116 protein-coding genes, 1 tRNA gene and 2 pseudogenes (1 of these 119 cut by a window edge) are annotated in these 112,333 nt (G+C 60.1%); 49 read left to right on the top strand and 70 right to left on the bottom strand.

Annotated features, from left to right (window positions below; translation table 11 throughout):
• The 4 genes from secDF to V7S54_RS21685 form a co-directional block, all read left to right on the top strand.
• A protein-coding gene (gene secDF / locus V7S54_RS21700; protein WP_065376914.1) for a protein translocase subunit SecDF crosses the window boundary here: on the top strand, positions 1–171 show its 3' portion. The gene continues 2,400 nt to the left of window position 1, outside the view; 171 of the gene's 2,571 nt are visible here — the last part of the coding sequence; its start codon lies beyond the left edge, outside the window; it ends in the stop codon at positions 169–171.
• Position 172: 1 nt separating this feature from the next.
• Entirely contained in the window at positions 173–559 is a 387-nt protein-coding gene (locus V7S54_RS21695; protein WP_065376913.1) for an Mth938-like domain-containing protein, read from the top strand.
• Between the two features lie 22 nt (positions 560–581).
• Positions 582–1,424, top strand: coding sequence for a phytoene/squalene synthase family protein (locus tag V7S54_RS21690; protein WP_336408778.1), 843 nt, complete (start codon positions 582–584; stop codon positions 1,422–1,424).
• Between the two features lie 258 nt (positions 1,425–1,682).
• Positions 1,683–2,150, top strand: coding sequence for a hypothetical protein (locus tag V7S54_RS21685; RefSeq protein WP_065376911.1), 468 nt, complete (start codon positions 1,683–1,685; stop codon positions 2,148–2,150).
• A gap of 85 nt (positions 2,151–2,235) precedes the next feature.
• Here the strand turns inward: V7S54_RS21685 and trmFO are convergent, their stop codons facing one another.
• The 3 genes from trmFO to V7S54_RS21670 all read right to left on the bottom strand — a co-directional run bounded on the left by trmFO (position 2,236) and on the right by V7S54_RS21670 (position 4,470).
• Positions 2,236–3,654 carry a methylenetetrahydrofolate--tRNA-(uracil(54)-C(5))-methyltransferase (FADH(2)-oxidizing) TrmFO gene (gene trmFO / locus V7S54_RS21680; RefSeq protein WP_065376910.1) on the bottom strand — a complete coding sequence of 473 codons (1,419 nt, stop codon included), beginning with the start codon at positions 3,652–3,654 and terminating at the stop codon, positions 2,236–2,238.
• A gap of 98 nt (positions 3,655–3,752) precedes the next feature.
• Positions 3,753–3,896 (bottom strand): DUF1127 domain-containing protein, encoded by a 144-nt coding sequence (locus V7S54_RS21675; protein WP_065376909.1) that lies wholly within the window; start codon positions 3,894–3,896, stop codon positions 3,753–3,755.
• 430 nt (positions 3,897–4,326) lie between these two features.
• A complete protein-coding gene (locus tag V7S54_RS21670; RefSeq protein ID WP_065376908.1) occupies positions 4,327–4,470 on the bottom strand; it encodes a DUF1127 domain-containing protein in 144 nt (47 codons plus the stop codon).
• 926 nt (positions 4,471–5,396) lie between these two features.
• Between V7S54_RS21670 and V7S54_RS21665 the strand changes: the two genes are divergently transcribed.
• From V7S54_RS21665 to tig, 4 genes are all read left to right on the top strand, one after another.
• Entirely contained in the window at positions 5,397–6,506 is a 1,110-nt protein-coding gene (locus V7S54_RS21665; protein WP_336408777.1) for a DUF2157 domain-containing protein, read from the top strand.
• On the top strand, positions 6,503–7,090 hold the full coding sequence (locus tag V7S54_RS21660) for a GDYXXLXY domain-containing protein (protein ID WP_065376906.1): 588 nt from the start codon (positions 6,503–6,505) through the stop codon (positions 7,088–7,090). The genes V7S54_RS21665 and V7S54_RS21660 overlap by 4 nt, the downstream gene beginning before the upstream one ends.
• 184 nt (positions 7,091–7,274) lie before the next feature.
• Positions 7,275–7,359, top strand: a tRNA-Leu gene (locus V7S54_RS21655).
• A gap of 178 nt (positions 7,360–7,537) precedes the next feature.
• Positions 7,538–9,016 carry a trigger factor gene (gene tig / locus V7S54_RS21650; RefSeq protein WP_057255849.1) on the top strand — a complete coding sequence of 493 codons (1,479 nt, stop codon included), beginning with the start codon at positions 7,538–7,540 and terminating at the stop codon, positions 9,014–9,016.
• Between the two features lie 84 nt (positions 9,017–9,100).
• Here tig and V7S54_RS21645 read toward each other — a convergent pair whose 3' ends face one another.
• Complete coding sequence (locus tag V7S54_RS21645) at positions 9,101–9,925, bottom strand: endonuclease/exonuclease/phosphatase family protein (protein WP_065376940.1); 825 nt, start codon at positions 9,923–9,925, stop codon at positions 9,101–9,103.
• A gap of 187 nt (positions 9,926–10,112) precedes the next feature.
• A complete protein-coding gene (gene sthA / locus V7S54_RS21640) occupies positions 10,113–11,528 on the bottom strand; it encodes a Si-specific NAD(P)(+) transhydrogenase (protein WP_065376905.1) in 1,416 nt (471 codons plus the stop codon).
• Positions 11,529–11,730: 202 nt separating this feature from the next.
• Between sthA and V7S54_RS21635 the strand changes: the two genes are divergently transcribed.
• Together V7S54_RS21635 and V7S54_RS21630 are read left to right on the top strand one after the other, a co-directional pair.
• On the top strand, positions 11,731–12,774 hold the full coding sequence (locus V7S54_RS21635) for a magnesium and cobalt transport protein CorA (protein ID WP_065376904.1): 1,044 nt from the start codon (positions 11,731–11,733) through the stop codon (positions 12,772–12,774).
• Between the two features lie 51 nt (positions 12,775–12,825).
• The gene (locus tag V7S54_RS21630; protein ID WP_083203828.1) at positions 12,826–14,001 is read left to right on the top strand and encodes a zinc-binding metallopeptidase family protein; all 1,176 of its coding nucleotides are present in this window, start codon (positions 12,826–12,828) and stop codon (positions 13,999–14,001) included.
• Between the two features lie 106 nt (positions 14,002–14,107).
• Here the strand turns inward: V7S54_RS21630 and V7S54_RS21625 are convergent.
• Positions 14,108–14,272, bottom strand: a pseudogene (locus tag V7S54_RS21625) (JAB domain-containing protein); the annotation flags it as partial.
• Positions 14,273–15,182: 910 nt separating this feature from the next.
• Here V7S54_RS21625 and V7S54_RS21620 point away from each other — a divergent pair.
• Entirely contained in the window at positions 15,183–16,712 is a 1,530-nt protein-coding gene (locus V7S54_RS21620) for a hypothetical protein (RefSeq protein WP_336408776.1), read from the top strand.
• 100 nt (positions 16,713–16,812) lie between these two features.
• Positions 16,813–17,268 carry a hypothetical protein gene (locus tag V7S54_RS21615; protein WP_336408775.1) on the top strand — a complete coding sequence of 152 codons (456 nt, stop codon included), beginning with the start codon at positions 16,813–16,815 and terminating at the stop codon, positions 17,266–17,268.
• A gap of 623 nt (positions 17,269–17,891) precedes the next feature.
• On the opposite strand, the gene V7S54_RS21610 is transcribed toward V7S54_RS21615, so the two are convergent.
• Both V7S54_RS21610 and V7S54_RS21605 read right to left on the bottom strand, forming a co-directional pair.
• Positions 17,892–18,122 carry a helix-turn-helix domain-containing protein gene (locus V7S54_RS21610; protein WP_336408774.1) on the bottom strand — a complete coding sequence of 77 codons (231 nt, stop codon included), beginning with the start codon at positions 18,120–18,122 and terminating at the stop codon, positions 17,892–17,894.
• Positions 18,123–18,993: 871 nt separating this feature from the next.
• The gene (locus V7S54_RS21605; protein ID WP_336408773.1) at positions 18,994–19,623 is read right to left on the bottom strand and encodes a hypothetical protein; all 630 of its coding nucleotides are present in this window, start codon (positions 19,621–19,623) and stop codon (positions 18,994–18,996) included.
• A 589-nt stretch (positions 19,624–20,212) separates the two neighbouring features.
• Here V7S54_RS21605 and V7S54_RS21600 point away from each other — a divergent pair.
• The 3 genes from V7S54_RS21600 (at position 20,213) to V7S54_RS21590 (ending at position 23,224) form a co-directional block, all read left to right on the top strand.
• Positions 20,213–20,584: a hypothetical protein gene (locus tag V7S54_RS21600; protein WP_336408772.1), complete on the top strand. Its 372-nt coding sequence runs from the start codon at positions 20,213–20,215 to the stop codon at positions 20,582–20,584.
• A 28-nt stretch (positions 20,585–20,612) separates the two neighbouring features.
• A complete protein-coding gene (locus V7S54_RS21595) occupies positions 20,613–20,804 on the top strand; it encodes a hypothetical protein (protein WP_336408771.1) in 192 nt (63 codons plus the stop codon).
• 425 nt (positions 20,805–21,229) lie between these two features.
• Positions 21,230–23,224 (top strand): alpha/beta hydrolase family protein, encoded by a 1,995-nt coding sequence (locus V7S54_RS21590; RefSeq protein ID WP_336408770.1) that lies wholly within the window; start codon positions 21,230–21,232, stop codon positions 23,222–23,224.
• Between the two features lie 102 nt (positions 23,225–23,326).
• On the opposite strand, the gene V7S54_RS21585 is transcribed toward V7S54_RS21590, so the two are convergent.
• Genes V7S54_RS21585 through V7S54_RS21555 form a run of 7 tightly spaced genes read right to left on the bottom strand, consistent with a single transcriptional unit; the run spans position 23,327 to position 30,525 of the window.
• Positions 23,327–24,601, bottom strand: a complete 1,275-nt coding sequence (locus V7S54_RS21585) for a M16 family metallopeptidase (protein ID WP_336408769.1) — start codon at positions 24,599–24,601, stop codon at positions 23,327–23,329.
• A complete protein-coding gene (locus tag V7S54_RS21580) occupies positions 24,601–25,869 on the bottom strand; it encodes an insulinase family protein (RefSeq protein WP_336408768.1) in 1,269 nt (422 codons plus the stop codon). Before V7S54_RS21580 ends, V7S54_RS21585 begins: the two co-directional genes overlap by 1 nt.
• Entirely contained in the window at positions 25,869–27,971 is a 2,103-nt protein-coding gene (locus V7S54_RS21575) for a peptidase domain-containing ABC transporter (RefSeq protein WP_336408767.1), read from the bottom strand. Before V7S54_RS21575 ends, V7S54_RS21580 begins: the two co-directional genes overlap by 1 nt.
• 11 nt (positions 27,972–27,982) lie before the next feature.
• Positions 27,983–29,230, bottom strand: a complete 1,248-nt coding sequence (locus tag V7S54_RS21570) for an HlyD family efflux transporter periplasmic adaptor subunit (protein ID WP_336408766.1) — start codon at positions 29,228–29,230, stop codon at positions 27,983–27,985.
• On the bottom strand, positions 29,227–30,012 hold the full coding sequence (locus V7S54_RS21565; protein ID WP_336408765.1) for a hypothetical protein: 786 nt from the start codon (positions 30,010–30,012) through the stop codon (positions 29,227–29,229). The genes V7S54_RS21570 and V7S54_RS21565 overlap by 4 nt, the downstream gene beginning before the upstream one ends.
• Before the next feature lie 19 nt (positions 30,013–30,031).
• Positions 30,032–30,226 (bottom strand): hypothetical protein, encoded by a 195-nt coding sequence (locus V7S54_RS21560; protein WP_336408764.1) that lies wholly within the window; start codon positions 30,224–30,226, stop codon positions 30,032–30,034.
• A gap of 56 nt (positions 30,227–30,282) precedes the next feature.
• Positions 30,283–30,525 (bottom strand): hypothetical protein, encoded by a 243-nt coding sequence (locus tag V7S54_RS21555; RefSeq protein ID WP_336408763.1) that lies wholly within the window; start codon positions 30,523–30,525, stop codon positions 30,283–30,285.
• 537 nt (positions 30,526–31,062) lie between these two features.
• Between V7S54_RS21555 and V7S54_RS33280 the strand changes: the two genes are divergently transcribed.
• Positions 31,063–31,476, top strand: coding sequence for a GFA family protein (locus tag V7S54_RS33280; protein ID WP_442892589.1), 414 nt, complete (start codon positions 31,063–31,065; stop codon positions 31,474–31,476).
• 295 nt (positions 31,477–31,771) lie between these two features.
• Here V7S54_RS33280 and V7S54_RS21550 read toward each other — a convergent pair whose 3' ends face one another.
• The 13 genes from V7S54_RS21550 to trbB all read right to left on the bottom strand — a co-directional run bounded on the left by V7S54_RS21550 (position 31,772) and on the right by trbB (position 42,350).
• Positions 31,772–32,047 carry a hypothetical protein gene (locus tag V7S54_RS21550; RefSeq protein ID WP_336408762.1) on the bottom strand — a complete coding sequence of 92 codons (276 nt, stop codon included), beginning with the start codon at positions 32,045–32,047 and terminating at the stop codon, positions 31,772–31,774.
• 136 nt (positions 32,048–32,183) lie between these two features.
• Positions 32,184–32,465 carry a hypothetical protein gene (locus V7S54_RS21545; protein ID WP_336408761.1) on the bottom strand — a complete coding sequence of 94 codons (282 nt, stop codon included), beginning with the start codon at positions 32,463–32,465 and terminating at the stop codon, positions 32,184–32,186.
• A gap of 116 nt (positions 32,466–32,581) precedes the next feature.
• Entirely contained in the window at positions 32,582–32,821 is a 240-nt protein-coding gene (locus V7S54_RS21540) for a DUF2274 domain-containing protein (protein ID WP_336408760.1), read from the bottom strand.
• A complete protein-coding gene (locus tag V7S54_RS21535) occupies positions 32,821–34,062 on the bottom strand; it encodes a TrbI/VirB10 family protein (protein ID WP_336408759.1) in 1,242 nt (413 codons plus the stop codon). The genes V7S54_RS21540 and V7S54_RS21535 overlap by 1 nt, the downstream gene beginning before the upstream one ends.
• Positions 34,059–35,129, bottom strand: coding sequence for a P-type conjugative transfer protein TrbG (gene trbG, locus V7S54_RS21530; RefSeq protein ID WP_336408758.1), 1,071 nt, complete (start codon positions 35,127–35,129; stop codon positions 34,059–34,061). The genes V7S54_RS21535 and trbG overlap by 4 nt, the downstream gene beginning before the upstream one ends.
• The gene (gene trbF, locus V7S54_RS21525) at positions 35,126–35,815 is read right to left on the bottom strand and encodes a conjugal transfer protein TrbF (protein ID WP_336408757.1); all 690 of its coding nucleotides are present in this window, start codon (positions 35,813–35,815) and stop codon (positions 35,126–35,128) included. Before trbF ends, trbG begins: the two co-directional genes overlap by 4 nt.
• Complete coding sequence (trbL, locus tag V7S54_RS21520; RefSeq protein ID WP_336408756.1) at positions 35,812–37,158, bottom strand: P-type conjugative transfer protein TrbL; 1,347 nt, start codon at positions 37,156–37,158, stop codon at positions 35,812–35,814. Before trbL ends, trbF begins: the two co-directional genes overlap by 4 nt.
• A gap of 4 nt (positions 37,159–37,162) precedes the next feature.
• A complete protein-coding gene (gene trbK-alt, locus V7S54_RS21515; protein ID WP_336408755.1) occupies positions 37,163–37,537 on the bottom strand; it encodes a putative entry exclusion protein TrbK-alt in 375 nt (124 codons plus the stop codon).
• 11 nt (positions 37,538–37,548) lie between these two features.
• On the bottom strand, positions 37,549–38,304 hold the full coding sequence (trbJ, locus tag V7S54_RS21510) for a P-type conjugative transfer protein TrbJ (RefSeq protein ID WP_336408754.1): 756 nt from the start codon (positions 38,302–38,304) through the stop codon (positions 37,549–37,551).
• Complete coding sequence (trbE, locus tag V7S54_RS21505) at positions 38,301–40,745, bottom strand: conjugal transfer protein TrbE (protein ID WP_336408753.1); 2,445 nt, start codon at positions 40,743–40,745, stop codon at positions 38,301–38,303. The genes trbJ and trbE overlap by 4 nt, the downstream gene beginning before the upstream one ends.
• 11 nt (positions 40,746–40,756) lie before the next feature.
• On the bottom strand, positions 40,757–41,038 hold the full coding sequence (locus V7S54_RS21500) for a VirB3 family type IV secretion system protein (protein ID WP_336408752.1): 282 nt from the start codon (positions 41,036–41,038) through the stop codon (positions 40,757–40,759).
• Positions 41,038–41,370, bottom strand: a complete 333-nt coding sequence (locus V7S54_RS21495; protein ID WP_336408751.1) for a TrbC/VirB2 family protein — start codon at positions 41,368–41,370, stop codon at positions 41,038–41,040. Before V7S54_RS21495 ends, V7S54_RS21500 begins: the two co-directional genes overlap by 1 nt.
• A complete protein-coding gene (gene trbB / locus V7S54_RS21490) occupies positions 41,367–42,350 on the bottom strand; it encodes a P-type conjugative transfer ATPase TrbB (RefSeq protein WP_336408750.1) in 984 nt (327 codons plus the stop codon). The genes V7S54_RS21495 and trbB overlap by 4 nt, the downstream gene beginning before the upstream one ends.
• Before the next feature lie 462 nt (positions 42,351–42,812).
• Between trbB and V7S54_RS21485 the strand changes: the two genes are divergently transcribed.
• The 7 genes from V7S54_RS21485 to V7S54_RS21455 all read left to right on the top strand — a co-directional run bounded on the left by V7S54_RS21485 (position 42,813) and on the right by V7S54_RS21455 (position 49,779).
• Positions 42,813–43,868: a hypothetical protein gene (locus V7S54_RS21485; RefSeq protein ID WP_336408749.1), complete on the top strand. Its 1,056-nt coding sequence runs from the start codon at positions 42,813–42,815 to the stop codon at positions 43,866–43,868.
• Positions 43,869–44,051: 183 nt separating this feature from the next.
• Positions 44,052–44,765: a carboxypeptidase-like regulatory domain-containing protein gene (locus V7S54_RS21480; RefSeq protein WP_336408748.1), complete on the top strand. Its 714-nt coding sequence runs from the start codon at positions 44,052–44,054 to the stop codon at positions 44,763–44,765.
• A 39-nt stretch (positions 44,766–44,804) separates the two neighbouring features.
• Entirely contained in the window at positions 44,805–45,983 is a 1,179-nt protein-coding gene (locus V7S54_RS21475; protein ID WP_336408747.1) for a phage tail sheath family protein, read from the top strand.
• A gap of 45 nt (positions 45,984–46,028) precedes the next feature.
• Positions 46,029–46,481, top strand: a complete 453-nt coding sequence (locus V7S54_RS21470; RefSeq protein WP_336408746.1) for a phage tail protein — start codon at positions 46,029–46,031, stop codon at positions 46,479–46,481.
• Between the two features lie 6 nt (positions 46,482–46,487).
• Positions 46,488–47,462, top strand: coding sequence for a hypothetical protein (locus V7S54_RS21465; protein ID WP_336557201.1), 975 nt, complete (start codon positions 46,488–46,490; stop codon positions 47,460–47,462).
• A complete protein-coding gene (locus tag V7S54_RS21460) occupies positions 47,462–48,268 on the top strand; it encodes a CIS tube protein (protein WP_336408745.1) in 807 nt (268 codons plus the stop codon). Before V7S54_RS21465 ends, V7S54_RS21460 begins: the two co-directional genes overlap by 1 nt.
• On the top strand, positions 48,265–49,779 hold the full coding sequence (locus V7S54_RS21455) for a phage baseplate assembly protein V (protein ID WP_336408744.1): 1,515 nt from the start codon (positions 48,265–48,267) through the stop codon (positions 49,777–49,779). The genes V7S54_RS21460 and V7S54_RS21455 overlap by 4 nt, the downstream gene beginning before the upstream one ends.
• 104 nt (positions 49,780–49,883) lie before the next feature.
• On the opposite strand, the gene V7S54_RS21450 is transcribed toward V7S54_RS21455, so the two are convergent.
• Positions 49,884–50,033 carry a hypothetical protein gene (locus V7S54_RS21450; RefSeq protein ID WP_336408743.1) on the bottom strand — a complete coding sequence of 50 codons (150 nt, stop codon included), beginning with the start codon at positions 50,031–50,033 and terminating at the stop codon, positions 49,884–49,886.
• Positions 50,034–50,172: 139 nt separating this feature from the next.
• On the opposite strand from V7S54_RS21450, the gene V7S54_RS21445 reads away from it, so the two are divergent.
• From V7S54_RS21445 to V7S54_RS21420, 6 genes are read left to right on the top strand one after another with little or no spacing between them, the layout of a single operon-like run.
• A complete protein-coding gene (locus V7S54_RS21445) occupies positions 50,173–50,619 on the top strand; it encodes a GPW/gp25 family protein (RefSeq protein WP_336408741.1) in 447 nt (148 codons plus the stop codon).
• Positions 50,616–53,234 carry a baseplate J/gp47 family protein gene (locus tag V7S54_RS21440; protein ID WP_336408740.1) on the top strand — a complete coding sequence of 873 codons (2,619 nt, stop codon included), beginning with the start codon at positions 50,616–50,618 and terminating at the stop codon, positions 53,232–53,234. The genes V7S54_RS21445 and V7S54_RS21440 overlap by 4 nt, the downstream gene beginning before the upstream one ends.
• 2 nt (positions 53,235–53,236) lie before the next feature.
• Positions 53,237–53,767 (top strand): phage tail protein, encoded by a 531-nt coding sequence (locus V7S54_RS21435; RefSeq protein ID WP_336408739.1) that lies wholly within the window; start codon positions 53,237–53,239, stop codon positions 53,765–53,767.
• A 3-nt stretch (positions 53,768–53,770) separates the two neighbouring features.
• Complete coding sequence (locus V7S54_RS21430) at positions 53,771–54,901, top strand: hypothetical protein (RefSeq protein WP_336557197.1); 1,131 nt, start codon at positions 53,771–53,773, stop codon at positions 54,899–54,901.
• Positions 54,902–54,928: 27 nt separating this feature from the next.
• The gene (locus V7S54_RS21425; RefSeq protein WP_336408736.1) at positions 54,929–56,119 is read left to right on the top strand and encodes a hypothetical protein; all 1,191 of its coding nucleotides are present in this window, start codon (positions 54,929–54,931) and stop codon (positions 56,117–56,119) included.
• A gap of 1 nt (position 56,120) precedes the next feature.
• On the top strand, positions 56,121–56,624 hold the full coding sequence (locus V7S54_RS21420) for a hypothetical protein (RefSeq protein WP_336408735.1): 504 nt from the start codon (positions 56,121–56,123) through the stop codon (positions 56,622–56,624).
• A 5-nt stretch (positions 56,625–56,629) separates the two neighbouring features.
• Here V7S54_RS21420 and V7S54_RS21415 read toward each other — a convergent pair whose 3' ends face one another.
• Positions 56,630–57,307, bottom strand: a complete 678-nt coding sequence (locus tag V7S54_RS21415) for a hypothetical protein (RefSeq protein WP_336408734.1) — start codon at positions 57,305–57,307, stop codon at positions 56,630–56,632.
• Between the two features lie 264 nt (positions 57,308–57,571).
• On the opposite strand from V7S54_RS21415, the gene V7S54_RS21410 reads away from it, so the two are divergent.
• A complete protein-coding gene (locus V7S54_RS21410; protein WP_442892588.1) occupies positions 57,572–57,898 on the top strand; it encodes a hypothetical protein in 327 nt (108 codons plus the stop codon).
• A gap of 395 nt (positions 57,899–58,293) precedes the next feature.
• On the opposite strand, the gene V7S54_RS21405 is transcribed toward V7S54_RS21410, so the two are convergent.
• The 3 genes from V7S54_RS21405 to V7S54_RS21395 form a co-directional block, all read right to left on the bottom strand.
• On the bottom strand, positions 58,294–58,728 hold the full coding sequence (locus tag V7S54_RS21405) for a ribbon-helix-helix protein, CopG family (RefSeq protein WP_336408732.1): 435 nt from the start codon (positions 58,726–58,728) through the stop codon (positions 58,294–58,296).
• A 10-nt stretch (positions 58,729–58,738) separates the two neighbouring features.
• On the bottom strand, positions 58,739–60,724 hold the full coding sequence (locus tag V7S54_RS21400) for a conjugal transfer protein TraG (protein WP_336408731.1): 1,986 nt from the start codon (positions 60,722–60,724) through the stop codon (positions 58,739–58,741).
• Positions 60,725–61,268: 544 nt separating this feature from the next.
• A complete protein-coding gene (locus V7S54_RS21395) occupies positions 61,269–63,014 on the bottom strand; it encodes an adenylate/guanylate cyclase domain-containing protein (RefSeq protein ID WP_336408730.1) in 1,746 nt (581 codons plus the stop codon).
• A gap of 570 nt (positions 63,015–63,584) precedes the next feature.
• Between V7S54_RS21395 and V7S54_RS21390 the strand changes: the two genes are divergently transcribed.
• Entirely contained in the window at positions 63,585–64,385 is an 801-nt protein-coding gene (locus tag V7S54_RS21390; protein ID WP_336408729.1) for a class I SAM-dependent methyltransferase, read from the top strand.
• Between the two features lie 407 nt (positions 64,386–64,792).
• Here the strand turns inward: V7S54_RS21390 and V7S54_RS21385 are convergent, their stop codons facing one another.
• The 20 genes from V7S54_RS21385 to V7S54_RS21290 all read right to left on the bottom strand — a co-directional run bounded on the left by V7S54_RS21385 (position 64,793) and on the right by V7S54_RS21290 (position 83,602).
• Positions 64,793–66,061 carry a glycerate kinase type-2 family protein gene (locus V7S54_RS21385; RefSeq protein ID WP_336408728.1) on the bottom strand — a complete coding sequence of 423 codons (1,269 nt, stop codon included), beginning with the start codon at positions 66,059–66,061 and terminating at the stop codon, positions 64,793–64,795.
• The gene (locus V7S54_RS21380) at positions 66,058–66,255 is read right to left on the bottom strand and encodes a four-carbon acid sugar kinase family protein (RefSeq protein ID WP_336408727.1); all 198 of its coding nucleotides are present in this window, start codon (positions 66,253–66,255) and stop codon (positions 66,058–66,060) included. Before V7S54_RS21380 ends, V7S54_RS21385 begins: the two co-directional genes overlap by 4 nt.
• Positions 66,255–67,217 carry a YncE family protein gene (locus V7S54_RS21375; RefSeq protein WP_336408726.1) on the bottom strand — a complete coding sequence of 321 codons (963 nt, stop codon included), beginning with the start codon at positions 67,215–67,217 and terminating at the stop codon, positions 66,255–66,257. The genes V7S54_RS21380 and V7S54_RS21375 overlap by 1 nt, the downstream gene beginning before the upstream one ends.
• Complete coding sequence (locus V7S54_RS21370) at positions 67,214–68,116, bottom strand: SMP-30/gluconolactonase/LRE family protein (protein WP_336408725.1); 903 nt, start codon at positions 68,114–68,116, stop codon at positions 67,214–67,216. The genes V7S54_RS21375 and V7S54_RS21370 overlap by 4 nt, the downstream gene beginning before the upstream one ends.
• A gap of 6 nt (positions 68,117–68,122) precedes the next feature.
• Positions 68,123–69,154 (bottom strand): 4-hydroxythreonine-4-phosphate dehydrogenase PdxA, encoded by a 1,032-nt coding sequence (locus V7S54_RS21365; RefSeq protein ID WP_336408724.1) that lies wholly within the window; start codon positions 69,152–69,154, stop codon positions 68,123–68,125.
• On the bottom strand, positions 69,151–70,269 hold the full coding sequence (locus V7S54_RS21360) for an ABC transporter ATP-binding protein (RefSeq protein ID WP_336408723.1): 1,119 nt from the start codon (positions 70,267–70,269) through the stop codon (positions 69,151–69,153). Before V7S54_RS21360 ends, V7S54_RS21365 begins: the two co-directional genes overlap by 4 nt.
• Positions 70,266–72,209: a glycoside hydrolase family 127 protein gene (locus tag V7S54_RS21355; protein WP_336408722.1), complete on the bottom strand. Its 1,944-nt coding sequence runs from the start codon at positions 72,207–72,209 to the stop codon at positions 70,266–70,268. Before V7S54_RS21355 ends, V7S54_RS21360 begins: the two co-directional genes overlap by 4 nt.
• A 32-nt stretch (positions 72,210–72,241) precedes the next feature.
• Positions 72,242–73,102, bottom strand: a complete 861-nt coding sequence (locus V7S54_RS21350; RefSeq protein ID WP_336408721.1) for a carbohydrate ABC transporter permease — start codon at positions 73,100–73,102, stop codon at positions 72,242–72,244.
• A complete protein-coding gene (locus V7S54_RS21345; RefSeq protein ID WP_336408720.1) occupies positions 73,102–74,028 on the bottom strand; it encodes a carbohydrate ABC transporter permease in 927 nt (308 codons plus the stop codon). The genes V7S54_RS21350 and V7S54_RS21345 overlap by 1 nt, the downstream gene beginning before the upstream one ends.
• A 101-nt stretch (positions 74,029–74,129) precedes the next feature.
• On the bottom strand, positions 74,130–75,371 hold the full coding sequence (locus V7S54_RS21340; protein WP_336408719.1) for an ABC transporter substrate-binding protein: 1,242 nt from the start codon (positions 75,369–75,371) through the stop codon (positions 74,130–74,132).
• A gap of 70 nt (positions 75,372–75,441) precedes the next feature.
• Complete coding sequence (locus tag V7S54_RS21335; protein ID WP_336408718.1) at positions 75,442–76,452, bottom strand: LacI family DNA-binding transcriptional regulator; 1,011 nt, start codon at positions 76,450–76,452, stop codon at positions 75,442–75,444.
• Positions 76,453–76,799: 347 nt separating this feature from the next.
• The gene (locus V7S54_RS21330) at positions 76,800–78,530 is read right to left on the bottom strand and encodes a relaxase/mobilization nuclease domain-containing protein (protein ID WP_336408717.1); all 1,731 of its coding nucleotides are present in this window, start codon (positions 78,528–78,530) and stop codon (positions 76,800–76,802) included.
• A gap of 243 nt (positions 78,531–78,773) precedes the next feature.
• Positions 78,774–79,817: a DUF736 family protein gene (locus V7S54_RS21325; RefSeq protein WP_336408716.1), complete on the bottom strand. Its 1,044-nt coding sequence runs from the start codon at positions 79,815–79,817 to the stop codon at positions 78,774–78,776.
• Positions 79,818–79,863: 46 nt separating this feature from the next.
• Complete coding sequence (locus tag V7S54_RS21320; protein WP_336408715.1) at positions 79,864–80,388, bottom strand: S26 family signal peptidase; 525 nt, start codon at positions 80,386–80,388, stop codon at positions 79,864–79,866.
• Positions 80,385–80,906: a DUF2840 domain-containing protein gene (locus tag V7S54_RS21315; protein ID WP_336408714.1), complete on the bottom strand. Its 522-nt coding sequence runs from the start codon at positions 80,904–80,906 to the stop codon at positions 80,385–80,387. The genes V7S54_RS21320 and V7S54_RS21315 overlap by 4 nt, the downstream gene beginning before the upstream one ends.
• Positions 80,903–82,018, bottom strand: coding sequence for a replication initiator protein A (locus V7S54_RS21310; RefSeq protein WP_336408713.1), 1,116 nt, complete (start codon positions 82,016–82,018; stop codon positions 80,903–80,905). The genes V7S54_RS21315 and V7S54_RS21310 overlap by 4 nt, the downstream gene beginning before the upstream one ends.
• A 12-nt stretch (positions 82,019–82,030) precedes the next feature.
• Positions 82,031–82,312, bottom strand: coding sequence for a helix-turn-helix transcriptional regulator (locus tag V7S54_RS21305; RefSeq protein WP_336408712.1), 282 nt, complete (start codon positions 82,310–82,312; stop codon positions 82,031–82,033).
• A gap of 134 nt (positions 82,313–82,446) precedes the next feature.
• Positions 82,447–82,899, bottom strand: coding sequence for a DUF2285 domain-containing protein (locus V7S54_RS21300; RefSeq protein WP_336408789.1), 453 nt, complete (start codon positions 82,897–82,899; stop codon positions 82,447–82,449).
• Positions 82,835–83,218 carry a transcriptional regulator domain-containing protein gene (locus tag V7S54_RS21295; RefSeq protein WP_336408711.1) on the bottom strand — a complete coding sequence of 128 codons (384 nt, stop codon included), beginning with the start codon at positions 83,216–83,218 and terminating at the stop codon, positions 82,835–82,837. Before V7S54_RS21295 ends, V7S54_RS21300 begins: the two co-directional genes overlap by 65 nt.
• A 120-nt stretch (positions 83,219–83,338) precedes the next feature.
• Positions 83,339–83,602, bottom strand: coding sequence for a DNA -binding domain-containing protein (locus V7S54_RS21290; protein WP_442892587.1), 264 nt, complete (start codon positions 83,600–83,602; stop codon positions 83,339–83,341).
• A gap of 50 nt (positions 83,603–83,652) precedes the next feature.
• Here V7S54_RS21290 and V7S54_RS21285 point away from each other — a divergent pair, with 50 nt between their 5' ends.
• Positions 83,653–83,871: a helix-turn-helix domain-containing protein gene (locus V7S54_RS21285; protein WP_336408710.1), complete on the top strand. Its 219-nt coding sequence runs from the start codon at positions 83,653–83,655 to the stop codon at positions 83,869–83,871.
• Positions 83,872–83,998: 127 nt separating this feature from the next.
• On the opposite strand, the gene V7S54_RS21280 is transcribed toward V7S54_RS21285, so the two are convergent.
• From V7S54_RS21280 to V7S54_RS21260, 4 genes are all read right to left on the bottom strand, one after another.
• The gene (locus tag V7S54_RS21280) at positions 83,999–84,247 is read right to left on the bottom strand and encodes a helix-turn-helix domain-containing protein (protein WP_336408709.1); all 249 of its coding nucleotides are present in this window, start codon (positions 84,245–84,247) and stop codon (positions 83,999–84,001) included.
• A gap of 190 nt (positions 84,248–84,437) precedes the next feature.
• Complete coding sequence (locus V7S54_RS21275; RefSeq protein WP_336408708.1) at positions 84,438–84,761, bottom strand: DUF736 domain-containing protein; 324 nt, start codon at positions 84,759–84,761, stop codon at positions 84,438–84,440.
• Between the two features lie 514 nt (positions 84,762–85,275).
• Complete coding sequence (locus V7S54_RS21270) at positions 85,276–85,620, bottom strand: helix-turn-helix domain-containing protein (protein WP_336408707.1); 345 nt, start codon at positions 85,618–85,620, stop codon at positions 85,276–85,278.
• A 534-nt stretch (positions 85,621–86,154) separates the two neighbouring features.
• On the bottom strand, positions 86,155–86,394 hold the full coding sequence (locus tag V7S54_RS21260) for a hypothetical protein (RefSeq protein WP_336408706.1): 240 nt from the start codon (positions 86,392–86,394) through the stop codon (positions 86,155–86,157).
• A 34-nt stretch (positions 86,395–86,428) separates the two neighbouring features.
• Between V7S54_RS21260 and V7S54_RS21255 the strand changes: the two genes are divergently transcribed.
• From V7S54_RS21255 to V7S54_RS21230, 6 genes are all read left to right on the top strand, one after another.
• Entirely contained in the window at positions 86,429–86,719 is a 291-nt protein-coding gene (locus tag V7S54_RS21255) for a hypothetical protein (RefSeq protein ID WP_336408705.1), read from the top strand.
• A 41-nt stretch (positions 86,720–86,760) separates the two neighbouring features.
• Positions 86,761–87,036, top strand: a complete 276-nt coding sequence (locus V7S54_RS21250) for a hypothetical protein (RefSeq protein ID WP_336408704.1) — start codon at positions 86,761–86,763, stop codon at positions 87,034–87,036.
• Between the two features lie 19 nt (positions 87,037–87,055).
• A complete protein-coding gene (locus V7S54_RS21245) occupies positions 87,056–87,259 on the top strand; it encodes a hypothetical protein (RefSeq protein WP_336408703.1) in 204 nt (67 codons plus the stop codon).
• A gap of 1,463 nt (positions 87,260–88,722) precedes the next feature.
• Positions 88,723–88,992, top strand: coding sequence for a HigA family addiction module antitoxin (locus tag V7S54_RS21240; protein ID WP_336408787.1), 270 nt, complete (start codon positions 88,723–88,725; stop codon positions 88,990–88,992).
• A gap of 17 nt (positions 88,993–89,009) precedes the next feature.
• Entirely contained in the window at positions 89,010–89,258 is a 249-nt protein-coding gene (locus V7S54_RS21235; protein ID WP_336408702.1) for a type II toxin-antitoxin system Phd/YefM family antitoxin, read from the top strand.
• Positions 89,259–89,354: 96 nt separating this feature from the next.
• Complete coding sequence (locus tag V7S54_RS21230; RefSeq protein ID WP_336408701.1) at positions 89,355–90,386, top strand: IS110 family transposase; 1,032 nt, start codon at positions 89,355–89,357, stop codon at positions 90,384–90,386.
• Between the two features lie 302 nt (positions 90,387–90,688).
• Here the strand turns inward: V7S54_RS21230 and V7S54_RS21225 are convergent, their stop codons facing one another.
• The 7 genes from V7S54_RS21225 to V7S54_RS21195 all read right to left on the bottom strand — a co-directional run bounded on the left by V7S54_RS21225 (position 90,689) and on the right by V7S54_RS21195 (position 93,009).
• On the bottom strand, positions 90,689–90,979 hold the full coding sequence (locus V7S54_RS21225; RefSeq protein WP_336408700.1) for a hypothetical protein: 291 nt from the start codon (positions 90,977–90,979) through the stop codon (positions 90,689–90,691).
• A gap of 18 nt (positions 90,980–90,997) precedes the next feature.
• A complete protein-coding gene (locus V7S54_RS21220) occupies positions 90,998–91,426 on the bottom strand; it encodes a hypothetical protein (RefSeq protein ID WP_336408699.1) in 429 nt (142 codons plus the stop codon).
• Positions 91,427–91,510: 84 nt separating this feature from the next.
• Entirely contained in the window at positions 91,511–91,687 is a 177-nt protein-coding gene (locus tag V7S54_RS21215) for a hypothetical protein (protein ID WP_336408698.1), read from the bottom strand.
• Positions 91,684–91,914: a hypothetical protein gene (locus V7S54_RS21210; RefSeq protein ID WP_336408697.1), complete on the bottom strand. Its 231-nt coding sequence runs from the start codon at positions 91,912–91,914 to the stop codon at positions 91,684–91,686. Before V7S54_RS21210 ends, V7S54_RS21215 begins: the two co-directional genes overlap by 4 nt.
• 133 nt (positions 91,915–92,047) lie before the next feature.
• A complete protein-coding gene (locus tag V7S54_RS21205) occupies positions 92,048–92,311 on the bottom strand; it encodes a hypothetical protein (RefSeq protein ID WP_336408696.1) in 264 nt (87 codons plus the stop codon).
• A 12-nt stretch (positions 92,312–92,323) separates the two neighbouring features.
• Complete coding sequence (locus tag V7S54_RS21200) at positions 92,324–92,722, bottom strand: hypothetical protein (protein WP_336408695.1); 399 nt, start codon at positions 92,720–92,722, stop codon at positions 92,324–92,326.
• A complete protein-coding gene (locus V7S54_RS21195) occupies positions 92,719–93,009 on the bottom strand; it encodes a hypothetical protein (RefSeq protein WP_336408694.1) in 291 nt (96 codons plus the stop codon). Before V7S54_RS21195 ends, V7S54_RS21200 begins: the two co-directional genes overlap by 4 nt.
• A gap of 183 nt (positions 93,010–93,192) precedes the next feature.
• Between V7S54_RS21195 and ligD the strand changes: the two genes are divergently transcribed.
• The 3 genes and pseudogenes from ligD to V7S54_RS21180 form a co-directional block, all read left to right on the top strand.
• Entirely contained in the window at positions 93,193–94,194 is a 1,002-nt protein-coding gene (gene ligD / locus V7S54_RS21190; protein WP_442892585.1) for a non-homologous end-joining DNA ligase, read from the top strand.
• A 633-nt stretch (positions 94,195–94,827) separates the two neighbouring features.
• A complete protein-coding gene (locus V7S54_RS21185) occupies positions 94,828–95,127 on the top strand; it encodes a thermonuclease family protein (RefSeq protein ID WP_442892584.1) in 300 nt (99 codons plus the stop codon).
• Positions 95,128–95,129: 2 nt separating this feature from the next.
• A pseudogene (locus tag V7S54_RS21180) lies at positions 95,130–95,261 on the top strand (ATP dependent DNA ligase); the annotation flags it as partial.
• Between the two features lie 35 nt (positions 95,262–95,296).
• On the opposite strand, the gene V7S54_RS21175 reads toward V7S54_RS21180, so the two are convergent.
• The 5 genes from V7S54_RS21175 to V7S54_RS21155 all read right to left on the bottom strand — a co-directional run bounded on the left by V7S54_RS21175 (position 95,297) and on the right by V7S54_RS21155 (position 99,175).
• Positions 95,297–95,854, bottom strand: coding sequence for a hypothetical protein (locus tag V7S54_RS21175; RefSeq protein ID WP_336408692.1), 558 nt, complete (start codon positions 95,852–95,854; stop codon positions 95,297–95,299).
• A gap of 19 nt (positions 95,855–95,873) precedes the next feature.
• On the bottom strand, positions 95,874–96,212 hold the full coding sequence (locus V7S54_RS21170; RefSeq protein WP_336408691.1) for an STAS-like domain-containing protein: 339 nt from the start codon (positions 96,210–96,212) through the stop codon (positions 95,874–95,876).
• Positions 96,190–97,374, bottom strand: coding sequence for a hypothetical protein (locus tag V7S54_RS21165; RefSeq protein WP_336408690.1), 1,185 nt, complete (start codon positions 97,372–97,374; stop codon positions 96,190–96,192). The genes V7S54_RS21170 and V7S54_RS21165 overlap by 23 nt, the downstream gene beginning before the upstream one ends.
• A gap of 263 nt (positions 97,375–97,637) precedes the next feature.
• Positions 97,638–97,889, bottom strand: a complete 252-nt coding sequence (locus V7S54_RS21160) for a hypothetical protein (RefSeq protein ID WP_336408689.1) — start codon at positions 97,887–97,889, stop codon at positions 97,638–97,640.
• 359 nt (positions 97,890–98,248) lie between these two features.
• Complete coding sequence (locus V7S54_RS21155; protein WP_336408688.1) at positions 98,249–99,175, bottom strand: ArdC family protein; 927 nt, start codon at positions 99,173–99,175, stop codon at positions 98,249–98,251.
• A gap of 699 nt (positions 99,176–99,874) precedes the next feature.
• Here V7S54_RS21155 and V7S54_RS21150 point away from each other — a divergent pair.
• The 6 genes from V7S54_RS21150 (at position 99,875) to V7S54_RS21125 (ending at position 106,359) form a co-directional block, all read left to right on the top strand.
• Positions 99,875–100,585 (top strand): helix-turn-helix transcriptional regulator, encoded by a 711-nt coding sequence (locus V7S54_RS21150; RefSeq protein WP_336408687.1) that lies wholly within the window; start codon positions 99,875–99,877, stop codon positions 100,583–100,585.
• A 23-nt stretch (positions 100,586–100,608) separates the two neighbouring features.
• A complete protein-coding gene (locus V7S54_RS21145) occupies positions 100,609–101,652 on the top strand; it encodes a hypothetical protein (protein WP_336408686.1) in 1,044 nt (347 codons plus the stop codon).
• A 262-nt stretch (positions 101,653–101,914) separates the two neighbouring features.
• A complete protein-coding gene (locus V7S54_RS21140; protein WP_336408685.1) occupies positions 101,915–102,877 on the top strand; it encodes an AraC family transcriptional regulator in 963 nt (320 codons plus the stop codon).
• 323 nt (positions 102,878–103,200) lie between these two features.
• The gene (locus V7S54_RS21135; protein ID WP_336408684.1) at positions 103,201–104,091 is read left to right on the top strand and encodes an AraC family transcriptional regulator; all 891 of its coding nucleotides are present in this window, start codon (positions 103,201–103,203) and stop codon (positions 104,089–104,091) included.
• A gap of 361 nt (positions 104,092–104,452) precedes the next feature.
• The gene (locus tag V7S54_RS21130; RefSeq protein WP_336408683.1) at positions 104,453–105,250 is read left to right on the top strand and encodes an FRG domain-containing protein; all 798 of its coding nucleotides are present in this window, start codon (positions 104,453–104,455) and stop codon (positions 105,248–105,250) included.
• Entirely contained in the window at positions 105,250–106,359 is a 1,110-nt protein-coding gene (locus tag V7S54_RS21125) for a DUF262 domain-containing protein (RefSeq protein WP_336408682.1), read from the top strand. Before V7S54_RS21130 ends, V7S54_RS21125 begins: the two co-directional genes overlap by 1 nt.
• 387 nt (positions 106,360–106,746) lie before the next feature.
• On the opposite strand, the gene V7S54_RS21120 is transcribed toward V7S54_RS21125, so the two are convergent.
• Positions 106,747–107,850, bottom strand: a complete 1,104-nt coding sequence (locus V7S54_RS21120) for a DUF4365 domain-containing protein (RefSeq protein WP_336408681.1) — start codon at positions 107,848–107,850, stop codon at positions 106,747–106,749.
• Positions 107,851–108,347: 497 nt separating this feature from the next.
• Here V7S54_RS21120 and V7S54_RS21115 point away from each other — a divergent pair, with 497 nt between their 5' ends.
• Entirely contained in the window at positions 108,348–109,754 is a 1,407-nt protein-coding gene (locus V7S54_RS21115) for an EAL domain-containing protein (RefSeq protein ID WP_336408680.1), read from the top strand.
• Positions 109,755–109,883: 129 nt separating this feature from the next.
• On the top strand, positions 109,884–112,333 hold a 2,450-nt coding region (locus tag V7S54_RS21110; RefSeq protein WP_336408679.1), incomplete at its 3' end, for an Ig-like domain-containing protein.

The following is a 112,333-nucleotide window of genomic DNA, read 5'->3' as shown; positions in this document are numbered from 1 at the left end:
TCATTCAGCATCACCATGCTGTTTGGTGTCGTCGTCGGGACGATCTCCTCTATCTATATCGCCGGCCCGATCCTCATCCTCTTCAGGAAGCGGACTGACCACATTCCGGGGGACGAAAACGCGTCCGGCGCGGATACGGGTGCCGCCGGCGCGGCAAAGGGTACAGTTTGAAATGCCCAAGGGTATTGAAATTCGCGAAGCGCATTTTCCGGGCCGCGCACCGATCGATGCCTATGGCAACGGCGGCTTTCGCTTTGCGGACATGTCGCATCGCGGCTCGATCCTGATGCTGCCCTCGGGCGTCTATGCCTGGGACGTGGCCGAAGGCGATCCCCTGGCCGTCGAGAAATTCCGCAGGGTCATCGATGAGGCGAAAGACATCGAAGTGCTGCTGGTCGGCACCGGTAAAGACATCCGCCCGCTGCCCGCCGACGTGAAGGCCGCGCTGCGTGCCGTCAATGTATCGTCGGATCCGATGAGCACCGGGGCTGCGGTTCGCACCTACAATGTGATGCTGGCCGAATCGCGTGCTGTCGCCGTCGCGCTGATCGCTGTCTGATCGGGCATTCGGGGAAGACCACGTGCAAGACATTTCCGCTCAGATCCTGGCCGACCTCAGGGATACGGACCGCGACCGCTATCTCGCCTGCCTGCTTGCCCCCGCCGACAAACAGCGCTCGCTCGCAGCGCTCTATGCCTTCAACGCGGAGATCGCGCGAATTCGCGATCTCGTGCATGAGCCGATTCCAGGCGAAATCCGCATGCAGTGGTGGCGCGATCTCATCGGCAACGATGCCGCGTCCGGTGAGGGGCATCCGCTTGCTGAAGCGCTGCTGCAGTGCATTCGCGAGCACAGGCTGCCGGTCTCGGTCTTGCAGAACATGATCGATGCCCGGATCTTCGATCTCTACGACGACCCCATGGAAGACCGCTCGGCGCTCGAGGGTTATGCCGGCGAGACCGCTTCGGCCTTGATCCAGCTCTCGTCGCTGGTGCTTGACCCGCAGAATGCTGCAAAATCGGCGGAAGCCGCCGGTCACGCCGGTGTGGCGCAGACTGTCGCCGGCCTCCTGATGCTGTTGCCGCTGCATCTGAGACGCGGCCAGGTCTATTTGCCGGCAGAACTGCTGCGCGCGACCGGTATTGATCGGGAAACGCTTATTGCCGGGAAAGAGAGCGACGGCATCGGCCGGGCGATCAGGGCATTTTCTGGGTTCGGGCGGGATCATCTGGCCAAGGCACGGGCTCAGATAGCGACTATCTCGCCGTCGAATTTTGCCGCCTTCGTGCCGCTTGCGTTGGCCGAGCCGATCTTCGATCGCGCCGAGGCGGCTGGCGCTGGACTTTTGAAGACGCCAATCCGTCCGGCGCAATGGCGGCGGCAATGGTGGATGTGGCGCGCCGCGCGGCGTCGTCGCTTCTAGGTCAATTCCAGGAAAAGTGTGAAACGGTTTTCCGTCCGGATTTGCGTAATTTCAAAGACTTAGATCACTTCAGTTTTTCGATGAAACAATGAAATGATCTAACGCGGCAAGGCAGCCGGTTGTAGCGGAGCGGCTGCCCGGTAAAAAACCGATGCGTTCAGCACGGGCGCGCCTTACGGGACGCCAAATTGGCACAAGCCTCGCGGCGTATAGAAGCGGTTTATCGGCGTCATGCCGAGCGAAGGGGAGCGCCCGCGGATGCTTTGGTTATTGCTCATCGCCGTCATTGTTCTGGCCGGCGCATTCTACATGTGGATGAACGCCCGTGCCGAGCGGGATTGGGATAATCCCGATGCAGGCTCTGCGATGGTGGAGTTCGGGCGCGCGTTTCCGGATGAAGCGATCCGGGCGCTGCATTCCACCGCGGACCGCAAGGCGATCTTCCTGAGGCTGCACGACGGCAAGGCGGGCTTCATCCAATCGCATGGCACGCATTATGTCTGCCACGTCATCCAGCCTGGAAAGGTCCGGGTGAACAGCTCGGAGAGCGGCCGTGGGCTGATCGTGCATTTCCCCGACTTTGCCTATCTGGACAATGCTTTCGAGTTCCAGAACGCCGGCGAGGCGGCGGAAGTTTCTCTGTGGCTGCTCGGCAGCTTCAACCCGAAATCGGAATTCACGCAGCCGGACTCGGAACCGTCCCCTACAGCGCAGGCGAGCGAGTAGCGACTTCACAGATCCATTCAAAAGAAACGGCCCGCTGGCATCATCGCGAGCGGGCCGTTTCGTCGTTCTGGTCTTGTATTCGCCGTCAGGCGGACTTGCCGAGCCATGCGGCGCAATCGGCGAGCGCACGCGACGCCGTTGCCTGCTTCTTGGCAGCGGCCTTTTCCTTGCCACGGAAGCGCTTGGCGCCCTCCGGCTTGGTGATTGCGCCCGGTTCGAGCGGCGGGAACAGACCGAAATTGACGTTCATCGGCTGGAACGAACGTTTGCCCGGCTCATCGTCGGAAACGATGTGCCCACCGGTAATATGGTTCAGCAGCGCGCCGAAGGCGGTGGTCGTTGGCGGTGCGGCCAAAGTCTCGCCCTTGCGCTCAGCGGCGGCGAAGCGCCCGGCGAGCAGGCCGATGCTGGCGCTCTCCACGTATCCTTCGCAGCCGGTGATCTGACCGGCAAAGCGCAGGCCCGGGCGCGACTTCAGCGTCAGTGTTCGGTCGAGCAACGTCGGCGAATTGATGTAGGTGTTGCGGTGCAGGCCGCCGAGGCGCGCAAATTCGGCATTCTCCAGGCCCGGGATCATCCGGAAGACTTCCGCCTGGGCGCCGTATTTCAGCTTGGTTTGGAAGCCGACCATGTTGTAGAGCGTGCCGAGCGCATTGTCCTGGCGCAGCTGCACGACGGCATAGGGCTTGACCGTGGGGTTATGGGCATTGGTGAGGCCCATCGGCTTCATCGGCCCGTAGCGAAGCGTCTCGCGGCCGCGCTCGGCCATCACCTCGATCGGCAGGCAGCCATCGAAATAGGGCGTACCTTCCCACTCCTTGAAGCCGGTCTTGTCGCCGGCGACCAGCGCGTCGACGAAGGCGTTGTACTGCTCCTCGGTCATCGGGCAGTTGATGTAGTCCTTGCCGGTGCCGCCGGGGCCGACCTTGTCGTAGCGCGACTGGTACCAGCAGACGTCCATGTCGATCGTCTCGGTGTAGACGATCGGCGCGATGGCATCGAAGAAGGCGAGCGCATCAGCGCCCGTTTCCGTGCGGATGGCTTCTGCAAGATCGGGTGCCGTCAACGGGCCGGTCGCGATGACCGCGAGGTCCCATTCCCTCGGCGGCAGGCCGGTGATTTCTTCGCGCACGACCGTGATCAGCGGATGGGCGGCAATCGCAGCGCTGACGGCGTCAGAGAAGCCGTCGCGATCGACGGCGAGCGCGCCGCCGGCCGGAACCTGGTTGGCATCGGCGGACTTCATGATCAGCGAGCCGGCAAGGCGCATTTCCGCATGCAGAACGCCGACCGCATTGCTGGTCGCATCATCCGAGCGGAACGAGTTGGAACAGACGAGTTCGGCGAGACCGTCGGTCTTGTGTGCATCGGTGCCGCGCACACCGCGCATCTCGTGCAGCACGACCGGGACGCCGGCCTCGGCGATCTGCCAGGCAGCCTCCGAACCGGCAAGGCCGCCGCCGACGACATGGATGGGGGAGTGGGGAGAGGTGTCTTTGCTCATGGCCGGCTTCCTATCACGCCTCGGCCCTCGGTTCCAACGTCAATAAACGAAAACGGCGCCCGAAGGCGCCGTCTTGGAAGTCTGGTCGTTCGTTCCGATTAACGGAAAGAACGGGCCGCAATGTTGCGGATGTCGTAGCGGGTGATGCCGATGTCATTGAGAGCGTGGGTCGACAGGTTGCCGAGCTCGCTGACGGTGCGGCGGTAGTTGATCCAGCTTTTTGCGATACGAATCGGGTTCATGGTCTTTTCCTCAAATCAGGTTGTCGCGACAGCCATCTGTCTGCGTCGTTGAGGTTCTTATACGCTTGTCTAATTAGAAGGTGGAGTGCAAAGAAAATGCAGCTGCTATGCATTTGTGCAGTGCATCGCCGCATAGATGGGCACCGCTTCAAAAGGCGGCATCAATTAACGATTGATTAAAATGCGGATCACTACGCTCTAGTGTTTTGTTTTTCATATCTTTTTGGAATTGGAGCGCGAGCGGTTGCAATGCGTGCCACGAGGGTGGTGCTCGCTGCTCGCTCCGATGTCGCCGGCCAGGTGCGCAACAGCATTTCGCACGTGCGAAAGGGCGGCGGTGACGCCAGAGCAAGAGGCAAAAGAAAACGCCCCCCGGAATGAACCGGAGGGCGTTTACTGGAGGTCGGGCGCGCTTGAAGCGCAGCCTGAATTACTTGATCGCCTGGCGAGCAACGTAGGGGATGTCGCCGCGGCCGATGCCGAGGTCGCTCAGCTCACGGTCGCTCATGCGGCCGAGTTCGTTGCAGGTCTGACGATACTTGCGCCAATTGTTGAAAGAACGTGCGAGGTTCATGATCCTATCCTTTCTAGGGTCGTGTGCCAGCGCTCATCTCTCTTGCTGGCCGTCATCTGATGCTCTGGAATATAATCGTTTTGAGCAGAAGTTACAGAGATAATGCTGCATCGCACCCATGCAGCACGTGCAAGCCTGAGCGCGGCGGACAGATGTCGGATGGCGTTCGAAACGCACCTGCAATCAGGTTCTGATGATTGAAGCTTTCGACCCAAATCGAGGGCCGGAAAACAAACAACGCTCGCTGGGGGAGGAGATCCAGCGAGCGTCGCTTTGTTCTGATCGGCAACCGGGAGGAGGAGTGTCGCCGATCCAAATCGAGGGGCGCTGGGAGGAGGAGTGCGCCGCCCCGATCGATGAGTTGAAGATAGTACAGAGCCGGGCGGAGGGGTAGCGCTGATCCAGAATGGCACCTATGCGCCTAGTGCATGACTGCGAACGGAATAGCGAAAATGTGCACGAATATTGTGCAATTGCTCAAAGGTGGAGGCTTTCGTGCGGGGGAGGGCCGAAAAACAATAACGCCCGCTGGGGGAGGAGGTCCAGCGAGCGTCATTTGGAGTGACTGGCAACTGGGAGGAGGAGTGTTGCCAGTCTGATCGGAAGAGCGTTGGGAGGAGGAGTACGCTCGACCGAATTCTGTCGGGCCTTTCTCAGTAAACTGAGGCGGTTGGCCGTTTCCGCCGGCGACCGTCTGGCTTCATGCCGTCGTTCGCTTTTGATGATTTGAATATAGGGGCTTTAAATCGATTTGTGCAGTGCAATATCCGCATGGAAGATATGCGCATCGCGCAAGCCGTTCATCAGTCCCTCTCGGCTCGGGACCGCAGTCGCGACAGAGCGATTGTGTTTCCGCGCCGATACGTGGTTAGTTGGTGACGCAACGGGATCATTTCAAGCATTGGATTCTTAGGGCTGGGGGCAGGATGTATCGCGCGCGTCTCGAACGAGACTTCAGGCACTGGATCGACAAGGGGCTGCTGCAGGAAGATGCCGCGCGCGCCATGCTTGCCGAGTATGACGGACGCGAGTCGACGTTCCGGGCAGGGCGCGTTCTGCTTATGCTGGCGGCCCTCCTGTTATCCGCATCGATTCTGTTGCTTGTTGCCGCCAATTGGGAGGAGCTGCCGCGCCTCGCGCGCGTCGCCGGCATCGTCGCATTGATCTGGGGCTTCCACTTCGCTGCTGCCTGGCTGATCCGGAGTGGCAGGACGACACTTGCCGCCGCGGCGCTGGTTCTGGGCGCGGCGGCCTTTGGCGGCGGTATCGCGCTCGTCGGGCAGATGTATCATCTGTCGGGCGATGCGGCGGATGCAGCGCTGCTCTGGTTCGTCGGCGCCTGCCTTTCGGCGCTCGCGTTTCGCTCTGCAGCGATGGCAACGGTCTCTGGCGGGCTCGCGTGGTTCTATTTCGGTACCATGTTGACTGAAAGTGATTTCAGCACGGCTTCTGACTGGCACTTGTGGTCCGTGCCGGTTCTGGCCGTGATCGTCGTTCTTCTGGTCCGCTTCACGGAGGCGGGCAGCGCCCGGCATCTGGCCTACCTGCTCGTCCTTTCCTGGCTCGGCTGGCTGTATCTGGATAGTCCGTCACTTGCTTTCGCGGTCGGCCTCGCAGTCCTCGGCCTTGCGGCCTTTCTGGTGGCGACCCTGCCAGGCTCGCCCGTGCGCCAACTTGCGCTCGAGGCGGGCTCAGCGCCCGCTTTCTATTCCTTCGCGCTCGCCCTGCTTGGTTTCACCGGACTTCAATACGAGGCGGTTGGGCTGACGACGGAGGTCGCGACCGGAACAGGCACGCTGTTGGTTGCGCTCCTGGGCATTGCGCTTGCCGGTGCGCAGAACGGGGCGGTGCGTTATCTCGGTTACATCGCCTTTGCCGGCGAGCTTCTCTATCTCGCGTTCGAAACCTTGGGATCGATGCTTGGCACATCGGGATTCTTCCTGATTTCGGGCCTTGTCGTCGCGTGCATCGCCTGGCTGGTCATTCGGATCGAGGGGCACATGGCGCGAACGCGCCAGTCGGAGGTTTCTCAATGAGTAGTGGCGCATCGACCAGACGTTGGCTGAACCCGCTGCTCGCGGCCTTGCTCGTGGCCGGCGTCCAGACGGCGGCGCTCGGCTACATGATCGAAAGCAGGGCTTCGATCCTCAGAAGCGGGCGGGACGTCCTTCTGAAGACCGTGCCCGTCGATCCGCGCGACCTGCTCAGAGGCGACTATGTGATTCTGAGCTACGATATTTCCAGGCTGCAGCCGGAGCTGCTTAAAGGTGCCCTTCCGGCGCAATCGGGTGAGGTGATGCTCTATGTTCGGCTGGAGAAGCAGCCCGACGGTTTCTGGACGGCGACGGAAGCATCGTTTCAGCCGCTGCCGGTGACCGGCGACAGCGTCGTGCTCCGCTCACTTCCATTCTCCTACTATCCGTCGTCGTCGCCGCTGCCTTTGACTGTGGACTACGGCATCGAGCGCTTCTACGTGCCGGAGGGTGAAGGGCGCACATTGGAGGAGGCGCGCAATGCCGAGGCGCTCTCCGTCAACATCCGCGTTGATGGCAAGGGCAGGGCGCAGATCCGCGAGATCGCGGTCAACGGAAGCCCGGTCTATGAAGAGCCGCTTTATTGAGGTCTTGCGTGCGCGCTCCGATCCGTCGTGGAATACCGTATTTTCCCTTTGATCCCGCGAAAACGAGTGATATAGAGACGCCGCGCTCGGGAAAGCCCTGAACTTTCAGCATGCCCATTGTATCCGCGGTATTCCGCTGGTTGGACTTGCGGAAAATACGGTCAGGCGGTGCGATTGTCTGAACGCGGGTATGGTGAAATTGGTAGACACGCCAGATTTAGGTTCTGGTGCCGCAAGGCGTGGGAGTTCAAGTCTCTCTACCCGCACCAGACAGCGATCGCGCCTAAAGTCCGGATTCTGCGAGGATGAAGGGGGCTGGAGTGCCATTTTGCTTGCAAAACGGTTGCAGAACTGCGTAAAGCCACTCCCGGCAAATGGATCGGCTCACGTGCTCGCCAGACCTTTCGAAGGGGAAGAGCACAGTCAACGTGAAATGAAGGTTTGAACATGCAGGTTATCGAAACGCTCGCTCAAGGGCTGAAGCGCGAACTCAAGGTCGTTATCCCGGCCAAGGACATGGAAGCTCGGATGAACGAGCGCCTGGCCGAAGTGAAGGACCGTGTGAAGATCAACGGCTTCCGTCCGGGCAAGGTGCCGGTTGCGCACCTGAAGAAGGTCTATGGCAAGTCGATCATGGCTGACCTCGTCAATGAGATCGTCCGCGAGAAGCCGACCGAGATCCTGTCGGGCCGCGGCGAGAAGTCGGCGACCCAGCCTGAAGTCGCGATGACCGAGGACGAGGCCGAAGCCGACAAGATCCTCAACGCGGAAGCTGACCTCGAGTTCACCGTTGCCTACGAAATCATCCCGGCGATCGAACTCAAGGACGTGAGCGGCATCAAGGTGACCCGCGAAGTCGTCGAGATCGCTGACGAGGAAGTCAACGAGCAGATCCTGAAGATCGCCGAAAGCGCCCGCAGCTACGAATCGAAGAAGGGCAAGGCCGCCAACGGCGACCGCGTCACGATCGATTACCTCGGCAAGGTCGACGGCGTTGCCTTCGACGGAGGCAAGGACGAAGACGCTGAGCTGGTTCTCGGCTCCAACCGCTTCATCCCGGGCTTCGAAGAGCAACTCGTTGGCCTGAAGGCCGGCGACGAAAAGACCATCACTGTCAACTTCCCGGCTGACTACCCGGCTGCAAACCTCGCCGGCAAGGAAGCGACCTTCGACATCACCGTCAAGGACGTCGCTGCTGCCCAGGACATCGAAATCAACGACGAACTGGCCACCAAGCTCGGCCTCGAATCGGCTGACAAGCTGAAGGAAATCGTCCGCGGCCAGATCGAAAGCCAGTACGGCAACCTGACCCGTCAGAAGGTCAAGCGTCAGATCCTCGACCAGCTCGACGAACTCTACCAGTTCGAAACGCCGGAGCGCCTCGTCGAAGCCGAATTCGAAAACATCTGGCGTCAGATCAACACCGACCTGCAGCAGGCCGGCAAGACCTTCGCTGACGAAGAAACCACCGAAGAAGAAGCCCGCGCCGAGTACCGCAAGCTCGCCGAGCGCCGCGTCCGCCTCGGCCTGGTTCTCTCGGAAATCGGCGAAAAGGCCGGCGTCCAGGTCAGCGACGACGAACTGCAGCGTTCGCTGTTCGAACAGCTCCGCCAGTTCCCGGGCCAGGAAAAGCAGATCCTCGACTACTTCAAGAACACCCCCGGTGCTGCTGCTTCGCTGCGCGCTCCGCTGTTCGAAGAAAAGGTCGTCGACCACCTGCTCGGCGAAATCTCGGTAACCGACAAGACGGTTTCCAAGGAAGAGCTGACGGCTGACGACGAAGAGGGCGAAGGCAAGGCTGCCAAGAAGGCTCCGGCCAAGAAGAAGGCCGCTGCCAAGGCTGAAGCCGCCGAAGGCGAAGAAGCTGCAGCTCCGAAGAAGAAGGCTCCGGCCAAGAAGAAGGCCGCTGACGACAGCGCCGAGTAATCGGACCGAAGCCTTAGGAATCGAAAGCCCTGCCGCTTGCGGCAGGGCTTTTTTCGTTCGAGGGGCGTCGGTGGCGTCGCCGTCTCAGCGGCGTGGCGAAATGGCCTGGCCGATGTCCAGGAGGAGGGCGCGATGGTCGGAGACTTCCGGCTGTTCGACGACATCGAACCGGGCGACATCAACCTCGCCACTCACCAACATGTAATCGGCAAAGCGGCCGCGCTTCAGATAGTGCGACGTCCGAGTGTTCGTGTGGCCACGGGAAACGACCAGGTCAGTCAGGCCAAGCTCTGCGAGCACCTGAAAGATCGCACTGTCGGGAAGCACGTTGAAGTCACCGCACACGACAAGCCGCTCGTTGCCTGGCCAGACCTGACGGATGAGACTTGCCAGTGCGTCTGCCTGCGCGTGCCGCGCCGGTGTGTCGTTCTTGCCGCCGACCTCCCGTAGGCCATGCATCTGGGCGATGGTGATTGCCGTGCCGGCATCATGGTCGAACAGGCGGATGCAATGCGCATTGCGGGCGCGTGGATGTGGCCCCCAGCCCTCGGATGAAAAGCTGCCATGCACGAAGCCGAGCGCCTGACCGATGACGGAATGGGAGCGTCGGACGAAGGTCGCAAGCCCAAATTCCGAGGCCACCGGCCTGTCGCCGTCAAAGAGCGTGCCGCGCGCCGTCGGGCAGAAGCAGCCGTCATGCCCCGGAAGCGCTGTCACGATCTCATCGAAGAGGTTGGCGCGCTGCGGCAGTTCGACATCCGCATCGCGATAGGTCAGCCATTCGGCGTCGGTCGTCGGCGAACGCGCGATCTCCTGCAGACACAGGACATCGGCGTCGACTTCCGCCAGATATCTCATCAACGGGGAATGGAGCTTGCCGCCCCAGGCATTGAGGGAAAGGATGCGCATGGCGTTCATGTCTCTTCATCAGGAGCGGCAAGGCTACCCGATTCGCTGGCATGGTGGCGTGCACGCAATTTTGAACGCCGATCTCCGCGATAGGTGACGAAGCGGTATTGCTCGTCACCTATCGAATTGGATCCCTTTGACTGCCGTTGTCGTCGTTTGATGCGTGCTGAGATATGTCGCTAGCGGCTTACGCTTTCGGCAGTTCCTGCTTGATTTCGCCCATGCGGTTCCAGGCGTCGAGGCCGGCAATCTTGTAGGCTTCGGCAAGCGTCGGGTAGTTGAAGGTGTTCTCGACGAAATACTCGACCGTGCCCTTGAGGTTCAACACGGCCTGGCCGATGTGCACCAGCTCGGTCGCGCCTTCACCGATGATATGCACGCCAAGCAGACGGCGGGTTTTCATTGAGAAGATCATCTTCAGAAGACCGGATTCGAGACCCATGATGTGACCGCGCGAGGTCTCTCGAAAACGGGCAATGCCGCATTCGTAAGGGATGCCGCGTTCCTTCACCTCTTCTTCCGAAAGGCCGCAAGTGGAGATTTCCGGCACCGCGTAGATGCCGTAGGGGAAATACTTCTGCGGTTCCATGGCAATCGCGCCAACAGCAACGCGTGCCGCGATGCGGCCCTGTTCCATAGAGGTCGAGGCAAGGCTCGGGAATCCGACGACGTCGCCGGCGGCATAGATGTTCGGAACCGAGGTCTGGAACGTCTCCGGATTGACCTTGAGGCGTCCGCGGCTGTCCGCCTCGAGCCCGGCCGCAGGCAGGTTCAGCGTGTCGGTCGCGCCCATGCGCCCGGCAGCGAAGAGCACCATGTCGGTGACGATCTTGCGGCCGTTGTCGAGCGTCAGCAGCACTTTACCATCGTCGAGCCGTTCGACCTTGTCGGCCTTCTGCCCAAGATGCAGCTTCATGTTGCGGTCGCGCAGCTGGTAGGTGAAATCCTCGACAATCTCCTTGTCGATGAAATCGAGCATCGTCGTCTTGGGGTCGATCACCGTCACGTGCGTATCGAGCGCGCTGAAGATCGTCGCGTATTCGATGCCGACGACGCCGGCGCCGATGACGACGATCGAGCGCGGCAGCTCTGCGATATCGAGTAGTTCGTCACTGTCGAGCACAGTCTTGCCGTCGAAGGGCATGTAGTCCGGACGGAATGGCTTCGTGCCGACGGCAAGCATGATGCTGGTGCCCGAAACGAGCAGGGTCTCGCCGTCGTCCTTGACGACCTCGAGCGTGGTCGGATCGACGAAGCTTGCCTTGCCGCGCATCTGCTGCACGCGGTTGCGGGCAAACTGGTGCTCGAGGACCTCGACCTCGTGATTGAGGGTGATGATCAGCCGTTGCCTGAGATCGTCGGCGCTGATCTCTTGCTTGACGCGGTAGGCGCGCCCATAAAAACCACGCTCGCGCCAGCCGGAAAGATTGAGCGCCGTCTCCCGCAGCGTCTTGGAGGGGATGGTGCCCGTGTGCACCGAAACACCGCCGACCCGCTTTCCCTGTTCGATGACGAGGACCTTCTTGCCGAGCTTGGCGGCCTGGATGGCGCCGCGGCGGCCGGCGGGCCCGCTTCCAACGACGATGAGATCGAACTGAGTCATGGGCATTTCCGTTTGAAGGGAGGAATCGTTGTGCATCGCAAAAACTCTCGCTTGCAAGCGTCTATACCGTCAATGGCACGGTTTAATGAAGTGGTTTTCATAGCCGAAACAGCTGGATGAGAATATAAGGGAATGTGCGTATGCTTGGCTTCGTTACGACATGCCGGGCCCATCGGTGTCGTATTTGCCTGGGAGGGTGGCGATGGGATTGGAGCTGACGAACAGGGCGGTGCCGCAGTCTGAGGGCGAGAGCGTCATCCCGCAACCGGAGCATCGGCCGGGTGTCGTTGCGGCGGCGGTCTATGAGAACGGCGTAAGGGTACGCGATATCCGCATTGAAGATGCCGGCAAGTGGCGCTCGCGGCCGGGCGCCGTGGTCTGGATTGGGTTGCATGAGCCTGATGCGGAACTGCTGCGCCAGATACAGCAGGAGTTCGACCTGCACGACCTGGCCATCGAGGACGCCTGCAAGGCGCATCAGCGGCCGAAACTGGAGATCTATGGCGACTCGATCTTCGTCGTGGCGCGCACTGCCCACATGGTCGGCGACGAAATCGCTTTCGGCGAGACCCATCTTTTCGTCGGACGCGGTTATGTCGTCTCGGTCAGGCACGGCGCATCGACCTCCTACATGGCCGTCCGCCAGCGCTGCGAATCTTCCCCGGCAGCACTCGCCCACGGCGAAAACTATATCCTCTATTCGATCCTCGATTTCATCGTCGACAACTACATGCCAGTCATCGAGGCGATTCATGAGGAGGTCGAGGAACTGGAAGATCGGCTGCTGCGGGAGCGACTGGTCAAGGGTGACATCGAACGGCTCTACCTGATGCGCCGCAATCTTCTCAGGTTGCGCAATGCCGTGGTGCCGCTCGTCGATGTCTGCCGCCGGCACGAACATATCGATCTCCCCGGAATGGACGCGGCGCTGCAGCCGCTATTTCGCGACGTGACGGACCACGTGCGCCGGGTGCAGGAGGATATCGATGCGCTGCGCGAGGTTCTCGCCTTCACCTTCGAGGCGAGCCTGATGGTCGGGCAATCCGAACAGACGGAGATTTCGCGCAAGCTCGCCTCCTGGGCGGCGATACTCGCCGTGCCGACGGCGATTGCCGGTATCTACGGTATGAACTTCGACGACATGCCGGAGTTGAAGTTCCGCTACGGCTATTTCGTCGTGCTGGCGGTGATCATCGGTTTGTGCCTGACGCTCTTTCGCTTCTTCCGCCGCGCGAAGTGGTTGTAGGCGCGGAGCGCCAATCGGTCGACATTGCCAATTCCCGACTTCGGAGACGCGATGGCAACCCTTTTGGAAACACTCGGCGACTTGATCGGCACGAACTGGAAGCGTCGCGACGTGGCCAAGCGGTACTCGCGCACCTTTTTGTGCCGCTGTGGCAGTCACATCTTCTTCGGCAACATCCTTTGCAACAACTGTCAGGCGCCGCTTGGATATCTGCCCGGTGAAGACCGGCTGTTGCCGCTCGAACCCGGCCCGCAGCCAGACACGTGGATCGCAGGCGAGGAACGGCCGTTGCTGAAGTATTGCGGCAACCGCGAGACGCCTGCGCAGTGCAACTGGATGCTGATGGCCAGTGAACCGGGGTCACTTTGCATTGCCTGCCGGCTCAACCGGACGATTCCGAACCTCGATTGCGAGGACAATGCCCGCCATTGGGGACTGATTGAGGTGGCGAAGCGAAGGCTCGTGTCGCAGTTGCTGGCGCTCGGCTTGCCCGTGAGGTCAAAGGTCGACGAGGACAAGGAACACGGTTTGATGTTCGATTTCCTGCGTTCGCCTGAGGAAGGGCCGCGCGTGCTGACCGGGCACGCCGATGGTTTGATCACGGTGAACATCGAGGAGGCGGATTCGGTCCAGAGGGAAAAGATGCGGCTCGAACTGTATGAACCCTATCGAACGTTGCTGGGCCATTTTCGACACGAGGTCGGCCACTATTATTGGAATCGGCTCGTTCTGCACGGCCCTTGGCTGGAGCCCTTTCGCACGCTGTTCGGAGATGAGCGCGCCGATTATGCGGAGGCATTGAAGGCCAACTATGAAAACGGCCCACCCGCAGACTGGGTTGATCGCTACATCAGCTCCTATGCTTCCGTGCATCCCTGGGAAGACTGGGCCGAAACCTGGGCGCACTACCTGCATATGATCGACAGCCTGGGAACTGCATTCGGATTTGGGCTTGACGCTGGGGATATGGAGGCTGCCATCCAACCGTTCGAACGTGACGCATTGTATGCGCCCGACGACGCCGGCGCTGACGGTTTTCTTTCGCTGCTAAACTCTTGGATCGAAATGACTATGGTGCTCAACGAACTGGCGCGCAGCATGGGCCAGCCGGACTTCTACCCCTTCGTGATGTCGAAACCCTCAGTGGCCAAGCTACAGTTCGTGCATATGGTTGTTGAGGGCGCACGTTCGGCGGCGGCGACGTCTGAAGGAGATAGCCCTTTCTAGATATTGGCCTTCATTGTCGTGTGTTTTCCGGTAGCTCCACCGGGCTCAAGCCAGGACGCTCTACCGGTCCTTCCTTCGTGTGAAGCGGCTGTGACAACCGGAGCGATCAGAACAGTCGCAGGCCCTTCAGGCTGACATGTCCGTCCTTGCCGATGATGATGTGATCGTGGACGGCGATGCCGAGCGGCTTTGCCGTTTCGACGATCAGCTTGGTCATGTCGATATCGGCGCGCGATGGCGTCGGGTCGCCGGACGGATGATTATGGATCAACCGATGGCATCTGTAAGTAATTGAAATATATGAATAATCTCTAGTTGTCTTTTCACTGGTTCCGGCAATTGGGATCGATTTAACGCGCCGCTCCCAGCTCCTATCAGTGCCGATCCCCCTCGTAACGCGCTGGTCATTGGCGATCCCGGTCAATACTTTGGCGCTTCTCTTCGCCCGATCAGGCGCTTCTTCGGGCGTTTGTGATTCGGCTACTCTCACAATCTCACCTTCACCAGATTGATGTATCCTGTACAGGCTTAGAAATGACGAGACCGATGTCGCCGTCCGGCGAACTACCGCCTCAGATTTGTATGCGAAACGAATAGATTGTCGGGCGAGGAACGCACGGGTTGAGGCTCGTCATCCGCGAGTGGTTGGGAGAAGGCTTTCTGAAAATTGTTACGGCTTGTTCTGTGGAAGTCGAAGATAATGTTGTGCTCCCTCCTCAAGGCTGAAATGGAAATCGCGACGAACAAGTAGTTCGTAGTATTATTCTTCGCTGAAAGAGAGTGGCTGAGTTCATCTGATCGACGACGGTCGATTTCTATTGGTTTGAGAAACAAGTTCTATACCCGCCGTACGTAGGTCGATTCCAATGCGCTCCAAACCGAAGCTGCGAGGAAAGGTCTCGAATTTTGCGATGCGATAATGCCTCGGTAGGGCGGCGGTCGCGCTCGAACCTAGCGGCGCGTTCTGGTGCGCTTCCTCTTCGTTCGCTATGGATTGGACCCGGTCGTCGGCCAACGGAGAGGTTCGCGTCACCACTGAGGCGACCCCGCGCCCAGTGCCAGAATGAAGGGAATAAGAAGAAATCAAACCCTTCAGGCTATCGCGGGTTCTTATTATGTTCTATTTGAATTGCGCCTATTCTTTTGTCCGTACCTCACAATAGCCGCTCTGTCTGATTTCCATGGAACATCATTTCACCCGCCAAGAGCTCTATGACCGCGTCTGGTCGAAGCCGATATCGCATCTAGTGACCGAACTCGGGACTACCACGGGGATTCTCAGCGCATTGCTGCGGTGTGCCGATATTCCAACTCCGTCGTCCGGGCATTGGATGCGGAAGCAGTTCGGAAAGCATGTCGAGCAGCCGCCTTTACCGCCGATGCCGCCTGGATGTGTTGAACCGCTGGTGCTGGATACCGAGAAGCAGGGGATCAAGCGCAAACCGAAGCAAGTCGAAGCGGACCCCGCGGCGGCTTTCGTCGCGGCACAAAAGGCCCCGACGTCCCTTGTTGAAAATCCGGCGGAGGTCGCGCCAAAGCCGCGTCCGACCCATCCGACGACGATAACACGTGAGGAGCTCTACGGCACGGTATGGACCACGCCGATGTCGCGACTGGCTGAAGGCTATGGGATCAGCGGCAATGGTCTCGCCAAGATTTGCGATCGGGAAGATATCCCGTATCCGCCGCGCGGCTATTGGGCGAAGCATGCCGTTGGCAAAGCGCCGAAACAGGCGCCATTGCCAAAATCGAGCAGCACGCACTCCATCACTATTCGCCCAACCCCGTTGCCGCCGCCTCCCATCGATCTGCCGCCGGAAATCAAGCAACAGGCGGACAAAGCCCGTGCGAGTGAATCCGCCCTTGCGGTGCCCGAGCGACTGCTGAGACCCCATGCAGTCATCGCGTCGTGGCTTGCGGAGCATGAGGAAAAGAAGCGGCGGGCCCGCAGCGAACGCGATCCATGGATGCGCGATCTATACCGCCCGAGCGAATTCACCGAAACGGATCGTCGCAAGCATCGCATTCTGGATGCGCTGTTCAAGGCGATTGAGCGCCAGGGCGGAAAGGTCAAGCAGGGAGAGCGAGGCGTCCTGTTTGCCGAGGTCTTGGGCGAAAAGGTGGAGTTTCAGGTCCGCGAGAAGCAAAAGCAGGAACGGCGGCCCCTAACCGACGATGAGAAGCGATGGCGCTCGCCCGGCGGCAATGACTGGAAGAAGGAATTGGTGCCGACAGGAAGGCTCGTTTTCGAAATCAAGACCTGGCAATGGCCGAGCGGTCTTGCGCGGCAATGGCTTGAATCCGAAAAGCAGCCGATGGAGGGCATGTTGTCGGACATCCTGGCCACCTTTGTCGCAGCCGGACCATTGCTCGTTCAACAGCACAAGGATCGAGAGGCGGCGGAGCGCGATCGCCAACTCGCCGAGCAACGCCGCTATGAAGAGCAGCGACGGCGCAAACGCGACGCCAACCGCTGGCGACGCTTCCGAGAGTTAGCGGAGGACTGGCACGAGCTTGCCGCTGTACGCGATTTCCTGATGGCGATGCGATCAATGGACACTACGTCCGCAGCCGAGATCGATGGTCGCAGCGTTGAAGAGTGGATCGCATGGGCGGAGGAGTGGCTCCAGCGGGCTGACCCGACGGCCGGCGGCGTCGACGGCGTGTTCAAGCAGGTCGCCGCCGTTACCGACTGGACCTACAGAGATTGACCATATAGGCGCCCAGCATCCTAGCCGAATGCGTAAGGGACCAGCAACCCGACATAGAAAGTTCTAGCGGAGCCAGCGGCTGCGTGGATTGGAGGGGCCAATGGCAAACACGAGGAGAAGGAAGCCCGAGCTCAAGCTGCCGGAGATAAAGCCGGGCAACTGGCACGGCGAGATCCTTGGAAGCTGCACGGTCAATTTTGGACAAGTTGTTCAGCCCGGCCCACCGCGGCAGTCGGTCGAATTCACCTACATGGTGATGCCTGGCCTTTTTACCATGCAGGAGGTGCGGTTCAGTTGGCCTGGCGTCATCATGATTATGACGCCAACTCCCATGAAAACCGATTTTCCGGACGCAGGCTGTTTGTTCAAAGGCAAGCATTTTCCTTCGCTGCACCTGTCGCTAGTGGTCACGCGCGAGCAGTTCTCGGACATGCTGCGGATACTGGAGGCAAAGCGTCTAAAGGATTTTCACTTCACTTTGGAGGATGAAGCCGACGACTCGTGGCCAGTCCACAGTTGGGGAATGTCGGCGGTGATCGCCAATAGAGAGCCTTAAAACGACATGCGGATGATGTTACCGCAGACCGGGTGTTGGGGGCGCGGGCAGTGCATATTGAGTTTTGAGATCGCCTCGAGGGCCGACCGCTGGGGTCGCAAGCCGCTCCTCCTCGCGGGCCTTTGCCATTCTCCCTCTGCGCGGCGTTCTCTACACGCTTTCGGATAACCCTTATTGGCTCGTCGGGGCGCAACTGCTCGATTGCGTCTGCGCGGGACTGTTCGGGGCGCTGACGCCGCTACTTCTCGCTGATCTCATGAGAGGCACCGGACGTTACAATCTCAGTCAAGGTGCCGTTGGAACGGTCCAAGGTGGTGGAGCTTCGTTGAGCAACGTTGTTGCCGGCATGATTGTAACTGTCGCGGGATATGATACGGCGTATCTTGTTCTTGCGGCGACCGCTTTCGTTGCTTTCGCGGTGTTCTTCCTCGCAATGCCCGAAACACGCGAACCGTTGACTTCAGCGGAGTTCGCTGGGCCCTGCCAAGGCGCTGAATGACGCGCAGTACGACTAACTCGACGAGTTATGAGCGCCGAGGCGTTGGGATGCGGGCAAGCCGTAAGCCATCCGTCGTGCGTGTCAAAAATCGACGCGCGCGGGCCGAAATGACTGAGTGTGAGCGTCATGCTCCCTCACGCGGGTCCTCGGTGAGCCGATTTGACGCGCGGCACGTCACCCTGTTTCTCTTATCCCATTCCTCAAGGTCAGCGACCGGGTAGAGCACCGCCTTGCCGATTTTGATAAAGCTTGGTCCGATCCTCATTGCTCGCCAGTTGCGCAGCGTTCCTACCGAAATGCCGCCGCGATAGCGTTCCGATACTTCCTCGTCGGTCAGATAGATCCTTTCATCCATCGGTCTCTCCACATTTGACGGTCGCGACAGTGGTTAACCAGGGCTCAGCAATGCACGCCTCTGAGCTGGCACGGGACCGCAGCTGAACTCTGGCTCACCCATTCGCATGGATAGGAATGATAGTTAGTCTCTGAGAAGGGAAGGGCCATGAAGTAATAGTAGTGGCCGAGGATATCGTCGGATAGAAATCGGATGGCCAACAGGCTTGGATCGCATATACGCCCGCCCATCGGAGAGGGACGATCGCCTCGAGCCAGTCCCTGCGCAACAGAGCAATCCGAAGTAGACAGCCCCAGAAAGGCATAACTGAAACAAGGCCATAGGTCGGAACTGGACCCGGACGTCTTCAATTGGGGGGGCGAGCGGACACGCTCTGGCAGCATTTTTGCGCCGCTAGACGCGATGAAGCAGTCAACCGCGCCGCGCCGCCTCGATCGCGGCGACGTCGATTTTCTTCCTAGCGTCGCTCTCCGCTAATGGAATTGACCGGCTGCTTCCGCGGCGGGTTAGTCTGCAAAGATTTTTGCCCTCGAAGTACGAATGCAGCGCCAGCGGCGTGCGAAAGCATGGCGAATTGCCTCGCTTCCCGGCCCGGAGCCGGCTCGCACGTGAGCGTCGCAACGTTGGCAGCAGCTTCTCGATCGCTCTCATTTCCATCGGTGTCTTCGATACTGGACCAGAAGAACGGAAGACGTTCGAAATCGCGGGCACTGAGCACGGCCCCCTGGCCCTCCTTGATGAAGGCACCGCTTATCGTAGCCATCTTGGCTCCGTCTGCGTATCCAATCGAGGCGATCTGTCTGAACGGCGATGTGGCCTAGCTAGAACGGTCCAGACCCTGGGTCATCGTAAGCCGTTGGCCACGCTGGGGCTAACTCGCATAATCATAGAACAGCAAGTCTATCTGCCCGCTCCCGGTTTCGATCGGAGCTGTGTAAAGGCTAAAGCTCGCGTATTCGCCACCACCGCTTTTGAAAACGGCGCCCATGAGCTGCAGTTCGGTATCGAATGTGTGCTGTTTCCCGTCGATTTCCACAGTCAATTTCCATCTGCCGGGGTCGCCTACGTCAGTATATGAATACGTGACGGTGGCATCCACATTGCCTACTTTGAACTGCAAGAGGATTGATGTTTCGGTGCTGAATTTATCCTCCAGGCGGTCCAGAACGAAAATGTCACTTTCGCCCTGGGTCAATGGTCCAACGATCTTCGAGACGTTACCGGAATGGGGCGTATAATTATAAAGGACAACAGGTTGTGATGAGTAATTTGTTACCTCAATTTGCAGGGCATCTCCGCTGGCTCCACCACCTGTCAGCAGATTCGATAAGCCGATTCCGACATTCGACCACCCTGCCGCGGCACCAGCGATTCCCGCAATAAGGGCGCCGGCAACTTCCTTAGCACCCCCTCCATTGTTCGCCTGAAAAGCGGCGAGATCTTTGACAGCCTGATTGGCCGCGTCTGCTGCGTTAGACAAGAAATTGACTTCGTTGCCCATGTTGCTCCTCCAAAGGTTGTGATTGCTGACATTATGGTAGTGCGTCGATGCTTGTCGACAATGGCAGGTTGAAAGAAAAGAGCTGCATTGTGCTGCCATCCCGTGCATCGCAGGTTCCGTAGCGCCCACCTTTCCCGAGTGCCCTTTGCTGACTGCCTTCGTGGCCTGCTCGGCCGCCGACCGTCCGGCCTCGTCCAAGTACCTGGTGCCAAGCGCCTTGCGACATGGGGCCGCGAGCCTTTCGCGCATTCGCTCACCGTGGATCGGGGAGGGAATGCCGATCCGGCGTTTGCGGTGCTGATCCAACAGCTACAGGATTTTCTTACGAGGCTGTTCGCTCATCCGTCTCCGCGAATTGAAAACCGTGACGATCTTTGCACTGCATTGACCGACGTCAACCATGCTCCAGCAAACGCGATCTGGCCGTAGTGGCCGATCCGGTGAGCCGGACTGCCGCTGAAAGTGGCAATCGCTGTAGACGCCACTGAATATCCACCGATCCGATTGACCGGTCGCGGCGACTCAAAGGTAGAATAGCGGCCGAAAATGCAAAAAGGCGTGGAATGAGCAATCATCGGGGACTGTGAGAATGAAGCGTACTTTCACCAGACAAGAGCTTTACGACCTTGTTTGGTCGACTCCGATAGCCACGCTTGCTGAGCAGTTTGAGATTTCTGATAGGGGACTGGCCAAGACTTGCCAGCGTTACCACGTTCCGGTGCCCGGGCGCGGCTATTGGGCAAAGGTGGAAGCGGGCCAGCCGGCGACGAAGACGCCCCTTTGGCAGATAGAGAACCCTGGGCTGGAGACGGTGCATATAGGAGGGATCAAACACTCCTCTAATTCTTACGTCGCGTTTGCAATTCAAAAGGCGAGTGCCACCGTCGAAAAATCAAAAACTGAACGGCAAGTGAAGCCTGCGCAAAAGAAGCCCTCGGTGTGTTTCGGCGTGCAAATTTGAGCCCCTTGTGGTGAATTTTGGACGCTGATTGACAAAGGATTTACGCTTTTTCGAATCGATCAATCGCATACTTAAAATCGAACCGGGAGAGCGACCGCTGTTTTTCGATGATCAGCCAGAAATCGTCGAACTGGCGAAGCGTGCCGGATGGGACGCGGCGACGTTCAATTCTGTGAAGGATATCCAGCAGCACCCACGACTGAAACAGTTGGGTCTCTAGCTGGCATTCTCCGCAGTCCCTCGTCGTCAATGTGGCCGGAAAGGTCAGCCAAGGCTGTCGTGAGAGCTAGCAATGTTTCCGCACGATGGGCCGGAACGGAGAACCAACTGGTGCGGTTCACCGGCTCTCCGAGGTCACCAAACCGCAGGCCGAAAGTCGATCATGATGTTTGAAGATCGCCGCCTGCGACAAACCGAGCATCCGCGCCAACGTTCGAGCCGACCTGGCCTTACCGCCCACGAGGATGTTGACGACCTTCGGCGGGAGAGTATCTGAACAGTTTCCAGTCGCTGACCGGACCGATTGAGCCCCGTCGGTGTATTGATCCGGCACCGAGGCTCCACCTCTGGGCAATCGCAACGATGTGGTGTACGTCCTGCACTGCACATGCTTCACGCGTATCGTTGTCGGTGGTCCATTCCAGTATGTCCAAATTCCTTCTACGTTTCTTTGCTGTTCTCCTATTCGGCGCGGTCGCATCGTTCGGGGCGTATGCGTGGATCAGCAGCGATAGCGGCCCCACGCACCCAGCCTTGATAAGCAGTGACCTGCCAGAACTGATTCCGGTCCGGGAATTCTACGCGAACATCGACGCGACCTGGGGTCACATTCCATCGTACGACGGCACCTTGCTCGCTTGGTGGGGGGTGGAATGGGGCCGCGAAAGGGTATTCGTGGGGCGCACCGACAGGATCGGCGGCGACGGTCCCGAGGTTGTCACCGTGCTCGACGCGCCTGCCGACACAATCTTTTGGTCCGCCTTCGAAAACAAACTTCATGTTCTCAATGAAGGACGTTTGTGGTTGGTGGACCCCAGCAACTCTGCTCGAAGCGAATGGCGCGATGTGACGCCGCGTGGTTTTCAGAATTGGGACATCTTCACGCAGGCCCGTGCCCGCGAGGGCCGCAGCCTCATTGTTTCCAACGACCGTGATCCCGCACTTGTCGATCTTTACACTGCGCGTCCAGATGGAGGAGGAAAGGAACTTCTCGCCAAAAACGAGGGCAAAACGGAAAACTGGATCATCGGCATCGATGGTATGCCGCGTGTACGCGTCGACAAGGCTGACAACGACGACCGCATCTATATGGTGCGCCGTTCGCCGGAGGCTCCATGGCAAGAACTTGCAAGGACCACCCCATCTGACACCCTTGACGTAAGCGGCATCTCTGCCGACGGAAAAACGCTCGACGCGCTGGACAATCGGGGCGGCGACCTCGTTTCCCTGGTGAAAATCGACGTCCAATCCGGCGTCAAAACAGCTGTATTTTCCGATCCCAATGCCGATGTTGAGGTACTTAAGCTGTCTCCTAACTCAGGGGCGACCGACCTAGCAATCGTTCGAGACGGTTTCCCGCGCTATGTCGGCCTAACCGAGAAGGGCGAGACGTTCCTGCGTTTGCTCGACGTGAGTAAAGGCCCAGTTGACTTCAACATTCGCGGCACAACGCCAGACGGGCGTTTCGTGACCCTTTCGATATCGAGAGATGAAGCCCCGTTCCAGTATTTCCTCTTCGATCTACAGAAGGGAAAATCAACGCAGATCGGGAACTCCTCGTTTCAACGAAACAAGGAGAAACTTGCCAGGACAAAACCAGTCCAATTCGCCGCTCGCGACGGTCGAATGATCCCCGCCTTATTGACTTTGCCGCGCGGAGTGGATCCGCATGGCCTTCCGACCATAGTCCTCGTGCACGGTGGCCCAGGCGACCGGGACGTTTGGCAGTTTGATTATCAGAAGCAGTTTCTTGCCAACCGGGGCTACGCGGTGCTGTCTGTCAATTTCCGAGGATCGACCGGCTATGGCCGGGCCTTTCAAGAGGCGGGATACCGCCAGTACGGAAAAGCAATGCAGGACGACATTGCCGACGCGGCCAATTGGCTTGTCGCGACTGGCATTGCCGACCGGCAAGCGCTTGCTGTGATGGGCGGGAGTTATGGCGGGTATGCTGCGGCGTTGGCTATGACGCGCGATCCTGGTGTTTTTAAAGCCGCCATTGCCGAATACGGCGTCATGGACGTCAAATATCAAATGCAAAATAATCCGTTCGCCTGGGGTCTGAGCCTCGACAGGGTCAAGCGCTATTTTGGCGACCCCGAGAACGCCCAAGACCTACACGAGATGGTGGATCGGTCCCCCGTTTCCCACGTCGACAAGGTAGAGGGCGCGATCCTTCTCACAGCCGGAAAAGAGGACCGCGTTGTCGGTTTCGAGCAGTCAGAGGAATTCGAACGCGCACTCAAAGCCGCTGGCAAGAATGTGAAAGCTGTCTATTTCGAGAAGGAAGGGCATGGCTACCGTCGCTGGCAGACGGAGGTTCAGCGTGCTCGAATTCTCGAAGACTTCCTCGCGCGGACGCTCGGTGGGCGGACAGGAAACTATGATCTTGCGGAGACTGCCGCGAAATACCTCGACTAAAAGCGACCGGGCGCACTGTTTCAATGAAAGGGACACGGGGTGGGCGAGGCAAGGCGCAAGTTGTCAGAAGCGAGAACTTCGTTTTTTGAACACTGCGAGCAATTATGCGTCTATCACCACAAAAGGAGAGGCGCACAGTGGTTCAAGGAGATGCCTGTTTGACGCCAAATCGGTGAGTTCCGCCAGGTTTCGCACATCATTGATGGCGCTTAGTGACCACCCTGCCTCCGTCAATTGAACCACTTCCCTCGCGGCAGAGTGGTGATCCATCAGAATGCGGCTGTAGCTTAAACCAAAGGCTTTTTTCGCTCGACACACTTCTTCATAAGTGGGTCCGGCCTCCGCCAGTTGACCCACTATCCTTCGAATGCATTCTAAAACGTCGTCGCAGGAGTTGCGATCCACCATGCCATCAATGCTGAACGAGATGCTCTCCGCATTAATATTTGACGAGCAGGTTAAATCATATGCAGCGCCGAAATGGTCGCGCACCTCTTTAAAAAGGCGAGATTGCTCATCGCCGCCAATGATATAAGCAAATAAGCTAGCGGCGAGATATTCCACAGGGGAAGACTTCCTCGCCTCGATGGAGGCCACTGTCAACGCCGCCTGGACCTCATTTCCATCGCACCGCAATTGTCTAGCTCCAACAAATGGAGCCAACGGTGGCATCAATACGTCAACCGTTGAGCCAACCTTAAGGCGAGAAAAGATTGCATCAATCACGCTGTCTGCTGCACTCGCATCGAGCCGCCCCACCAAACAAGCGGTCAAGCGTGAGCGAGAGAAATGCCGATCACGCCATTCCAAAAGATCGTCTGCCGTGACACTCCTCATGTCAGCAACATCAAGGCGGGCCGGACTGAAATAGGGGCCCGGCTGGAGTGCCATTTCCACAAGCGAGTTAAAATTACGCCTTAGCGGCACGGACTGCTGATGCACTATCCAATCTGCACCACTCTCCCGACCGGCAATTACCGCCTCCTCGGCAAAATCCGAGCAGCAGAGAAACCGAGAGCTAAATTGCGCAATCTTGTCGATTGCTTTCAAGGGAGCAGCCAGTCCCCCCTTTATGGAGAAGGGTTCTGGATCCAAGTAGAATGCTCCTCCTCGATCCACAAAATCATCTTCTTTCAAGGGCGACGGCGGTAGAAAAGCTTGGCGGATTAGCGCCTGCGAGATGCCAAGCGCAGCTGGCGGAGAACCTGCCGCATCGTCGAAATATCCGCCCTTGAACGAAAAACCGACCGCCACATTATCGTCGTGCGGTGCATACTGAAAAATATAGCGAATACCGTCCGGCGACGTGCGCTGCATTGCTGGCGGGAATTCCAGCGTCGTCCGGCGACGTGAGAATATTTTTTGCAGAAATTGCATCATTCCGTTCCTTTGGGCGCTATAGTTTCTGCACTCTCACCAAGACACGACAACAGTTCGCGAAGACGAGCCCAGCTAAGACATGAAATTGAGGTAGACTTAGATAATGAAACCGCAGTGGCAATACCGTAGGTTGACGCCGCAGAGCCCAAATGAAATTGACCAGAACTTGACCACCTCGGATTTGCCTCCCAATAATTGCTCTCTCTTAGCGCAAGACCACGGAAAATCGATTCGCTTGATAATGCACTTCCTAAAGTAGGCAACGTCCGCCGCACAATGCCCTCTATGAGGGCGGGGTCGTGTCCGACTTTCCCTCGTACTAAGCCACGGAGAGTGAACCTCCGCGAGGGAAGCAAGAATGAGCTAATTTCGATGCCTCTTGAACTGACGACAAAGTCCCTCAGATTAAACCGGAGTGTTCCAGGAATATCCCGAACAGCAAGATGCTCAAGTATACGAGAGGCGTGAAGTAGCAGTCCGTCATCTTCCTCTTTGAGCACCTGGGATACGCATGCAAAGGCAACGCCGACATCCGGTACTATCTCCGTTGCCAACATTGCCGCCGCTTCACCAATCAGGTCTCCGACTCCGATGGATTTGTTCTTTATAGGGAAAACCCGGCTCGATTTAACCGAGCCATTCATAGGCAGCACAATGCTATTGCCGAGCGTAGCACGCCTTATCCGCGCGAATGCTCTCTGGTGGCAGGAGACTATCAAAAGCGCGTCATTTGAACGGTAGTTGCCGTGAAAATCTACTAAATGCTCGCGCTGAATCGAATCTAGATCTTGGAGCGTGCCCACCAGGCTGCGTGCGAGCGCAGTTCCTTCATAGACGGTGTTGCACACTCGCTCCAACGCTTTAATTTCTGGTCCGCCGCCCTGCAGCTCCAGAATTTCTTGCCGTAATATCCTTCTTTGCCGCTCTATCGTATTATTAAGAGCAGAGGGCAAAGAAAATAAACCATACAAAACTTCAATTACAGAAGATGCACTATCAGGTGGCCCCTCCCAAACAAACACAGTCCAGTAGTAAGACGCAAAAGCGTTGAAACTGCCGTCGATTCTATTCGAGTGAGCCGATTGCTGACAGAAATCTAATAGAACGTGCTCTAAGAAATGCGCTGTGCCGCTGATCGTATCTCGGGCGGAACCCACGGGAACCCACAAGTGGATGCGCGCAATCTCTGTGTCTGGAGACAGGATGACAAGGCTGTCTCTTAAAAATGCAGGCCGCTTACTTCGAAACCCCAAAAAACGTCGCATCACTGACACTCAGAGAGCGCCATTTCAGCGTTAGGCGATATTTGCCACTGCAGATCTGACGCGTCGCGTACATTTCTTGAGTGTGACGCAAATATCACCGTAATATTTAGCTTTTTAATGTTTTCCAAAATCTGCTTTTCGACGGCCGAATCGAGGTTAGCTGTCGCCTCATCTAAAACAAGGATGGTTGGCTTCCGATAAAGCGCACGCGCAAGAAGAAGACGTTGCTGTTGGCCGGTAGAAAGATTGGCCCCTATGTCACTAACTTCACTCTGGTATTTCAGCGGAAATCGATCAATTTCTTCTGAAATACAGCACAAGCGACAGCACTCCTCAACTCGTTTGAAATCAATATCAAAGTCAAACATCCCAACATTTTCGAGAATTGTACCTCGAAATAGGGTGTCCTCCTGGAGAACAACACCAACGCTATTGCGAAGAATTGAGAGGTTCTGCTGTGTTATCGGGATGCCGTCAATGCAAATCTGACCAGAATTCGGGGGAATCGCTCCCAAAAAAATCTTCAGCAGTGTTGTCTTCCCGGCACCAGTCTTACCCGAAACATGGATAAAGGCACCTCGCTTGGCGCTGGCCGTGAAACCGCTCAGGATTTCTTTAGCGCCATTGTCCGCACGGTATACGATACCTTCGAACGAGATCTCACCATTGAAGCGTAAAAAGCGCCCTAAATCTGTACCTTTCGTTGAATCAGTCCCTGACCCTTCCAAAACGTCACCAAGCCTCGCGTGGTGGATCTTGAGATTCAACAGCTCGTTTAAATGGTTTGTAATACTAGTAAGGCGAGAATCTAGGACCTGCCGATAGGTCTGAAACGTGTAAAGGACCCCAACGGTTATCGTCCCCGATACGACAGACAACGCTAGCCAGTACAAACACAAAATAGTTTCGATAGATTTTATCGTTTGAAGCGCAAAATTATAGTTCAGATTTAGCAAGCCGAGCGAGAAAGAGGCGTTTACCGAGCGAACTGTTTTGTCCAGATTTCCTGATATTCGGCTCGTCTCCAACATATTTGCTTTAACAGACGCGATTCCCCGCATCGTCTCAACAAAATAAGCCTCTTCTTGCGACCTCGCTATCACCTCTTCATCTTGCAATCGCCGCGCCGTCCGCAAAATTGCAATACGCAATATTATAAGAGAAATATTAACCCCGATGGTGAGTGCAGCAATTCTAGGGTCAATCACTAGCAAAGCTAAGGACAAGATCACTGCGAACAGGCAGTCCGCAATCAGCGAACCGACGCTCTCTATAAAGAAGCTTACAAAATACGACAGCGAGTTGAACTGCGCAACGAAGGTTCCGAGGCTGCGGCGTTGAAAGTAAACAAGAGGGCGAGCTAAGAGGCGATCGATATAGCTATGCGTGATGGCGATTCGGGCCTTTGCAGAGTACCGCGCCAAGTGGCGGCCTTGAAGGTAAGCTGCGATGGCACTAATCAAGTTTGCGAGCAAAAAGGCCCCTGCGATAACTACGAGGAGGTCGCGATCATCTTTTGCGATTACTTCATCGACTATTATTTGTATGGCTAATGGTGTAACTAGCGAAAAGATCATAGAAATTGACGCGATCACCACGAAAATAGTGATCGGTGCTTTGTAAGTATTCAAAAGAATAAGCGGGAGACGTTGTGGACTTTTCTCCTCATCAGAGGATGGAGACTTTTCGAAAAACGTGGGAAGAGGAGCCAGCTCGACTGCAATCCCGGTAAACTGTCGTGAAAACGACGCTAGATCGACCTTGCGTCGCCCGTTAGCGGGGTCAAGAAGAACTACCCCTTTCTTGGTGACTTCTTCGAGCACCACAAAGTGGTTGAAGTTCCAGTGCAATATGCAAGGGAGCGCCAACTGATTAATATTATCGAGTTCGGCCCGAACAGCCCTCGCTCCAAGTCCAATTATCCTCGAAATTCCCATAAGATCTCGCAAGGTACCCCCCCTTGAGAGACCGGGAAACCGAGACCGCAGCGCCGCCAAGGTCCGCGTCTTTCCGTGATAAGAGGACAGCATCGCCACACAGGCAAGAATGCACTCGTGAGTTTCCTCTTGCCGAATAGGAACAACACGGTTTTTCTTCTGCAAGAACCTCATCGTCAGATACGCTCTCCGAGACGCAGCAGCGGGGAGAGCGCCAAACGCCAAAAAGGAACACGCTCTTTTCGGATATGTATAGTTGCGCCCATACCTGGTATCAGCGTTTTACCCTTCTTAAAATCGTGAAGCGAATCTCGGTCAGCAGAAATCACGACGCGGAATTTTGGCGTATCTCCAATGTCCTCGTTAAACGAAATTGACCGATTAGGAGTTCGCGTGAAAAATTTGACTTGGCCGTTGAGGAAACCATACTCAAAATACGGATAAGCGGTGATGGCAATTTTGACAGGTAGATCTTGTTTTAGTTCACCAATCTGAGACGCGTCCACGTCGGCCTCAAACAATATCTCTTCGCTTCTTCCAACTACTTCGAACAAGATATCCCCGGCGGCAACGCTTTGCCCTTCCCGAAAACCGCGAGGTACAAGAATTCCCGTTTCCGGCATCCTAATTTCAAATGGGGCTATCCTGGCTTCGGTTTCAATCGACATTTTCAGATCGGAAAGCGCGTCGAGAATTTTTGATTTCTCTTGGTTGAAGGCCTCCTGATTTTGATACTGGCGCATTCGCAACTCGGCCGCCTGACGTTGCAGCTCAGAGTACCGGATGTGATTGTCCCGAAATTGAATGGTCCGATCTGTCAGGATATTTTCATATTCAGCAACCTCCGTTCCCTTTACTAAACCCCGGTCTCGGGCTTGTCTGCGGCTCATGAGGTCGGCGTTGACGCGCTTCAATTCCCGCTCGTAAATTACGTTGAGTTCCTCCACCTGCCGCATAAGCAACTTTACCGACGCCTGAGTGGCCGCGAGTTCTTGCTCCTGCTGCCGCTCCGCAGTGCCAATTTCCTCCAATCGCATGGCGAGTCTTTGCTGCCGTCTATTCAACTCATCCATGCTAAAGGCAGGATTAGGTGAATTCCGCTTGGTGGGGAGATCAAGACTGCGGATTCTTGCGACAGTGGTCCCGGCAGCCAGCAACTGTTCCTGTCGTTCGGATGTAACAAACGTCAAGATGCCACTACGCTCAGCTACGATTCTTCCTGAACCATCAGCTGTTCTTAAGACTCCTGAAGCCGTAACTCCGAGAGATATATGAACGAAGCTAAATGCGATGGTCGCTACGACAATCGCACCTAATAAAGCAGTGACCCCTGCCGGATGTTTGAGGCTGGGATGTTGGAGGCTTGTTGAAAGCGTGTTTGTGAGGGTGACGGTCGCCTCAGTACGAAACAATGGGCTAGTCATTCAACAGGCTGCTTCCTGTCAATCGCGCGAGCTTGATACTTTTCCCAGTGCTCCCACATAAACCAGAAGGCGGGCTGTTCTCTGAGAAGTCCTTCAAGGCTACGTCTTGCAATAACTGTGCATCGGCGTACGAATTCATCGCGGTTCCGAAATTCTCTTGGATCAACGACGTCGAAGATTTGAATCTCTTCTCGCTCCAAAGAAACCGGCGCGACGCTGATCACAACAGCATCCGCCATGTAGCATAACTTGGACCATCCCATTGTTAAATTTACTTCATTACCGAATATATTCACGGGAGATGTCTCACCAAATTCCGCGAACAAATCGAAAAGCGCAAACAGATGTGCGCCTTGCTTCATGTCACGAAGTAACGAGATCATATTCCGTTTTTCGTCTGCTCTAAAGACCTTCACGAAGTCAGCGCGACCGCTACGTGTATTTATGCGTCGCCAAAAAGCATCTTCTTTCTCTCCCCATTGATTTGCTCGCAAGGCAATAAATCGACTATCCTGAGGAAGAGAGAATGCTATCCGCTCAAACGACATTGCATAATTCCCCCAATGGGGAGCAATAAAACACAGGCTGCGTCCACAGCCTTCAATGGCATCGAAACAATTTAGTGTCGCCTTTGCCTCACAAGGCACCTCAGGCGAGGTAATGTAGGCATCATTAATGGCCAACTGCTTGCGCATCTTGTTTACAAAAACGCGCATCGACAGCCGCTTGCCATGTATGGCCTCAAGCATGCCTAAGAAATACTGGCGATTGCTCGATTGCATCTCGTGTAGCTTACTTTAATTAAATGAGTACCAGCAACACCGCCTGGATCGCGAGATACAACACCACCAAACCAACAGCGAATAAGTATATCTTTTTCCCATCGGTATTCTTAATGGTCGGACTAAAGGGAGATGCGAGAGCCGCCAACCCTAGCATCTTTAGCGAGAAGACGACCGCATCAAATAGGACAGCCAGCAGACCTGAAAAATTCATTTTACCCACCTCCGCAGGGTGCTCCCCTCGCATTTAAAGGGGAGCACCTTGGCTTGCTATTTGCCGCCGCCATGGCCGCCCGCAGCGCCGCCGATAGCGCCGCCAAACACGCCACCCATCACGCCCGCAGTATGCTGCGCGCGTTTGCCACCGTAGCCCCGGCTCGCAGCGATATCACGCCCAAGGGTGCGACCAATTCCGTAACCGGTCGCCGCACCGCCAAAAGCGCCGCCCCAGCTCCAGCCTCCACCAACCGCGTCAATTTCGTCTTCAGTAAGCTCAATGAATGCATGGGTCATGTTCTATCCTTTACAGTAGGTAGTCACAATCATAGCTTGCTAGCGAGTCGGAAAAGTTTCGTCAATAGGTTGCGCACGCAAAAATAGATCTGGGTGGTCGGGCGCGCGATATAGGCGACACAACTTCGCGCTTCATGGCCACGACCGACGAAGTGGAGTTGCCTCTAAAAACCCGGCAGGATTTGACTTCTAATTTTATGTTTGGCCAGGTCGCCATGGCGTTTCGCCGCAATATGGCGCGGCCGGCCAGTAGCCGAATTCGGCATGTCGGCGATGAACCTTCGAGCAGTCTCCGATCCGGTACCCACAGCGCTCGCAGTTTTATCCGGCATTAGGTAGCAAAGACCACCAGACCTGAAATGGCATCCCGACTACCTGGCTCCGGTGAAAACGGAGCTTCGATGGGTGTAGCGTACGAACCTTCCGCCAGTCGACCTGACTGGCTGCATAAAGTTTGCCCCATTGCGGACCTTCGAAACGCTGCTAATCATACCTATCGGTGGCAACCATCGTATTCGCGGAAAGAACGGGCCGGTAATGTCTGAAAAAATTACCGACACATGTCTTTGCGGCGCAGTCAGGATTTCGTGCGGCGAACCGGCGGGCGCTGGCGGGTATTGTCATTGCGAAGATTGCCGCAAATCAACCGGTAGCGCCTTCGGGGTCAATATTCCATTTGAGGCGAGCGAGTTTCGGATCATTTCGGGCGAGATTCGCTCATTCACCAAGACTGCGGACAGCGGCAACGACCTGACACGACACTTTTGCCCCAACTGCGGTTCCCCACTGTTCGGAACATCCCCCCAGCATCCGGGTCGGATTTATGTGAGGGCCGGGATTATCGACCAGCCGTCGTTGGTTCGTCCAGCCAGTCAAACCTGGTGCGAATCCAAGGTAGAGTGGTCCGCCATTGATCCAAGGCTGCCCTCGTATCCCGAAGGTAGACCTTAACCCAAGCCCCAGCACCGTCCTCTTATGCCGCTATCCCAAGCTAGTGCGCGTCAACATCTGTGGAGCATTTGACCTGCAATTCCGGGAAAGTGGGAATTGCTTTTGAATTCAGGAGTGTAGGCCACTTTTGGTGGTTTTTGCTACCTGATGTCGGTTTTATCACTGCCGAGGTGGTTGGCTCCAACCGTCGGTAAGCTCACGCCCAGCAATCGCCCTGACGATTTTCGGATTTGACACGTCCCTGCGAGATACCAGTACGAGCGTCTCACAGAGTGCGAGCAGCGCCGCCTCGTGCTCAGGTGCAATGGTAAACCAGCTTGAACGATTGGCTCTGGTTTCTGAAATCAGCAATCCGGATGTCGAAAGTTGATACAAATGCCTGAAAGTCGCCGACTGGGATAAACCAAGGATGCGTGCCAACGTACGAGCAGATTTGGCTCCGCCGTGGAGTGCGCCCCTGAGAATGGACGGTGATCAGACCGCTGTCGGCGACGGTGTCGGGAGGTGCCTCCAGGAACCGCTTAGGGTTGAGGAGGAGCTTGTATTCGCGCGCGTCCAGTTCATGCCGCATGGTCCGAGTCCCCCGTCGGAGCGTTGCACAACCTGAATTTCACCTAGCCCTAAACTATGCCTTACAAATTGTTTTCTGGCAATTATAAAACTTAAGAGAGAGTCGCCCGGCGCCCGGAGGATGTCACCGTCGAAGGCTAATGAAACGACTGGTTCGGAGAATTATCTCCGTCGAGAAACGCTGCGCGCGCCCTTACGGGATTGCCGTCCAGCAGGACCCCCGGATCGCAGTCGAGAGCCAGCGCGATCAGCTCGAGAACCTCGAGTGTCGGATCCTTTCTCAGCTCCAATATGTCGTTGATTTCCGTTATTCCGAGCCCTGTCGAGACGACCAGCGCATCGCACGTAAACTTGCCGGTCTTGAAGATGGCTTGCAGATTTGCTGCGAGGTTTCGCGTCAGGTCGCTTATCGGAGGCATATTGCCAGATCCCAAAACTGACAGCGCTCGCTTTCGTGCTGAACGCCTGTGCACGCATGATGACGGATCGGCGCAAGCCCGTCTTTCAAGATGGCGTCTCGATCTTCAGAAACGGATCAGAATTTTGCGTTTGGCGGGGATGGAGATTTCCTGGCTTTTGCAAAGCCACGATCCGTGGCGATAAAGCGCTCGAGCATGGGTACGATCAACCTGACGGGATCGGTGACGGGCTGCCCCGTCTGACGTCCGAGCACCTCTGCATAGGTCGTGAGATCGCGATGCAGGCTTGCGGGCATTTCCAAGGTTACCTTCACCGGCTTGTCGTCCGCAATCGGCCCGAGTTTCAGCTTCACCATCAGGATCCTCCATAGGGTTCGAGTACGAGATCGCGTGTGACGAGCACGCGAACCGGAAAACCGGGCCGGATCGTCAGTGTCGGGGCAATGTCGAGCTGGCGCTCAACGATCTGCTGGCCGGTCTCGCTGATGCTGTCGGATGCGCCTCGGCGAAGAGCTCGGACGATACCGCTTTCCTCGCTGGAAGAGCCCGCTTCGGCGCCGATGCTCAGCAATGTCGAGAGAGCAGCGGCCCTGAACAGTTGGCCCCAATGATAGTCCACGCGGTCCTCTAGGCCGGCGTAGCCTGCGCTGTCAGCGCCGGGTTGGCGTTCGAGCACGATCGAGCGGCCGTTCGGCATGATCAGTCGGTTCCAGACGAGGAGCACACGTCTCTGGCCGTAGCCGACGCCGCTATCGTACTGGCCGATGAGCCGCGCGCCCTGCGGGATCAGCAGGATGCGGCCAGTCGGGCTGTCATGGACGTTCTCGGTCACCTGCGCGGTGATCTGGCCCGGAAGTTCAGAGCGGATGCCGGTGATGAGCGCGGCCGGGATGACGGCGCCGGCCTGGAGAATGTTCGGGGAGGCCGGTGCGGCGACACGATCCGGCGCGATCGTTCGCTTGTCAGGGGTGGCGTTCAAAAACGCGAGCCGCCGTTCCTCCGCTGTGGGTGTCGCGGGCTCAGGAGCGATGCCAAGGCTTGCAAGATCGGGCAGGGCGTTTGAATTACCGGCCGGCGGCATGGAGCTATCCGAGCCAGGCGCCTCGGCTGCCGCCGCTGTCGTTTCGGTGCTGGCGAACAGCCGGCTCGTGCGTGCCGCCTCCATCTCTTCCTGCCGGCGCCGCTCCTCCTCGCTGAGGCTCGGCTCGGGCACGACGACCTCTGGTGCGGGAACGGTCTGCCCGCGTTTCTGCGCGTCGAGAATAGGGCGGCCGAGATCGCCAGGGAGCGGAGGTCCGAGGATCGGACCGGTATAGTCGCGCGGCAAGTTGGAAAGCCCGTCGGCCGTGGTGCGATTTTCGGTCGAGTAGAGCTCCTCGGCGGGCCCGCTCCCATCAGATGTCTGGAGAGCGTAGATCAGCGCGCCACCGAGACCGAGGCCAGCGATCAGGGAAACGCCGGCCAGGAATTTCCGCGACAGACGGGTCACGCGCGGCGCCTCGGGGCGCAGCCGCATGGAGATCACGGGCTCGCCCGTCAGCGGGCGAGCCTCATCCGGTTCCAGACCTTCTTCTTTCCGGGGTTCTTGATCACTCACAACACCCGTCTCCCGTCGGTCCGCAGGATCCGCACCCTCATCTGCGTCCGGCCGGCGCCGAAACGAAGCTCAGCGGCGGCAAAGAGCCGGTCGACGATCATGTGGTGGCCGCGAACCCGATAGTTCACGAGTTCGGAGTCGTTGCCGTCGGGGCCGACGACGAAGAGTGGCGGCATTTCGCCCTGACCGATGCCGCGCGGAAACTCGATGAAGACTTGCCGGCCGTCGTCGAAGGCGCGAAGCGGCCGCCACGGGGCGCGGTTGCCTTCGATCGCGTAGCGAAAGTTGAGGCGCGCCAGATCGACACCCGGGGCGACGGGCTGAGCGGCTTGAGCTTCGGCATTCTGACGGCGAAGCGCGATCAACTGGTCCTGGGGATATTGCCATGACACCGAAGCCATGTAGGTGCGCTCCCCGGATCGCAGTTCCAGGTGATAGGTCCGGCGGTCGGTATTGATGATCAGGTTCGTCGTCAGATCAGGCCGCGTGGGCTTCACGAGGATGTGGATCTGCCTGGTCGTACCTGATCCGCTCTCGGTATCGCCGATCACCCAGCGCACGGTGTCGCCGGCGGCGACCGGCCCGGTGCCGACGAGCTGCTCGCCCGGCTGAAGGGCGATGTCGGTGATCTGACCGACGGCGGTGTAGACCTGATAGAGCGCGCCTTGCGTGAAGGGGTAGACCTGCATGGCATTAATGAAGCCGTTGCGAACCGGCTGCACGCGGGCCGCCGCATTGGCCTGGTGGATCCTGGCAGCGGGGTCGGCTGGCTCGGGCCGCAACCGGCTGATCTCGATCGGCTTCATCTGTCCCGGCAAGGGCAGGGGCTTCACAAGCTCGACGACCCGCACGGGAGCGGGAGGATCGATGGTCCGCACCGCCGGCGCGGCATCGTCGTAGGAGATCGCCGGAGGCTTCTTCGCTGTCGCGCATCCGGCGAGTGCTGCGGTCGACAGTATCGCGAGGACGGCATTTGCGCACAATGCGGCGGCGTTTCCGCCTTTCCGCGACCTGACGCGCGTGAGGAAAGCAGGTCGCACGGCTCGATGATCAGACGGCGGCTTCATTGTCCCAGCTCCTTCGACCAGTTGATGGCGTTGACGTAGATCCCGAGCGGATTGCGCTTAAGCTTCTCGGCATCGCGCGGGGGCTCAACGACGATCGTCAGGATCGCGGTCCAGCGCGAGGTCTCCGAGAGCGATCCATCCTGATAACGGCGCTCGCTCCAGGCGACGCGAAAGGAGTCGGGCGAGGCGCGGATGACGGAGGAAACGTCGACGGCGATCTGCTCTCTGCCGACCTTGGTGAACGGGTCGCTGGTGCGTGAGTGGTCGTTCAGCGCCAGCGCGCCGCGATCAGTGGTGAACTCGTAGGCGCGCAACCAATTCTGCCGCACGATGATCGCGTCGGCTGAGATACTCCTCACCTCTTCGATGAAGCGCGCGAGATGCCAGGCGATCTGGGGATCGGTCGGGCGAAAATCCGCTTCTGCCGGGGCGATTGCCTGCGCCTGTCCGAGCCGGTCGACCTGAACGACCCAGGGGACGACCGTGCCGCGGGCCGACTGCCAGACGAGGGCTGCCGCAAAGCCGGCCGAGAGGATGAGCGAGCCGAATGCTATGAGCCGCCAGTTTTTCGCCTGGATGCGGGCCGAGCCGATGCGATCGTCCCAGACCTGGGCGGCGCGCTGATAGGGTGTCTCGGGCTCTGGCGTCTTGCCGTAATGCGTGGAGGGTCGTCGGAAGGGATTCATGAGCGGTCGCCTTCGGAGAGATTGACGGAGGAGCCGCCGCCGTGGGCGTCTCCGGAGCGGATTGCGTGGGCAGTTGCCTGAACGCTATGTGACATTTGCTGTGCGCGCTTCATGCGCCTGGCCCAGTCGGGCGGACTGTCGCCATGCAACGGACCGGTGGATTGCGAGGCATCGCCGGCAGCCCGACGATCGCCGTCACCTCCTGCGGAGGCGGACTGGGCTCCACTGGCGTGGCTTGAGCTCAGCCTTTCGGCGGCGCGAGCGCCGATGCGCTTCAGGGGTGAGACCGCGGCGGCCGCGCCCGATCTGGCCGTGCTGCCGAGCCCGGATGCGACGCCGGTGACACCCGACTTGCCGGCCGCACCGAGGCTGTAGGCGGCGGAGGCTCCACCGGCGAGGGCCGCGCCGCCGCGAGCGGCTGCAGCGGCGGCGCCAAGGAGCGCCGCGCCACCGGAGATGGCGGCGCCGGCAGTCGCCGCTCCGGCCGCGACGACGCCTCCGGCGGCGAGCCCGGTGCCGACGGCACTGCCGGCTCCAAGTTGCGGGCCGCCTGAGACGAGGCCGTTGGCGATGCCCGGTCCGAAGATGCCGAGGCCGAGCAGCGACAGCGCCGCAAGCACGATCGCCATGGCCTGATCGATGGTCGGCGTTTGGCCCCCGAAACCTTGAGTGAATTGCGAGAAGAGGGTCGAGCCGATACCGATGATCACGGAGAGGACGAGCACCTTGATACCGCTCGAAATCACGTTGCCGAGCACCCGCTCGGCCATGAAGGCCGACTTTCCGAAGAGCCCGAATGGAATGAGCACGAAGCCGGCGAGCGTCGTCAGCTTGAACTCGATGAGTGTGACGAAGAGCTGGACGGCGAGGATGAAGAAGGCGAGTAGCACCAGCACCCAGGCGAACATCATGCAGGCGATCTGGATAAAGTTCTCGAAGAAACTCCAGTAACCCATTAAATCGGAAATGGATTCGAGGAGAGGGCGGCCGGCGTCGAGGCCTGTCTGGGCGACCTTGCCCGGCCGGAGCAGATCAGCCGTCGAGAAGCCGGTCCCGGACGCCTTGAGGCCGAGGCCCGCGAAGCTCTCGAACACGATACGGGCGAGATTGTTCCAGTTGGAAATCAGATAGGCGAAGACGCCGATGAACAGGGTCTTCTTCACCAGCCTAGCGATGACGTCATCGTCAGCACCCCAGCTCCAGAAGAGTGCGGCGAGCGTCACGTCGATCACGATCAGCGTCGTGGCGATGAAAGCCACTTCTGCGCCGAGGAGGCCGAAGCCGGAATCGATGTATCGGGTGAAGACCTCGAGGAACTCGTCGATGACGCCGGTGCCGCCCATATTCTCACCGGACCTCGTCCGCGTTCGGCCCGGCGAGCGGCGCGGTCACCCTGACGGGCGCCCCGGGCTGCACGGCTTGCGCAGGTGAACTGAGCGAGGTGTCGGGAAAGGCCGGACGCTCTGCGTGTCCGGGCCTGAGAAAGCGCTGCCGGTTCTCAGCCCAGACACGCAGGCACGAGGCATCGCGGGCACCGGCCTCTCCCATGCCGACACAGCGCCTGAGCTCCGATCGCAGGGGATCCAAGGAGGCCGGCCCCCGACCGCCGATTGCTGCCTCCTGCGGCCCGTCCCCTTTCCGGCTCATCGCGATCGCCGCTCCAAGAAATGCGACGGCCACGAGGGCTACGGCGGCGACCCTGATCAACCGCGTTCCGTCCATGCCCGCCTCCGTCACCGGTACATCCGGGCATTGCCCGGCTGGTAGCCGGTGCCCGGGGCGAGAAAGCGGCGACGCTGTTCGCGCCCTTGCTCGGCGGCGGCCGCGCGCTCGGCGTCGCTGAGCGCCGTGGCCCGTCCGTTGGCAGCAACCACCGCGGTCAGGTCGGCGAGCTGTTGTGCCTGCAGTGCGAGCAGCTGGTTTCCGGCCTGGGTGGCTTGCAGGGCGCCGATGGCGCTCTGGCTCTTGCCGACGAGTGCCGACATCTCTCTACGATTGGTGTCGATGTTTCCGATGACGGTCGCCTGCACACGCATCGCATCCTGCAGACCGCCAACCGTGTTCTGCCAGCGCGTGCGCGCGTTGGCGACGAGCTGCTGGTCGCTCGTAGAGATCGGGGCCCTGCCATAGGTGGTCTCGAAGGCACGGTCGATCTGGCGGACGTCGAAGGCGATGTTCTGCGCCTGGGCGAGGAGCCGTTGGGTGCGTTGAACCGACTGCTGCAGCTCCTGAAGGGACGAGTGTGGCAGGCTCGCAAGATTGCGGGCCTGATTGAGCAACATCTGAGCTTCGTTCTGTAAAGAGTTGATCTGGTTGTTGATCTGGTTGAGCGCTCGCGCTGCCGAGAGCAGGTTCTGCGCATAGTTCTTCGGGTCGAAGACGATGAGCGCCTGCGCCGGCGCCGTGAGCAGGGAAATCACCGGCGATGCGGCAAGCAGGGCTGCGGCAACGCGAAGGGCCCGAAAATGCGGACGGTAACGGTTGGTCATGATTGTACCTCGAGGGCTTCAGGGATCAGGTTGGTGAGGTCGGGTATGAGGTCGGCGGCCCAGGCGGCGCCGCGATGGCGCAGCCACGCAGCGAGGAAACCCTCCCGGCCGTGCTCGGCGACAATCTTCTCGATGGCGGCCTGGTCGGTCTTTGACGATGCGGTGCAGAGAGCGAGCGCTACGTCCGAAAGGCCGAGTTCGAAGAGTCGATTGCCACGCCGCGACTGGCAATAGTAGTCGCGCTTGGGCGTGGCCCGCGCGAGGATTTCGATCTGCCGGTCGTTGAGGCCGAAGCGGTGATAGATCACCGCGATCTGCGGCTCGATCGCGCGTTCGTTCGGAAGGAGGAGGCGCGTCTGGCAGCTTTCGATGATCGCCGGCGCGATCGCGGAACCGTCGATGTCGCTGAGCGACTGGGTGGCGAAGACGACGGAGGCGTTTTTCTTGCGCAGCGTCTTCAACCATTCGCGAAGCTGTCCGGCGAAGCCTTGATCGTCGAGTGCGAGCCAGCCCTCGTCGATGATGATGAGAGTGGGGCTGCCGTCCAGCCGGTCCTCGATGCGGTGGAAGAGATACTGGAGCACGGCGGGGGCCGCACCGGTGCCGATCAGTCCCTCGGTCTCGAAGGCCTGGACGGAGGCCGTGCCCAGATGCTCGCTTTCCGCATCGAGAAGGCGGCCATAGGGACCGCCGACACAATAGGGGCGCAGCCCCTGCTTGAGATCGTTCGATTGCAGAAGGACGGTGAGGCCGGTCAGGGTACGCTCGATGGTTGGCGCGGAAGCGAGCGAGGTGAGCGCCGTCCAGATGTGCTCCTTCTCGTCCGGGGAGATTGCGACGCCCTCCCGGTGCAAGATGGTGACGATCCAGTCCGCCGCCCAGGCTCGTTCCGCGACGTCGTCGAGACGGGCGAGCGGCTGTAGGGAGACAGAGCTCTCGGTCAACCCGCCGCCGAGGTCGTGCCAGTCGCCGCCGATCGCGAGAGCCGCGGCGCGGATCGAACCGCCGAAGTCAAAGGCAAAGATCCGGGAGCGCTCATAGCGGCGGAACTGCAGCGCGATCAGCGCCAGCAGAACGGACTTGCCGGCGCCGGTAGGTCCGACCACGAGCGTGTGACCGACATCGCCGACATGGATGGAGAACCTGAACGGGGTCGAGCCTTCGGCCTTGCCGAGCAGCAAGGGGGGCGCTTGGAAGTGCTCGTCCCGTTCCGGCCCTGCCCACACGGCGGAGAGCGGCACCATGTGGGCAAGGTTCAAGGTGGAGATCGGTGGCTGCCGGACGTTGGCATAGGCGTGCCCCGGCAGGCCGCCGAGCCAGGCGTCGACGGCATTGATGGTCTCCGTCATGGCCGTGAAGTCCCGGCCCTGGATCACTTTGTCGACGAGGCGCAGCTTCTCGTCGGCGGCGCGCGGATCGGCATCCCAAACCACAACGCTCGCCGTCACATAGGCCTGTCCGGCATGGTCGGCGCCGAGCTCCTGCAGCGCGAGATCGGCATCCGCGGCCTTGTTCGCGGCATCGCTATCCACGAGAACAGAGGTTTCGTTGGTGATAACCTCCTTGAGGATCGCGGCGATCGACTTGCGCTTGGCGAACCATTGCCGGCGGATCCTCGTCAGCAGTCTCGTCGCATCGGTCTTGTCGAGCATAACTGCGCGCGTCGACCAGCGATAGGGAAAGGCAAGGCGATTGAGATCGTCGAGAATGCCGGGCGTCGTTGCGGTCGGGAAGCCGACGATCGTCAGCACCCTGAGATGCGCGTCGCCGAGGCGCGGCTCAAGACCGCCCGTGAGCGCCTGGTCGGCGAGGAGCGCATCGAGATAGATTGGGGTCTCGGGGACGCGCACCCGGTGACGCCTGGTCGAGACGGTCGAGTGGAGATAGGTGAGCGTCCCAGCGTCGTCGAGCCAGGCGCATTCTGGCATGAAACCCTCGACGAGTTGCAGCACACGGCTCGTGCGGTCGATGAAGCCGTGCAGGATCTCGTGTGGATTCACGCCGGTCTCGGCCTTTCCCTCGTAGAGCCAGTTTTCGGCGCGGGCAGCCTCCTCCGCGGGCGGCAGGTAGAGGAAGGTCAAAAAATAGCTCGACTCGAAATGCGCGCCGGCTTCCTCGAAGTCCGCCTTCCGCTCGGCGTCGACAAGAGCCGAAGCGGGATCGGGGAAACGGCTTGCCGGATAGGCGGCGGCGGGATGGCGCTGCGCTTCCATAAAGATCGCCCATCCGGAACCAAGACGGCGGAAGGCGTTGTTGAGGCGCCCGGCGACGGCGACGAGTTCGGCCGGCACGGCCGAGTCAAGATCGGGACCACGGAAGCGTGCTGTGCGCTGGAACGAGCCGTCCTTGTTGAGGACGATGCCTTCGCCGATGAGAGCTGCCCAGGGCAGAAAGTCGGCGAGGCGGGTGCTTTTGTTGCGATATTCAGCGAGGTTCATCATGGGCGCGCCCCTCAGATCGACAGGTGACCGGGGATGCGCAGATGCCGGCGAACGACGTCGACGAACTGCGGATCACGCCTGGCCGCCCATACGGCGGCGAGATGTCCGACAAGCCAGAGACCGAGGCCGACCAGCCAGAGGCGCAAGCCCAGGCCTAGTGCAGCTGCGAGCGTTCCGTTGAGGATGGCGATCGCACGGGGAGCGCCACCGAGCAGGATCGGTTCGGTCAGCGACCGGTGAAGGGGAACTGCGAAGCCGGGCACATCCTCGGCGGGAGAGGTGGTCGCTGCCATCAGACGAGCGCTCCGCCGCCGAAGGAGAAGAAGGAGAGGAAGAAGGAGCTCGCGGCAAACGCGATCGAGAGGCCGAAGACGACTTGGATGAGGCGCCGGAAGCCGCCAGAGGTGTCGCCGAAGGCAAGCGTGAGGCCGGTCACGATGATGATGATCACCGCGACGATCTTGGCGACCGGACCTTCGACGGACTTCAGGATCTGCTGAAGCGGCTGCTCCCAGGGCATGGAGGAGCCTGATGCGTGGGCCGCGGGAGCGAGCGCAAGGATCAGTAGGCTGACAGAAACCGTCGTCAGAAAGCGACGGCGAAGGTGATGCAAACGCTGAATCATGCAAGAGCTCCTGGTACGGTGGAGGTGACGGGATTGATCAGGTAGTCGCCTGAAGGAGCGAGCCCTTCGACGCGGGCGAGTTCCGAAAGACGGCGCGATGAACCTCGTCCGGATAGGACCGCGACGAGATCGATAGTTTCGGCGATCAGCGCCCTGGGGACGGTGACGACGGCTTCCTGAATGAGCTGCTCGAGACGGTGCAAGGCGCCGATGGCGCTGCCAGCATGGATGGTGCCGATGCCTCCGGGATGGCCGGTACCCCAGGCTTTCAGGAGATCGAGGGCTTCGGCGCCGCGTACTTCTCCGATCGGGATGCGGTCGGGGCGCAGTCGAAGCGACGAGCGCACGAGTTCGGACAAAGACGCGACGCCATCCTTGGTGCGCATGGCGACGAGGTTTAGCGCTGCGCATTGCAGCTCGCGGGTGTCTTCGATGATCACGACGCGGTCGGCCGTCTTCGCGACTTCGGCGAGAAGGGCATTGGTGAGCGTGGTCTTGCCGGTGGACGTACCGCCAGCGACGAGGATGTTGGCGCGTGACGCGACTGCCTCGCGCAGCGCCTCGGCCTGTCCTGCCGACATGATGCCGGCGGCAACATAGTCATCGAGCGTGAAGATGGCGACCGCTGGTTTGCGGATCGCGAAGGTCGGCGCGGCGACGACCGGCGGCAACAGCCCCTCGAAGCGCTCACCGGTTCCAGGGAGTTCCGCGGAGAGACGTGGTGCCCCGCCGTGAACCTCTGCACCGACATGGTGCGCAACGAGGCGGATGATCCGTTCGCCGTCGGCGCCGGAGAGGCGCTCGCCGCTATCTGCGAGGCCGGAGGACAACCGGTCGATCCAGAGCCGTCCGTCGGGGTTGAGCATGACCTCGACGATCGAGGGGTCCTCCAGAAATCTCGCGATGGAGGGACCGAGGGCGGTGCGCAGCATGCGCACGCCTCGCGTCACGGCTTCGGATTTCGGATGGGAAGTCGCCATATTGTCCCCGCTCTCTCACGGGCCGCACGACGCGCGGCCCTGGACCGGGGATGATTAAAAGAGCCAGAAGTTCAGCGGCTGCAACAAGGTTGGTGGCGTAGTAGCGCCACGGCGTAGAAAAACAGGTGATAGGTAGAGCTTCGGTTTGCGGTGGGCGGGGCAGTGTGGGCCGCAGACCACTCGCGGCCGCCCCAATCCGAGTCGAGAGATCGAAAGCGCGAAATCGTAGGGCGTCCCGACTTTGGGGGCTTACGCAAGATGGCCCTCCCGAAGGCGGGGCAGCCAGATCCCGATTCCGGCCACCCACCGCCGACTGATTGCGGTTTTGGCGCAGCCAAAGCGTGAGTTTCCGACTGGCGCAATATTTGGTTGCGCAAAATGCATTCTCAGCCTATGTTTTTGCAGGCCTATCTTGGTTCTTCCCAAAAAAGCGTGCGTTCTTTCTTCGCGATGGAGCCCAATATGATCGGTTTGGTCCTGCACAAACCCCAGATGTGGGTGGCGGGTGCTTCTATCAGCGCATTGCTTTTCTTATTGTTTCTTGCTGTCGTTTCTATTTTTCACGATAATTCGACGATCTATCCGCGTGACGATGAGGGGCTTCGCCAACTCGTCCATTCCGGCCAATGCGAAATGCCGGCGGACCAATCCCCGATTGTAGAAATTCAGAATACGCTTTCCAACATGGCCTATGCCCTGGCCGGCACGCTCATTCTGCTTTGCGTTCGTTCCTGGGCGGGACACCTTCTTGCAATCAATCTGATCCTTCTTGCGATCTTCAGCGGCCTCTATCACGCAGTACTTGCCGAACTGCCTCAAGTGCTCGACGTGGCGTGGGTCTATGCGGCATTGTTGTCCTTGTCGATCTACATAAGCTTTGTCCATGTTCAGGCTGAGCGGCCGTATGGGATGGCGATCTGGTGGTGGATTCTTTGCGGCACGGTGCTCGCCGCAAGTTTCATCATCCTGCCTCTCGTTTTTCGCGACAATGCACTGGTCACCTTGGTTGCCTTTGTCGACCTGATGGCGTTCGTGGTGTCGGTCAATGGTCTGTGCTGGTTGGCCCGGAAGAAATTTCCGGCCCTGATCTTCGTCGTCGCACCGGTCGTTTGTCTTTTCGTGCCGGTTTTCGGATACCTGATGCGGGCCGAACTCCACTGGGATTCCGATGCCGTCTTTCCGATCATGATCATTCTTCTTGTCCTGCAGCTTGTGGTGCTGTGCGCGAGCGCGCGTTCCCTTGATTGGAGCGTAGTGGGGCTCGAACTGGCGCTGATAGGGGCCGCTGTCGTTCCCGGATTCGCTTTTCGTCTTCTCGACGGATACACAAAGACCGGAGGACGCAGATGGCTCTGCAGCCCGGACTCGCTGTTTCAGGCCCACGCCCACTGGCACATCTTGAGTGCCGCCGCGCTTCTGCTCGCCTATGACCTCGTCTCGCGATTTCAGCCCTTGGCAGGGGACGACGGAGACCGGCCGGTATTCTTTCCCCAACAATCGGCCATAGCTTCACATTGATAACGGAGATCGAAGTAGTTGCTGGCCCGCCAATAGGACTTGACGAAAGAACAAAACAGTTGCCAATAATATAAAGTAAGACACGATTAGCAGCCAGACACATATCGTCCGAATGATTGTCACGCCGGTCCTTCGCTGGACACGGAGAGTGTGGATTATTGCCTAACTTTATTCGGAGGCATTATGGCCGATACAGTTGGCGGATTGCTTTTCGCGTTTCAATCGTGGCTGGCGTCGGAGTTCGCTCCGGCAACGGTTCGCCTCGATGTTGCCGAGCCCGTTCCCAACGAGGGCATCTCAATATTCGTCACGCGCGTCGAACGCGGCACCGAGGACAGGAGAGCCGGAGAATACCTCGCCGTCGATGTGTCGGTGCTTCTCGTCGTCGATCACCGGGAACCGGCCGAGGCGGCCAATCTTGCCGGGGAAGTGGTCTTTGCCCTGTCCGAGGGACAGTGGATTGACGAAAGCGGAAAGCGTCATCGGGTGGAGCTTGTCGCCGGTACTGAAGTAGACGCGGCGCTGGCGGCGCTCGGGCGTCCCCGTGCGCTCGCAACGCTTGTGAGGCTCTCGCTTGTGCGGGAACGCGAGCGGCGGGCCGTCCGACCGGTGCTGAAGCCCCTTGAACTCGAAATTGGCGAAATCGGACAGATGGAGGGAACCGTGGTCGGCGAGATACCCGGTAGCGAGCCTCGTCCTCTACCCGAAGCGCGCGTCACGGCTCCGGACTTCAGACGAACGACGGTCAGCGACAACGATGGCCGTTTTCGCCTTGCCGGCCTGCCGCCAGAGGGTCCGGTGTCGCTGGTAGTCAGTGCCAAGGGATTGACCCACAGCGTGTCCGTCAGCAAGCGCAGCGGGGTCAGACTGGTCGTTCCAATGAACAATCTCAACTGACGCATCGCCGGAGTGCGAGGCGGAGCGGAGGAGGGGTCTATGAGTTTGAGCTACACGTACCCCGGCGTCTATGTCGAGGAAAAGGACACCGGTGCGCGCCCCATCCAGGGTGTGTCCACAACGACGGCCGCGTTTGTCGGGACAGCGCCGAAAGCCGATGCCAGGCCGATGACCGCGGTCGCCGTCAACAGCTTCGGTGAGTTCACGTCGATGTTCGGTTCGGAGTCGCCGTCTCCGAACATTCTGGCCAACGCGGTCTACGGCTTTTTCATCAACGGCGGATCCCGCTGCTATGTCGTCAATCTCGGCGGCGAGGGCCGCCCGATCGACCCGGCGCTCGCCGCGATCGAGGCGATCGATGAGATCGCCATGATCGCTGCGCCGGGACGGGCCGACATCGCCGCCACGGCGCGCCTCCTGTCGTTTTGCGAAAATCTCGGCGACCGCTTCGCCATCCTTGACGCGCCCGGGCCTGATCGTGTGGACCTCGATGCCCTTGTCCGTGTCGGTCAGGAGCTGGATCCGGCGGCGAAACCGGGCAAGGACGACCCCGAGGCGGGCTTGCGCGCACCCGCTTCGCCTCGCGGCTTCGGCGCACAATATTTCCCCTGGCTCAGGGTTCGCGATGCCCTCGATCCAACCAAACTGGTCACGGTGCCGCCGTCCGGACATGTCGCCGGCATCTACGCCCGGACCGATACGCAACGCGGCGTGTTCAAGGCGCCGGCCAACGAAGTCGTGCGTGGGGCCACGGGCCTGACGCAGCCGCTTACCAATGCCGAGCAGGGCAAGCTCAACAAGCGTGGCGTCAATGCCATCCGGTTCTTTTCCACGCAGGGCATCTTGGTATGGGGCGCGCGCACGCTAGCGCCGGAGGACTCGAACTGGACCTATGTCAGCGTGCGCCGCCTAGTGCTGTTTATCGAACAGTCGATCTACCGGTCCACGGGCTGGGTGGTCTTCGAGCCCAACGACCGCCCGCTTTGGAAAGCGATCCGGCGCGACGTTTCGGCTTTCCTGATGATGCTGTGGCGCTCCGGAGCGCTTGCCGGGGCGCGGGCCGAGGATGCCTTTTTCGTCAAGTGCGACGAGGAAACCAATCCGGAGGACAAAATCAATCTTGGAATTGTCACCACGGTGATCGGCATCGCGCCGGTGAAGCCGGCGGAGTTCGTGATCTTCGAAATCGGACAGATGGCGGGCCAGGCAGCCGCCTGACCGTCGCCGCGGACGATTCCGACTGTTTTGACAAAGGGGCGAGCTATGGCGCAACAGCAGGCAGCGACGAGCGTTCTCGTCGATCCATACCGCGATTTCAATTTCCGCCTCGATATGGGCGGGGTCACCGAGGCCGCGTTCTTTTCGGTGGAGGGCATCGCGATGCGCGTCCACCCGATCCGGTTTCGCGAGGCCGGCACCGGACAGGTGGTTCGCGCGTTGCCCGGTCCCGTCGAACATGCCGAGGTGACGCTCCGCCACGGAGTGACGCGCTCCGTCGGCATGTGGCAGTGGATCAGCAGCATCGCTCAAGGTCGGGTCGAAAGGCGCAACGTCTCGATCCTGCTGCTCGATGTCGATGGTGCCACCGAGGTCGTTCGCTGGAATCTCATGAATGCCTGGCCGTGCGAATGGCACGGCCCCTCGCTCAGCGGGCTCGGGCGCGGCATCGCGATCGCCGAGCTCAAGCTGGTATACGACGAATTGCAGCGCGAGTGAGCCGCGATGGATCTCACAATCCTCGACCCCGCATGGCTGATTGCGCGAGTGAAGCGCTGGCTTGACCGACTGCTGCGTTCCGCCCGATCGTTGCTGCGACGCGATGTCCGCGGTTCGGCAAATCCGGAGATCGCCCGCCTCGCCAGGCTCTATCCCGACGCACCTAGGGTATGGCTGGAATTCGCCGCCGGCGCGGCGTTTGCAGAAAGTGCGCCGGAGAACCTCGGCAGCCGGCCGGGCCGCGCCGAAGGGGCGTCCGGGACCGATTGGCCAAAGCGTTCGAGGGGCGCACGCCTCGAATTCGTCAAGTCTGAAACGTTCGCACCCGCGCCGGTTCGCAAAGCCGCCAAACCGGGCCGCCTGCGATGGATCGACCCGCGCGAAAGCGAACCCTGCGGTGAACGACCGGAAAGGACGGGTGTTGCGGGCCAAGCGGTTCGGCCGAGTCCGAATTTCGAATACATCGCAGAGACCCCCGCCACACGCGAAGGCGGATTTGCGCCCCCGGCGGAGCGGACGCCCCCGACCCGTTCTGGGAAGCGAGCCTTTGCCGAACCGCGGGATGCCACCGCGTCGGTTTCTCCGTCGGCCGCCGCCGACCTCGTCGGAATCCGGGAAAAGGAACGGCCTGCGTCGATCGGAGAGCCGGATCCGATTTTCAGGGAGCGATCTCCGGCACCCGGGCCGGTCACCGGGGAGCGAGCGAATTTCGCCCCGGCGACGAAAGCAGAGCGGCCGCCTCCGGATAGTTCCCTGCCGGCGGGGTCGTCCGGCGAGGCGGAACGTGCCCTGACCGAGGGCGCGAGACTTGGTCGATGGCAAACAAAGGAGCCGGCTCGTCCGGCGTGGCACGACGTTCCGAGGGGGGACCTCTGGCCGACCCTGCCGGATGCCGAACCCGACTCCACCGAGGTAGCCAGGTCGGATTGGTTTGACGAGGATCGCTTCGCTCACCTTGCCCGCATCCAGGAGCGACGGTGATGCAGAGGGTCCTGTTCCTGGTCGAAGGCAGCGGTGAACGCATTACGGCGCTCGTCAACCCGGAACGCCTCGAGTTTACGCGCCGCAGCGGCGTCCGGACACTCAGGCATGCGACCGGTTCAGTGACCGGGCCGGCCCTGTCGGACGATCCGCTGTGGCCGACCGGCGGCGGGTCGACGGAACTGGTCCTTGACCTTTTGTTCGATGTCGACCTCATCGAACCGCTAGGCGGCATGACGAGGAGTGGCGGTCAAGGCGGCGAGGGCGCGATCGTCCCGGTCGCCGACGTTCGCGAGTTGACGCGACCCTTCTGGGCACTTGCGGAAAATCACGGCGAAAATCACCAGCGCGGAGCACCGCCGCTGGTTCGCTTCATCTGGGGACAGTCGTGGAATGTTCTCGGCGTTGTGACGGCGATCGCGGAGCGCTTCGAGTGCTTCGATCCGGAGGGGCGCCCAAGGCGTTCATTCCTGAGAGCTCGCCTCCGGCGGGCAAATGAACCGGAAGCGTCGCCGGGCCGAAGCAACAGTCCGACGCTGCTGTTCCAGGGCTCCAATGCGACTCCGTTCTTCGAACTGTCGGCACCGGGCTCGGCCGGCTCGTTCGAATACACCGAGCGTTTCGAAATTCCCACCGATGACACGGGCCTGCCGAGCCTGCGCCTGGATCAGCTTGCCGCGCGCATCTATGGAAATCCGGCCGAATGGCGCTTGATCGCCAACGCCAACGCCGTTACCGACCCGCTGCGTCTCGCACCCGGAACCGTGTTGGCGCTCCCGTCACGTGGCAACGGAGGCGTCGCATGAACGACATGTCCTACAAGCCGGCCGGCGCCAAGATCAGCCTTTCCGGGCAGCCGATCGAGACAGGTTTGGCCCAGCGGATCACCCAGGTCGTGGTGCGCCAGAGCCTGGACACCCCGGCGCTCGCCGAGATCACGATCGTCGATCCTTTCGACGGTCTAAGCGAGCGTTTCGCAGCCGGCACCGCGCTTGGCGTCGACCTTCGCACCGGAGGCAAGCTTTTTTCCGGCGCGGTGGCCGGCCTTGAGCATCACTATCTCGCCGACGGCGGGCGCGTCCTGAAGGTCCGCGCCCATGATGCGCTGGAGACGCTGCGCTCGAAGCGACGGTTTCGGGTGGTCGAAGGCGTTTCGCCCGTCGACGCCTGGAGCGAGGCCGCCTCGGGCCTTGGACTGGACGTGCGCGCCACCGTCGAGGGAACACCCTGCACCTCGGTCCAGACCGGAACCAGCGACTTGACGTTCCTGGTTTCGCTGGCGCGCGCCCAGGGCATTCACGCCGTGCTCGACGGCGAAGCGGTGCGGCTTGTTTCCCTCGCCGGGTTCGGCGAGACGATAGAGGTTAGCCCGGGCGGGCGCCTGATCGCGGTGAAGGTCGAGGAGGCCGGTGAAGACGTGAGCCGTCTAGGACGCGCCTATGGCTGGAGCGCCGCAAGCGCGGGCACCTTCGCCGCGACGGCCCCCACCGCACGCCAGGACGAGGAGATCGAGCTTTCCGCCTTCGCACTCTCCGGTCTGCACGAGGATGAAGGTCACCTCTTTGCGGCAAATCTGCCGTCCGGCTCGCAGGGTGAAGTCCAGGCCGCCGCACAGGACATGATGGACCGGTCGGCCGCGAACCAGACCGTTGCCACCGGCACGCTGCGCGGATCCGCCGACTTCAGGCCCGGCGTTCGGCTCCGCCTGGCCGGTCTCGGTTTCCGCGCGCCACCGACCGTCGTCATGACAACCGCCACCCACGTGTTCGATGCGCGCCAGGGAAACGTCACCGAGTTTTCCAGCCGGCCGCCGCCGCCGCTCAAGGCCGAATGCGTGCCCGTCGTGACTCTCGGGCGGGTCATCGACATCGCCGATCCCGACGGTGGCGCGCGCGTCAAGGTCGCCTTGCCCGCTTTCGGCGACATAGAGCTCGGGTTCCTGAGCCTTGTCGTCGCCGGCGCCGGCGCCGGCAAGGGTGCTGCTGCACTCCCGGATGTCGGCGACGACGTGATCGTTTTGTTTCCGTCGTCGGACCTCGCGCATGGCCTGGTGCTTGGCGGGATCTACGGGGCCGCGCGTTTGCCGCGCGGAACGACGACACAGCATCCTCGCGCGCTCGTCCTTGCTTCGGGCGGCGACCAGCGCCTCGTGCTGGGCGGAGCCCGTGCGACCGCGTCGCTCTTAACCTCCAGCGGTGACCGACTGTCACTCGGCGGCGGACGGTCGCAACTGACCGTGGCCGGTGATCTCGAGATTGCGGCGATCGGAGGCACGATCACGATCAAGGCACAGAAAGTGAATTTCGAAAGGATCTGACGCGGCCATCGCCGCCGAACAAGAGCGTTGTGAAAATGGTGCTAATCGGGATCGAAACAGCTCGCTGCAACTGCGAACATCGCGGGGGGGTTCAAATTCGACCTTCACAGGACTGGGTCACGATCGATGGCAGATTGCTTCTGGTCGAAGGCGACCTGGATCATCGCCCGATCGTCCTGTGCAGGGGAGGCGCGGAAGTTGTCGGTGTCACACGCTGTCGCTCGATCGCGACCGTCGACGATGACCTCAGCCATTCGCATCTCGTCGCCATCGACGGCCGCGGGGTCGTGTTGTCCACCGCCTCCGGCACAACCGACTGGAGCAGCGTCGCGATCGCTCGCTGGACACTGGGGAACCCGGGTCAGCTTTGGGTCGCAATCGAAGAGGAATGACATGACGACCGGCTGGGCTTTTGGCGGACTGACGCAAACGATCGCGGGCACGGACGGCGCGACGGGCCCGATGGTGGCCCCGACTGGCTCGATCGCTCTCGCTTCCGGTGACGACCATGTCCGCCAATCGATCCTCACACTGTTGGCAACGCGGCCCGGAGAACGGGTGATGCGCCCGGATTACGGATGTCCCATCGACCGGCTGATTTTCAACCCCAATGATGCGACGACCGCCGGCCTCGCTATTCACTATGTCCGGCAGGCGCTGCTGCGCTTCGAGCCGCGCATCGACATTTTGCGGCTGGAGGCCGGTTCCGGCCGCGATGCGGCCACCGGCGACGGAGGTACCGATACGGTGCTGTTCATCCGGCTCGATTATCGCGTCCGCAGCACGCGGCGAACCGAAAGCCTCACCTTTTCGATCGATCTCGCCGGTGGCGCCTCATGACGTTGAAAATCCCGAACCTTGACGATCGCACTTTCGACGACCTGCTCAGCGAGGCCAAGGCGATCATCGATCAGCGTTGCCCGCAATGGTCGGACAGGTCGCCGTCGGATCCGGGCATGACGCTCATCGAGGTCTTTGTCCACCTGACGGAAGTGCTGATCTACCGTGTCAACCAGTTTCCCGCGAAGGCGCACCTCGCTCTGCTCGACCTCCTTAGTGTCGCACCGCTGGCGCCTGCCGCGGCGGAAGTGACGCTGACGTTCACGCGAACTTCCCAAGGTGACGGCCGTTTGCCCGCCATAAGGATCCCGGCGGGCACGCTTGCTTCCGACCGCACCGGTTCGACAGTCTTCGCGACGTTGGTCGATGCGGAACTGACGGCACTGCCCCCCGGAGCAGGCACCGATCCGCCTCAAAGCGTCGACGTGCCTGCAATCAACGCCGAACAGGTTGAGGGCGAGCCGGTAGGACGCGGCACCGGCGAGCCGGGACAGTTCTACACTGTCCGGCGCGGACCGATCCTGCGGCGCCTGACCGATGCTCATGCTCTTGTGGTCGGCGTGGAGGTTACCGATGCCGATCAACCCGACAATGGGGACTTCCGCAGCCTTGAAGGCAAGACTTTCGCGCTCTGGCGCGAGGTATCCGCTTTCGTCGGCTGCGGCCCATCCGATCGAGTCTATTTCGCCGATCGGGCGCGAGGCACCATCGTTTTCGGTCCCGCCAATATCGGCGGAACCTCGCCGCGAAGCATGGGGGCCGCGCCGGCGAAGGGGCGCGAAATACGGGTGTGGTACAGGCGAGGCGGCGGGCGGCTCGGCAACCTGAGCGCCGGCGCGATCACAATGCTGAAGTCGCCGATCAACGGCGTCGCCGTTGAGAACAGGGCGCGCGCCTTCGGCGGTGAGGATATGGAGCCGCTCGAACGGGCCATCGCGCGCGGACGCGGAGCCGTCCGCGTCCTGCGTTCGGCCGTCACGGCACGCGACTTCGAGGATGTCGCCTGCGAGACGGCGGGAATCGCCCGTGCCCGGGCATATGCCCAGCGAGACGTCTGGGCGTTTGGCCGGCCGGGCACGGTCGACGTCCTGGTCGTGCCCGACTTCGACCTTGCCTCGCTGCCCGATGGTATCACCACAGAGGTGCTCGCGGCCCATCAGACAGCCGAGCTGCTCGCGAACGCGCGCGAACTGGTGCGCGCCCGCCGGCCCGTCGGCGTCGAGGCACGCCTCGCCTGGACAAGGTGCCGGCCGGTTGACATCTCGGCGCGCATCGTCGTTCAGGAACTGGAAGAACGGGAGGCCGTCAAGGCCCGGCTGACCCGTCGGCTGCACGCGTTGCTCGCACCGGACGGCGCGTGGCAATTCGGCCGCGCGCTTCGGGCCTCCGACGTCTACGAGGTTCTGCTTGCCGAGCGCGGCCTGCGTTATGTGGACCGGCTTTCCTTCCATATTGCCGACGCTCCCTCGGAGGCAATTGCCGATCTCACACGCGATCATGCCCAGCCCCAAACGCTCCACGCCGCGGGCCGGTCCGTGTTCCGCAGTCTCGATGCAGGGGAAAGCTGGGCGAGCATTCTTGAAAGGCCGAACGAAACCTTTCTCGGGGTGCGGACCAACCCGGCCCTGCCGGGTTGGCTCGCCGCCTTTTCACGCCAGGAGGCGGGACCGAGCCATGTCGTCTATGTCTCCCTGGACGGTGGAGAGAGTTTCGACGATCCGCGGCGCGCGGCGGCGATCGATCCCGAGGAGCGGATGGCGCGGTTCGCATTCAATTTCGAAATCCGCGATCTCGCCTGGAACACGCATGACGGCGTGCCGGTGTTGCTCGTAGCCGGCCGTGCCGCGCTCCAGAAGATACGGTTTTCAGTTCCGGTGATCGTGGAAATCCTGCCGGTGCGGGGCACCGGCGCGAGCGAGAGCGCCGAAGATCAGCGGGGTTTCGAGGCGGTGGCTGTCGCGCGCCATGTCTCTGGCCTCGAGTTCACCGCAGTCGCGGCGCGCGAGCGGCTGGGTGTGTACCTTTCGGCAGGCGGCGGCCCTTTCGCGCTGCTGCCTGATACGGCCGGCAAGAATATACGGGTGCTTGCCTTCCAACATCAAGGCAACGACACCTTCCTGTGGGCGGGCATTTCCGCGGAGAAAGGCGAGGAAGGGCAGGGTGCTCAACGCATAGGCGTGCGCATCGATGGTGGATATGACCCGACGAGCTGGACGGCCTTCAAGGAAAATTGGTCGGGCGGTTCCTGTGAAACGCTTGATTTTCACGACGATCTGGTTGCTGCCGGGACCAACCGGAGCGGCATCCTCCTGTGGCGTATCGGCGCCGACAAGAAGTGGAGCAATCCCCCGACCATCGGTTGCGGCCTGCCGCCGGTCGACGAACGTCGGAGCCTTCCTCCTGCCAGAGGCGCCGTCATGTGCCCGACGGATAACGGCATGTCGCTGTTCTTCGGTGGCGACGAGGGCATCTATCGCAGCGACGACCTCGGCATGAACTACGTCGCGAACGGTTGCAACGAGTTCGAAGACCGCGTGCCGCTACCGCGCAACTGGTTGTTCTGCAGCGGCAGCATCGAGCTCGACGTGTTCTCGGAAAATGGCGAGGAGGGCTGATCGTGCGATCTGACGAAATCGCCCAGCTCCTGCCTCAGCTTTACCGCGACACGCTCCGCATGGGCGGCGTTCTCGACGCAATCCTCGCGGTGATCGAGCACCTGCACGCGCCGATCGAGGATCGCATCGCGCGCTTCGACGCGTTTCTCGATCCGCGCCGCGCGCCGGACGGTCTCGTCGAGCTGATGGCGCGGTGGCTGGCGCTTGAGCCTTATCTTGACAACGGCAGGCCGGAGCAGCGCGGCCGGGCGGTCCGACCCGGCGCCTTGCGCGATCTTGTCGCCTATGCTGCCGAAGCGGCTCGCTCGAGAGGGACCAGCGGTGCGATCATCGGCATGCTGGAACGCGCCACGGCCGTCCCGGGCTTTGGCATTGAGGAAAATCCGGCGCAGGCGGACGGTCAGCCTCGACCCTTCCATATTCGGGTGCGCGTCCCCGCTTCGGCCGGCGATCAGATCGACCTGGTGCGCCGGATCGTGTCCGTCGAGCGCCCGGCCTTCGTGACGTTCGAACTGACGGTGGAGCAGGCATAGACCATGACGACATTTCAGATCAGCGACCCCGCCCCGACAGTCACCCTAACCGAGGTCGATGACGCCGGCCGGCGCGCCGCGCGCGGCAGCGTCGCCTTCGTCGTTACCAACACGACCGCCGTCGCGCGCACCGCCTCCGTCAGCGTGGTGCCCGGATTGGAGTCGGACAGGACCTCATTCTCGATTGTGGGCGCGTCGCCGACCGGTCCGACGACAACCAGCATCGATCTTCCGCCGCGCGGCGTGGCAACCGTGACCGTCATGATATCCGTGCCACTCGGCGAGGTGGCGCGAAATGGCGTGTTGTCGCTGCGGGCGGCCCTGGATGGCGACGAGGACAACGACGTCACCGACAGCCGGCCGGTCGCATTTTCCGTCGGTTCCGTGGCAGCGGCTGCCCCCGTCCCGCGCCCGGCACGCTTTCCCTGGTGGATGCTCGTCGCCGGCGCCGCGGTTGTCCTCGTCGTCGGCGGGCTGACGGCCTTGACCGTTTGGTCTGGTCGCCATCCGCCCCCGCCGCCTGCGCAGGAGGAGGACCTCACTGGTCTCGTATCCACGCAGCAAAAGATCGAATACCTGGAAAGGCGGAAGGGGGAAATCGGTGCCTTGACGGTAACGGTCGACCCGTCATCGTGCATCGTCAGGGGCGACTGGATCAGACGCAAGGCCTCGGCGCCGGGCGAGGGGGACAAGGCGACGATTTCGGCTGGCGTCGGGTCGAAGGTCGACGGTGACTGCCCTCGGGCGGAACCGCGGGGCGAAATCCACCCGAAACTCCAGGCTTACCGCACATGGGCGGCGAGAAATCCGGACATTTACGCTTCCATTCAGCCGTTCACCATCGAGGAGATCATCGAATTCCTCGAGCGACGCTTCAACGAGATTGGGTCCCTCAAACTCCACTACGATGAGAACGTCTGTTACGGGCTGGATAAGGTCGAGCCCGAAGTGCGGGACGATGGCACCATCGCCTCCGACAGCACGGGCAAGCAGATCTATGTCGCCCTCATCGGAACGAGACTTGATTCTCCTTGCCAGTCCGACGATCCAAGAAACGAACGGCGCCAGAAAATTCGCGACCTCAGCAGATGGGCGGATTCGAGAGATATAACCACGCTCGACAGACCGGAATAGGGCCGAACAACCGGGGGAATGTCTGCCATGCCGAGTTTCCAGATCAGCGACCCGACCGCCGCCGTCAGCTTGAGCGATGCCGAGGAGGGCGGCCAAGCCGTCTCCAGAGGCAACGTCGTCTTCGCGGTCGAGAACCTCACCACCCTGAAGCGGACCGCCACGGTTGCCGTCGCGCCGGAAAGCGCGGCCGACGCAGAGCACTACAGGATCGAAGGAGCGACCCCGACCGGCCCCACCGCCGTCAGCCTCGACTTCGCGCCGCGCCAGACGCAGAACGTGAGGGTCGGCATTGCCGCCAAACGTGGTGCCGAACCCGCGTCCTGCGCATTCCGGCTTCGGGTTACCCTGGAAACCGACCCCGACAACGATGTTGCAGAGAGCCGGCCCGTTGCCTTCACCGTGCCCGCCCAGGCGGTAGCGGCGCCGCCGAAACCCGGTTTTCCCTGGATTGCGCTGGCCGTCGCCGCCGTGCTGATCCTGGCGGTCGTGGGCGTGGGCCTTGCCTTCATCGTTCCTGGACTGGGCGGAGGACAGACGGAAGAGCCACCAACCGCAATTGAAGACAGTCTCAAGAATCAAACCCTCGACTATGCCAAGGGCGTAGTGACCGGAGCCGGCCTGACCCCCGTACCCAGAATAGGCCAGCGCGACGGCATCCCGGTAAATCAGGTATATGAGGCGCGGCGCGACCCCGGCGACCCCAATAAGATGATCCTTTACTACGATCCGGGTGTCGCCGGGCTCAAGGGCACGGCGATCGAGCATGCGAAGACCCTCGCCGGACAATGGGGGCTGACGCCGGGCCTCGTCAACGCGCCGGACGGCCAGTCTGAGCCCGGCATTGTCATAGCGGCAAAGCTCGACGATCTTGACCCCCACCAGCGCATCATGCTGACCTACGACGAGGGCGTGACCGTTAAAAACCTAGTTGGGCAACCGTTCTCGAAAATCGTCGAAGAATTCGGCCGTCTTGCCGGCAAGGCTTCGGCGCTTGTCGATCCGGTGACGATAAAGGATCCGCAGTCGTGTACGACGGGCGTCAACAGCCAGACCCCATTGGCGGACGCCAACCCCGGCAGCGCGAGCCTTTACAAAACCGGCACGCATTTCTCGTTCAAGCTGAAAGAGGGAACCAGGACGTCGCCACCGTGTTTTCGCCTTCGGCCGGATTGGGACCTTCTCCGGGAAATGCCCAATATCCTCCTCCGGGGCCAGTAACATGCGCTACGTCCTTGTCGCACTCCTGGTGATCGGCGTGCTCTTCGTTGCGATGATCGCGTTCATGCCGAACGAGCCTTTATCGCGGGAAGATGCCCGTAGCCTCGTTAAGGAGATCACCCGGGAAGGTCCCCCCGATTTCATCGCCTTCCTTGGACGCTTTTTCTCCCCGTTCGCGCCATCGGTCACACCGGAGCCGCAGGCGTCTGGCTGCCCCCTTTTCGTACCAAAGTCGGATACCCACTATCGCGTTCTCCGCGTCAGTCTGGCGCCTGGTGCCGAGGCTGGACGCTTGGAATTTGCTGCCGAAGATCCGCGCGAGGATGGCGGCCCGCTGCCTTATATCCTCTGTCTCAGGGCCACCGGATCGGTGCTGTCGCTTCCGCAGGGGTGCGACGTTTCTAACGGGGCAAAACCGGAGGGCACATTGCCGATCGGCCGCCACGGCGGTTGCCTTTCCTGGCTGGCGCTGGGCGCCAATCCGGCGCCGCCGCGCTTTGACTGATCCTGTCAGCCCGGAGCCAGTCCCCGCGCGGTCCTCACCAACGACCCGACTCCGCTGAGCGCCAGCAGGGCGAACCAGATCACTGCCGCAACGCCGAACACGATCGCGGCGATGGCGTCGACGATCGAAACCAGAAACACCGGCACGAGCGCATACACGTAACCGAGGCCAAACGTGAACAACAGCGATACGCCGGTTAATACCAATTGCCGCGTGTTCCTCAGCACGCCCGGAGCGGCAAACACGATCATCCCCAGCCCGGCCAACTTCAGGGTCATCACCATGGCGAGTATCGCCCGCACGGCGCCGGTCGCGAACGAGCCGAACACCGCAAGATATACCGCGGTTCCGAACGGGAGTGCCAGAAAGAGTGCGAGCATCATGTTAAGCAGGGCCAGAGCGGCAATGACCAAAACAATGCCCACAAAGATGCAGAAGACGCCCGCGACCAGCGCGACGATCCATTGTAGGCGTCCGGCAGCCGCGCCAAGCCCCGCGGCTTGCAATGCCAGCGACCCGTAGCCGTATACAATCAGAAGATCAAAGAGGCTCAGGGCCATCAGGCCCACGCCGGGGCGGGTGGCGTCCGCGGTGATCCCGAAACTGAGGGCGGTCCCGCCACTGACCGACGCGCCGACGACAAGCAGGAAGACGCCGAAGATCAGAAAGGGTGTCTTTATCATCTGCAATCCACGTGTTGGCTTTTGCCCAAGAAGCAAGCTGTCCATCAACGGTAGCAGAGTCCGGACGGCTGCACCACTTCGCCCAGTCCCGTGGTCTGAGCAGTATCTCAAGCATCAGAGAGCTGTGGAGACCATGATGCCGCACCTACATCTCAGGGACTGGGTTCCGGAAGCGAAGGCCGGCAGACATTTATCGACGCGGCGGTCGCTACTGTCCTTGACACGCGGACCGCCGACCCGACGAGGGTTCTCGGTACAGATGAGTTGGTTGTAGGCAGTATTCCTCGCACACAAATCCAGATCGGGGATCAAGTGATCAAGTCTGGCTTGACCACTGGAATCACTGCCGGGACAGTAAGATACATATCGATAGATTCGCCCGAAGCATTCAATCAGTTCGCGATCGAGAGCAACAACCACACTCCCTTCAGCGATCACGGAGACAGCGGCAGCGTCGTTCTTGTTCGCGACCTTGCCGGCGACCTGCGTGTGATGGGCCTTTTGTGGGGGAAAAACGAGGACGCGGGGCGAGAATACACCATCGTCTCTCCAATCGAAGCCGTTATTCAAGCCTTGAACATAGCGATTTGAGGAGCGGCTTACCACTAGTTGGGGTTCCGTGGGCATTTCTGCAATGATGCACCCTATCGTTACCGTTGCATTTTTGATTTGAGATGAGCGTGTTGGGCACCGGCCTGACGTGCTCTTCGCCAAAGTGACCATGCGATAGTATGAGCGGGATGAATGCGATGTCGTGTGAGGCGCGTGGCGATGAGGCGAATTTCCTAATATGGCCAGGGGATCAATTGCCGCTGTTGCGCCTTGTGCGATAACTTTGGCAGTGTTCAGCGGTTAGGCGCTGTTTGATGGGCACCCGCTTCGTTTGAAGGGCTCAGAAAGACGGCTTGCCAGCTATTGCCAGCCGCACTCCGGAACCGCCATTCGGCACCGGATCGGCCTCGGTCGCCACGGTAAACGGGTTAGGCCTAATCATCGGTCGGTAGCGCCGCGACATCCTCTGAAATCTCCTGCCGCAGCTTCGGCCCCTTGACGAGACGGCGGCCGAGGGCAGCGACGAAAGCGTCGTAACGCTCGCCGGCCTTGGCGCGGGCAGCGGCCTGCGCGGGGTCGGGCAGCGGCGGATTGGTCGTCAGCCAGAAGCGCACGAAGACGGCGAGTGTCTCGACCGCTATGCCGAGATCGCGTTCCAGGCGGGTCATGCGTCGATCGAGTTGGTCGAGCCGTTTTGTGGTTGTCGCCTCCTGGCGCTCCGCCGCATCGGGCGAAAGGAAGGAGGCGATGGAGGCTTCAGCGACAAGCGAACGCGACTGATCGCGGCGTGCCGCATACTCGCTGAGGGCCTTCATGACAGGCGGGTCGAGATAGACGGAGAGGCGTTGTTTCTTCGCTGCTTTTGTCATCGGGTGTGTGTCAAAGCTCCATTCCGTCATTTGGGTCGAGGGCAACTTGACGGGCAACACCCTGCATGAGCCGGGTCATACGGCGGTTGCGAAGGGCGTCTTCTTCGGCATCCTCCGGGGGCTCGTAGTCGAACTCGTTGTCGATTGGCTCTTTCTTCTCGATGACATCGGTCACGTTCAACTCAGGCCGCTGACGCCGTTCCGAGCCGGTCGGATCCTCGTCGTCGACATTCGCATCCAATTCGGCTGGCTCAAAAACGGCCCTCTGCGGAACGGACAAGGCACTCCAATCGTCGGCGCTTCCGCCGGTCCTGATCTTGAGTTCGGGCGGCGGAAAGAGGCGCTCCTTAAAAACGGGATCTTCATAGTAGCGTGCTTTTTTCGCGCGAATCGGTGGCGTGCCCGCAACCATCACGATCTCATCGGCGGGTGGTAGCTGCATCACTTCACCGGGAGTCAGCAGGGGGCGCGCGGTTTCCGAGCGCGAAACCATCAGGTGGCCGAGCCAGGGCGAAAGCCGGTGCCCCGCATAGTTCTTCATCGCCCGCATCTCGGTGGCCGTTCCCAAGGCGTCGGAAACGCGCTTGGCCGTGCGCTCGTCATTCGTCGCGAAGGAGACGCGCACATGGCAGTTGTCGAGGATCGAATTGTTAGGCCCGTAGGCCTTCTCGATCTGGTTCAGCGACTGCGCGATCAGGAAGCTCTTGAGCCCATAGCCCGCCATGAAGGCGAGGGCACTTTCGAAGAAGTCGAGGCGGCCGAGCGCCGGGAACTCGTCGAGCATGAGGAGGAGCCGGTGACGGGCGGCCTTTCCTTGCAGGTCTTCGGTGAGCCGCCGGCCGATCTGATTGAGGATCAACCGGATCAGCGGCTTTGTCCGGTTGATGTCCGATGGCGGGACGACGAGGTAAAGCGTCGTCGGCCGATCGCCGCCGACGACATCAGCGATCCGCCAGTCGCAGCGTCGCGTGACTTCGGCGACCACCGGATCGCGATAGAGCCCGAGGAAAGACATGGCGGTCGAGAGGACGCCGGAGCGCTCGTTGTCGGACTTGTTGAGCAACTCGCGCGCGGCGCTGGCGATGACGGGATGGGGCCCTGCCTTGCCGAGATGCGCGGTTTTCATCATGGCGGCGAGGGTGGACTCGATCGGACGTCTAGGATCGGAGAGAAATGCCGCGACGCCGGAAAGCGTCTTGTCCGGCTCGGCGTAGAGAACGTGGAGGATCACGCCCACCAGCAGCGCATGGCTGGTTTTTTCCCAGTGATTCCGTTTTTCGAGAGAACCCTCCGGGTCGACGAGGATATCGGCGATGTTCTGGACATCGCGCACCTCCCATTCACCGCGGCGGACCTCGAGCAGCGGGTTGTAGGCGGCGGATCTTGAATTCGTCGGATCGAACAGCAGCACGCGGCCGTATCGGGCCCGAAAGCCGGCAGTGAGTTGCCAGTTCTCGCCCTTGATGTCGTGGACGATGGCCGAGCCCGGCCAGGTCAGAAGCGACGGAACGACGAGACCCACGCCCTTGCCGGACCGGGTCGGCGCGAAGCACAGCACATGTTCGGGACCGTCGTGCCGAAGATAGTCGGAACCCAGCTTGCCAAGAACCACACCGTCGGGCCCGAGGAGGTCGGCCGACTTCACTTCTTCAGGGCCTGCCCAGCGCGCGGACCCATAAGTCTCGACGTTCTTTGCTTCCCGCGCACGCCAGACCGACATGCCGATCGCAACCGCTATCGCGCTGAACCCGCCGGAGGCTGCAATCATCCCGCCTTTCCAGAAGACGTCGGGCGCGTAGGCGTCGTAGAAGTACCACCACAAAAAGATCGAGGGTGGAGAGTAGACGGGCAAACCCGCAAGCTCGAACCAGGGGCGGCCAAGCTGAGCCTGGAATCCCAGCTGCCACGCCGTCCATTGTGTCGCGGTCCATGTCGTCAAGAGCACGATCAGGAGAACGGCGAGGATCTGGCCCCAGAGGATCTTGGTCGCGGACATGCTCCGACCTTCGTTGCAGTAAATGCGACACGATCGGGGATAACGATGTGCGTGTTCAAGCCGCCAGGCGCGGGGGGCGAATAAGCGGCGGGCAGGGCGCAGAAATACAGGCCGCCGGCGCGATTGAGTCGTTGCAGGTTTCACGGGGCAAATGGCAACGCCGAGCAGGGGCGACCTTCAGGCGTGGTTCTGGGCGCTTTTCCGATATGCGGTCCCGTGGAAATTTCTCGGGTGCCTGATAGCGGGCATTGATACGGGGCCGCGGAGGTCACGATCCGACCCAGAGTGTTTGCCGGTGGCTTAGAAGGGACCGTCCCGATTCGGCTCCGAACCGGAGGCCGTACAAGGGGATACTAAGGTCCGACCCGGGTGGGAAGCTCACATTGCTGCTGTCGATGTAAACGACCAAGAACCCGCCGAGAGCGGTCATTCTCGACGTTTCTCCGAAGCCGACATTCGCGCAATGACCGGAGGCCGAGTTCCTTGGACCCGCTGACAGGATCGCCGGCCACAGCGTCAGAAAACGTTGTCGCGTCGGGCATGGTCAAACGGAAAGCCCAGCTTTGCGATAACCGTCAAGCCAGTGGTCGCGGTCATCCTGATGCTTGCACATGGCAATGTGCGCCGCTGCAAACCTGGCGAATTCGAAATCAGCAGGTCGCGCGATTTCAAACCGGCGCCGCGCTTCCCGAGCTCTTTCCATCTGACCAAGCTGGGCGTAGCAGGCCGCTGCTTCGGCCCACATATGCGCCGGGGGATTCGGCCAGCGCTTGAACGCTTCAATGGCTCTTTCGTACTGATGAGCCATGTAACACGCGTCGATCAGGACCTCGAGTCTGGTCGCTGGATAGTGGGGGTCCAAGCGAAGCGCCTTCAAGACCCACTCTATGCCCTGGGTGTGATCTCCGAGATAGTTGAGGACTTCGCCGCGTCCCATGACCGTGAACCAGTCGTTCGGATTGAGGACTATCGCCCGCTTGGAGTGGATATCGGCAAGGTCGTGTTCGCCCGAGACCAGATACACCCAAGTGGCAGTCGCGTGCGCAAACGCGTCCGCGTCGTCGAGCGCCAAAGCACGCTCAACATGTTGCCGTGCATGCGCCAGCGCTTCGTCGGTAGGTGCGCCCCAACGAAAGACATTGTAGGCATACATGTAGGCAATGCGCGAATGAGCGCGGCCGCAGTGGGGGTCGATCTCAAGGGCTTTCTGGAACAGCTCAAATGCTTCTCGATCTCCGAAACCGCCGGACCTGAGGTGCGCTTCGCCGCGCAAAAGAAAATCGTAAGCGGTGAGGTCTTCGGTCGGCTTCCGACGCTCGTGCTCGGCGGCCGCTTCCTCGAGCCTTCCGGGCAGGATCGAGACGATGGATTGCGTAACCTCGTCCTGCACCGCAAAAATGTCGCCGGCCGTTCGGTCGTAGCGATCTGCCCATAGGTGGACCCCGGTACGGGCATCGAGTAGCTGGGCCGTAATGCGAAGCCGATCGCCGGACCTACGCACGCTCCCCTCCACGATATAACGCACGCCCAATTCGCGCCCGATTTGTTGAACATTGGCTGCCATGCCCCGGTACTGAAACGACGAGTTCCTCGCGATGACGAACAGCCAATGAAAGCGCGACAACTCGGTAATGATGTCCTCGGTGATGCCATCGCTGAAGTACTGCTGTTCTGGATCGCCGCTCAGGTTGTCGAAGGGCAGCACGGCGATTGACGGCTTGGCGGGGAGCGACAGCGTGCTTTCCCAGCGTCGGCATTCCTCTGGTGCAGAAGGCTGAACCAGCCGGGCGCGGTAGACGTGGATCGGTTCGGCGATGTTTTTCAGCTTCTGACGGCCGAGATCTTCGAATGCTACTTTCAGCTTGCCTTTGACTTGGTCGTGCAGACTGCCAGAGACGCAGACCCCGCCTGGTTCTGCGATCGCTTCCAGTCGTGCCGCAACATTGACGCCGTCCCCATAAAGGTCGTTTCCCTCGACGATCACATCACCAAGATTGACTCCGACGCGCAACACAATCGCCTGGTCGTCGGCGAGGTCGGTGTTAGCTTCAGCCATCTGCTTTTGCAGGTCGACTGCGCAACTGACAGCCCTCACCGCACTGGCAAACTCAACCAGCACGCCATCGCCCATCAGCTTCACGATACGACCGCCGTGTTGCGCGACCAGCGGCTCAAGAATGGTCCTGCGCCGCATTTTTAGCTTGGCCAGCGTACCATCCTCATCCGTCTCCATCAGGCGGCTATAGCCGACAACATCGGCGGCTAGAATGGCGACAAGGCGGCGGTCCATGGCTAGGCCCTCTACACGGACAGTGCCCGTGCATCGCCAATGTTAGGCTAATCCCATGTCGGATGCCACTTCCGAGCAATACCTGGAGTTACTGAGACCCGGCTGCAGCGCGCATTCTATCCGGTCTGCCGGAACCACGATGGCGAACGTCCGCTGTCCGGCGGCGAAATGAGCTCTACAGGTCAGCCCAGGGTTCAACTTGCGTCGTTGCGTGCTCTGGCCTGAACGACCGGAACGGGTGGGGAGCGGAAGTTCGGCAGCCGCTCGGCTCAGGTCTGGTTCGCGCCATATACCCGACGTTCGGCGCTTCTCAATGGCGGTCATCTGCGCTGGCGATCTCTATTGAACCGTACATCATCTGGAAAGTCGGGGGATTCGAGACCGTCAACGATGGCGGCTGCAGGCGCTGGGTCGCCGACGTGATACGTACGCTGCCAACTCGCTGGCCCGGAGCGAGCCAGTTGGCAGTGGGGGACACGGTCGCGCCACCCCACAGGCCCTGTCGCGTTGGATGTTGACGGCAAGCGGGCGGCAGTGAAACAATTATGCGTTCCCGATGAGGAGTGTGACATGGCTACGTTCGTGGCGACAAACCCCGAAGCCTATGAAGCGTATGTTGGGCGGGGCAGTCAGGGTCTCGCCCCTGCTTTCGTGCGCTTCGCCGGTGTTTCAGCCAACGAGCGAGTTCTAGACGTCGGCTGTGGCACGGGGCATTTGACACGTGCAATCGCGGCAGCGAACGCACGTGCGACCGGTATCGATGTGTCAATGTCATATGTCGATTTCGCGCGACGCGCGACTGCCGACGAGAAGGTCATTTTTGACGTTGGTGATGCCCTAGATCTGCCGTACTCGGATGGCGTTTTTGAACGCGCGTTGTCTATGCTCGCTCTAGATTTGCTTACCGACGCGGCCCGAGGCTTACGCGAATTTTGTCGGGTCACGCGGCCGGGAGGCACTGTGGCAGTGGTCGTCAACAACTTCCGCTGCGGCTGGACGCCGTTCAGCTTAGTTTGGGACGCGGCGGCGGTGCTCGATCCTGATGGCGCAGCGATGCGCGATGAAATGGTATCCAAGCCGCTGGGTTGGCCTGGCGGGCTCGCAAGACTGTTCGGTATGGTTGGTTTCGCGAATGTGGTGGAAGAACAACTCGGCGCGATCTTCGAGTACCAGTCGTTCGAAGACTATTGGTCCAGCTTTCTCACGGGGCAGGGAAAGACTGGCAGCTATGTCAAGAACCTCGAAGGCGCGCAACGCAGCGAATTGGAGCGCCATGTCAAGGCAGCGTACCTTTGTGGCATGGTGGACGGTCCACGTGCCTTTGCCACCTCGTTCTGGGCTGTGCGCGGTGAGGCCCCAACACAGCGGTAGCGCGCTGACCCTTGAGGCAGTTGGGGGGCTCAGATCAGCACCAGCATCCGGGGAGCGCGCGACAGGCGAAAACTCGCCCGGAAGGCAAACCTGCTTGGTCTCAGCGAGCGGGTTTACGAGCGCTATGAAAATAGCGTTTCGCGGCTCACCGTCAGTCGCTTGGTCCATCTCTGCGAGGTCCTGGGCTCTAGTCCGGAGCAGCTTCAATCGCCTGCTGCGCCCCATCTTTGGGGCGAGACCACGACCACGGCGGATTTGCTGATCGCGTCCATCGAAAAGCTGCGGACTTTCGACGAGGAAACCCTGCGGGACGTTTTCAGCCTGCTCTGCCGATTAGACACCACCAAAAGCGACGGCGGCAGCAATGGCGCGTTGGAAGCCGTGCCATTGCCCGCCGGTGGTTCCTCCTACAAAATGACTATCGCTCTAAAATCATTCACGTTTGTCCCGGTCGGCCCGGGGACGAACAGGTCGCCAAGTGCGTTGAACGCGGTCCAGGTATCGTTGCGCGTAAGTGCATCCCGGGGATCGATTCCGGCCTGCCGCAAGCGGCTTACGGTGGTGCTGTCGGCGAATGCCCCGGCATTGTCTTCGGTGCCATCGATGCCGTCGGTATCGGCTGCAATTGCGTGGATGTTGTCGAACCCGGCAATCTTGATGGCGAGAGAAAGCAAGAACTCCGTGTTCCGACCACCCTTGCCGGGGCTGCGAACGGTCACCGTCGTCTCGCCGCCCGAGAGCAGCACCACCGGTTTGCGGAACGGTCGATCCCGCCTGCTCGCTTCCAGGGCGAGCGCCGCGTGGAAAAGCCCGGCGTCACGGGCTTCGCCTTCGACTTCATCAGAAAGGATCACCGCATCGACGCCATGTTCACGCGCTGTTTCGGCGGCAGCTTCCAGCGATAAGCGTGCCGATGCCACCAAATGCGTCTCATTTTCTCGGAAGCGCGCATCGTCCGGCGAAGGGGTATGTGCGCAATTGATGATGTGATCGCGCGTTCTTTCCGGAAGAACGATGCGATATGCCTCCAGTGTCGTGGCCAGATTGATATCGCCTTCGCCGGCCGGGATTGTCGGGCCGGAAGCGACATCCCAAAGCATGTCGCCCGGAATGTCGGAAACCACCAGGCTGACCACCTTCGCCGGATACGCCGCGGCGGCAAGCCGCCCACCTTTGATTATGGAAAACCGCCGCCGGATGGGGTTCATCACCGAAATCGGTGCGCCGGATTTCAGCAGTTGCTCGTTGAGCGCGATTTCATCGGAAAGATCGAACCCTTGCGGTGGCGCGGGCAAAAGTGCGGAACCCCCGCCACAGACGAGAGCCACAACGAGGTCGTCGGGTGTCAGATCTCGAACGCGCTTGAACAGCCTTGCCGACGCGGCAAGCCCATTCAGGTCCGGAACGGGATGGCTGGCCTCGAGGACCTCGATATGGCTACAGGGGGTGCCGTAGCCATATCGGGTTACCACGGTTCCTTCCAACGGCCCCGGCCAAACTGCCTCCAAGGCTCGAGCAAGCTGGGCCACACCTTTGCCGGCGCCAACAACGATCGTGCGGCCTTTCGGTACGGGTGGCAGGTACCGCTCGATGACCCTGGAGGGATCAGCCGCGGCAACCGCGGCGTCGAACAGAGACGCAAGGAAGCTCTTCGGATCGATGGCGCCCTCGTTCATTTTGTGTAGCAGCCCTGGGCAACAAGCCAGCGCACAGCTTCCAGCGAACGGGACACTGCCTCGTTCACTGGAACGGTGCGTGTCTTAAGTGCCACGACGCCCGCCTCGCAGTCCGGTTTGCCGGTGCCAGGCCCTACGAAATGCGTGAGGTCGCTGGCTCGGGTGAAATCGTCGGCAATGGCTCCGAGCAGCATCAGGCGGTTCCTGTCATGGACGGGTCGAGCAGGAAACACGAATCCGGCTCGCAGTTCGTCCAGAATGTGCTGACGACTGCGAGGCGGGACAGGTCTACTTCCGCGCAAGTATCTCCGGTCAGGGAAATAAAAGCCGTCTCGCCCCGGATGTGGGCGGCTAGCGGTATGCCGCCAAGCGGCATCACAGCCAGTTCCCGCATAGTCTCGGCGTCAACGACGGAAATGCTTCTGTCGCCACAGTTCGCCACCAGCAGCCGTCCGCGGCTCATACCGTAGATCCGCAGCGGATCTCTGCGCGTGGCCATCCTCTTCACGATGGTCATGCTCGCGGTTTCGATCGCCACCAGCGTATCGGACAGGCGGTTGGCAACATAAAGCATGTCGCCGTCCGGGGAGAGCCATAAGCCTTCGGGCCTTTCGCCGGGCGAAATGGCGATCGGCGCGATCGTTGCATCGCGCGGTGACACCTTCGTCACGGTATGGCTGAGCAGGTTGCAGCAATAGGCAGCCGTGCCATCGCCGCTCACCGCAAAAAGGTGGCTCTTCAGGCCGCCGCTCGCCACGGCGCGCGAGGGCGCCGTGGCGGTTAGCGGATCATCGAAACTTAGGAGCACATTCTGCGCCTCGCTGAGGACGAGCAGGCGCCCGTGGCCGTCAAGCGCGATACCATGCAGGCGACCGTATGGCCGGCAGTCGATTAGGTGTGAAACCTTGCACGCAGCCAGGTCCACCACCGCTATGGAAGTACCGCCGTCGCCAGCATCGGCCGACGTGCGAACGCCGTAGTGGGCCACATAGGCATGTCCGCGGTCTGCGGTGACCGCAATCTCATGGGAAAAGCGCGGCAGAGCGATGCTATTTAGCCGTTCCGTCGTTTTTCGGTCGTAGAAGCTTAGGCAATGGCTGCTCTTTTCGACGAGCATCAGTACCTGACCGCGTGACTTTCCACTTTCCTTCATCATGGCTGGATCGCGCCCTGCGTCAATAAGTCGATGGCGTAAAGCGACGTCGAGGCGGTTATGAACAGCCGTCTGCGGTCGGGCCCACCGAACGTGCAATTGGCGATGATCTCGGGCACGAGGATTTTTCCTAGCCTGCAGCCACCCTGAGCATACACCTGGATGCTGTCGTGCGAGGAGGTGAAGATGTTGCCGTGAACGTCGATCCTGAAACCGTCGGAGGCGCCTGGCCTGATGTCGGCGAAGACGCGGCCCTTGGCGAGGTAGCGCCCGTCGATGACGTCAAAAACGCGTATGTGACGCGGGCCGCCCGGTATGTGCGAAAAACCCGTGTCGGAAATATAGAGAAGGCTTTCGTCGGGTGAAAACGCCAGTCCGTTCGGCTTCTCAAAATCGTCTGCGACGATCTCCAGTTCGCCTGTCGAAGGGTCGAAGCGATACACATGGCATGCGCCGATTTCGCTGTCGGCCTTGACGCCTTCGTCGTCGGATAGGATGCCGTAGGACGGGTCAGTGAACCAGATTGTCCCGTCGGATTTCACCACGACGTCGTTGGGCGAGTTCAGCCGCTTGCCTTGGTAGCGGTCTACCAGCGTGACAACGGTGCCGTCCCGCTCGGTGCGGCTGATGCGCCTGCCCGAATGCTCGCAGGAGACCAAGCGGCCTTCGCGGTCGCGCGTGTGGCCGTTGGTGTGGTTGGACGGTTGGCGAAAGACGGAACCGCCCGCGTCGGGATGCCACCGGAGCATGCGATTGTTAGGAATATCGCTCCAGGTGACACTGCCGTCCTCCCACCAGACCGGGCCCTCGCTCCAGACCGCGCCGGTCCAAAGCCGTTCCAGCCGGGCGCTAGGATCTACCAGTTTCATCATACGTTGATCTTCAATGACAATATCGCTCATGCCGTCTCAGCCCCGTGTTGTTGCAGCCGCAGTGGCCATGCGCGCCGCGAGCAGTACCGCTTCCTCGCTGGCGCGCGGATTGGCGACACCTTTTCCGGCGATGTCGTAGGCCGTGCCATGCGCCGGCGTGCAGACGGGGAAAGGGAGGCCGCCCAACATTGTCACGCCGCGGTCGAAACCCATCAGCTTCATCGCGATCTGCCCCTGATCGTGGTACATGGTTAGGACAGCGTGATATCCGCCCTTGAGGGCCGCCACGAAGACCGTATCGGCCGGGTGCGGGCCGGAGACGTCGAAACCGTCTGCAACGGCCGCCTCGACCGCCGGGCCGATGATGTCGATCTCTTCCATGCCGAAGCTACCGCCGTCGCCCGCATGCGGGTTGAGGCCCGCAACGAGAAGGCGCGGCGCCTTGATGCCGGAGCGTTTTAAGCATTCTACGGTCAGGCAGATCTCGGACTGTATCGCTTGCCTCGAAAGGCTGCCCGCAACCTCCTTCAGAGGAATATGCGACGTGACACGGGCGTTCCAGACTGTATCGAGAACATTGAACTCCCTGACCCTGCCGGTTAGGTGCAGGAGGTCAGCGATGAAGCGGCTCTCGTCGTCGTAACCAGGATGGGCAAGGCGCATCGACTTCTTGTTGAACGGCGTGTAGCAGACTGCGGCTACGTTTCCTGCCTCCGCAAGCCGCAGGGCGAACGAGAAATTCTCGATGGCAAAGCGCCCGCCTTCCAGAGTTGCTCCGCCGGCCGGCGCGTTCGCGGGATCGAGATTGCGCAGATCGATCAGGACCGGTTTGTTGGCGGAGCCGATTGCGGTGTGCTCCACCGTTTCGATATCCAGTGCCAGACCCGCAGTCCTCGCTCCGTATTCCAGAATGCGCCTGTCTCCGATCACGACCAGGCGCGCGGCCGCGCCGGCCCTTTCGGACACGAGCAACCGAGCGGCGAGTTCGGGGCTGATACCAGCCGGGTCGCCCATGGCGAGAGCAATGAGGGGCCGGCCGTCTGTCGCGTTGGCAATGGTCGAGTTCATGAGGCTGCAACCATTTCCGCCGGAGCCGGACGCACCCGCTCACCGCTCGGGGCAAACAGGCGGAGGCATTCAATATCGCAGTTCAGCCAGACCGCCTCGCCCGGCGAAAAGTCGCGTCCGTCGCGTTGCTCGACCGTGATGCTCTCCCCGCTGGGGAGGTAGCAATACAGATAGCGGGTGCTGCCGAGATATTCGGCAAAGTCGACCGTTGCGCGCAATGACCCCGCGTTGCGATCTCCCAGTCGCAGATGTTCGGGGCGGATGCCGAGCTTGATGGTCTCTCCCGCCGACACGCCCAAAAGCGACTGCTGCAGCGAAATAACGGTATCGGCGACTTTGATGCAATTTCCGTCCACATAAGTCGCATCGACGATGTTCATTCGCGGTGACCCGATGAAACCTGCGACGAAAAGGTTGTTTGGATCCTCGTAAACCTGGTGCGGCGTGCCGATCTGTTCGATGCGCCCGTCTCGTAGCACGACGATGCGGTCGGCAAGCGTCATGGCTTCCGTCTGGTCATGGGTGACATAGATCATCGTGTTGCCTAGTTCGCGGTGCAGGCGGGCGATCTCAATACGCATGCTGACGCGCAGCTCCGCATCGAGATTGCTGAGCGGCTCGTCGAAGAGGAAGGCGAGCGGCTTGCGCACGATCGCGCGGCCGATCGCCACGCGCTGGCGCTGTCCACCGGAAAGCTGCCCCGGACGACGATCAAGCAGCGGGCCGATCTTGAGGATCTGCGCTGCGGCGTTGACCCTCTGCTCGATTTCGTTCGGCGGCGTTTTTGCCATCTCCAGTCCGAAGGCGAGGTTTTCCCGGACGCTCATATGCGGGTAAAGCGCATAGGACTGGAACACCATCGCAATTCCGCGCTTCGACGGATCGAGGTCCGTGACGTCCCGACCGGCGATGAAGATGTCGCCGGAAGTTACATCCTCGAGACCTGCGATCATGCGCAGCAACGTGGATTTGCCACATCCGGATGGGCCGACGAAGACGACGAACTCACCGCCTTCGATCGTCAGATCGATGCCATGAACGACAGTCAGGCCGCCGAAGCTTTTCCGGACGCTGCGAAGCTCGATCTTCGCCTTTTCATGTGCGGCTTTCGTCATCTTTGCGTCCTCACCCATACGAGCATCTCGCCCGGCGCCCGATTGTCCCAAAGATGATAAGGCACGAACCGCGCCGTGGTGTCTTTCAGCGTGGGTTTCGCGGTGCCGTATAGTTTGCCTTCCCAATCGTCCCAGCATTCGCGCTTTGCCCTGACGTCGATGGCCACGGCTTTGCCGAGTCCTTCCAGAGAGGCCGTTCCGGCATCCGTCACATTGTCGGGGATGACAAGGCCGTTGAGGCCCTCGCCGTTGTCGACTTCCTCCGCGCAGTAGATCATCGGGCCACGCGCAAGGGCGACACGACCCAGATCGGCTTTCACCGCCGGATTAGCGTGCAAGGCACGAACATTCATAGCGAGGTCCAGAACGATCGTTTCGCCGCCGCGCCAGAGACGGTCGATCTTCAGATAGCCTTTGTGCTCGATCTCTGCGATATCGATGGCCGCGCCGTCTATGGAAAGCGTTGCCTCGCGGCACCAGCCCGGCACGCGAAGGGCGAGCTTGAAGGTTGCAGGTGCATCGACCGCGACGGTTATCGCGATCCGGCCATCCCACGGATATCGCGTCTGTTGCTTGAGGGTTACGGACGTTGCGCCCACGGCCAGCCGCGCGGTGCTGTCCTCGTACAGGTGGACCGCCAGCTCGTCCGCGGCCACGCCATACATATAGCTTCCGATCGAGGCGACAGTCCGGGCAATGTTGGGCGGGCAGCAGGGGCAGCGATGCCATGTCCAGCGATGGTGCGTTCCGCGACTTTCCAGCGGGTTGTCGTAGAAGAACTTTGCGCCGTCGGTCGCGAGGCCCGAAAGGGCGCCGTTATAGAGCGCTTGCTCCATGATGTCCGCATAGAGCCGGTCGGGGCCGCGCCCCAGCATGCGGCTTGCCCACATGATCAGGCCAACGGCCGCGCAGGTTTCCGCATAGGCGCTTTCGTTGGGCAGGTCGTAATAGTCCGTGAACCCTTCATTGCTCGCCGCGGGGCCGATGCCGCCTGTGACATACATTTGCTTGGTCGTGAGGTCATCCCACAAAACCTTCAGCGCGTTGGTCAGGCTGTCGTCGCCGAACTCCGTCGCGACGTCCGCCATGCCGGAGTAGAGATACATGGCCCGCACGGCATGGCCGATGACTTTCGTCTGCTGGCGAACGGGTACATGTGACTGATTGTATTCATAAATACGGTGCCGGTACTGCTTCGGATCGTCGCCGCGTTCTGCGGTTTCCACGTCGAAATAGTGCGGCTGCTGCCCGCGCTGGTCGATGAAGAAACGGGCGAGATCGAGATATCGCTGCTCGCCTGTTGCACGGCCGAGCCGAATAAGCGCGAGTTCGATCTCTTCATGGCCACAATAGCCCGGCCGCTGCCCCGGCCGTGGCCCGAACATATTGTCGATATGGTCCGCGTAGCGGCACATGACGTCCAGAAGTTTGCGCTTGCCGGTCGCATGGAAATAAGCAACGGCAGCTTCCATGAGATGGCCCGCGCAGTACAGTTCGTGGCAATCGCGCAGATTGGTCCAACGCTTGCCGGGTTGCATGCGGATGAACCAGGAATTCAGATAACCGTCAGGCTGCTGCAGCTTTTGAAACATGTCGATGATCGCATCGATCTTTGCTTCAAGGTCATGATTGGACTCGCGATAAAGAACATAGGCGGCCGCTTCAATCACCTTGGCGACGTCCGAGTCCCAGAACATCTGAACATTGGCCGTATCCGGCGAGCCGTCGGGGCGCGTGTGATAGGGCAGGCGCAGTTCCGGCACCGGCCTGTCGGGATCGATCTGGTCCAGCATGCCGGCCGCGACGCAGCGATCGTAGAGGATCATCACGGTCTTGTCGGCAACCGCGTCGATGCGTTCGCCCCAGAAACCTTGCACATCGACATCGGGGACGGCGGGGGGGCGGAAGCCGCTTGCAGCGGCTGAATCAAAGTTTGTCATGTGTCGTAATCCATTTAGTTCAGTAGTTGGAGTTATTTCACAGCGCCTGCAGTCAGACCGCGGATGTAGTACCGCTGCAGCGCGAGGAAGATCACGAGGCAGGGTGCCATCATCAACGTCACACCGGACTGCACAGCACCCCAGTCGATCGTGCCGAACTGGCCGGAGCGGACCGCCGCCATCAGGACGGGCAGAGTGTACTTATCCTGGTCCGTGAGCAGGATCAGTGCGGCCAGGAATTCGTTCCAGGAAGCCAGGAAGGCGAAGATGGCCACGGTCGCGACACCCGGCAGGACAAGCGGCAACATAATGCGATAGAGGACGGCGAAGATCGGAGCTCCATCCACGCGCGCGGCATCCTCGATCTCTTTCGGCACCGCGTCGAAAGCGTTGCGCATCATGAAGATCGAGAAAGGCAATTGCAGCGTCACATAGACGAATACGATCCCTGTCAGCGTGTTCTGCAGCCCGAGCTTCGTCAGGATCAGGAAGAGTGGCGTCAGAATAGACTGGAACGGGATCATCACGGTCGAGATGATCAGCACGAACAGCACGTTTTTTAAGGGGAACTGGAAGCGGGAGAAGCCGTAGCCGGCGAGCAGGCTGACGATCACAGAGGCCACCACGGTTGCAGCCGACACCGCCAGGCTGTTTCCGGTATAAGTCCAGAGGCCCGAGCCGTACTGCGCGAGGTTTTCGTAGCTCTGCACGCTGAAGCCCTCGACGGGCCATGGCGGCAGCGGCGGCTGCCTGGCCTCGATGGACGGCTTGAAGCTGACCAGAACGCTCCAGGCGAGCGGCGCGACGAAAAGGAGGGCCGTAGCAAACCCGAACCCGTGATATCGAACGGCCTCGAACAATCGGCGCGTCGGAGAAGTGCGGTTGCGGGCCATCACATGCCCTCCGGGGTGCGGAGCAGCCGCAGTTGCACGACGCTGATGACGACAAGGATGGCCAGGAGGACCATGGATAGCGCCGCCCCGTATCCGAGATGGAAGGAAACGAAGGACTGACTGAATATCCAGTAGACCGCCGTCACCGTGCTGTTTTGTGGACCGCCGTCAGCGATGATGTAGAACTGGTCGAAAGCAAGCATCGAACCTGCCACGGAAAGAATGAGCGCGAGCGCGATCGTTCGGCGCATGAGGGGAAGCGTGATTCGCCGAAAGCGCTGCCAGGGAGAGGCACCGTCCATGCGTGCGGCCTCCTGCACCTCGGTTGAAATGCCCTGCAGGCCGGTCAGCAGGATGATCATGTTGAAGCCGGCGGTCTTCCACACAACCATGATGATGATCGACCAGAACGTCGTATTGAAATCGGCGAGAAGGTTAACCCGCTTGTCGGTCAGGCCCAGGTAGTGGGCGGCAGGGGAGAACAGCCCTGAGTCAACATCGAGCAACCATGCCCAAAGCAGGCTGGCTGAGCCGAAGCCGACGACGACCGGCAGGAAAAACGCGGTGCGGTATAGCTTCGTGAGCGGGCGTGACTTCTCGGCAAAGAGTGCCATCGGAAAGGCCACGGAAAATATCGCAACGGTCACGGTCAGCGTATAGTACACAGTGAAGCGTAACGAAGCCCAGAACTGTGCATCCTGTGCGAGCCTGGCGTAGTTGTCGAACCAGATGAACCGGGGCCTGCCGAGCAGGGGCCAATTGTGAAGCGACATCCAGAACGCCATCCCCAAAGGGATGACAAAAAAGGTCAGCACCAGCAGGAAAGCTGGAGTTACGAAGAGAATGCCCGCAAGCTGGTTGCGGCGCCGCCTGACGCTCCTTCGAGGGGTGAGCGTGGCATTATGGAGTTGCTGTTGGTGGGTCATCAGATCAGGTCCATTGCGCAAGCCTAGGCTGGCCCGGACGGTGGGAAGCCGTCCGGGCCGGCATCCGAAGTCAGCGACGAACTCCGAATGCCGTTGCTTTGCTAGTTCGAGGAGTCGAGGATTGACTGCATGGCCGCTTGGGCGTTGGCGACGGAGCCCTTGACGTCGTCGCCGAAGAAGACTTCGTTCAACATCTGCTTCCACGGACCGGTGCTGCTGTTGATTATGTCGTTGTAGACCGGCGAGGAGGGGGTGCGGCCGAGCATCATGGCCTCGGTCGCGATCTGGTAGCGCTCATCCAGTGACTTGATCGCTTCTCCAGCGATGTCTGATCGGGTGGGCAGGCTTCCGCCGTCGGCAAGGAGGGTCTGTCCCTCGATCGAGTAGACGAACTCCAGGAACTCCTTCGCGGCCTTCAAATTGTCGCGGCCCGCGGTGACCAGGAAGTTGTCGCCGCCGGCGAAAGACGCCTTGCCGCCGTCCTTGCCGGGGATGAAGGTGACGCCGAACTCGACCGTCGGGTAGTTCTTGACCAGATTGCCGATGGCGAAGGCGCCGATGGGCGACAGGCCGATCTTGTCGGTTGCGAAACCGCCAAAGAAGTTCTTGCCCGAATCCGTCTTGGCGCTTTCAGGGACGTAGCCCTTGGCGACAAGGTCGCGATAGAAGTTGATCGCGTCATGCATCGGGGGCGTGTCCAAGGTGGCGCGCTTGCCGTTATCGACCAGAATGTCGCCGCCGGAAGCCCAGACCAGCGGCATGAAGGTGAAGGCGTTGCAGCCGCCGCACGCACCCGAGAAATAGAAGCCTTTGATGTCGCCGCCGAGCGCGTTGACCTTACCTGCGGCCGCTTCGATCTCGGCCCAGTTGGTCGGCCCCTTCTCCGGGTCGAGACCGGCCTGCCTGAACAGCTTCTTGTTCCACAGCAGAACAGAGGCGTCGGCCGACATCGGGAGGGCGTAGATTCGTCCTTCATAAGTACCGGTACCGACGTGAGCCTTCGACAGATGTTCCAAGTACGGTAGGCTCTTGGCGAGGTCGGTCAGGTCTTCCAGCGCGCCGGACTTGGCGAATGCCGGAGCGTAGACAAGGTCGAGCGAGACGAAGTCAGGAGCGGAACCGCCGGCCGCGGCGGTGGCGTATTTCTGCACCATTTCGCTCGACGGCACGATCTGCAGTTCTATCTGCGTTTCATGGGATGCATTGAACGCCTTGATCACCGTCGGCATGAACGCTTCGCTCGCCGAGCGCGACCACATGGTCAGTTTCTGTTGCGCAAGCGCCGACGTCGATAGTACGCCCAACGCGGTGGCGGTGAGCGCCACGATTCTAAGCAGCTTCATGATTGGGTCTCCTCCCTCTAGAGCAGTTGTTATTGGATTGGATCTGGCCTGCTATTCCTTTGCCAAGTCGTCATGAGCCACGAACCACCAGCGTACATGGCAACTTCCAAAGTCCTTTCTCGACGGCTTCGCCATTCACAAGGCGCACGAGCGCTTGCCCGGCCTGCCGTCCGAGTTCCTTCAAATTCATGTCCACCGTCGTCAGGGGCGGGCGCGTCTGCTCGGCAACGATCTCCCAATTGTCGAACCCCACCACCGAGACATCTCGCGGAACGTCGACCGTACGCTCCCGAAGCGCATCGACCACGCCTCGCGCGATCTGATCGTTGCCGCAGAAAATGCCGTCGGGACGAGTTCCACCCGACCAGAGAGCCGCCACCGCCTCATGTCCCCACCGCTCAGACCAGGAACCGTGCAGGATTCCCGCTTCGGATACGAAGGGGCCCGCGGAATCGAGTGCATCGGTAAAAGCGCGCGCACGCTCCCGAACCACTCTGAAACTTCCAGGCCCGGTGACGTGGGCAATACGCTTGCGGCCATTGGCAATGAGGTGTCCGACCGCTTCACGCGCACCTCTTAAGTCATCCGGGACCAAGGTCACGGCGTCTGCGGGACCCTCAGTCAATGCGTAGACAACCGGAACGGGCAGGTGCGAGAGATCAACAGGCAGCGGCTTGTCGATACGCTTTCCGGTGGCGATGATGCCATCGACCTGCTTGTCGAGCATGGCATCCACGTGGACCTTGGCGAGAGCTGGATTGTCTTCGACAGCACACAGGAACACCGACACGCCATGATCAATCAGCCCTTCGGAGATGCCGGCCATGACCGGCAGGGTGAAACGTCCATAGGTGTCGTCCGTGAGCAGCCCCACTGTAAAGCTGCGCTTGCTAAGCAAGCTGCGGGCGATTGAGTTGGGCCGGAATCCTAGCTCTTGGGCAGCTTGTCTGATCCGGGCGCGGGTTTCCGCTGACATTCGGCCAGTGTCGTTGAGAGCCTTTGACGCCGTCGCGACGCTCACGCCTGCCGCCGCGGCGACGTCGTAGATAGTAACCCGCTCGGACAAGTTGAGGCCAGACAATCTGCCACTCCTGGTTTGAGAAATCGGTTTCTCAGGCTGATATACCGCAATCTATGTCATGAGAAAAGGGTTTCTCAAAAATATTTTAGGAATGATAAATGCATACGATTATTCGTTTCCGCTTCCGCACCGCTTCTGGCCGAAACCCACGATCGGTCTAGGAGATAACCGCCACGCTATTTTTGGAATGTCTCGACGCTATCGAAAATTGCCCGGGAACGTTGGCAATAGGACCTTCTTGCGCCATACTGCGCCCGGGCGCGTACTTCTGGAACGGGTCGGATCGCGACCTTCTCGGCCCGCAATGTCAAAGTCGCCCATGACAGGACGCTGCCATCGAATTCGCGTCAGAGGCCGAGACCACGTTTCTTGCCAAAGCTCCATTCAACCCCGCCATCACCGCGAGCCACGCCGGAGACATGGCGTCCGAGATGCTTATCCAGCGAAGGGGACCACGGCACGAGCTGGAAGCCAAGCCCGTCGTCGATCATGGCGAAGCGGCCGGAGGCAAGCGCGAACCGCTGGCGGTAGCTGCCAGCGACATACTCGCCTGAGGCGGACTTGTTGAATGGCGTCCCCGTTTCGGCGGCGAGCTTCTGCCCAAGCGCCTCGAGCTCCTGCCTGCGCAGGGTCTCGATCAGGTTGCGCGCGAACACCACGCCGCGCCCCTGGCGCTCTGCGAGACGGCGTTCGATGAGCTCTTCCGCCCGCCGGTCCATGGCCTCGCGAACCTCGGCACCAAAACCGCCGCTACCGAGCGGTTCGCGCGCGATCGCCTGACGGTCGAGCCATGTGGCGCCGCTCGCCGTGATCTGCTGCTCAATGCTCAAGTCCGATCGGACGGCGAGGGCAACACGACGCCGCCCCTGTGCGTCTTCGAACTTTCTCAGCTCGACAACGGATCCGGATGGTCCATCGCCTGCCGCGTCGAGATCGGGAACCTTGATGTGGTGAGTACGTCCGTCGACGGCGTCGATTACCGCATAAGCCGTGCCCTTGAGCTCGTCATCCAGGCCCCGAACGACCAGGCGCCCGATGATGGGCAGGTCCAGGCTTTCACCCGCGAGCACATAGCTGGCGGTGCTGCGTTCGGTGCCGCGTTCTGACAGACCGCGATGAATGCGCTTGATGATGTCATTACGTTCGCCAAGCTCGCGAAGGACTGCTTCGGCATTCTCGGCCATCACCCACTGGCCCGGGCCCACCTGATCTGCGAGGCCGAGAGACTCGAGTTTGCGCAGGCGACCGATCTTGACCGCGTGGAATTCGTCGGGCTGACGGTCGGGATGCGGCGCGAGATCTACGCCTGTGCGATAGCTATCGCGCGCGAGCTGGCGGTCGAGACTGGTCCAGCGCTCGCTTTCGATCTGACGTTCGAGTGTCTGGCGGATGTCCTGATCGGTCCGCAGTCCGAGCTCCCGAGTGATGAGATCGCGTGCGCGATCGCGCATTCCTTCCTTGATGTAGTCGCGCGAGATGACCAGGTTTTCGCCATCGTCCCGCACTCCGCGGACGATCAGATGGACGTGCGGATGCTCGGTGTTCCAGTGGTCGACCGCCACCCAATCGAGGCGGGTGTCGAGATCCTTCTCCATCTGGCTGACGAGATCGCGTGTGAAGCCCTTGAGGTCCGCCATCTGAAGCGCATCGTCCGGCGAGACGATAAACCGGAAATGATGCCGGTCGCCCTCGCATCGCTCAGTGAAGACCTTCGCGTCCGCCCCATCGCCACCAGGACCGAACATCCGGGCTTTCTCCCCGTCGCGGGTCACGCCCTCGCGCCGCAGATAGGTGAGATGAGTGGCAAGCGGTGCACCGCGGCCGCTGAGCCTCACCACCCGCGCCTTGACGACGGCGCCACGCGAGCGAGACGTGATCAGGCGATTGGCCTGAACGGAGGCGCGCTGGCCATGCCCGAAGCGAGAGCGATTGCCGGGGCTGATCGTACCACGCTGTGACACGGATCCGCCGGCGCGCTCAGCGGCGGCAAGCGCCTGGGCGATGAAGGGGCGGGCGCGTTGCGCTCTCGATGAGCGGACGCGGCCAGGGCGGATACGGAAGTCAATCTCTTCGCTCATGAAATAGTTGCGAACATCGTCATATCGTTTTGAAAATGCGTAATAATCGTCGATTATGCGAGGTGCGGTTCCTAGGCACACCTCGCGAAATCACGCTGCAAGTCATTGAAAAGAAACAACCGTCCTCGGCCGCACATCGCGGCCCTTTATCCTGCCATCCTCCGGTCGTGTCTCCGGCTGCCCGCCCCACTATCCTCCAGGATGCGCGGAAGCCCGCCGGGATACGTTTGCCTGAAGTGGTGCTCATTGCTCACCACGTGGATCACTTCGTTCAACGAACAGGCCGTTCGAGTGCGTTTTCAGTGCAGGGAAATTGTGTGATGATGGCTCGATTTCTGCGCCGCCGGCGCGCGATGGCCGCGAACGTGGCTTGCCAACTTTCGTAAGGCTGGCCGGTGTTATGAAGAGTGGAGCCTGCCACCAGGTCGTTTCATCTGACGCCCGCGGCGTGGTGGCGCTCGGGAGATCGCCAACGCCAAGAAGAGGAGCGATCGCGGCGACATAGGCGCGCGTTTCAGCCGGCAAAGGCCGTCCCGATCGGAGGTATTCGTCATAGCGTGCCGGCCCCGCATTGTAGGCTGCGAGAAAGCCTGGGGCGCCATAGCGGTCGTGCATTTCTCTTAAATACGCGGCGCCCGCCAGGATGTTGTCGCGCGGATCGTAAGGATCGTCGCCGAGATGATGGCGCGCGCCCAGTTCGGCCCAAGTGTCAGGCATGATCTGCATCAGGCCCATGGCGCCGGAGCGCGACAGCGCGTGGACCTCACCCGCACTTTCAACGCGCATCACCGAGCGTATCCACGACGTCGGAATGGCAAACCGCCGGGCCGCGTCGTTGACGTGAGTAGCATAGGGCCCACCGGTCGCTGGACGCACCGTTGGTTTGCTTTGCGCGAACAGGCTGACATTCGCGATTGAAGCCAGGAAGATGCCGGAAAGGAGGAGAAGCGCTGAGAGGCGGACTGCACGTGGCAGTCCGGGCGTGGCTGGGGCGACGCGAGCCGGTGGGGCGATACGCATCGGCCTAATCCCGGTTGGCGCGTCTTTGAGGTCGGTTCCAGTAGAGACCCCAGACGCTTCTGTCCTCGCCGGACGATTTTCTCCGGTCCGCTTCCAGCCGGCGCCGATCTCCGGTCCGTCCTCGCCGAGATGGATGCGGAAGTCTGGAGCGTTCTCGGCATCGCTTGACTCGGCGTGCTCAAGCACGAGTTCGACGTTGAGCGAGAGGGTTCGCAGCGTTCCGGCATAGCCTGATTTCGTGCGTGAGAACTGACCGATCTGAGGCATCGAAAGTCTCCTTGCGTGCGTGGTGAAGGGAAGGTTCAGGGCGCGATCAAAGGTCGCGGGAGCTGCTTTCGTTGGTCCAAAGCGGGACCGCCCGGCCGAGGACGAGGCTCGCGGGGATTGGTCCGAAATAGCGGCCATCCAGGCTGTCCAGGACCTGCCAGTTCATGAGGAAGAGTTCGCCGTCAGCGACGACCCGGCAGCCTTGCCAAGCGGGCAGATCGCGGCCGAGGCGGTCGCGATCGAGCGCGGCGCCGATGGGCACGCCATCGACGATGATTTGGCGACCGGAGCGGCAGACCCGTTGCTTCGGCAAGGCGGCGACGTACTTGATCAGCGGCACGCCGTGCGGCAGATATCCACGGTCGGAGAGTAAGGTCGCGAGCGGTTCGGGTGCCGAGACTAGAACCAGGTCAGTCACCTCGAGCCGCTCTGGAGCCTCGATCGCGTAGAGGCCGATCGGCGCGCTGGCCGACGCGTTCCAGACAAGCTTCACCGGGACCGGCACAGCCGTCGTGATGAAAATCGCAATCGTCGCGAGATGCACCGTCATGACATAACCGGAGCGGGTCATGACGTCGTTTTCCGGCGCAGAAGATATGCCTGATGCTGCTCGTGCGTGTAAGCGCGCGGCTCGTGACCGGCCGCGAGCCGGTTATGGATGTGACGCCAATGATCCGGAGAAACGTCGGGACCGGCGATGTCGAGCGCCTCTATGGCATCGATCGTGCGCAGCACCTGTTCGACTTTCGGCCAGCCCTCGACCTTGAGGAGAATCTCGCCGCCGGGCCGCACGAAGGGTAGCGTCTGGTAGGCCTCGCCTGATGAGACAGCGCGCACGATGTCAATCCGCGAGATGATGGTTCCGAAGTCGTTCGATGCCCAGCGGACGAAGGCGAAGATTGTCTCCGGGCGGAAGGACAAGACGCGCCGGCTACGGCTCAGAATCTCTTCGTGCGCGGCCTCGCCAAAGCGGATCCAGTTCTCGATCTTCTTCTCGATCCACGTCAGTTCAACACGGGTCAGGTTGTCGGATGCGCGGGTGGATGGCGTGGAGATGCCACGCCCGCGATGGTTCGCGGTGCCGGTCATGAGTCGTCTCCGATAGATGCTGGGAATTCACGGGTCTGAACGTCGCGTGGGTCTCCACGGCGGCCCGGGTGCCGCTCGAGGGACGTCTTTTCCACATCGCCGCTGCCAGAAAGAAAGTTAGAATCTCTGTTAGATTCTAGGTTAAGCCCGGGAAGGGTCGTTTCAGGCCAAAGGGTTAGTTGCGATCCATGCGCCCGAAATCCCGATGCCGATGCGCCTGAAGTCCCGACGGTCGTTGCGCCCGAAGTCCCGAGTGTTTCCACAGCGTCGTCCACAGGGCCCGTGGGCAGGGTGGCGGGGAGGATGCGCAGCAACTCGCGCCTGCCATGCCGCTCTATCCGAAGCCGGTACCCCGGAAGCGACTGTCGCCGGACTATGCGCCGGAGATCGAAGGCGAAATCGGACATACGAGCGAGGCTGCCGGACTTCGCATGGAGGTGGGCGATCTCGAAGACCCAGCCACGGGTCTGGCGGCCAGCGTGCTTGCGGGCGACGCGGTAGAGCCAGCGTTCAATGCCGCCGGTCAGGCGAAAATAGGCCGGGTCGATCGCGAGCACGAGTGAGCGGTCGATGACGCCCCGGTAGAACCAGTCGGGCAGGACGAATTCCATGCCCTCCGTCCGACCGTCACGTGTCGTGCATTCCTCCCATTCGTTGATCCAGGAGAACTGGTGGCGTCGCCAATGCTCGCCCTGCCGTATGGTCGTGCGGATCGCGGTCGATTGAAGCCGCGTCAATGCGCCCTTGAGGAGCTTGTATTCCCGAGCCCCGGTATTGCGGCCGATGGCAGTCAGGAGCTGATACGGCGTAAAGCGAAGAAAGCGGGACGTTCTAAGATCCAAGTTTTCGGCCTCGACGATCTGGCTCGCGGCCCAGATGAGAACGTCGGCGTCCCAAATCGTGGCCATGCCGTGCTCGGCTATGGCAAAGACTTCCACTTGCACGTCACCGGATTTGTAGAGGATTGGTGCAACCCGCTTGGCCTTGGCCAAAGAAAAGAAGGGGCGCTCCATGAGGTCGCGCTGATCGCGCGGACTGGCGGCGCCTGTGGCGACAATGAAGGGGTCGAGCTTCGCTCGTTCGCTAAGGGCAATGATACGCGGTCGCTTCATGACAGGGCGACCTCAGCGCTGTTGGCGGCCGGTGTGTGCTTGCCCGACGGCGCTATGGCGCTTCGCCGGAAGGACGCTGCCTCCTGGGTCGGAGGTCGAGGTCAACATCCCGCGATCGGCCCAGGCTTGCAGATCCTCGATCGAATAGACGACCCGGCCGCCGAGCTTCCTGTAGGCTGGTCCTGTCCCATAGGTTCGGTGTTTTTCGAGTGTGCGGCCGGACAGGCTCAGAAAACGCGCAGCTTCGGGCGTGCGCAGGTAGCGAGGGGGTAAGCCGGCGGTATTCGATGCCATGTGGAGCCTCCGTGGCTGTCGGTGGGGCGCGCCGGACGTGAGCGGCGGACGAAGGGCAGGGTGGCGAAGAAGAGCCGGAAGGGGGGAGTGCGAAGATAGACGAGCCAAAAATCCCACCCCTTCGGGGGCTGGCACTACCGGCGGCGGTGGCGCAGAAGATTTCGATAGCCACCGGCGATCATGGCCAGGCCGTCCTTGACCAGATCCATGGTCGCGTCACGCAGAGCGGAGGTTTTCCAGGGCTCGGAGGCCACGCGTTCTCGTCCGTAGATGACGCCACCGATTTCGCGGTAACTGGCGCTGTTTGCGCGTCCGTCTACGGCTTGCAGCATGTGTCGCGCGCGTCGACGTTTCTGGTGCGTGAGACGCGTGTCCTCGGCGACACGCCGGCCCATTAGACTCTGCACCAACCGAAGCAGTGCCTCTGTCCGATCAAGCGCGTCTGGATCGAGGGGAATTAGGGCGGCGAGCGGCTCATCGGCGCCGACGCCGGCGAGACGCAGGAGTTGCACCGCGTCGCCGTCAGGCAAGACGTGGCGGGAGAAGGAGCCGAATTCGTCTGTCTGCGCCTGGGTCTGGTCGAGCAGATGGGAGAGGTTCCGCTCCGTAGGCAGGGGTGTGGCGGCGGATGTCAGCAGAACTGCGCCGGTATCCAGCTCCGGTGACCACGTCACGATGGTTTGTGTCGCATTGAGTGTCGGCGCAACCGGGAAATCGCAACCCCCATCGCCGACGGAGCGCTAGCAAGAGCGCTTGGCGGTCAGCGGTGGTTCGTTGAAGTGCCAGGAAGTCCTGTTGGTAATCGGTGTTGCGGCGTAGCCATTCCCAAGCGAGGTCGGGGCCGGAAAGGTGGTCGACATAGTCGTATGCCGATGAGGATCGCCATTGTGAGGTATCGGGGCGCATCCGTTTTCTCCGAGCGCATGCAACCACTTCGCCGGCGCTGCGAGAATGATTCCCGGACTGATTGCCTTGCGGAAGTCCCCGCGAGGGGACCACGTGTTGCGTTTCGTGCAACACGATGCTTCAACGGTTGCGTTCCCCCGCGAGTTGGCGGTAGCCGCTTTCGCTGATCCACCGGGCGCGAGCCAGGTGTCGTTCATGGACTTGGCGCGCGCGTTCCGGCTCGTTGACGGGATCTATCTCGAACAGGACTGCGACGGCTTCCTGCCAGGTGGCGCCGTCCGCTGCTGCGTCGAGGAGGCGCATATAGAGCTTCATGTGCTCGCGATCGTAGGTCGTCAGCATTGGACCTTCCGGTGGCTCGTCCAGAAAAGCTGGCTCGGTCACTTCAATCCTCCTAGTCGCCGTAGTCGGCCCGCTTCACGATCCTCCGGCGCATGGACATGCGCAAACTGGTCGGCCGCAACTTTGCCCGCCTGCGTCGGGAGAAGGGGCTGACTCAGGAAGAGGTCGAAGCGCGCTCCGGCTTCAGCCAGCAATACATTAGCAGCCTGGAACGCGGCCGGAGAAATCCGACCGTGATCACGCTCTACGAGTTGGCTCAGGTCCTCGATGTCAGTCACGTCGAACTGGTCAAGCCTGACAGCGACGTCTGATCGATGCATGCGGGGGTACGTGTCTTTCTTCGCCACCGAGAACTTGATTGGTGGTGTTTGCCGGGTCGCGCCGTTACCCCAAAACGAACCCTTGCGGTCTGAGCCGAAGAATTCGCCAAATCCGAAGTCAGTCGCGGCCCGTATGTTTCGCGCGTACAAGCATCACTCCTTCGCCGTCGCTGGACTTGATGAAGACGATGCCGGAAGTCTCGAGCGTGCGACGAACCTGATCACGCGTAGACTCGTACACCTTGAGGTCACCGAGTGACTCAAGGCGTTTGAGCGCGGTCAGGGATACCCGGGCCTTGTCAGCGAGCGTCTCCTGGTTCCAACCGAGCAACGCGCGAGCGGCCCGCGTCTGGCGGGCGGTGATCATGAACGATCACCTCCCACTGACGCGAGCGCCTGCGCCAGAACTACGGCTATAATAGTCGTTCTTCGCGAATTTGGGCAAGCATTCTAATGCGCGCTCGCCTGCGAATGAGCCGTTTCGGCGCTATCTGATTCGGTCGTTTAGGAGTTTCGCCCCGCCCGGTCGGTTCCGGGCGAGGCGAGGGTGGTGTGGCTCAGTCGCGATTACGGCGGCTGGGGCGAGACCAGATGAGAGAGAAGCCTTCACCGTCCTCGTCGTCGACGAGATTGGCGTAGATCGGAGCGGTGAAGCTCGGATCGTCGAGCTTGAGGCCGAGATAGTCGCGGCCTTCGTTGGAGCGTTTGGCCCAGGCGGCGCCGATTTCGGCGCGACCGACGAAGACTCGGTGGCTTGGGGCGTTCTCGCCAGGATTGCCGGTTTCGCGGATGATGCGGACGTTCTTGGTCTGGACCGAGAGGGTGACGATTTCGCCGACGAATTCGTTGCCGGACTTCTTGAAGGTGCCGATGGTCGCCATGGTAGTTCTCCTTGGGTTGGGGTTTCGAGCCCGCGCCCATCGCGGCCTCGATGGCGATCTTCCGGCTGGAGGCGAGCGACGACGCATCGCTTGCGACCGCAGCGCCAGCGAAGGATGGCGCGGATGCGACTTTGTTGTTTCGCGAGGAATGGGCGTAGCCCAGGGGAAGAAAGTCGCATCCGCGCCGTTGCGTGAGAGGCGGTCGAGGCGTCAGCCGTCCTTCGGCCAGATCAGGCCATTGAAGAGGCCGCATGGGGGCGGGGGACTGACAACTGATCTTGAGGAGGACGTGGAGACGGTCGATGGTTCGAGAAACCGACGCTGTCCTCGGCATAACGACCGCTTCCACGCCAGGCCGTCGTCATTTGTACACCCGACATGGCAAGATTAGTGGAATACCACACGCGATCTGGGCATCTGACGTCACCTGGTGACTGTCGTCATTGGCCATGCTGAACGACGTGCGCCTTGCGATCGGGCGCCGTAAAATGACACGCTTTGTCCCGCGACGGCGCTATTCGTCCCGAAGTGCGCGTCGAACTCCGGCGAGTTTTCGCTCTGCCGTCAGCAGTTTCTCCTGCAGCCAATCGACGCGCTCCAGGCTCGGACGCGAATGTGAGAAGTAGGCGCCGAGGATCTCCATGGGACTGACCTGCAGCGACTGGCAGACCCTCACGAGCATCGCCGCAGACAGACGGTTGATGCCTTTCTCGTATTTCTGGATCTGCTGGAATGAGACCCCCACGTCATTGGCAAGCAGTTGCTGACTTACACCCAATACCTCTCGGATGGATCGGATCCGCGCGCCAATCTCCCGGTCGATCGACCTCAAATCGTTTTTCGTCTCGTTGGTCGGCATTGATCATCTCGTGTTCAGCAGGAAGGCACTTGCTTCGCACGGCGGGCCCGCTCTTCGCAAGGCAGCACAAAACGTCCGCGCCAGATGCCGGCGCGACCCGACCGCGCCGACCGTTGGGCGTCGGCGTAGGCGCCCTTGCTGTATCTCTTCCAATCCACGGCATTGCCAGTCTTCGACCAGCCAGCGGTTGACCTCTTGGCCATGCACCGCGACGGAGCGTGGCAAGAGTGTCGCAGAATTCCCTCACCATCGGTGGATTCGCTGTGCTTAACCGCCGAGAGGGCATCATTCATCTTGAGGGCGCCGACGATGCAGCCACAATGATCGAAAGAGGCGGCGGGCCTGTGGGGGAGGTTGGACAAGTTCATATGTCCGCCTCCCTTTTCACTGTGCCGTCGGACCGCGTGCTCGCGAAGCCGCGGCTTTTGAGTCTGGCATTCGATTTCGGATAGATGCCGAGGTGCTTTTGGCGGGTCCGGTCGCATTTCGCCTGGATGCTCTGCTCGTCGGCGGATTTCTCACGGTGAGGCTGCTTCAGTACCGGGTGCGGGTTGCTTTCCCGGTGCTCACCGCCGCGCCACAGGGCTTATGATCGAGATCCCACGCCTCGCCGGCCATGATCTTCCTGCCGGAAAGCTGGCAGACGCCGCCGTATTGCTCGAATAGACGAAGGCGTACGCGGGGCGGCACCTTCTCGTCATCGGTCTTGCCAATCCATTCGGTGACGCTGTGCGCATCAGAGAGCCTCCCCATTCGGAACTTTACTATCGTCAAGCGGTTCACTTTCCAACTGGAAAGGAACCAGATGATGAGCGAACCGAAACAAGAAAATGCCAGCGACGAACTGGTGCCGGCGCCCATATCGAGCCCACGGCCGCCTGAGATGGATTTCGAACCGATTCCGTCCCCAGACTTGTCCGGAGCAGATGCCGACGAACCGCCAGCCGAGGGCCGGGTGCCGCCCGTTCCGAGCCGCGACGAGGCAAATATGGAGCCGGATGAGGCCCTGCCGGAAGACACCGAGGAGGAGATCCTCGACGACGACCCGGGACGCGAAAAGACCCGCTTCGACGAAGAGGTTCCCAAGAGCAGTCGCTAAACGTTGACGCTTCGACATCACGCGACCTCCGGGAAATCGTTGTGCTCAATACCGTCGAGGCGGCGGCCGGAGTTCCCACTTTTTTAGGCCAGCCGCCGTCGGCCTTTTTCGCCGCTGAAGGCCAGGCGTCAGAAGCCTCCGTTGTCAGTCGGCCACTCGCCATCGCCGTTCTCGCGGAGAGGCACCCATTCGCCGTTTTGCTTGTGATGGTAGGGCACGCCAGCTGCCAGCGCCTGAGCGTCATCACCGCTCAGCAGGTTTGCTTAGGCATCAAAGGATTTGAAACCATCATCGGCGCTCACACGTTACTCACTTGACCATTAGGCGAGGTTTCAAATGTCTATTCATATGCGCGACATCGGCGACGCGGTATTCGGGCTGTTTCATCTGCATCGTGTCGATGAGCCGCAGTTGACCGACGACCAGCGGTTGCTGATCGAGGCTTATCGGTCGGGGCAGGTTCCAGAAGCCGCATGGCAGGAGCATCTGGTGCTCGATCCCGAGCTTGCTCGTTACTGGCGGCCAGGTTCAAGACACTGAGCATTTGATCTGATTGTGCTTGGATTTGGACCGTGCCTATATTGCGGCGTCTGTGAATTCGAACGCTCAGACGGAAGGCTCCGGATCACCTCGTGGGATTCTGGGGCCTTTCTCACATTTGGCGCCACCAAGCCCTGACGCCGAAAGTCATCGGCGCCAAAGCATGCGACGACAGGATGCGCGCCGAAGTCAAAGCACGCCTCTAACCAATCTCCCAACATTGAAGGAAACGAGCATGCGTTATGCTAAGCCTCCATCGGGCCTAGTGCCGCGTAGCTTCGGAGGCAAGCTCTATGTATCGGCCGATCGACCAGAGGTAAGCGACAATCTCCAACCTCAGCGGATCACGGTCCCTGTATTTATCTGTTATCCGACGAACCTCTTCGGTTGCGGAGCCCTTCGCCTCGCCTATCACGTACATCTTGTGGCCGATGGCCGTGATCTCGCACCCAGCCGCGATCAACTCATTCACGAAATCCGGGATTTCATTCGACGTCATCTACGGTCATCGCATACCGGTTGATTACTCAACCAGCAATGGCAGAGGAGTTTGGGTCCGACAACGGATTAGGACCTTTGCGGGGGAGTATCCGACCTAAGTCCGAGCCTTTGCGCTATGGAAGTGCCTTACCGTACCTTCTGCTATTGCGAAGTGGTCACAGTAAGCTTCGGAAGGACGGTGACGATCGGACGGTCGCTGTCGCTCGAAGCACCTCCGACCAGCAGGTAAGCAGTGATCACCACCATTGACAGCAGCATCACCCCGACAGGTAGACCTGTCGCAAACTTCCGCTTTGGCGCGCCATATGTGTGTCGTTCGTACATTCGCAAATCCTCAATCCTTCAATTGGGCAACGACATCAAAGCTGGTCCCTGCTGACCGCAATGGGCGCTCCGGCGCCGTTGCCCGCCCAAGGCAGTTGAGGGCTGGTGCTGCTTGGCTAAGAAGAAAACTAACGCGACGGTAGGGTGCGACAACGAAGCTAAGACCTTTGCGCTTGCCCTCTGGGACTGAGGTCCCACGGCGGAACCTTTTGCGCCGCTCTAAGTTTGGGTATGTCTCGATCCTCGACCCGATCGAGGCGCCTCTAGGCCCCACCTGTTATCAGTGTCCCCGCTGGATGTGGGGCCTACCGAGGTGAATGATGCTCGCAATTCTCGGCAAAAGCCGGGCGCTGGTTCACCTCACCGGTCCTGCTTCAGCGGGGCCGTTTTTTTACCCAGCCTGCAGGGTGTGAGCCCCAAAAAGAATGGCCCCGAAAGGCGACGACGGGGCCAAGAGTGTGCTGTGCAAACGGGCTCCGGGGGGAAGGCAAACGGAGCCCAGTCGAATAACGATCGTGACCTGAGGAGGTTCCGTGGCGCTTGCCTTTCTCTGGTGGCTGATCACATTCTAGTGCATGATCGAGGCCTACCAGCCCCGCTACCAATTGAGGGCCGAAGGGGGCAATCCGGAGTTTGATATGACCCATTTGCTTCCGCCGGTACATCCGGGCGAAATCCTCCGCGAGGAGTACCTACTTTCTCTGAACATTAGCGCCGCGGCACTGGCAACGAAGCTCAATCTTCCTAGCACATGTATTGAAGGTATAGCGGCGGAACAGGCGCCGATAACGACGGATATCGCTCTGTGCCTCGCCAAATATTTCCGCACAACGCCGGAATTTTGGATGAACATGCAGGCCAGCTTCAACCTCAAGACAGAGGAGAAATCGACGCGCCCTTTGGACTAGCGCATGGAGGAGACCGCATGCCCCTTTCGACCATTACTAGCCGAGCGATGTGCCGGTCGATCAGTATCGCGAAGGAACTCGCAAAATCCGGACCCGTCCTCATCACCGACCGCGGCAAACCCTCTCACGTGCTGCTGACGTATGATGAGTACGTGCGCGTAGCCGGCCGCCGCCGCAGTCTCGTCGACGCTCTGGCAATGCCTGGATTATCCGAAACCGACCTTGTGATACCTCGTGCGCAAATCGTTCCGCGCGAGGCCGGCTAATTCGCGCCAACGGTCGCTCGTTCCGACTCGGTTCCTTGGTTTTCAGCGCGCTGATAAAATTGACACGCCCTGACGACCATTGAGGAGGATTGGTAAATGCACAAAGTAACGACCATTGGATTAGACCTCGCCAAGAACGTTTTCCAGGTTCACGGCGCCGATGCAGACGGAGCAACGGTGTTCAATCGCAAGCTCAGACGCTCCGAAGTATTGGATTTCTTTGAGCGTCAGCCGCCCTGTGTGGTCGGCATCGAGGCTTGTGGCACCTCTCATTATTGGGCGCGTTGCATCGCAGCATTTGGGCATGATGTTCGCTTGATCCACGCCCCCTACGTAAAAGCATTCGTAAAACGCGGAAAGACAGACGCAAACGACGCGGAGGCCATTTCAGAGGCTGCTGCGCGAAAGACCATGCGTTTCGTGCCGGTCAAATCGGCTGACCAACAGGCCACAATCATGACCTTTAACACACGCACGCTCTTCGTCCGTCAAAGAGCGCAAGCCACGAATGCCCTTCGCGCGCATTTGGCGGAACTCGGAATCATAGCGGAAACCGGACACGCGAGTTTCAAAATACTCGCGGCAACTGTCCGCAACTTGAATGACACACACCTTCCGGATGCTGCTCGGGCTGCACTTGAGGAAATCGTACAGCAAATCGAAGGTCTGTCGGAGCGTATCGAAAGGCTTGATCTGGCCGTCGTCGCTCGCACGAAAGAGGACGAGGATGCGCGACGACTGATGACGGTTCCCGGCGTTGGTCCCATCGTCGCTGCGGCCGTTAAGTCGATTGCTCCGAACCCGTCCGAGTTTAAGTCCTCCCGTCATTTCGCGGCGTGGATCGGCTTGACGCCAAAACCGCATTCGAGCGGAGGCAGAAGACTTCTCGGAAGCATCTCGAAGGCCGGAAACAGGCAGCTTCGATCGCTGCTCTATATGGCGGCTGTGGCTGTGCTTGGTACCGTCAAAGACGACGGTCCGGCTGTGCGTTGGTCAAAAAGGCTGAGAGAGCGGCGCCCCTTCAAGGTCGCGGCTGTCGCCGTGGCGAACAAATTGGCCAGAATAATATGGGCATTGTTGGTCAAAGGCGGAGTGTACACGCGGGCGCCTCAGCCTCGGGAGGCGTAGTGCGCAGGACCTCGCCATTCGTATCGACCTGAACTGTTCGTCGCGCATCGGTTGGCTGGTCGCAATCGCTGGAGATGCCTTAACGAACGCCAAAGGTGAGCAAGGAAGACCGGCAATGCGTCCGTGTTTTAACACGTGAAAGAAAGTGGTCCTTGCTCCGCGAGAGGATGATTGGCCGTCACGCCGTGCCTCAAACCGCAACGTTCCGCTAAAGCATGTCTTCACGCAGCGCCTTGCCTGGCGGGCCGCTCCACAACGCGGAGCGGCCCGTTCATGTTCGCCTTCGGTTGTTCACGAAACGCTCACTCCTTCCCATCAAGAATAATCCGCAAAACCCGGATCATATCGGCCGCGTCGAGAAGCGCGGCTTTTAACTGGTCGGCAGTCCGCCGTTCGATGCCCGCCGCGGTGGACTGAAGATCGATGACAGGGTCTGCTTCAGTCTTGCTCTCGGGAATGCCAACCTGGTCGCGCATCTCGCGGATTGTGACGACTGCGCGCTCGAGAAGCCGGCGCTTTTCGAAGTTAGTAAGGTGTTCGACCTGGTTGGCCGCCCATACGAGCTCGGAGATGAAAGCGGTGGTCACAGACATGTTGAGCACGGTATCGCGTCACCGTTCAGCGTCAATGTTTCTGCCCGGCGAATGAGATGATGGACCCATCCCGCGATATTCAGGCATGAAAAAGGTGCATTCATACCGGCGGGTGAGGGCGGCCAGCAGAACGTTCGTGATCGCTCGCTTGGCGCCATCGCGCTTATTGGCATCGATGCCCACCAGATCCTTGGCCGTCGTCTCGGGCACGTTCCAAATTTCTTCCGCCAGCAGGTCAATGACCTCGGCATCTGGCACAGCTGTCCCGTACTTTTCGATCCGATGATTGATGCGGATTCCTTTGAGGATGGCTGTTGCGATCGAGTGAGCGCTCGGTCGCTCGCGTCTCCGCGATTGTCCCGTACCTGCGAGCGCACGCTTTGATGGCCCGCGCGCTATGGTGAGGTGGATGTAAATGGCTTGATCGAGCCTCTCGTGATCGGGCACAGGTTTTCTCCCTGGCAGCAGGGCTGCCGGTTGGTGTTGTGCCGCACTATTGGATGAAAGCGTCCCCGCCTGACGCCCGGATTGTTATGCCTGCTTCGATGGCGGCCAGGTCGCTGGCCGGTGCTCAAAGCAAAACCAGTTCGGCGCGGCCTTGCCGTTGGCAAAGCCGAAACCTCCCCACTTCTTGCAGCCGGGGTGCTCGCAAAGGTGCGTGACCGGCCCGCTGTCAGTCTTTTTCGCTGCGCTGCCTTCGTCGCTCATGCCTCGTGCTCCGTCGACCGATCAAGGGAGGGGCGCCAGCCGCGGGCGAAGCCGACGCTCATCGTTGCGCCCGCCAGCGTGAGCTGTTTGCGCAGGTGCTCGCAATCATCAAGGAGTGTCCGGATGGTGGCTTCCTTATCGCCATCGTGCCATGCGACGGCCGCGGCGACCTCGTCGGCCACCTCGTTGTTCTCTTCGCTTTCGATCTGCCGATGAGGCGCGGGCATGGCTTCTCCTTCCCCGGTTGGCACCGGAGTTGTTCAGTCTTCAGTTTTCAGGTTGGCGGCCGCATCGCCGTGGATGTTCTTACAATGTTCTCGTCGGTCGGGAGAGTCAACGCCCCAGAAATAGGGAGTGTGATCAGTGGATCGCTGAGGGGTTCGCTTTGCGGATGATCGCGCCGGCTGCCTCTTCGAACATGCGGTCCTTCGCATCGAGCGCGAACCAGTGGTTATGCGCAAGCTCGATCAGCGCGTTGGCGACCTCGCGATCGGTCCAGCCGGCCGCCTCAGCGCGCTCCGCTAATGTCTGGAAGACGTCTTCGATCGCCAACTGGCAGTCGAGATCTCGATGCGGATACAAGCCGGTTCGCTTCGGGGTAGAGAGGATCGACCGTTTCGGCATCGTCGTTTCTCGTCATCGGGGCAGAGCGTCAACGTCAAAGTAGGAAGGAATTGGAGCTGTTCGTTTCAGGTTGGCGATGCTGCCGGCGCAAATCATTGCGAAGAAGACGGAGAGCGAAATGATGACAATCAATCGCTCTATTTTGAACTCTTCTCCCCGGTGGAAAAGCCGAGTCTGTTGGCGATACCTTTGCTGCCATCCTTCGTCATCCCCGACGCCGGCGTCTATCCGCAAGATCCACCAGAGACCCATGATCCAAGCGGTCCCGATACTCGTAAAGAGAACGACCCAACAGAACACCGCGAACCATTCGTACACTGTCGAAGGTGTGCCCAGCTCGTGTAACGCATAGGTGGCGGCTGCCGACCCAACCGCAAGAACAACCGCGCAAGCCAAGAGAAGCGAAGTCATGGTTGTTTGCCTTCGGTTCCCACCAGAGGCGCCGAATGCGGAACATCGGGCCGTGGATCCGTTAGCATCAGGCCAACGAGCGCAGCGATGCATAGCCAGGCGCAAAATCTTATAATCTTGCGCTGGGTTCTGAACTTCTGGCCATGCCAAAGCTGCTCCATGGCCCGTTGCGCCTTTGTCATTTGCACCGGGTGCGGTTGGTTGGAAGCACTCCATACGTCGAAATGGATCTGTGCACGTAGACTAATCGCGAAGCCGGTTAAAACACCGGCGACGAAGACGATCATGCAGAGTAGCCGAAACCATTCCCACGATGAAAGCGAGGCATCCATATCAAGGCCTCTGAAAGCAGCGTTCGGAAGCGTCCCGCTGAGTATTGTTGTGACCGCAAGTGTAGAGCCAATCTGTGATTGCGCAAGATAATGCTAAATTTCTATGGGACACTTCTGACCGTCGTGCGTTAATGCGGAATGGCTAAAACACCGAGGAAGAAACTGCCTCCCGCGCCGTCGGCCGATTCAATGCCGCGCCGCGTAGAGCCATGCGTCGCAACCCTCGTCGACACGCCGCCGAAGGGTCCGGAGTGGGCCTATGAAGTGAAGTGGGACGGATATCGCTTGGCCGTCCACGTCGAGCCGGGCGAGGTGAGGGCGATCACGCGCGGCGGCTACGACTGGACCAATAAGTTCGGGGGAATCGTCGGCGAGGCGCGCGAACTCGGCCATGCCTCCATGATCATCGATGGGGAGGCGGTCGTTCTCGACGACCAAGGGCGTTCAGATTTCGGCCTGCTACAGCGCGCGGTCGGCAAGAAGCCGAGCCTGCACGAGCCGAGCGAGATCATCTTCTATGCCTTCGACCTTCTCTATCTCGACGGTCGCGACCTTCGCGGGTTGCCGCTGGCGGAGCGTCGGCGTCTGCTCGAGCCGATTGTCGCCGGTCGCACTGGCGCTATCCGCTTCTCGGAGGCGGTGGACGCCGACGGCGCCGAATTCTTCCGTGCCGCGTGCGAGCTAGGCCTCGAGGGAATTATCGCGAAGCGTCGAGACAAGCCTTATCACTCAGGCCGCCGGCCGGAATGGCTCAAGATCAAATGCGCTCGGCGCGATACCTTTGTGATCGTCGGCTATGAGCCTTCGACCATGCCAGGCGCAATTGGCCGGCTGCTCCTGGCCGCGAGGAAGGGTGATGATCTCGTCTACGTCGGGGGGTGCGGCACTGGGTGGAGCAATCAGGAATCCATCGCGCTGCGCGAATTGCTCAACGCAATCCCGGCTGAGAAGCCGCCGGTAGGATTGAAGCGCAAGGGGGCGGTTTTCGCCCGTCCGCTCTTGGTAGCCGAAGTCGAGTATCGCGCGTGGACGCAAGATGGAAAGCTTCGGCATCCTTCCTTCAAAGGCGTGCGAGAGATGGAAGGACCATCCGATGTCTACGAACTCAATGCGCAGCCAAGGCGAACTGCAGTGCAGTGAGTCTACCTCGTTGCAGGCTTTCCAAACCAATTGCCGATCACTCGTGCGGCGAAAGAGAGGGGATGCTCTCACAGCGCAGGTTGCAGTCTAGGCTTATTTAGTCTTTTCTAAATTTTAACGTGTGCTATCGTCCGGCGCAGGGGTATACAAAAAGCGGGGATCTGCAGTTTTGGTTTGAGGGGACCAGATGTGCGCGAGCCATACCAGTTAAGTCGCCGAGCTTTGGTGCTCGGCCCACTTCTGCTTCTACTTCCAAATGACGCCGAGGCGCGCCGTCGTGGCGGCCTATGGGGAGGTGGAGGCGGTGGCAGAAGTCGCTCGCCTTTCGCGCTGCTGATAGGTGGCGTGCTAGTTTGCGCGATACTTGTCGCCAATTCCGTGTTTGGTAAAAGCCTGCCTGCAAAAGGGACAGGCAAGCTGCGAGCGTCGCGTGAGGCCGTGGGGAGGTCCGCCAAATTCAATGCGACCAAACGCACGGCGGCGCCGAGAAGGGGTTTATCGCCCTGGGTGGTTGTGTTGCCTCTCGCTGGCGTCGTGATAGGTGGAGCCTACGGCTGGGCAACCGTGCCGCCGGAAGATACCATTTCCGCATCCTTCCCCATATGCGCATCGGGCGCGCGGACAACGTGCGTCGTGGATGGTGATACGTTCTGGCTCGACGGCATCAAGTACCGCATCGCGGACATAGACACGCCTGAGATCAGTGAGCCGCGTTGCGCCGAAGAGAAGACGCTGGGTGAGCAAGCCACGGTCCGTCTGCAATCGCTTCTCAATGCCGGCCCATTCGGTCTCAAGGCGGGGATGCGTGACGAAGATAAATACGGGCGCAAGCTACGGGACGTTTACCGCAACGGGCAATCGCTCGGCTCCCAGCTTGTTGACGAAGGATTGGCGCATCGATGGGTTGGCTTCAAGCAGTCGTGGTGCGGCTAGAGGTCTTCGCCGAACCGCTCCTCGTCGCTGAGGTCGAGTATCGAGCCTGGACACAGAATGAGAGGCTGCGGCATCCGTCATTCAAGGGGATCAGGGAACGTATGAATGATGCGGAAGTGTTCCGACTTTCCTAAACAAAGGGAAGACCGACTAAATCTCAAGTGAAGCGTCAAAATAAGGGAAGGGTGATCTTACGGATCCAGTCGACCGGCCAGAGAAGTCCATCAACAATCACATTGAGAAGCCCTCTTGTAGTCTTCAAACACGACTTACCCCACCGGTAGACGGTCCATACTATGGCACTCATTCCCGCGCTATCTTGTCTGGCCTTCCTTGCAAGAGCCGCGACCGCGGCGGCGCATTCGCGCACTTCCACAGCCCTTGCAAAGTCGGCTTTTCTGTCGGACGTCTCGAATGTGCCGCCTGTGCACGCGATCAACAGAGTATCTACTCTGTGGTTGTAGGCGTCGAGGTCACGGCGGAAGAGCAGATGGCCGAGGGTCTCATAACCAGCAATTGCAAATGTGAGACCTCGCATCTTGACTTCGAGAATTTTGGTCTCGTCACAGGCATCTTGGGTCCAGTAATCGGTTGCGAGATCCTCGAGCTGTTTTAGATCCTTCAAAAGGTCATTGATTTGCGCCGCCACTTCAGAAGAAGAAGCGCGCCACGATTGCCATGCCGCCCCCAACGCGAAAGAAAGAAGGGCCGGGACCAGTGCAATCAAGGTTTTGGCGATGGGATCGTCAGCGGTCAGATGTCGGCGCCTTTTTTATGTGGTTCTCTATCTGACGTTTGTACGTGTTATAGACCGGCCGTTCAGCTCTAATTTCAAGAACGCTTTCTAGTTCAGAGCGTTTGAAATGCGATACGCGAACAAGCCCACCAAAGGCTTCCTCCAGAAAAGAAGAGCCATAGCTTTTTACGTCGTCCAGGATCACCAGTACCTTGTCGCGTGTTTCAATAGCCTTTCTGATCGCTGGAACGAGAATTTCGTCGCGAAATTTCTTTCCGTTGAACGGACCATCTTTTTCGTCTCTGCCCGCCGGATAGGCGGAAAAATCAACGATTCTCACTGGTATCATGTTGCACCTTCGGTCCATTGCCAGGGGGAAGGTAAAGGGTCCATTCAATGAGCGTGCCTCCAATGGAGCTCGGAAAAGAAGTAGCCTCGATTTTATTTGGCCCTTCATAAACATACCTTCCGCCACGGCTCAATATCATGAGCCGACCATTTTCGCATAGATCGATGGCGTTTTGCATGTCTGGCAGACCCTTTCCTCGATAGGACTTCTCCGTTTGGCTGTTGCCAAACTTCGCCGCGGCGGCAATGTGAAGGCCATCCATTGCGAAGGGGCTTGGCTGTTGCCTACTAACTTGCTTCGAGATCCACTCTCTAATGTGTGTTGCCGAAGAAAGCTTCGAGTAGGTAATCGGAATTGTGGCTCCCTGATCGTATATCACGACCGTCAATTTACGTCTCTTTCGATCTGCAGATCCTGTGAGCCACCACCTATTAATGTGCTTGTGGGTAAATCGATGATTGGATGGGTACGCGTGGCGTCGAACGTTGATCATCGCCTCAGACAGCGCCGAGGTCAGCGGCACGGTGATTTCTTCTGGAAGCTCATGGTCGGGATCCATAAAGTTGCCGAGCTCCATTAGCATTTTGTTGGCTGCTTCAGTCTCTTCCGCATTGGACCCGCTTAGAAAATTCAGCGTCATGACATCTTGGTTTGATGTCATGACCTGTTCGGGGATCTTGGGGGTAATCCCTACTGACGTGAAAAACCCAAGCTGAAGCAGTCGGCTGAAAACATCGAAGTTCCACTCATCTAAGTTGATGAGCGGGGGAGGGCTGCCGATCAGGCTAACCACCCTTTCATATTCGGCCGCCAAAACCAGTGCCGCAGACGTGGAGATCTCCTCAATCGTGGAAAAATCGAGATAGCCTTTTATCCGGAGCTTCTTGCCCCTCCCACGCTTCATTGTCCAAACTGGATTTACTGTGTTCCTAAGAAGTCTTCGTCGCAGCCGTTCAAGAAAACCTGTTACTTCAACGGTGTTTCGATCCAGACACATAATCGTAGGTGGATATGTCGGTGCTCTCTCAGAGATTGCAAACTCGACGTCTTCTCCCTGCCAAACGCGGATCGCTATCTCATATTTTTTTCGGTGCTTGCGGCGAAACTCATTCTTCGCACGGAGCAAAAACCATCGAAGGCGCTGTAGGGATGTTTTCTTCATGAGGCCCGGGGAGAATAGACTGAGATGTCTTTGATTCAGGCATTAACTGTTGGCCACCGAAAAGCAATCCCTTCTCGGAGTTCCCGCCGCCGCTGCATCTCGCCGTGATCACCGTAGGAGGCCGGTCGAGACCCATAAGGCCGGCTCGTCTGCCTTCTGACAGCCTGAGTTCTTGATGCGGTTTCTGCCGCAATAAATTGCGCTCTCCGCCAACATCAGTGAGGGGAAAGTCTAAAATTCTGTAACGGAATCAAAGAGGACAGCTAGCCCCTCACTTTTCCTATTGAATGTTGATTTCGTTGGGGAAATTGACATTTCTGATAGTCCTGCGATGGTTTCCATCCACGGGTAAATCCGAGGCTCATTGAGATTTCGGCAAGGGCAAGCTGCTCGCGCAGGTGTTTGCAATCGGCAAGCAGCGTTCGGATAGTGGCTTCGGCATCGCCGTTGTGCCAAGCCAGCGCCGCCGCGACTTCGACTGGTTCGATTTCGAATTCCGGCTCGGCCGCAGGCATGACTCCTCCTCCAGAACCGTCCAGACGGTTATCCGGTCCTCTTCAGTTCGTTTGATTGGCGCACACATCGCCGTCGAATGTTCTTATTATGTTCTCGTGGTGGCGGGAGTCAATGGTGCTTGCCGCCAGGCTTGCTATGGGCCCTGATTCAACGCCGGTCCTGCTCGGAGGAGGTGAGGCCTTGTGGCGAGGTACGCGACGTCTTTGTCGCCCACATTGCCGACGTCCGGGCGAAGATCGTCGACCTCAGGCGCATCGAGCGAGTTCTCAATGAGGTCGTTGCGCAGTGCGGAGACGGCCGCTCCTGGTCGAAACTCTGTTTCAGGAGCGAACGGCCAACTGATCGAGTTGAGGGGCGCCTATGCGGCGCCCCGGACCTCGCTTCTATGAGCGTCGCTTTGCTGCGCGTTCATCCAGTCGGCGATCTCCTGTGCCTTGCTCGCGGCGGTGAAGATGGCGCGCTTGTCGGAACGTAGCACCTCAAGCCAGGAGGCGATGTAGCGGGCATGGTCTGGGCGCGGCTCTGCGCTGAGGCCCAAGTCGGCGCAGATCATCGCGCTCAAGAGCTCGACTGTGCATTCCTCCATGGCGTAAGCGGCCGAACCGAATCGTCCGGAAAGGTCGCGGTCGAGGCGATGCTTTGCTCCGGAAGCGTGGCCGCATTCATGGAGCAACACGGCGTAGTAGGCGACTGCGTCACGGAAGCAAGCGAATTCCGGCATCTGCACTTGGTCGGTAGATGGCCGATAGTAGGCCTGTGATCCCCCGTGGCGGATGTCGATGCCGAGGGCGGCGCAGAAGCATTCGGCCCGCTCGATCCGCTCGGCCTCGGGCAGCTCCGGCATCGATGGCGGCGTGTAGCCGTCGACCTGGGCGCAATTGAAGACGGTATAGCCGCGGGCGAGCAGGCGCCGGGCGGGCTCGTCTCGATCCTCGTCGCCGGGTTGAGCGTCCGCCTCGCCGTGGCGGTCGATGGTCTTCCAGAACACCACGAGGTGGCCGTGTTCGCCCTTGCGAACCTGTGCGCCGAGCGCCTGCCATTGGCGGTAGGTGCCCCAAATGCCGGCGGGATAGCCTGCCGCGTGAGCTGCGGCCCAGAGCGAGAGGATGTTGACGCCGCGATAAGCCTTGTTCGAGGCGACGTTGACGGGCGTGGTAATGGCCGATCCGTCGTGATGCCAGGGCATGCGGTAGTCGCCGGCGCCGGCTTCGATGGCGGCGATGATCTGGCTGGTGACGCGCTCGTAGATATCGGTCGGTGTCTGGCGGTTGCGATCTGTGGTCATGGGTGCCTCCTTCAGCTCGCCCTCTCCGTCGAGGGCGAGACGGCAGGGGCAGGCGCGGGAGGCCGGCCCGTCACACCCTGTTCTCGGTGCTGGTGCGGAACGGGGTTGATGGGCGGGCAGCGTCTGCCACACCCGAGCCCTGCCTCGACGGGCGAGCTGAAGGAGGCGGCGACCACGATCGCGCGCCTGGAACGGTCGGGATGATGCGTGGCACTCAGCCGGCGTTGTCTCGCGGCGCGCGCTTCAGGGGGCAACCCTGGCGTCAACAGATCGGGCCAACTCCTGCCGCAGACCTTCGATGACGGCATCCCGCTCGGCGAACTGCAACGTCAACACCCGGATGTGCTGGGCGGGCGTGCGGGCGATCTCGGCACCGAGCACGGACCTGGGCCAGGCTTCGAGCGCGCGGACGCATTCATTGAGGACTCCCGGAGAGGATGGCCAGTGACGCGCACTCGCAGGGCCGAACATGCGGTGCGACGAGAACTGCATCGACGTCGCAGTTCGGCGAGCGTGTATGTGCGGCGGTTCAGCCAAGTGGCATCTGAGAGATGAAACACTCAAGCGATGGTGCAGGGGCATAAGGGCGGGTGCTGTTTGAGCCGCTTCATTAAATCGTCACAAAAATGGGGGTTCCGATATCCCAAAAATGGGATAAGTGAGATCTAAGTGGCAATACAACCATAAAGATTCGTTTCAATGAGTTTGACGCATCAGCCCTATTGGTTTCGGAGTGTAAATCTGGCGACGCTCTCCAAGTGCCAGCGCCTGATAGAGAGGACGGCAGCAACCGTTCCGTTCGAGCACATCCTCATCACTGGACTTGATGTCGAGGGAATGGAACTCGGCACTGGAACATTACTGGCGAGCAGCTTTCCCGCGGAATATCTTCACACGTACTTCTCGGAAGGGCACCTGAGTGCCGATCCGCTCGTGGCTCTGACGCTTTCGGCAAAACGAATCGTGACCGACGAGGAAGCCTGGCGCGAACAGAAGTTCGATGAGAAATCGAGACGGCTTCACGAATTGATGCTGCGCTACGACATCGGTCATCGCACCGTTGTTCCGGTCGCGCGCTCAGAACGAGCTTATGGCTCGATCATCGTAACCTCCCGCCGTCCGTTGACGGATGGGGAGCAGGAATATCTGCAATTTCTAGCCGAACCCCTGCACAACGCTACGGCGGAGCCATTTGCCGATGAAGTGAGGACGCGGTTGCGCCTCACCGTTGGAGAGATGCGCTGCATCGCTTTGGCCTCGCAAGGGCTCACGAGTGACGAGATAGCTGAGCGAAGCGCGTATTCCACCGAAACGGTGAACACCTACCTGAAGTCCGCCACCAGAAAGCTGGGAGCCTCGAACAGAACTCAGGCGGTCGCGGAAGCCTTGAGGCGCAGGCTGATTTCGTAGGGCAATCGAATTCAAGAGGCATGATGACCGTCTCGGGCAAGCTGAAACCGAGCGGCGACAGGCTTGGAGATCGAATGATAATTCCGAGAATTCTGGGGCGAGAAGAGCGCACCCGTTCGATGAATGTTCAGAGGATCAACGGTGTGTTACCGGCAGGCCGTAGAATCGAGGATCTCGATTTACCGTGCTGGTTGATCGATGATGCAAAGGCTTTGCAGGGCCATCCATCGTTTCATGCGGCGCTTCGCCTATATGCTGAGCTGGTCACCGATAACTTCGAGAAAACCTACGCGCTGACGAGGATCATCAGCGAGGAGGCCCGTTATATGGTCAGCATCGCATTGCTTGCGATGCATTGTTCCAGAGATCCACACGACCCGAGTTCAGGCGCCACCACGACGCGCTTGCAGGCGTTTGCCGAACGATTTGATTTGGCGGGGCCCAACCGCGTTGCTGCGCTTGTCGCTATCATGAAGCATGCAAACTACCTCCATCAGACTCGTGTGGCCTGTGATCGACGCATAAAGCGCATCGAGCCAACGGTACGCGGGCTTGCCGTTACTGAGGCAATGACGATCGCAACGCTGCGGCCGATGCAATTGCTCTCAAACACGCACGACTATCTTCAGATCATGCGTGCGGATCCGGAATTTGCCGGTCGATATTATTCGGAATCCATTCGCCTTTATGCGAACGGTTGCCGGATCCTCTTGGCTCTCCCCGAGTTCGATCTTTTCGGCAAGCAGAACGCGGGCCGGGAAGTGATGTTCAAGCTGTGGATTGCGCTCACAAACAAGGGTCCGGTGGAGCCGGCGGTTGTTTCTTGCGCTTACAACCAGATGGCAAACAGCTTCGGGGTGTCGCGGGGGCATATCCGGCGCATGATCGAGAAAGGACAAGAGCAAGGGCTCTTTGTCGTGCGCGCGCCCGGTGGGCAGGCGATCGAGATTCTGCCGGCGTTCATTCATTTGCACCACACGGTGACTTCGCTCGAATTCGCGATGATGCTGCGGGCAGCCGATGTCGCCGCATCAAAATCGGGTCGTGCCGAACCATTGTGTTGGTAGGGCGCGCTGGAGAAAGCCTGCGCGCAGATGGGCTTGAAGACGAAATACCCACCAAAATGACCAGATACCTGTCGAAATGACCGTTTGCCGAATGGGCGGGCCAGCGTAGGAAGTAAAGGTATGTTCCGCAGCGACCCTGTACGATAGGAAACAACGGCAGAACAATCTGTTGTTGTCGTTTCTTAAAGTAAAAAACTATGAGGGTTGGATCGGGACCAGGAACAACTCAGGCGCCGCGCAAGGGCGCGCCAGGGGAGGTCTGATGGACCTAGTATTCGCATCAACCCAACGCCTGGAGGCTGATCAATCGTCCGCGCCCAGGGAACGCCAAAATCCTCGCGCGATAGTTGATCGCAGTTTTTTCGACGATACCGGCGCCGTCACCTTTCTCAAGGACAGCCTCCTATCGGGCTGGGAGGGGGCGTATGCAGCGATCACTTACGAGCGTGCACATGAGGCGGCGCGCCGTCCCGTAGCCGCTGTCTGGTTCGCCGTGAGTTTGGGCAAGACCAGTCTGCGTCGTATCATCCGCGGTCGCGAGGACTATGATCCCGCAATCCCAATCAGTGCAATTACGATCACGCCTCCGGGCGAAGAGGCGCGAGACGTCGTTGGAGTCGCGGCCAAGGCCCTGCACGTCTTCCTGTCCTCCGACATTGTTGACGAAGTGGCGCAGGAGCTTATTGGCGAGCATGTCGAGGGCATCGGGGTCGCGCCCGCCTTTTGCATGGATGACCCCGTGATGATGCCGCTTTTATGCACGTTACAGCAGGCATTGTATGATCCGCCGGGTGAAGCTTCGCTCAAGGTCGACTACCTCACCCGCGCACTTGCTGCCCATGTCCTGCGCTCGCAGATCAGAGAGTTACGCATGGAGCGCAGTGTGCGATCTCTGCCTGGGCTTACCGGTCGGCACATGCAACTCCTTCGGGACTATATCGAGAGCAATCTGCCTCGCGAAATCTCGATTGCCGACCTCGCCCACCTGCTCGGTCTAAGCCGGGCACAGTTCTTGCGACGCTACAAGGCATCGACGGGAACGACGCCGCATCAACGCGTGATGGCAGCGCGTGTCGAGAGGGCCAAGCAGTTGCTTGGCGACCCCCGGCTTACACTGGCGGAAGTCGCCGCTCGTAGTGGATTTGCCAACCCGGCGCACCTCACCACGGTGTTTGTCCGGTTCATGAAGGTCTCTCCGTCGGCGTACCGTCATCAGATTTTGTAGCCAATCCGAAGCACCGCGACAGGGCACTGGTATGGGGCAAACCCGCCGGAATCTGTGTCGTCTTTGGCTCCAGGGCGGCTGCCGGAGAAAGAGGAAAGCTTGAAGACTTTACAGGGATTGCCGTTTGGACGGTGCCGGAAATGAGTTCGTCTGAGTGGGGATCTGGGGGCGACCGTGCGGGCAAGAACGCCCGACATTCGGGGAGGTCAAGCGCAGGAGGGGACACGGCGCCTCCGGATTCACCTTTGAACGCTCCTCCTGCCGCGGCGAATTCGCGTACGACAGGTGCCCGGCCAGGCGTTCCGCTCAAGTGGGTCTCCTCATTGAGTGAGTTCAGGTTGGAGGAAACTTCGCTTCGCATCGACACCAATGTAAAACTGGTGAAGTCGAGTTCCGGATTCGGTTGGACAGGCTTGTTTGCCGCGGTGACCGACGAGCAACCACACGAGGCACTGCATGGCGCGGTGCCGGCGGTTTGGATTGTGACGACTTTCACGCCCATTGATGTTCGTCGTTCGGTACCCGGTCTCGAGCAACATCAGCAGATGCCCCGAGATCTGGTCTCAATCACCGCGTCGGGCGAAGCGGTCCACGACGAGATTGCGACACCACTCGACGCGATGCACGTTTTCCTCAGACAGGAGATCCTCGAGGAAGTTGCTGGCGAACTCTATACCGATCGCGAGTCCAGGCGCCGCATCCTGTCGCTATTCGGTGCGAACGATCCGACTCTGCGGCTTTTCATGTCGGCGATCAGGGCGTCATTGGAAGAGCCACCGCAATCCAACGCGCTCAAGATTGACTATCTGTCACACGCGCTTGCCTCTCACCTTCTTCACGGTCACTCCACGGCTGGACCTGGAACCACGGTGCCCAAGGCCGCGGAATCTCTAAGCTCGAGGCAGCTTGGCGCCGTGGTCGACTATGTTGCGGAAAACCTTGCGTCGAATCTGACTGTCGACGAACTCGCTGCCGTTGTGGGCCTCGGGCGCGCGCAGTTCCTTCGGCGGTTCAAGGCGGCGACGTCGTTGACGCCGTACCAATATGTGATTTCGCGCCGCATCCGCAGGGCAAGACTGCTCCTCGGCGACAAGCGATTCGACTATTCGTCGATAGCGGCAATGTGTGGATTCGCCAGCCAGGCCCATCTCGCATCGATGTTCAAGCGGATTGTTGGCGCAACTCTCGGCGAATACCGGCGTGCGATCGCCTAGCTATCCGCGCCTACGCGACAAAGCACGAAATTTCGCCGAATTATGTAGCAAATGCCACCAATATCCGCTTCGGGGCCGACAGCCGTCAGTCCGCTGCTAGGACTTCCAATACGGGAAGCGGACATCGGAGCCTTTTTGCCGCCAAGGGCTCGCTTTTACCTTGGCTTTGCGCCTCCGATGGGTGGTTATTGGTGGCTGAATGGCGCGAATGGTCTGTTCACCGCAGAGAAGGAAGAGATAACGGTCAGTCCGGCATGCGGCTTGAGAGGATTGCAGGCAGAAACACTTGCGCGAAATCCATTTTCACGGCACGTAGGCACAAGTTCTATTTTAGATTGCTTGGGGAAGCGGGGGCGCGTCATTGCCGGGAATAATTGAGCATACACCGGGATCGTTCGGCGATCTGCTTGATCAAGTTGAAACATTTCAGGAAAGCAGAAATTTTGCGTGGTATCGGGGCTCCGGCAATGTCAGCCACTCTCTGGTCCCGACACTAGCTCGACGAACCCCCAACGTATCGGCCGACGAGTTGAACCGAATTGAAAAGGGTATCGCGAATAGTTTCGCGCAACGATCGCCTCCATTTGTGGACGCGAATTTCACTAATGAGTGGCGGTCGCTTTTTTACATGCAGCACTATGGCATTCCTACTAGGCTGCTCGACTGGAGTGAAAGTCCGTTTGTGGGACTGTATTTTGCCCTCACGTCCGTTCGCCGGGATGCAAAAGGAAAGCCGGCCAGTGACGTTGCTTTGTGGATGTGTGACCCAGTTGCTTGGAATCGAACAGCGCTAAATCACATCTCGTTCGCGGGGGATATTCTGGACGAGTACTGCGAAGAAATAAAAGCCTATAGCCCGAGTTCTGATATCGATCAGCGCGCGACAATACCTATTATGATTTATGGAACGCATAACAGCCCGCGTATCGTTGCTCAACGAGGTGTTTTTTCACTTTTTGGCAAGGGTGTAGAGGGTATGGAAAAAGTGTTTACCAACGGAGCTTTTCCGGACGGTTCACTACAGAAGCTTGTGATACAAAAAACGAATATTGACCCGTTTTTGAAGTCTCTGCACCGTAAGGGATTTGCTGAATCCACGATATATCCTGACCTTTTTGGACTATCACTCGAAATAAAACGAAGCTTCGGATACTATTAATGGGCAAGCTCCGCATTACACCTCACCAAACTCGCACTCTAATTTGGTGGTACGGAAGACGAGAAAGCATTGATTTCTCTCCTCCATATCAACGCAGAGGACGCCTGTGGTCTCCGCAGGACAAAGGCTTTTTAGTCGATTCCATCATAAATGGCTTCGATATCCCTAAACTCTATCTTGCAGATTTTCAGTATGGCAACTCGTCTCTCAATGAGAAGAAATTGCCATATGCAATCATTGACGGGAAGCAAAGACTTGAAACCGTTTTTGAGTTTTTCGACAACAAGTTGGTACTTAATGCTGACTTTGTGCTGCGTGATGATCCAACGCTGAAGCTCGGAGGACTCAGTCTTCGCGATCTCCGAAGAAATTATCGCCAAATCGCGGATGAGTTTGAGAATTTTTCTTTCGACATCATGAGTGTTGTTGCAGATGACGAAAAGGATGTAAACGAACTGTTTGTTCGTTTGAATAGAAGTAAGGCCCTCACCGGGGCCGAAGTTCGAAATGCGATTGCTGGCCCCGTTACTGAGGTTATTCGCCGTTTGACGGAGCACTCGGTATTTCAGGAATCAATTCGGTTTAGCGTTCAACGTGCTGGTGACCAAAACGCCGCTGCAAAGGCGCTTATTTTCGAGTACGAAGAAAAGCCGGTAACGACTAAGAAGACAACATTGGATGATTTTGCGCGCGGCCAACAGGTGGATCGCAAGGCGATAGATAAAAATCGGCTGGAGCTGGCTGCTCGCCGCGCCCTCGATACCTTTGATGCTATGGATGAAGTGTTCCTACCGCACGACCAACTGCTTGCTTCAGCGGGAATTTTCCCTGTTTATTATTGGTTTGTTCGAGCGGTGTTGCCGAACTTCCGTGACGACATTCGGCCGTTTCTCTTATCATTTGAGGATGAACGGCAAAAGCATCGGGACGCGCAGAAAGCAATTGGCCCTGCTGCTGACGTAGACCAACAGTATGCTCGGTATGATACACTAAATAGAAGTACGAATGACGCGGTCAGTCATCGAGGTCGGTTTGAGATATTGAAGAATGCTTTCCTCGAATATCTTGAAGAGTCGTATGAAATGCAAGGCGTGCAAGTGTTTATCTGATCGATAGGACGTTCGCATATCGGCTGCAGTGTCTATGGAAAGTTACGACCCGTGAGCAGTCCGCTTTCATGTAGGCCCTAAATCGGTCATATCGCGCAATGATGTCTACTCTTGGCGCATCTGGGAACCGCGTTGTCACTTCGTTATGTCCGCTTTGTGCGGCGACAGCGATCAGTCGCGCGATGACCATTATGAGGGCGCGTTGCCGTCGCAGCACGGCCGCCACTTGAACGGCGGCTATCTCAGTCCCGCCGCCCATAAGCGAGAGGGCAGGAATCCGCTCCATGATATTCGGAGTCGTAAAGATCATCGCCCGTCAAAGTGGTCATCCTCGGCCGCGTGGCCCGCATAGTGCCCACATGACGCCACGACCATACAGCCGGAACACTACGAGCAAGAGGCTTCCGGCGCCTGGGCTTCCGCCCACATCAGATTGTCGAGAAGAATTGAGCTCCCTCGAGTCGGATATTTTGTGAAAAGTCGGTACGACACGTCATCATCGTCTCGTAGCTGGAGTTTGCCGAAACGAGCTTGTGGTAACTTGCCGTGGCTAAAACGCATGACGAGCTGATAGCCACTAAGGTCGACGTAATGTTCACGCGCAGAGCAATACCATGCGACTTCCTCTACGTCGGCATCCCGAAAAGCGGATGGCAAATCCATTGCCCTCGCTCGCTCTGGCCAGCGATCGTAAAATGTCGCTAAGCCTTCCAGGCCGGCCCGCGAGTAGGAATCGTACCGCAGGACCAGGCGTAGGACCTGGTCCCGACTAAACATGTCACCAAGGCGTTCGACGGTCGCAACGATCTGCGGGATTAGCTGCGACGTTTGCCACAAGCCAGGGTTCGATCCCAGGCCGACCAGAAGCTCTATGATCTTCTCTGCCGTGCGGAGCCGATTCGGAGCTTCGATATCATCCAGCAGTGCAAGCACACCCCTGAATAATTTGATCTGCTGGCCGTCACTAGCGGCAACGTCAGCCAGCTCCCTTAGAGCGAGTACCACGGCCGACGCGTGTTTGCCTGCTACGACATCGATAAGTCCATGGTCAAGGCCAGTTTCGAGCGTTTTATGAAGCGGTATATGGACAGTGATAGTTGCATTGTCGGGCGATGACGCAAGGCGCTCTTCGTGTTCCAGCGCCCAGGCCTGGAGCCAAAGCCACCAAGCCGAACGCGTCGTCACGTCCACATGCACAAGGATCACCGGCAACCGGAACTGCAGCGCGTAACTTAGGAATGATCGTTCAAGTGCGACGTGGACCAACTGTCCGCGCACGTCGGCCGACTCGGTCGCCTTGACCTGTAGTTTTAACAGCTTGCCTGCGGGGCGCTGAACGTCGCCTTCGGCGGGCGCGTATTCCGCTTCAAGGTCGACCCCGTAGTCGAGGTCCTGAAATCTACACATCCAATGGGGATGCGCATCCACCTGTTCACGAACCTGATTCTGGCCTTTGTCGCCTATTTTTTGCGAACGGGTTCGAGCCGGCACGGGAACCTTCCATCACGTTGAGTGTGTCTCATCACTGATAGCGACGAGCATACATGCCGACCAGAACCCTGCTGCTCCAATAGATCGGAAGAATCGTAGCCGCACGAACCGCAGCCCTAGTTCAAACGTCCGTTTTGGGCAAGGTCAAAGTCAGCCGGAACGGCCGGAATGGGGCGCATTGCGGACGACCGCTGGCTGCTCTCGGCCCAAAGCTGCCAGCGCCGCAGCGCTTTCGGTTGGTGGCATTTGCTACATAATTCCGAAATTTCGATCCGAATTTGTAAGCCGCCATACCAATCGAAAATACGCCACAGAATGCCGCGGCTATTTTGGCCCCAGTTTCTCGCAGCACCTCGACAAGCTCTGGTGACCGACGGCGAGAGGCACAAGAGCTCTTTGGGGATGCAAGATTGCTCAGTGGCACGGGAAATACAGGTTTGTTACCGGAAAGTTTCGGAGGCGAACACACGGGGCGTGAGCGGCGCCAGCCGTGCCGGATGGAAGTCCGCATTCTCAATGGAGCGCACGTTGCTGTGGCTTTCGGAGAACCTGTCGCCGCGATGGTCCACCAGGTGGTGGCGAAACGGATCGAGCGGTTCCTGAATGGCAATTCCCGTAGCCCCGCAAGCGGTGGCGAGGGGCGCGATACGGGGGAGAGTGCCGCAGTTGAGATTGCCGATGGCTGGCTGTTGCGGGTCAATACAGCACCGGCTGCATCATCTCCCCAGATGGAGGACTTGCTGCGAGCGCTTGCTCTCGAAGCGATCGTTGTTGGCGAGCAGTGCATTCACATCGCTCCTTCAGTGAGCGTGTGCAACGAACAGGGACTGTCGACGGAGCCGGGCGGCGACCAGGCTTTGAGCGCCATCGCCAGCGACGCGCCATTTGCGGGTGAGCCTGTCACCCATGACACGGGGTGGGCGGAACGGTATCGGAATGACATGCGCGTCGCGGCGCGGCTATTGGCCGATTTGAAGGCCGGTGATCTGTCGCTCGCTTTCCAGCCAATTCGCATGGCTCTTCGGAAAGACAAGCAGCTCTATGAGGAATGCTTGTTGAGGCTCCCCCAAGAGGCGGGACTGCCTCGCGGGCCAGGGCTCGATATCATGGCGCTTGAACGACTTGGGTTAATTCGAGTCCTTGATTGCCATATCATGTGGCTCGCGATCGAGCAGCTCCGCGTCGAGCCGGAGCGACGTCTCGGGGTCAACATTTCCGCGCAGAGTGCCTGCCTCGACGGCTGGTGGGCAGCTCTTAGCGCAGCGCTTGAGGCGGAACATGAGCTTGCCGAGCGTATAACCATTGAAATCACGGAAACCTCGGGTTTCCCGTCGATGTCCGCTGCAATTGCATTCGCGCAGCGGCTGCGACAGCTTGGATGCCGCATCGCATTGGACGATTTTGGTGCAGGACGCGACGCGATCCGGAATCTCTACGCCCTGCAGCCGGATATCGTAAAGATAGACGCCTTCTTCGTCCGTCAGGCGAGACGGTCCTCGCGGGGGCAGGCGGCGCTCAAGGCCCTTGTCGGATTTGCGCGTGCGATTGGCGGGACGGTCGTAGCCGAGGGCGTTGAGACGAAGGCTGATTGCGATGCAGCGGCGCAGGCGGGCGCGGCCTGGCAGCAGGGTTTCTTCATTGACCCACCCCAGCATGCCGGGGTTGAGCCCGGCACTGAAGTGTCCGTTCACGAGACGAGGGGTGCCTTCGGCCGCCGGCCGGTGCCGCCGGCACTCGCATATGTGGTGGAGATGCCGCCTGCAGCATCTGCTGTTGACGCCAGGGTCGTTTCCTTGCCTCCCCGCTTCGAATTGCGCTGGTTGCAGTGGGCCATCTCCCTGGGAGTTTTGTTCTGGGCCCTGATCGCCGGCACGGCCTGGCTCGGGTGGGGCGGGAGTTCATGAACTCCCTCCAAACACCGATTGCAGTCGTGGCCGAAGGTTTCGGCTGACCCGTAGTTCCCCCAGTTCTTCACGATTTCTAATCGCAAATACGCGCTTTGGGCGCATTTGAAGTAATAAGGAAGTTCGCAAATGGTATCTTCTGCCGTCCTGAACAATCACGCCAACGTCGCCATCAATCAGGAATCGGGGACTATTGCGGCCCCGAACGGTCCAGCAAACTTTCTTCTTTCAACTGATCAGAAGAGCGTTTCGAACTACGTGCGCCAAGGCGACGACCTAACCATAGAGTTTGCCGATGGCAGGGTACTTCGCGTCCAGGGTTTCTTTGCCAATGGAGCTGATTTTAACAACCTGGTGTTCGTCCATGACGGCGAGCGATGGCTGACGAATTTCAGTCAGGCCCTGGGTTCGGGTGGTGACGGCCTTATTGATCCACTGGTTGCCTACGAGCGGATCACAGAAGGCAATTCCACTGCGGCCCTGCTCGGTATTCTGGGGGCGGCCGCTGCCGGTGGGGCAATCGCCGCCGTCAGCGGGGGTGACGACGATCCTGAGCCGCGCGATACGACTGCGCCGAATGCGCCGACGCTGGTGGCAATGGACGACAAGGCTCCGGTTGTTGGCCCGATCGCGAACAATTCGAAGACCAACGATTCCACGCCGACGCTGTCGGGCACCGGCGAGGCCGGAAGCACGATCAAGGTCTACGACAATGGCAAACTGATCGGTACGACGATCGTCGGCGCTGACGGCCGATGGACTTTCACGCCGCAAGTGCCGCTTGCCGATGGTGCTCACGAAGTGACCGTGACGGCCACCGACAAGGCGAACAATACAAGCCAGGCATCTCCGAAACTCGTGATCGTCGTCGACACGATCGCCCCGTCGGTGCCTAGCGTGAACGGCACAGACGACAAGGCGCCCATTACCGGCCCTATTTCGAATGGTGGCACGACAAATGACACGACCCCGACCCTCAAGGGGGCCGCGGAGCCGGGCGCGTTGGTCACGATTTTCGACAATGGAGTGGAGATCGGCACGGCTCGGGTGAATTCCGAGGGTTCCTGGCACTTCACGCCGACGACGCCGCTGCGCGAGGGACCACATAGTATCACAGCGACGGTCACCGACGAGGCCGGCAATGTAAGTTCGCCCTCCGCTGTGCTCACCTTCACCGTCGATGCAACCTCCCCATTGACGGCGCCGACCATTGGCGGCCTGAGCGACGACCGAGCCCCGGTCATAGGTCAGGTCGTCAATGGCGGCTTCACCAACGACGAGACGCCAAGGCTGGCGGGTTCGGGAGCCGAGCCGGACAGTACCGTTAACATCTACGACAAGGGCGCCTTGATCGGGTCCGTGAAGGCGGACGGTTCCGGCAACTGGAGCTTCACGCCAGCGACGCCTTTGTCGGAAGGCGCGCATAGCCTCACCACGACCAACGTCGACAAGGCAGGTAACGAGGGTCCAGCGTCGGCACCCTTCGTCTTTACCGTCGACACGACCGCGCCGGCGGTACCCGCCGCACCGGCGAGCTATGCCGACGATGCCGGCGCGATCCAGAATCCGGCGAACACGGCTGCAACGACCGACGACACGACGCCCGGCATCAACATCGGCACGGTTCCAGCCGGCACGACGCCGTCGCTCTATGTCGATGGCGTGAAGGTACCCGCGGCCTATGATGCGGCGACCGGGACGCTGACGCCGGTCAACGTTTTGCCGGAAGGCGCGCACCAGATCAGCTATTCATTGACGGATGCGGCCGGAAACGAGAGCGCGCCGTCGGCGCCGCTTGCGGTGACGGTCGACACGACGGCCCCGGCCACACCTGCTGCGCCGGCGAGCTATGCCGACAATGCCGGCCCGGTTCAGAATCCGGCGAGCACGGCGGCGACCACCGACGACACGACGCCGGGCATCAACATAGGCACGGTTCCGGCCGGCACGACGCCGTCGCTCTATGTCGACGGCACCAAGGTCGATGCCACCTATGATGCAGCGACCGGCACGCTGACCCCGGTCAACGTTTTGCCGGAAGGCGCGCACCAGCTCAGCTACACGCTGACCGATGCGGCCGGCAACGAGAGCGCGCCGTCGGCACCGCTTTCGGTGACCGTCGACACGACGGTGCCGGCGACACCTGCTGCACCGGCGAGCTACGCCGACAATGCCGGCTCGGTCCAGGATCCGGCGAGCACGGCGGCGACCACCGATGACCCGACGCCGGGCATCAACATCGGCACGGTTCCAGCCGGCACGACACCGTCGCTCTATGTCGATGGCGTGAAGGTTCCCGCGACCTATGACGCGGCGACCGGGACGCTGACGCCGGTCAACGTTTTGCCGGAAGGCGCGCACCAGATCAGCTATTCATTGACGGATACGGCCGGCAACGAGAGCGCGCCTTCGGTGGCGCTTTCGGTGACGGTCGACACGACGGCGCCGACGGCACCTGCTGCACCGGCGAGCTACGCCGACAATGCCGGCTCGGTCCAGGATCCGGCGAGCACGGCGGCGACGACCGACGACACGACGCCGGGCATCAACATCGGCACGGTTCCGGCCGGGACGACGCC

The organism is Ensifer sp. CCNWLY38 (assembly GCF_037120565.1).
Taxonomy (GTDB): Bacteria; Pseudomonadota; Alphaproteobacteria; order Rhizobiales; family Rhizobiaceae; genus Ensifer; species Ensifer adhaerens_H.
Note: the sequence above shows the minus strand (reverse complement) of the source record. Positions and strands in the feature narration are given on the sequence as shown.

Bases quoted from the DNA above. Each gene is read 5' to 3' on its own strand.
- trbJ (WP_336408754.1), bottom strand. From the start codon at position 38,304: ATGACCAACCGTTACCGTCCGCATTTTCGGGCCCTTCGCGTTGCCGCA.
- V7S54_RS21635 (WP_065376904.1), top strand. From the start codon at position 11,731: ATGGGATTGGAGCTGACGAACAGGGCGGTGCCGCAGTCTGAGGGCGAG.
- V7S54_RS21240 (WP_336408787.1), top strand. From the start codon at position 88,723: ATGACCCATTTGCTTCCGCCGGTACATCCGGGCGAAATCCTCCGCGAG.
- trmFO (WP_065376910.1), bottom strand. From the start codon at position 3,654: ATGAGCAAAGACACCTCTCCCCACTCCCCCATCCATGTCGTCGGCGGC.
- V7S54_RS21475 (WP_336408747.1), top strand. From the start codon at position 44,805: ATGAGTTTGAGCTACACGTACCCCGGCGTCTATGTCGAGGAAAAGGAC.
- V7S54_RS21695 (WP_065376913.1), top strand. From the start codon at position 173: ATGCCCAAGGGTATTGAAATTCGCGAAGCGCATTTTCCGGGCCGCGCA.
- V7S54_RS21305 (WP_336408712.1), bottom strand. From the start codon at position 82,312: ATGGCATCGAATACCGCCGGCTTACCCCCTCGCTACCTGCGCACGCCC.
- V7S54_RS21215 (WP_336408698.1), bottom strand. From the start codon at position 91,687: ATGAGCGACGAAGGCAGCGCAGCGAAAAAGACTGACAGCGGGCCGGTC.
- V7S54_RS21390 (WP_336408729.1), top strand. From the start codon at position 63,585: ATGGCTACGTTCGTGGCGACAAACCCCGAAGCCTATGAAGCGTATGTT.
- V7S54_RS21645 (WP_065376940.1), bottom strand. From the start codon at position 9,925: ATGCGCATCCTTTCCCTCAATGCCTGGGGCGGCAAGCTCCATTCCCCG.
- trbL (WP_336408756.1), bottom strand. From the start codon at position 37,158: ATGGGCGGCACCGGCGTCATCGACGAGTTCCTCGAGGTCTTCACCCGA.
- V7S54_RS21485 (WP_336408749.1), top strand. From the start codon at position 42,813: ATGATCGGTTTGGTCCTGCACAAACCCCAGATGTGGGTGGCGGGTGCT.
- V7S54_RS21385 (WP_336408728.1), bottom strand. From the start codon at position 66,061: ATGAACGAGGGCGCCATCGATCCGAAGAGCTTCCTTGCGTCTCTGTTC.
- V7S54_RS21425 (WP_336408736.1), top strand. From the start codon at position 54,929: ATGCCGAGTTTCCAGATCAGCGACCCGACCGCCGCCGTCAGCTTGAGC.
- V7S54_RS21320 (WP_336408715.1), bottom strand. From the start codon at position 80,388: ATGACCCGCTCCGGTTATGTCATGACGGTGCATCTCGCGACGATTGCG.
- V7S54_RS21400 (WP_336408731.1), bottom strand. From the start codon at position 60,724: ATGTCCGCGACCAAGATCCTCTGGGGCCAGATCCTCGCCGTTCTCCTG.
- V7S54_RS21460 (WP_336408745.1), top strand. From the start codon at position 47,462: ATGCAGAGGGTCCTGTTCCTGGTCGAAGGCAGCGGTGAACGCATTACG.
- V7S54_RS21540 (WP_336408760.1), bottom strand. From the start codon at position 32,821: ATGGTGAAGCTGAAACTCGGGCCGATTGCGGACGACAAGCCGGTGAAG.
- V7S54_RS21125 (WP_336408682.1), top strand. From the start codon at position 105,250: ATGGGCAAGCTCCGCATTACACCTCACCAAACTCGCACTCTAATTTGG.
- V7S54_RS21340 (WP_336408719.1), bottom strand. From the start codon at position 75,371: ATGAAGCTGCTTAGAATCGTGGCGCTCACCGCCACCGCGTTGGGCGTA.
- V7S54_RS21155 (WP_336408688.1), bottom strand. From the start codon at position 99,175: ATGACCACAGATCGCAACCGCCAGACACCGACCGATATCTACGAGCGC.
- V7S54_RS21230 (WP_336408701.1), top strand. From the start codon at position 89,355: ATGCACAAAGTAACGACCATTGGATTAGACCTCGCCAAGAACGTTTTC.
- V7S54_RS21365 (WP_336408724.1), bottom strand. From the start codon at position 69,154: ATGAACTCGACCATTGCCAACGCGACAGACGGCCGGCCCCTCATTGCT.
- V7S54_RS21165 (WP_336408690.1), bottom strand. From the start codon at position 97,374: ATGAAGAAAACATCCCTACAGCGCCTTCGATGGTTTTTGCTCCGTGCG.
- V7S54_RS21315 (WP_336408714.1), bottom strand. From the start codon at position 80,906: ATGACCGGCACCGCGAACCATCGCGGGCGTGGCATCTCCACGCCATCC.
- V7S54_RS21345 (WP_336408720.1), bottom strand. From the start codon at position 74,028: ATGACCCACCAACAGCAACTCCATAATGCCACGCTCACCCCTCGAAGG.
- V7S54_RS21685 (WP_065376911.1), top strand. From the start codon at position 1,683: ATGCTTTGGTTATTGCTCATCGCCGTCATTGTTCTGGCCGGCGCATTC.
- V7S54_RS21235 (WP_336408702.1), top strand. From the start codon at position 89,010: ATGCCCCTTTCGACCATTACTAGCCGAGCGATGTGCCGGTCGATCAGT.
- V7S54_RS21325 (WP_336408716.1), bottom strand. From the start codon at position 79,817: ATGCCTCAGATCGGTCAGTTCTCACGCACGAAATCAGGCTATGCCGGA.
- V7S54_RS21495 (WP_336408751.1), bottom strand. From the start codon at position 41,370: ATGATTCAGCGTTTGCATCACCTTCGCCGTCGCTTTCTGACGACGGTT.
- V7S54_RS21600 (WP_336408772.1), top strand. From the start codon at position 20,213: ATGAAGCGTACTTTCACCAGACAAGAGCTTTACGACCTTGTTTGGTCG.
- V7S54_RS21675 (WP_065376909.1), bottom strand. From the start codon at position 3,896: ATGAACCCGATTCGTATCGCAAAAAGCTGGATCAACTACCGCCGCACC.
- V7S54_RS21580 (WP_336408768.1), bottom strand. From the start codon at position 25,869: ATGCGACGTTTTTTGGGGTTTCGAAGTAAGCGGCCTGCATTTTTAAGA.
- trbK-alt (WP_336408755.1), bottom strand. From the start codon at position 37,537: ATGGACGGAACGCGGTTGATCAGGGTCGCCGCCGTAGCCCTCGTGGCC.
- V7S54_RS21205 (WP_336408696.1), bottom strand. From the start codon at position 92,311: ATGCCGAAACGGTCGATCCTCTCTACCCCGAAGCGAACCGGCTTGTAT.
- sthA (WP_065376905.1), bottom strand. From the start codon at position 11,528: ATGACTCAGTTCGATCTCATCGTCGTTGGAAGCGGGCCCGCCGGCCGC.
- trbB (WP_336408750.1), bottom strand. From the start codon at position 42,350: ATGGCGACTTCCCATCCGAAATCCGAAGCCGTGACGCGAGGCGTGCGC.
- V7S54_RS21470 (WP_336408746.1), top strand. From the start codon at position 46,029: ATGGCGCAACAGCAGGCAGCGACGAGCGTTCTCGTCGATCCATACCGC.
- tig (WP_057255849.1), top strand. From the start codon at position 7,538: ATGCAGGTTATCGAAACGCTCGCTCAAGGGCTGAAGCGCGAACTCAAG.
- V7S54_RS21370 (WP_336408725.1), bottom strand. From the start codon at position 68,116: ATGAGCGATATTGTCATTGAAGATCAACGTATGATGAAACTGGTAGAT.
- V7S54_RS21245 (WP_336408703.1), top strand. From the start codon at position 87,056: ATGTCTATTCATATGCGCGACATCGGCGACGCGGTATTCGGGCTGTTT.
- V7S54_RS21285 (WP_336408710.1), top strand. From the start codon at position 83,653: ATGGACATGCGCAAACTGGTCGGCCGCAACTTTGCCCGCCTGCGTCGG.
- V7S54_RS21355 (WP_336408722.1), bottom strand. From the start codon at position 72,209: ATGACAAACTTTGATTCAGCCGCTGCAAGCGGCTTCCGCCCCCCCGCC.
- V7S54_RS21585 (WP_336408769.1), bottom strand. From the start codon at position 24,601: ATGCAATTTCTGCAAAAAATATTCTCACGTCGCCGGACGACGCTGGAA.
- V7S54_RS21210 (WP_336408697.1), bottom strand. From the start codon at position 91,914: ATGCCCGCGCCTCATCGGCAGATCGAAAGCGAAGAGAACAACGAGGTG.
- V7S54_RS21455 (WP_336408744.1), top strand. From the start codon at position 48,265: ATGAACGACATGTCCTACAAGCCGGCCGGCGCCAAGATCAGCCTTTCC.
- V7S54_RS21480 (WP_336408748.1), top strand. From the start codon at position 44,052: ATGGCCGATACAGTTGGCGGATTGCTTTTCGCGTTTCAATCGTGGCTG.
- V7S54_RS21395 (WP_336408730.1), bottom strand. From the start codon at position 63,014: ATGGACCGCCGCCTTGTCGCCATTCTAGCCGCCGATGTTGTCGGCTAT.
- V7S54_RS21665 (WP_336408777.1), top strand. From the start codon at position 5,397: ATGTATCGCGCGCGTCTCGAACGAGACTTCAGGCACTGGATCGACAAG.
- V7S54_RS21145 (WP_336408686.1), top strand. From the start codon at position 100,609: ATGACCGTCTCGGGCAAGCTGAAACCGAGCGGCGACAGGCTTGGAGAT.
- V7S54_RS21195 (WP_336408694.1), bottom strand. From the start codon at position 93,009: ATGATCGTCTTCGTCGCCGGTGTTTTAACCGGCTTCGCGATTAGTCTA.
- V7S54_RS21350 (WP_336408721.1), bottom strand. From the start codon at position 73,102: ATGGCCCGCAACCGCACTTCTCCGACGCGCCGATTGTTCGAGGCCGTT.
- V7S54_RS21555 (WP_336408763.1), bottom strand. From the start codon at position 30,525: ATGACCCATGCATTCATTGAGCTTACTGAAGACGAAATTGACGCGGTT.
- V7S54_RS21440 (WP_336408740.1), top strand. From the start codon at position 50,616: ATGACGTTGAAAATCCCGAACCTTGACGATCGCACTTTCGACGACCTG.
- V7S54_RS21445 (WP_336408741.1), top strand. From the start codon at position 50,173: ATGACGACCGGCTGGGCTTTTGGCGGACTGACGCAAACGATCGCGGGC.
- V7S54_RS21465 (WP_336557201.1), top strand. From the start codon at position 46,488: ATGGATCTCACAATCCTCGACCCCGCATGGCTGATTGCGCGAGTGAAG.
- V7S54_RS21270 (WP_336408707.1), bottom strand. From the start codon at position 85,620: ATGCCGACCAACGAGACGAAAAACGATTTGAGGTCGATCGACCGGGAG.
- V7S54_RS21225 (WP_336408700.1), bottom strand. From the start codon at position 90,979: ATGTCTGTGACCACCGCTTTCATCTCCGAGCTCGTATGGGCGGCCAAC.
- trbE (WP_336408753.1), bottom strand. From the start codon at position 40,745: ATGATGAACCTCGCTGAATATCGCAACAAAAGCACCCGCCTCGCCGAC.
- V7S54_RS21415 (WP_336408734.1), bottom strand. From the start codon at position 57,307: ATGATAAAGACACCCTTTCTGATCTTCGGCGTCTTCCTGCTTGTCGTC.
- V7S54_RS21420 (WP_336408735.1), top strand. From the start codon at position 56,121: ATGCGCTACGTCCTTGTCGCACTCCTGGTGATCGGCGTGCTCTTCGTT.
- V7S54_RS21170 (WP_336408691.1), bottom strand. From the start codon at position 96,212: ATGATACCAGTGAGAATCGTTGATTTTTCCGCCTATCCGGCGGGCAGA.
- V7S54_RS21405 (WP_336408732.1), bottom strand. From the start codon at position 58,728: ATGACAAAAGCAGCGAAGAAACAACGCCTCTCCGTCTATCTCGACCCG.
- V7S54_RS21430 (WP_336557197.1), top strand. From the start codon at position 53,771: ATGACGACATTTCAGATCAGCGACCCCGCCCCGACAGTCACCCTAACC.
- V7S54_RS21160 (WP_336408689.1), bottom strand. From the start codon at position 97,889: ATGCCTGCGGCCGAGCCGGAATTCGAAATCGAACCAGTCGAAGTCGCG.
- V7S54_RS21610 (WP_336408774.1), bottom strand. From the start codon at position 18,122: ATGGATGAAAGGATCTATCTGACCGACGAGGAAGTATCGGAACGCTAT.
- V7S54_RS21450 (WP_336408743.1), bottom strand. From the start codon at position 50,033: ATGGCTGAGGTCATCGTCGACGGTCGCGATCGAGCGACAGCGTGTGAC.
- V7S54_RS21330 (WP_336408717.1), bottom strand. From the start codon at position 78,530: ATGAGCGAAGAGATTGACTTCCGTATCCGCCCTGGCCGCGTCCGCTCA.
- V7S54_RS21630 (WP_083203828.1), top strand. From the start codon at position 12,826: ATGGCAACCCTTTTGGAAACACTCGGCGACTTGATCGGCACGAACTGG.
- trbF (WP_336408757.1), bottom strand. From the start codon at position 35,815: ATGAATCCCTTCCGACGACCCTCCACGCATTACGGCAAGACGCCAGAG.
- V7S54_RS21375 (WP_336408726.1), bottom strand. From the start codon at position 67,217: ATGATGAAGGAAAGTGGAAAGTCACGCGGTCAGGTACTGATGCTCGTC.
- V7S54_RS21200 (WP_336408695.1), bottom strand. From the start codon at position 92,722: ATGACTTCGCTTCTCTTGGCTTGCGCGGTTGTTCTTGCGGTTGGGTCG.
- V7S54_RS33280 (WP_442892589.1), top strand. From the start codon at position 31,063: ATGTCTGAAAAAATTACCGACACATGTCTTTGCGGCGCAGTCAGGATT.
- V7S54_RS21115 (WP_336408680.1), top strand. From the start codon at position 108,348: ATGGAAGTCCGCATTCTCAATGGAGCGCACGTTGCTGTGGCTTTCGGA.
- trbG (WP_336408758.1), bottom strand. From the start codon at position 35,129: ATGAAGCCGCCGTCTGATCATCGAGCCGTGCGACCTGCTTTCCTCACG.
- V7S54_RS21670 (WP_065376908.1), bottom strand. From the start codon at position 4,470: ATGAACCTCGCACGTTCTTTCAACAATTGGCGCAAGTATCGTCAGACC.
- V7S54_RS21605 (WP_336408773.1), bottom strand. From the start codon at position 19,623: ATGGGCAACGAAGTCAATTTCTTGTCTAACGCAGCAGACGCGGCCAAT.
- V7S54_RS21140 (WP_336408685.1), top strand. From the start codon at position 101,915: ATGGACCTAGTATTCGCATCAACCCAACGCCTGGAGGCTGATCAATCG.
- V7S54_RS21660 (WP_065376906.1), top strand. From the start codon at position 6,503: ATGAGTAGTGGCGCATCGACCAGACGTTGGCTGAACCCGCTGCTCGCG.
- V7S54_RS21255 (WP_336408705.1), top strand. From the start codon at position 86,429: ATGAGCGAACCGAAACAAGAAAATGCCAGCGACGAACTGGTGCCGGCG.
- V7S54_RS21565 (WP_336408765.1), bottom strand. From the start codon at position 30,012: ATGCAATCGAGCAATCGCCAGTATTTCTTAGGCATGCTTGAGGCCATA.
- V7S54_RS21295 (WP_336408711.1), bottom strand. From the start codon at position 83,218: ATGCGCCCCGATACCTCACAATGGCGATCCTCATCGGCATACGACTAT.
- V7S54_RS21280 (WP_336408709.1), bottom strand. From the start codon at position 84,247: ATGATCACCGCCCGCCAGACGCGGGCCGCTCGCGCGTTGCTCGGTTGG.
- V7S54_RS21560 (WP_336408764.1), bottom strand. From the start codon at position 30,226: ATGAATTTTTCAGGTCTGCTGGCTGTCCTATTTGATGCGGTCGTCTTC.
- V7S54_RS21570 (WP_336408766.1), bottom strand. From the start codon at position 29,230: ATGACTAGCCCATTGTTTCGTACTGAGGCGACCGTCACCCTCACAAAC.
- V7S54_RS21150 (WP_336408687.1), top strand. From the start codon at position 99,875: ATGAGTTTGACGCATCAGCCCTATTGGTTTCGGAGTGTAAATCTGGCG.
- V7S54_RS21545 (WP_336408761.1), bottom strand. From the start codon at position 32,465: ATGCCTCCGATAAGCGACCTGACGCGAAACCTCGCAGCAAATCTGCAA.
- V7S54_RS21500 (WP_336408752.1), bottom strand. From the start codon at position 41,038: ATGGCAGCGACCACCTCTCCCGCCGAGGATGTGCCCGGCTTCGCAGTT.
- V7S54_RS21360 (WP_336408723.1), bottom strand. From the start codon at position 70,269: ATGACGAAAGCCGCACATGAAAAGGCGAAGATCGAGCTTCGCAGCGTC.
- V7S54_RS21275 (WP_336408708.1), bottom strand. From the start codon at position 84,761: ATGGCGACCATCGGCACCTTCAAGAAGTCCGGCAACGAATTCGTCGGC.
- V7S54_RS21590 (WP_336408770.1), top strand. From the start codon at position 21,230: ATGTCCAAATTCCTTCTACGTTTCTTTGCTGTTCTCCTATTCGGCGCG.
- V7S54_RS21550 (WP_336408762.1), bottom strand. From the start codon at position 32,047: ATGCGGCATGAACTGGACGCGCGCGAATACAAGCTCCTCCTCAACCCT.
- V7S54_RS21615 (WP_336408775.1), top strand. From the start codon at position 16,813: ATGGCAAACACGAGGAGAAGGAAGCCCGAGCTCAAGCTGCCGGAGATA.
- ligD (WP_442892585.1), top strand. From the start codon at position 93,193: ATGGCTAAAACACCGAGGAAGAAACTGCCTCCCGCGCCGTCGGCCGAT.
- V7S54_RS21380 (WP_336408727.1), bottom strand. From the start codon at position 66,255: ATGCTGCTCGGAGCCATTGCCGACGATTTCACCCGAGCCAGCGACCTC.
- V7S54_RS21620 (WP_336408776.1), top strand. From the start codon at position 15,183: ATGGAACATCATTTCACCCGCCAAGAGCTCTATGACCGCGTCTGGTCG.
- V7S54_RS21310 (WP_336408713.1), bottom strand. From the start codon at position 82,018: ATGAAGCGACCGCGTATCATTGCCCTTAGCGAACGAGCGAAGCTCGAC.